The 115,343-nt window shown below is 43.8% G+C and carries 100 protein-coding genes and 1 pseudogene (2 of these 101 cut by a window edge); 65 read left to right on the top strand and 36 right to left on the bottom strand.

Going from position 1 to position 115,343, the window contains the following annotated elements; translation table 11 throughout:
* On the bottom strand, positions 1 to 1,281 hold the 5' portion of the coding sequence (gene miaB, locus AXE82_RS03995; RefSeq protein ID WP_062331733.1) for a tRNA (N6-isopentenyl adenosine(37)-C2)-methylthiotransferase MiaB. It extends 186 nt beyond the left edge of the window; the window shows 1,281 of its 1,467 coding nt (coding positions 1-1,281); the start codon lies at positions 1,279 to 1,281; the stop codon falls past the left edge of the window.
* A 73-nt stretch (positions 1,282 to 1,354) separates the two neighbouring features.
* Positions 1,355 to 2,116 carry a class I SAM-dependent methyltransferase gene (locus tag AXE82_RS03990; protein ID WP_062331730.1) on the bottom strand — a complete coding sequence of 254 codons (762 nt, stop codon included), beginning with the start codon at positions 2,114 to 2,116 and terminating at the stop codon, positions 1,355 to 1,357.
* Positions 2,117 to 2,388: 272 nt separating this feature from the next.
* Between AXE82_RS03990 and AXE82_RS03985 the strand changes: the two genes are divergently transcribed.
* The 4 genes from AXE82_RS03985 (at position 2,389) to AXE82_RS03970 (ending at position 7,183) form a co-directional block, all read left to right on the top strand.
* Complete coding sequence (locus tag AXE82_RS03985) at positions 2,389 to 4,374, top strand: lytic transglycosylase domain-containing protein (RefSeq protein WP_062331727.1); 1,986 nt, start codon at positions 2,389 to 2,391, stop codon at positions 4,372 to 4,374.
* A 305-nt stretch (positions 4,375 to 4,679) separates the two neighbouring features.
* The gene (locus tag AXE82_RS03980) at positions 4,680 to 5,471 is read left to right on the top strand and encodes a T2 family ribonuclease (protein WP_062331724.1); all 792 of its coding nucleotides are present in this window, start codon (positions 4,680 to 4,682) and stop codon (positions 5,469 to 5,471) included.
* A 227-nt stretch (positions 5,472 to 5,698) separates the two neighbouring features.
* Complete coding sequence (locus tag AXE82_RS03975) at positions 5,699 to 6,685, top strand: malate dehydrogenase (RefSeq protein WP_062331721.1); 987 nt, start codon at positions 5,699 to 5,701, stop codon at positions 6,683 to 6,685.
* A 234-nt stretch (positions 6,686 to 6,919) separates the two neighbouring features.
* Complete coding sequence (locus AXE82_RS03970; RefSeq protein WP_062331718.1) at positions 6,920 to 7,183, top strand: DUF2789 family protein; 264 nt, start codon at positions 6,920 to 6,922, stop codon at positions 7,181 to 7,183.
* Positions 7,184 to 7,274: 91 nt separating this feature from the next.
* On the opposite strand, the gene htpX is transcribed toward AXE82_RS03970, so the two are convergent.
* The 3 genes from htpX to hflX all read right to left on the bottom strand — a co-directional run bounded on the left by htpX (position 7,275) and on the right by hflX (position 11,270).
* Positions 7,275 to 8,165 (bottom strand): protease HtpX, encoded by an 891-nt coding sequence (gene htpX / locus AXE82_RS03965; RefSeq protein WP_062331707.1) that lies wholly within the window; start codon positions 8,163 to 8,165, stop codon positions 7,275 to 7,277.
* Positions 8,166 to 8,363: 198 nt separating this feature from the next.
* Positions 8,364 to 9,128 (bottom strand): lytic transglycosylase domain-containing protein, encoded by a 765-nt coding sequence (locus AXE82_RS03960; RefSeq protein ID WP_062331703.1) that lies wholly within the window; start codon positions 9,126 to 9,128, stop codon positions 8,364 to 8,366.
* A 771-nt stretch (positions 9,129 to 9,899) separates the two neighbouring features.
* Positions 9,900 to 11,270, bottom strand: a complete 1,371-nt coding sequence (hflX, locus tag AXE82_RS03955; RefSeq protein ID WP_062331700.1) for a ribosome rescue GTPase HflX — start codon at positions 11,268 to 11,270, stop codon at positions 9,900 to 9,902.
* Positions 11,271 to 11,685: 415 nt separating this feature from the next.
* Here hflX and AXE82_RS03950 point away from each other — a divergent pair, with 415 nt between their 5' ends.
* From AXE82_RS03950 to AXE82_RS03930, 5 genes are all read left to right on the top strand, one after another.
* Positions 11,686 to 12,684 (top strand): GNAT family N-acetyltransferase, encoded by a 999-nt coding sequence (locus tag AXE82_RS03950; RefSeq protein ID WP_062331696.1) that lies wholly within the window; start codon positions 11,686 to 11,688, stop codon positions 12,682 to 12,684.
* A 146-nt stretch (positions 12,685 to 12,830) separates the two neighbouring features.
* Positions 12,831 to 13,709: a lysophospholipid acyltransferase family protein gene (locus AXE82_RS03945; protein ID WP_062331693.1), complete on the top strand. Its 879-nt coding sequence runs from the start codon at positions 12,831 to 12,833 to the stop codon at positions 13,707 to 13,709.
* A 375-nt stretch (positions 13,710 to 14,084) separates the two neighbouring features.
* Complete coding sequence (locus AXE82_RS03940; RefSeq protein WP_228140542.1) at positions 14,085 to 14,315, top strand: roadblock/LC7 domain-containing protein; 231 nt, start codon at positions 14,085 to 14,087, stop codon at positions 14,313 to 14,315.
* 244 nt (positions 14,316 to 14,559) lie between these two features.
* Positions 14,560 to 15,192, top strand: a complete 633-nt coding sequence (locus AXE82_RS03935; RefSeq protein ID WP_062331690.1) for a hypothetical protein — start codon at positions 14,560 to 14,562, stop codon at positions 15,190 to 15,192.
* Between the two features lie 131 nt (positions 15,193 to 15,323).
* Entirely contained in the window at positions 15,324 to 16,001 is a 678-nt protein-coding gene (locus AXE82_RS03930) for a hypothetical protein (RefSeq protein WP_062331687.1), read from the top strand.
* A 118-nt stretch (positions 16,002 to 16,119) separates the two neighbouring features.
* Here the strand turns inward: AXE82_RS03930 and fkpB are convergent, their stop codons facing one another.
* The 4 genes from fkpB to ribF form a co-directional block, all read right to left on the bottom strand.
* Positions 16,120 to 16,614, bottom strand: a complete 495-nt coding sequence (gene fkpB, locus AXE82_RS03925) for an FKBP-type peptidyl-prolyl cis-trans isomerase (RefSeq protein WP_062331684.1) — start codon at positions 16,612 to 16,614, stop codon at positions 16,120 to 16,122.
* Between the two features lie 23 nt (positions 16,615 to 16,637).
* Positions 16,638 to 17,186, bottom strand: a complete 549-nt coding sequence (gene lspA / locus AXE82_RS03920) for a signal peptidase II (protein WP_062331681.1) — start codon at positions 17,184 to 17,186, stop codon at positions 16,638 to 16,640.
* On the bottom strand, positions 17,179 to 20,496 hold the full coding sequence (gene ileS, locus AXE82_RS03915; protein WP_335339367.1) for an isoleucine--tRNA ligase, N-acetyltransferase domain-containing: 3,318 nt from the start codon (positions 20,494 to 20,496) through the stop codon (positions 17,179 to 17,181). The genes lspA and ileS overlap by 8 nt, the downstream gene beginning before the upstream one ends.
* 292 nt (positions 20,497 to 20,788) lie before the next feature.
* A complete protein-coding gene (gene ribF, locus AXE82_RS03910; RefSeq protein ID WP_062331675.1) occupies positions 20,789 to 21,814 on the bottom strand; it encodes a riboflavin biosynthesis protein RibF in 1,026 nt (341 codons plus the stop codon).
* Between the two features lie 125 nt (positions 21,815 to 21,939).
* On the opposite strand from ribF, the gene AXE82_RS03905 reads away from it, so the two are divergent.
* A complete protein-coding gene (locus AXE82_RS03905; protein ID WP_062331672.1) occupies positions 21,940 to 22,476 on the top strand; it encodes a GNAT family N-acetyltransferase in 537 nt (178 codons plus the stop codon).
* A 71-nt stretch (positions 22,477 to 22,547) separates the two neighbouring features.
* Here AXE82_RS03905 and AXE82_RS03900 read toward each other — a convergent pair whose 3' ends face one another.
* Together AXE82_RS03900 and AXE82_RS03895 are read right to left on the bottom strand one after the other, a co-directional pair.
* Positions 22,548 to 23,699, bottom strand: coding sequence for a PilT/PilU family type 4a pilus ATPase (locus AXE82_RS03900; protein ID WP_062331669.1), 1,152 nt, complete (start codon positions 23,697 to 23,699; stop codon positions 22,548 to 22,550).
* 89 nt (positions 23,700 to 23,788) lie between these two features.
* Positions 23,789 to 24,838 carry a type IV pilus twitching motility protein PilT gene (locus tag AXE82_RS03895; RefSeq protein WP_062331666.1) on the bottom strand — a complete coding sequence of 350 codons (1,050 nt, stop codon included), beginning with the start codon at positions 24,836 to 24,838 and terminating at the stop codon, positions 23,789 to 23,791.
* 272 nt (positions 24,839 to 25,110) lie between these two features.
* Here AXE82_RS03895 and AXE82_RS03890 point away from each other — a divergent pair, with 272 nt between their 5' ends.
* From AXE82_RS03890 to AXE82_RS03880, 3 genes are all read left to right on the top strand, one after another.
* Positions 25,111 to 25,836 carry a YggS family pyridoxal phosphate-dependent enzyme gene (locus AXE82_RS03890; RefSeq protein ID WP_062331663.1) on the top strand — a complete coding sequence of 242 codons (726 nt, stop codon included), beginning with the start codon at positions 25,111 to 25,113 and terminating at the stop codon, positions 25,834 to 25,836.
* Between the two features lie 425 nt (positions 25,837 to 26,261).
* A complete protein-coding gene (locus AXE82_RS03885) occupies positions 26,262 to 26,786 on the top strand; it encodes a C40 family peptidase (RefSeq protein ID WP_062331660.1) in 525 nt (174 codons plus the stop codon).
* 337 nt (positions 26,787 to 27,123) lie between these two features.
* A complete protein-coding gene (locus AXE82_RS03880) occupies positions 27,124 to 28,473 on the top strand; it encodes a GGDEF domain-containing protein (protein WP_062331657.1) in 1,350 nt (449 codons plus the stop codon).
* Here the strand turns inward: AXE82_RS03880 and truD are convergent.
* A complete protein-coding gene (gene truD / locus AXE82_RS03875) occupies positions 28,468 to 29,571 on the bottom strand; it encodes a tRNA pseudouridine(13) synthase TruD (protein ID WP_062331655.1) in 1,104 nt (367 codons plus the stop codon). The two genes, AXE82_RS03880 and truD, sit on opposite strands and share 6 nt — an antisense overlap.
* A 315-nt stretch (positions 29,572 to 29,886) precedes the next feature.
* On the opposite strand from truD, the gene AXE82_RS03870 reads away from it, so the two are divergent.
* Positions 29,887 to 30,486, top strand: coding sequence for a GNAT family N-acetyltransferase (locus AXE82_RS03870; RefSeq protein WP_062331651.1), 600 nt, complete (start codon positions 29,887 to 29,889; stop codon positions 30,484 to 30,486).
* A gap of 205 nt (positions 30,487 to 30,691) precedes the next feature.
* Here the strand turns inward: AXE82_RS03870 and AXE82_RS03865 are convergent, their stop codons facing one another.
* A complete protein-coding gene (locus tag AXE82_RS03865; protein WP_227713383.1) occupies positions 30,692 to 31,987 on the bottom strand; it encodes a glutamate-5-semialdehyde dehydrogenase in 1,296 nt (431 codons plus the stop codon).
* Between the two features lie 246 nt (positions 31,988 to 32,233).
* Here AXE82_RS03865 and AXE82_RS03860 point away from each other — a divergent pair, with 246 nt between their 5' ends.
* The 16 genes from AXE82_RS03860 to AXE82_RS03790 all read left to right on the top strand — a co-directional run bounded on the left by AXE82_RS03860 (position 32,234) and on the right by AXE82_RS03790 (position 47,805).
* Positions 32,234 to 33,028: an ABC transporter ATP-binding protein gene (locus tag AXE82_RS03860; protein WP_172460487.1), complete on the top strand. Its 795-nt coding sequence runs from the start codon at positions 32,234 to 32,236 to the stop codon at positions 33,026 to 33,028.
* Between the two features lie 255 nt (positions 33,029 to 33,283).
* On the top strand, positions 33,284 to 34,090 hold the full coding sequence (locus tag AXE82_RS03855; RefSeq protein WP_062331648.1) for a transporter substrate-binding domain-containing protein: 807 nt from the start codon (positions 33,284 to 33,286) through the stop codon (positions 34,088 to 34,090).
* Positions 34,091 to 34,167: 77 nt separating this feature from the next.
* Positions 34,168 to 34,974 (top strand): ABC transporter substrate-binding protein, encoded by an 807-nt coding sequence (locus AXE82_RS03850; RefSeq protein WP_062331645.1) that lies wholly within the window; start codon positions 34,168 to 34,170, stop codon positions 34,972 to 34,974.
* 90 nt (positions 34,975 to 35,064) lie between these two features.
* The gene (locus AXE82_RS12060; RefSeq protein WP_174901002.1) at positions 35,065 to 35,235 is read left to right on the top strand and encodes a hypothetical protein; all 171 of its coding nucleotides are present in this window, start codon (positions 35,065 to 35,067) and stop codon (positions 35,233 to 35,235) included.
* A 229-nt stretch (positions 35,236 to 35,464) separates the two neighbouring features.
* The gene (locus AXE82_RS03845; RefSeq protein ID WP_062331643.1) at positions 35,465 to 36,184 is read left to right on the top strand and encodes an ABC transporter permease; all 720 of its coding nucleotides are present in this window, start codon (positions 35,465 to 35,467) and stop codon (positions 36,182 to 36,184) included.
* Positions 36,185 to 36,195: 11 nt separating this feature from the next.
* Positions 36,196 to 36,921, top strand: coding sequence for an ABC transporter permease (locus AXE82_RS03840; protein WP_062331639.1), 726 nt, complete (start codon positions 36,196 to 36,198; stop codon positions 36,919 to 36,921).
* An 80-nt stretch (positions 36,922 to 37,001) separates the two neighbouring features.
* The gene (locus AXE82_RS03835) at positions 37,002 to 37,574 is read left to right on the top strand and encodes a hypothetical protein (protein WP_062331637.1); all 573 of its coding nucleotides are present in this window, start codon (positions 37,002 to 37,004) and stop codon (positions 37,572 to 37,574) included.
* Positions 37,575 to 37,624: 50 nt separating this feature from the next.
* Positions 37,625 to 38,686 (top strand): tRNA (adenosine(37)-N6)-threonylcarbamoyltransferase complex transferase subunit TsaD, encoded by a 1,062-nt coding sequence (gene tsaD, locus AXE82_RS03830; protein WP_062331634.1) that lies wholly within the window; start codon positions 37,625 to 37,627, stop codon positions 38,684 to 38,686.
* A gap of 19 nt (positions 38,687 to 38,705) precedes the next feature.
* Positions 38,706 to 39,071 carry a fluoride efflux transporter CrcB gene (gene crcB / locus AXE82_RS03825; protein ID WP_062331631.1) on the top strand — a complete coding sequence of 122 codons (366 nt, stop codon included), beginning with the start codon at positions 38,706 to 38,708 and terminating at the stop codon, positions 39,069 to 39,071.
* Between the two features lie 380 nt (positions 39,072 to 39,451).
* Positions 39,452 to 40,612, top strand: a complete 1,161-nt coding sequence (gene pstS, locus AXE82_RS03820; RefSeq protein WP_062331628.1) for a phosphate ABC transporter substrate-binding protein PstS — start codon at positions 39,452 to 39,454, stop codon at positions 40,610 to 40,612.
* Between the two features lie 136 nt (positions 40,613 to 40,748).
* A complete protein-coding gene (pstC, locus tag AXE82_RS03815) occupies positions 40,749 to 41,699 on the top strand; it encodes a phosphate ABC transporter permease subunit PstC (RefSeq protein ID WP_062331627.1) in 951 nt (316 codons plus the stop codon).
* Positions 41,700 to 41,716: 17 nt separating this feature from the next.
* On the top strand, positions 41,717 to 42,586 hold the full coding sequence (gene pstA, locus AXE82_RS03810; RefSeq protein WP_007117173.1) for a phosphate ABC transporter permease PstA: 870 nt from the start codon (positions 41,717 to 41,719) through the stop codon (positions 42,584 to 42,586).
* 61 nt (positions 42,587 to 42,647) lie between these two features.
* Positions 42,648 to 43,403 carry a phosphate ABC transporter ATP-binding protein PstB gene (pstB, locus tag AXE82_RS03805; protein WP_062331624.1) on the top strand — a complete coding sequence of 252 codons (756 nt, stop codon included), beginning with the start codon at positions 42,648 to 42,650 and terminating at the stop codon, positions 43,401 to 43,403.
* Positions 43,404 to 43,605: 202 nt separating this feature from the next.
* The gene (gene efeO, locus AXE82_RS03800) at positions 43,606 to 44,508 is read left to right on the top strand and encodes an iron uptake system protein EfeO (RefSeq protein ID WP_062331621.1); all 903 of its coding nucleotides are present in this window, start codon (positions 43,606 to 43,608) and stop codon (positions 44,506 to 44,508) included.
* Between the two features lie 79 nt (positions 44,509 to 44,587).
* On the top strand, positions 44,588 to 45,928 hold the full coding sequence (gene efeB / locus AXE82_RS03795) for an iron uptake transporter deferrochelatase/peroxidase subunit (RefSeq protein ID WP_062331618.1): 1,341 nt from the start codon (positions 44,588 to 44,590) through the stop codon (positions 45,926 to 45,928).
* A gap of 80 nt (positions 45,929 to 46,008) precedes the next feature.
* Positions 46,009 to 47,805 (top strand): FTR1 family iron permease, encoded by a 1,797-nt coding sequence (locus AXE82_RS03790; RefSeq protein ID WP_062331615.1) that lies wholly within the window; start codon positions 46,009 to 46,011, stop codon positions 47,803 to 47,805.
* 144 nt (positions 47,806 to 47,949) lie between these two features.
* On the opposite strand, the gene rsfS is transcribed toward AXE82_RS03790, so the two are convergent.
* From rsfS to AXE82_RS03770, 4 genes are all read right to left on the bottom strand, one after another.
* On the bottom strand, positions 47,950 to 48,351 hold the full coding sequence (gene rsfS, locus AXE82_RS03785) for a ribosome silencing factor (protein ID WP_062331612.1): 402 nt from the start codon (positions 48,349 to 48,351) through the stop codon (positions 47,950 to 47,952).
* A gap of 139 nt (positions 48,352 to 48,490) precedes the next feature.
* Positions 48,491 to 49,300 carry a nicotinate-nicotinamide nucleotide adenylyltransferase gene (locus tag AXE82_RS03780; RefSeq protein ID WP_062331609.1) on the bottom strand — a complete coding sequence of 270 codons (810 nt, stop codon included), beginning with the start codon at positions 49,298 to 49,300 and terminating at the stop codon, positions 48,491 to 48,493.
* A 324-nt stretch (positions 49,301 to 49,624) separates the two neighbouring features.
* Positions 49,625 to 51,784 (bottom strand): phosphate acetyltransferase, encoded by a 2,160-nt coding sequence (gene pta, locus AXE82_RS03775; protein WP_062331606.1) that lies wholly within the window; start codon positions 51,782 to 51,784, stop codon positions 49,625 to 49,627.
* 64 nt (positions 51,785 to 51,848) lie between these two features.
* Positions 51,849 to 53,024 (bottom strand): acetate/propionate family kinase, encoded by a 1,176-nt coding sequence (locus tag AXE82_RS03770; protein ID WP_062331604.1) that lies wholly within the window; start codon positions 53,022 to 53,024, stop codon positions 51,849 to 51,851.
* 351 nt (positions 53,025 to 53,375) lie between these two features.
* On the opposite strand from AXE82_RS03770, the gene lptM reads away from it, so the two are divergent.
* From lptM to AXE82_RS03750, 4 genes are all read left to right on the top strand, one after another.
* Positions 53,376 to 53,705, top strand: a complete 330-nt coding sequence (gene lptM / locus AXE82_RS03765) for an LPS translocon maturation chaperone LptM (RefSeq protein ID WP_062331601.1) — start codon at positions 53,376 to 53,378, stop codon at positions 53,703 to 53,705.
* Positions 53,695 to 55,002 carry a diaminopimelate decarboxylase gene (lysA, locus tag AXE82_RS03760; RefSeq protein WP_197931448.1) on the top strand — a complete coding sequence of 436 codons (1,308 nt, stop codon included), beginning with the start codon at positions 53,695 to 53,697 and terminating at the stop codon, positions 55,000 to 55,002. The genes lptM and lysA overlap by 11 nt, the downstream gene beginning before the upstream one ends.
* A 205-nt stretch (positions 55,003 to 55,207) precedes the next feature.
* Positions 55,208 to 56,140: a diaminopimelate epimerase gene (dapF, locus tag AXE82_RS03755; protein ID WP_062331598.1), complete on the top strand. Its 933-nt coding sequence runs from the start codon at positions 55,208 to 55,210 to the stop codon at positions 56,138 to 56,140.
* Positions 56,141 to 56,164: 24 nt separating this feature from the next.
* The gene (locus AXE82_RS03750; protein WP_062331595.1) at positions 56,165 to 57,199 is read left to right on the top strand and encodes a tyrosine recombinase XerC; all 1,035 of its coding nucleotides are present in this window, start codon (positions 56,165 to 56,167) and stop codon (positions 57,197 to 57,199) included.
* A 118-nt stretch (positions 57,200 to 57,317) separates the two neighbouring features.
* Here the strand turns inward: AXE82_RS03750 and AXE82_RS03745 are convergent, their stop codons facing one another.
* Both AXE82_RS03745 and AXE82_RS03740 read right to left on the bottom strand, forming a co-directional pair.
* Complete coding sequence (locus tag AXE82_RS03745) at positions 57,318 to 57,776, bottom strand: cyclic nucleotide-binding domain-containing protein (RefSeq protein ID WP_036594464.1); 459 nt, start codon at positions 57,774 to 57,776, stop codon at positions 57,318 to 57,320.
* A gap of 17 nt (positions 57,777 to 57,793) precedes the next feature.
* On the bottom strand, positions 57,794 to 58,849 hold the full coding sequence (locus AXE82_RS03740; protein WP_062331592.1) for a nitrilase-related carbon-nitrogen hydrolase: 1,056 nt from the start codon (positions 58,847 to 58,849) through the stop codon (positions 57,794 to 57,796).
* Positions 58,850 to 59,087: 238 nt separating this feature from the next.
* Here AXE82_RS03740 and rpoN point away from each other — a divergent pair, with 238 nt between their 5' ends.
* Positions 59,088 to 60,866, top strand: coding sequence for an RNA polymerase factor sigma-54 (gene rpoN, locus AXE82_RS03735; RefSeq protein WP_062331589.1), 1,779 nt, complete (start codon positions 59,088 to 59,090; stop codon positions 60,864 to 60,866).
* Positions 60,867 to 61,219: 353 nt separating this feature from the next.
* Entirely contained in the window at positions 61,220 to 62,458 is a 1,239-nt protein-coding gene (locus tag AXE82_RS03730; RefSeq protein ID WP_062331586.1) for a cation:proton antiporter, read from the top strand.
* 56 nt (positions 62,459 to 62,514) lie between these two features.
* Here AXE82_RS03730 and thiS read toward each other — a convergent pair whose 3' ends face one another.
* The 4 genes from thiS to AXE82_RS11885 all read right to left on the bottom strand — a co-directional run bounded on the left by thiS (position 62,515) and on the right by AXE82_RS11885 (position 64,755).
* Complete coding sequence (gene thiS, locus AXE82_RS03725) at positions 62,515 to 62,715, bottom strand: sulfur carrier protein ThiS (protein WP_007115192.1); 201 nt, start codon at positions 62,713 to 62,715, stop codon at positions 62,515 to 62,517.
* 47 nt (positions 62,716 to 62,762) lie between these two features.
* Positions 62,763 to 63,131 carry a DUF423 domain-containing protein gene (locus AXE82_RS03720; RefSeq protein ID WP_062331583.1) on the bottom strand — a complete coding sequence of 123 codons (369 nt, stop codon included), beginning with the start codon at positions 63,129 to 63,131 and terminating at the stop codon, positions 62,763 to 62,765.
* A gap of 5 nt (positions 63,132 to 63,136) precedes the next feature.
* Positions 63,137 to 64,318, bottom strand: a complete 1,182-nt coding sequence (rpoH, locus tag AXE82_RS03715; RefSeq protein ID WP_115304580.1) for an RNA polymerase sigma factor RpoH — start codon at positions 64,316 to 64,318, stop codon at positions 63,137 to 63,139.
* Between the two features lie 74 nt (positions 64,319 to 64,392).
* Positions 64,393 to 64,755, bottom strand: coding sequence for a sulfurtransferase TusA family protein (locus AXE82_RS11885; protein WP_227713384.1), 363 nt, complete (start codon positions 64,753 to 64,755; stop codon positions 64,393 to 64,395).
* Between the two features lie 288 nt (positions 64,756 to 65,043).
* Here AXE82_RS11885 and AXE82_RS03705 point away from each other — a divergent pair, with 288 nt between their 5' ends.
* The gene (locus AXE82_RS03705; protein ID WP_062331580.1) at positions 65,044 to 66,648 is read left to right on the top strand and encodes a M48 family metalloprotease; all 1,605 of its coding nucleotides are present in this window, start codon (positions 65,044 to 65,046) and stop codon (positions 66,646 to 66,648) included.
* Positions 66,649 to 66,651: 3 nt separating this feature from the next.
* On the opposite strand, the gene yihA is transcribed toward AXE82_RS03705, so the two are convergent.
* Positions 66,652 to 67,353, bottom strand: a complete 702-nt coding sequence (yihA, locus tag AXE82_RS03700) for a ribosome biogenesis GTP-binding protein YihA/YsxC (protein ID WP_197931449.1) — start codon at positions 67,351 to 67,353, stop codon at positions 66,652 to 66,654.
* A 489-nt stretch (positions 67,354 to 67,842) separates the two neighbouring features.
* On the opposite strand from yihA, the gene AXE82_RS03695 reads away from it, so the two are divergent.
* Positions 67,843 to 68,511, top strand: a complete 669-nt coding sequence (locus tag AXE82_RS03695; RefSeq protein ID WP_062331577.1) for a c-type cytochrome — start codon at positions 67,843 to 67,845, stop codon at positions 68,509 to 68,511.
* Positions 68,512 to 68,683: 172 nt separating this feature from the next.
* On the opposite strand, the gene tuf is transcribed toward AXE82_RS03695, so the two are convergent.
* From tuf to AXE82_RS03670, 5 genes are all read right to left on the bottom strand, one after another.
* Positions 68,684 to 69,874 carry an elongation factor Tu gene (gene tuf, locus AXE82_RS03690; protein ID WP_062331575.1) on the bottom strand — a complete coding sequence of 397 codons (1,191 nt, stop codon included), beginning with the start codon at positions 69,872 to 69,874 and terminating at the stop codon, positions 68,684 to 68,686.
* A 187-nt stretch (positions 69,875 to 70,061) separates the two neighbouring features.
* On the bottom strand, positions 70,062 to 72,188 hold the full coding sequence (gene fusA, locus AXE82_RS03685; protein ID WP_062331568.1) for an elongation factor G: 2,127 nt from the start codon (positions 72,186 to 72,188) through the stop codon (positions 70,062 to 70,064).
* 294 nt (positions 72,189 to 72,482) lie between these two features.
* Complete coding sequence (gene rpsG / locus AXE82_RS03680) at positions 72,483 to 72,956, bottom strand: 30S ribosomal protein S7 (RefSeq protein ID WP_050325821.1); 474 nt, start codon at positions 72,954 to 72,956, stop codon at positions 72,483 to 72,485.
* Positions 72,957 to 73,089: 133 nt separating this feature from the next.
* A complete protein-coding gene (gene rpsL / locus AXE82_RS03675) occupies positions 73,090 to 73,464 on the bottom strand; it encodes a 30S ribosomal protein S12 (RefSeq protein WP_007116468.1) in 375 nt (124 codons plus the stop codon).
* A 333-nt stretch (positions 73,465 to 73,797) separates the two neighbouring features.
* Positions 73,798 to 74,715, bottom strand: coding sequence for an EcsC family protein (locus AXE82_RS03670; RefSeq protein ID WP_062331565.1), 918 nt, complete (start codon positions 74,713 to 74,715; stop codon positions 73,798 to 73,800).
* Between the two features lie 315 nt (positions 74,716 to 75,030).
* Between AXE82_RS03670 and AXE82_RS03665 the strand changes: the two genes are divergently transcribed.
* Both AXE82_RS03665 and AXE82_RS03660 read left to right on the top strand, forming a co-directional pair.
* A complete protein-coding gene (locus AXE82_RS03665) occupies positions 75,031 to 76,257 on the top strand; it encodes a beta-ketoacyl synthase N-terminal-like domain-containing protein (RefSeq protein WP_062331562.1) in 1,227 nt (408 codons plus the stop codon).
* Positions 76,258 to 76,362: 105 nt separating this feature from the next.
* Positions 76,363 to 77,856 carry an anthranilate synthase component I family protein gene (locus AXE82_RS03660; RefSeq protein WP_115304610.1) on the top strand — a complete coding sequence of 498 codons (1,494 nt, stop codon included), beginning with the start codon at positions 76,363 to 76,365 and terminating at the stop codon, positions 77,854 to 77,856.
* Here the strand turns inward: AXE82_RS03660 and AXE82_RS03655 are convergent.
* Together AXE82_RS03655 and hisC are read right to left on the bottom strand one after the other, a co-directional pair.
* A complete protein-coding gene (locus AXE82_RS03655) occupies positions 77,853 to 78,089 on the bottom strand; it encodes a hypothetical protein (protein WP_227713385.1) in 237 nt (78 codons plus the stop codon). The two genes, AXE82_RS03660 and AXE82_RS03655, sit on opposite strands and share 4 nt — an antisense overlap.
* Before the next feature lie 20 nt (positions 78,090 to 78,109).
* Positions 78,110 to 79,234, bottom strand: coding sequence for a histidinol-phosphate transaminase (gene hisC / locus AXE82_RS03650; RefSeq protein ID WP_062331556.1), 1,125 nt, complete (start codon positions 79,232 to 79,234; stop codon positions 78,110 to 78,112).
* A gap of 390 nt (positions 79,235 to 79,624) precedes the next feature.
* Between hisC and AXE82_RS03645 the strand changes: the two genes are divergently transcribed.
* Both AXE82_RS03645 and AXE82_RS03640 read left to right on the top strand, forming a co-directional pair.
* Positions 79,625 to 80,911, top strand: coding sequence for an MFS transporter (locus tag AXE82_RS03645; RefSeq protein ID WP_062331553.1), 1,287 nt, complete (start codon positions 79,625 to 79,627; stop codon positions 80,909 to 80,911).
* Between the two features lie 334 nt (positions 80,912 to 81,245).
* Positions 81,246 to 81,794 (top strand): ferritin, encoded by a 549-nt coding sequence (locus tag AXE82_RS03640; protein ID WP_007116475.1) that lies wholly within the window; start codon positions 81,246 to 81,248, stop codon positions 81,792 to 81,794.
* A gap of 139 nt (positions 81,795 to 81,933) precedes the next feature.
* Here AXE82_RS03640 and lon read toward each other — a convergent pair whose 3' ends face one another.
* From lon to AXE82_RS03625, 3 genes are all read right to left on the bottom strand, one after another.
* Positions 81,934 to 84,414, bottom strand: a complete 2,481-nt coding sequence (gene lon, locus AXE82_RS03635; RefSeq protein WP_172460488.1) for an endopeptidase La — start codon at positions 84,412 to 84,414, stop codon at positions 81,934 to 81,936.
* A gap of 691 nt (positions 84,415 to 85,105) precedes the next feature.
* Positions 85,106 to 85,306, bottom strand: coding sequence for a hypothetical protein (locus AXE82_RS03630; RefSeq protein WP_062331550.1), 201 nt, complete (start codon positions 85,304 to 85,306; stop codon positions 85,106 to 85,108).
* A 15-nt stretch (positions 85,307 to 85,321) separates the two neighbouring features.
* Positions 85,322 to 85,927, bottom strand: a complete 606-nt coding sequence (locus AXE82_RS03625) for a 5-formyltetrahydrofolate cyclo-ligase (protein WP_062331547.1) — start codon at positions 85,925 to 85,927, stop codon at positions 85,322 to 85,324.
* A 481-nt stretch (positions 85,928 to 86,408) separates the two neighbouring features.
* On the opposite strand from AXE82_RS03625, the gene AXE82_RS03620 reads away from it, so the two are divergent.
* From AXE82_RS03620 to AXE82_RS03545, 17 genes and pseudogenes are all read left to right on the top strand, one after another.
* Positions 86,409 to 87,392 (top strand): AraC family transcriptional regulator, encoded by a 984-nt coding sequence (locus AXE82_RS03620; protein ID WP_062331544.1) that lies wholly within the window; start codon positions 86,409 to 86,411, stop codon positions 87,390 to 87,392.
* 217 nt (positions 87,393 to 87,609) lie between these two features.
* On the top strand, positions 87,610 to 88,506 hold the full coding sequence (locus AXE82_RS03615; RefSeq protein ID WP_062331541.1) for a hypothetical protein: 897 nt from the start codon (positions 87,610 to 87,612) through the stop codon (positions 88,504 to 88,506).
* A 27-nt stretch (positions 88,507 to 88,533) separates the two neighbouring features.
* Positions 88,534 to 89,739, top strand: coding sequence for a type II secretion system inner membrane protein GspF (gene gspF / locus AXE82_RS03610; protein WP_062331539.1), 1,206 nt, complete (start codon positions 88,534 to 88,536; stop codon positions 89,737 to 89,739).
* Positions 89,740 to 89,865: 126 nt separating this feature from the next.
* On the top strand, positions 89,866 to 90,315 hold the full coding sequence (gspG, locus tag AXE82_RS03605) for a type II secretion system major pseudopilin GspG (RefSeq protein WP_062331536.1): 450 nt from the start codon (positions 89,866 to 89,868) through the stop codon (positions 90,313 to 90,315).
* Between the two features lie 214 nt (positions 90,316 to 90,529).
* A complete protein-coding gene (locus tag AXE82_RS03600) occupies positions 90,530 to 92,695 on the top strand; it encodes a cytochrome c biogenesis protein CcdA (protein ID WP_062331534.1) in 2,166 nt (721 codons plus the stop codon).
* 102 nt (positions 92,696 to 92,797) lie between these two features.
* Positions 92,798 to 93,295 (top strand): DUF3465 domain-containing protein, encoded by a 498-nt coding sequence (locus AXE82_RS12055; protein ID WP_227713387.1) that lies wholly within the window; start codon positions 92,798 to 92,800, stop codon positions 93,293 to 93,295.
* Between the two features lie 78 nt (positions 93,296 to 93,373).
* Complete coding sequence (locus AXE82_RS03590) at positions 93,374 to 94,480, top strand: RNA-guided endonuclease InsQ/TnpB family protein (RefSeq protein WP_062331526.1); 1,107 nt, start codon at positions 93,374 to 93,376, stop codon at positions 94,478 to 94,480.
* Positions 94,481 to 94,497: 17 nt separating this feature from the next.
* Positions 94,498 to 94,608: pseudogene (locus AXE82_RS11875) on the top strand (DUF3465 domain-containing protein); the annotation flags it as partial.
* Between the two features lie 155 nt (positions 94,609 to 94,763).
* Positions 94,764 to 96,065 carry a phospholipase A gene (locus AXE82_RS03585; RefSeq protein ID WP_062331522.1) on the top strand — a complete coding sequence of 434 codons (1,302 nt, stop codon included), beginning with the start codon at positions 94,764 to 94,766 and terminating at the stop codon, positions 96,063 to 96,065.
* A gap of 8 nt (positions 96,066 to 96,073) precedes the next feature.
* The gene (locus tag AXE82_RS03580; RefSeq protein ID WP_062331518.1) at positions 96,074 to 96,817 is read left to right on the top strand and encodes a ComF family protein; all 744 of its coding nucleotides are present in this window, start codon (positions 96,074 to 96,076) and stop codon (positions 96,815 to 96,817) included.
* 324 nt (positions 96,818 to 97,141) lie between these two features.
* Positions 97,142 to 97,684 (top strand): pilus assembly FimT family protein, encoded by a 543-nt coding sequence (locus tag AXE82_RS12390; RefSeq protein WP_167541435.1) that lies wholly within the window; start codon positions 97,142 to 97,144, stop codon positions 97,682 to 97,684.
* Positions 97,681 to 98,253, top strand: a complete 573-nt coding sequence (pilV, locus tag AXE82_RS03570; RefSeq protein WP_036589582.1) for a type IV pilus modification protein PilV — start codon at positions 97,681 to 97,683, stop codon at positions 98,251 to 98,253. Before AXE82_RS12390 ends, pilV begins: the two co-directional genes overlap by 4 nt.
* Complete coding sequence (locus AXE82_RS03565; protein WP_062331512.1) at positions 98,253 to 99,305, top strand: prepilin-type N-terminal cleavage/methylation domain-containing protein; 1,053 nt, start codon at positions 98,253 to 98,255, stop codon at positions 99,303 to 99,305. Before pilV ends, AXE82_RS03565 begins: the two co-directional genes overlap by 1 nt.
* A gap of 21 nt (positions 99,306 to 99,326) precedes the next feature.
* Complete coding sequence (locus AXE82_RS03560) at positions 99,327 to 100,265, top strand: hypothetical protein (RefSeq protein ID WP_062331509.1); 939 nt, start codon at positions 99,327 to 99,329, stop codon at positions 100,263 to 100,265.
* A 54-nt stretch (positions 100,266 to 100,319) separates the two neighbouring features.
* The gene (locus AXE82_RS03555) at positions 100,320 to 104,456 is read left to right on the top strand and encodes a pilus assembly protein (protein ID WP_082741404.1); all 4,137 of its coding nucleotides are present in this window, start codon (positions 100,320 to 100,322) and stop codon (positions 104,454 to 104,456) included.
* A 20-nt stretch (positions 104,457 to 104,476) separates the two neighbouring features.
* Positions 104,477 to 105,037: a type IV pilin protein gene (locus AXE82_RS12385; RefSeq protein WP_269465434.1), complete on the top strand. Its 561-nt coding sequence runs from the start codon at positions 104,477 to 104,479 to the stop codon at positions 105,035 to 105,037.
* The gene (locus AXE82_RS03545) at positions 105,037 to 105,453 is read left to right on the top strand and encodes a type IV pilin protein (protein ID WP_062331500.1); all 417 of its coding nucleotides are present in this window, start codon (positions 105,037 to 105,039) and stop codon (positions 105,451 to 105,453) included. The genes AXE82_RS12385 and AXE82_RS03545 overlap by 1 nt, the downstream gene beginning before the upstream one ends.
* A gap of 325 nt (positions 105,454 to 105,778) precedes the next feature.
* Here the strand turns inward: AXE82_RS03545 and AXE82_RS03540 are convergent, their stop codons facing one another.
* Together AXE82_RS03540 and AXE82_RS03535 are read right to left on the bottom strand one after the other, a co-directional pair.
* Positions 105,779 to 107,056: an O-antigen ligase family protein gene (locus AXE82_RS03540; RefSeq protein WP_062331497.1), complete on the bottom strand. Its 1,278-nt coding sequence runs from the start codon at positions 107,054 to 107,056 to the stop codon at positions 105,779 to 105,781.
* Positions 107,056 to 107,559, bottom strand: coding sequence for a pilin (locus AXE82_RS03535; protein WP_156627541.1), 504 nt, complete (start codon positions 107,557 to 107,559; stop codon positions 107,056 to 107,058). Before AXE82_RS03535 ends, AXE82_RS03540 begins: the two co-directional genes overlap by 1 nt.
* 469 nt (positions 107,560 to 108,028) lie before the next feature.
* Here AXE82_RS03535 and AXE82_RS03530 point away from each other — a divergent pair, with 469 nt between their 5' ends.
* From AXE82_RS03530 to pseG, 6 genes are all read left to right on the top strand, one after another.
* Complete coding sequence (locus AXE82_RS03530) at positions 108,029 to 109,828, top strand: PglL family O-oligosaccharyltransferase (protein ID WP_062331493.1); 1,800 nt, start codon at positions 108,029 to 108,031, stop codon at positions 109,826 to 109,828.
* Positions 109,828 to 111,093: an exopolysaccharide biosynthesis polyprenyl glycosylphosphotransferase gene (locus AXE82_RS03525; protein WP_062331490.1), complete on the top strand. Its 1,266-nt coding sequence runs from the start codon at positions 109,828 to 109,830 to the stop codon at positions 111,091 to 111,093. The genes AXE82_RS03530 and AXE82_RS03525 overlap by 1 nt, the downstream gene beginning before the upstream one ends.
* Before the next feature lie 39 nt (positions 111,094 to 111,132).
* Positions 111,133 to 112,131 carry a UDP-N-acetylglucosamine 4,6-dehydratase (inverting) gene (gene pseB, locus AXE82_RS03520; RefSeq protein ID WP_062331488.1) on the top strand — a complete coding sequence of 333 codons (999 nt, stop codon included), beginning with the start codon at positions 111,133 to 111,135 and terminating at the stop codon, positions 112,129 to 112,131.
* A gap of 68 nt (positions 112,132 to 112,199) precedes the next feature.
* Complete coding sequence (gene pseC, locus AXE82_RS03515; protein WP_062331485.1) at positions 112,200 to 113,393, top strand: UDP-4-amino-4,6-dideoxy-N-acetyl-beta-L-altrosamine transaminase; 1,194 nt, start codon at positions 112,200 to 112,202, stop codon at positions 113,391 to 113,393.
* The gene (pseF, locus tag AXE82_RS03510) at positions 113,393 to 114,067 is read left to right on the top strand and encodes a pseudaminic acid cytidylyltransferase (protein WP_062331482.1); all 675 of its coding nucleotides are present in this window, start codon (positions 113,393 to 113,395) and stop codon (positions 114,065 to 114,067) included. Before pseC ends, pseF begins: the two co-directional genes overlap by 1 nt.
* Positions 114,068 to 114,081: 14 nt before the next feature.
* On the top strand, positions 114,082 to 115,343 hold the 5' portion of the coding sequence (gene pseG, locus AXE82_RS03505) for a UDP-2,4-diacetamido-2,4,6-trideoxy-beta-L-altropyranose hydrolase (protein WP_062331479.1). 433 nt of this gene lie beyond the right edge of the window; only the first 1,262 of its 1,695 coding nucleotides appear in the window; it begins with the start codon at positions 114,082 to 114,084; its stop codon lies beyond the right edge, outside the window.

The following is a 115,343-nucleotide window of genomic DNA, read 5'->3' as shown; positions in this document are numbered from 1 at the left end:
GATTTGACCCACCATGCCTTGGGTTTTTGCCCAGGTTGAGTCAATAATCACTTGCTGAAACGCCGCCAAACGGGCTTTTTTGGTTGCTATATCGATATTGTCGGGCAAGTCTGACGCAGGCGTACCAGGGCGCTTGGAATAAATAAAGCTATATGAATGGTCAAAATCCAAATCTTTGGCAAGATTGAGTGTGTCTTGGAAATCTTGGTCAGTTTCATTGGGAAAACCGATAATAAAATCGCTTGATAAATACATATCAGGGCGCACCGCGCGCAGTTTGCGGATTTGCTCAACGTAGATATCAATGGTGTGGTTACGTTTCATGGCGGCTAGGATAGCATTGGAGCCACTTTGCACAGGTAGATGCAGGTGAGATACTAGTTTTGGTATTTTGGCATACGCTTCAATGATATCATCGCTAAATTCCAGTGGGTGGCTGGTGGTAAAGCGAATGCGCTCAATGCCGTCAACGTGTGCCACATAATGTAATAACTCACTAAAACGGCAAATCGTACCATCGTGTTTTTCGCCGCGGTAGCCATTGACGTTTTGCCCCAATAGCGTTACTTCACGTACCCCTTGGCTGGCAAGGCTGTCAATCTCGGCAAGTACGTCATCGAGTGGGCGCGAGATTTCTTCGCCGCGGGTGTAGGGCACCACGCAAAATGAGCAGTATTTTGAGCAGCCTTCCATGATAGACACAAACGCCTTAAACCCTTCTACTTTGGGCTCGGGTAAAAAGTCAAATTTTTCAATGCTTGGGAAAGACACATCGACGACGCCGATACGGTTTTTGGGTTTGACATCCAGCTGTTTGGTAGATTGGTCATACAGTTCTGGCAGGCGATGCAGGGTTTGCGGTCCAAACACCATATCGACATGCGGGGCACGGCTTTGGATTTTATCGCCTTCTTGTGACGCCACGCAGCCACCGACACCGATGACCAAATTCGGGTTTTTCTCTTTAAGTTTTTTCCAGCGTCCGAGTTCAGAAAATACTTTTTCTTGCGCTTTTTCACGAATCGAGCAGGTATTCATGAGCAGCACATCGGCTTCTTCAGGATTGTCCGTCAGTATCATCCCATGCGAATCGCCTAGCACATCTGCCATTTTTTCAGAGTCGTACACATTCATCTGACAGCCTTGGGTCTCGATAAACACGCGTTTGACACGAGCATCCGCTGGCGGCATGGTGGGTTCAACACTCGCCGCTAGCGTTGGCGTTACCAAATTTTGAGTTTTGGAAATCTGGGCTTTTGGGTCAAAAGTAGCAACTGTCATGACTACACCTAAATGTTTCGCCTAAAATAAACCCTCAATTATAACAGATTTTTTTGGCAAGATGCGGTAGTGATTATTTTGACAGCACTAAATAAATGACATCGGTGCTAAAATTGCCAGCCTCATCTATCTCAAAATATTGTCTAACAGACGCGGCACAATTTTTTTGTAAGGCGCGAATCACTTGTATGCTGGTATCAGGGGTATGCATACGGGCGACCCAACTGTCAAAATTTAACGCCAGTTTTTGCATCTCGACAGTCGCCACGCAAAAGCCGGTGATTTGTGCAAAATACAACCACTCGGCAAGACTATAATCTTTGACATGACTGGGATCGCGGATGGTTTCAATGGTCTGTAAAAAATTATTGAGCACGGGGTTGCTATTGCCCAACACATCGACAATCACCACTTTGCCATCGTCAGCTAGGGCGCGATGCATCTCAAACAGTGCTTGTGGTACATTTTGCCAATGGTGCGCAGAATAACGCGTGATAATGGCATCAAATTGGTGGTCGGCAAAGGGTAATTTTTCTGCCGTACCGATTTGCGTGGTAATATTGGTTAGGCCGCGTGCTTTGGCTTGGCTGGCGACAACTTCGGTCATCGTAGGGGTAATGTCATAAGCAATCACTGATGTGGCAACAGGCGCTACCTGATAACTGACGTGCCCACCGCCACAGCCCAAATCTAATATATGCGCAAGCTTGTGCGCCTCAATCAACTGCTTTATTTTGTCGAACTCAGCGCCTTGCGCATGGACAGCGCTATGGAGATAGTTGTGGGATTTGTCTTGGTACTGTTGAATATTTAGGGTGTGTTGGGTATGTGTCATGGCTTATCGCATTTATTGGTCGCTAATAATAGACTTATCATAAGCCAAATAATTGATAATTTATAGTTAATTAAATTTAGAAATAAAAAACTATTGGTTATATAAAACAAGCTGCAACATTTTTATACAATTAGTTGAGATTTGGGTAAATTCTTTTTAGTCGACAATCGTTATAATCGCTTCAGCAAGGTTAACCATTTTTACATTACTTTTGTCATTTTTTGCCTATTTATCCTATTTATTTATCTTAGTTAAAGGTCTTACCAATTATTATGAAAAATCTCAAGCTTTCGATGATTTCATGCGGTGTGATTGCTGTTTTTGCACAATCTGCTTGCGCAAGTAGCTATTCTGTAGGGACGCCTAGCACGGCGGATAGTTATTTTAACCAAGCCGAACGTGAAGCTAGCCGTGGCAACTTATCGCAAATGGGCAACTATCAGCAAATGATGGCGGGTGGTAGTCTAGCCATGTATCCAGAGTATTGGCAGCTTAATAAAGACTTAGACGCTCAGCCGGCATCAGCGATTGTGAGTTTTGCCAACCGTTATCCACAAACGGCGATGGCAGAAAAATTGGCGGCGGATTATGCAGAAACCAAAGCGCGGATGGGTGATTATGAGGCGGTTAGACAAGTGGCAAGCTATGTAACCAATCCTGATGCCAGTGAAGCTTGTGCCATTGCGTTGGGCTTCAATCACGGTGGCGATAGCATGCGCGCTTATACCGAAAAAGGTAATGTTTGGCTCAACACCGATAAAAAACTGCCGCAGCTTTGCCAACAGTTGGCGACAGCGCTCAATGGCAATCGCATGGTTAGCAATGATGACCGTGAGCAGCGACTGTATCGTATGCTACGCACGGGCAATAATGGCGACATCGTGCAGCTTGCCAGCCGATTGGGCGTGCAGATAAGCTACAATCAGCTCATGAGCATCAGTAGCAGTCCCAATGCGTTTTTCTCACAACTCGGTAGTATGCCAGCAACTGCCAGCAATCGGTATTTATATTTATATGCCTTAGGGCAACTTGCCAAAAAATCTGTCAGTGAAGCGGCGATGCAGCTTAACTATGATTTGGGACGAAACCCGCAGTTTTTTGATGCCAAAACCCGTCAATATGCCTACCGTACCTTGGGTGTGGCAAGGATGGGCGTCAATACCGATCAAGGGTTTAGTAGTGACGCGGTTGATTGGATGCAAAAAAGTCTGGGCGTACCATTTAATAATGAAGAAGCCGAAAACTATGCCCAAGCAGCGATACGCTATAGCCGATGGTCAGATTTGGCACAAGCCATTGGCGCAATGGACTATAAAAATCAGCAGCAACCGGTATGGCAATATTGGCTTGCTAAAGCCTACAAATTGGGCGGTACTAGCCAGCAGCGTGAGCAAGCCAATCAAATTTTTCGCCAACTGGCGCAAAACAATGACTATTATGGACTGCTTGCCAAAGACCAAATTGGACAGCGTTTTGACCGATTGCCGGCTACGCCACCGGTGAGCAATAGTGATTACTCACGCCTCGCAAACGATAGTTTCTTTAATCGCGCATTTATCCTCTATAAACTTGCCGCCAATCCTGCCTATACCAACCGTGAATGGAACTGGGCGGTAAAAAAAGCACGTGACCGTGGTGATGAGAGGATGATTCTGGCAGCCGCGCAAACCGCCTCGGACATGGGATGGTACGACCGTGCTATCTATGCGCTGGAGTCTACCAAAACGATTCCAAATTCGGCACCGGCATTCCCAATGCCCCATCAGTCTAGTGTCGTGCAATACAGCCGCCAAGCGGGAATCGATCCTGCATGGGCGTATGGCATCATGCGTCAAGAAAGCCGTTTTAATATCGGCGCGCGTTCGGGTGTCGGGGCAGGGGGGTTGATGCAAATCATGCCAGACACTGCGCGTTATATCGCACGTAAATTGGGCGAACCGTATGAGCCATCTCGCGTCGCAGGGGGCGATACCAATATTCGCTACGGTACGTATTATATGGGCGATATCTTAAATAAATTGGGGGGTCAGCCTGTACTAGCCACCGCGGGCTACAATGCAGGGCCAGGTAAGGCCAAAACTTGGCAACCTGAAAACGGTAGCCTAGCCGCCGATCAGTACGTTGAGACCATTCCTTATGCAGAAACGCGCAATTATGTCAAAGCCGTGATGGAAAATACCACCCATTATGATGTGCTCCTTGGCGGCAGCAACCAACCGATTACTCAGCGTATGGGTATTATTGCTGCTAAGTATTAATTCAATCTGTATTACATAAACCTGCTAAATCTTCGCAAAAATAACAGCTAATTAATTGATAATGGTCAATAAATTACTGTTGTTTTTTAGTATATACAGGGTTTACAAAATCTGACCTAGTTAGTATGATTTCAAAGAATTGGCATGACTCATAAACATTAGTTTCGTTTGGCAAAAAATTTAGTTATTTCAAGCAGAAAATTGATAAGTCAACCACCATTTTTATCACTTCTATTTTAAAAGCTCACTGTAAACGTTAAAGCAACCTGCTTGTTTTTAATCATCGACTATTTGGTTTAATTGCTATGCTGTCATCTTGTCTAAAAACATTGCTTCTAAAAACATTGCTCGATTTTACCAACTGGCACAAGGTCTCACACACCGCCACATTGGCGTCGTTAAAGTTTAGGGCAAAGATTCAAGATGATGAGGCAGCGGCAAATTTAGCCAGTTTAATTATCAACTCAAGTGATCAAAAAAGCGCAAAGTTTAGTGGCTATTTGTCAGTTGGCTGCTTGGCGGTGATGGGTGCTTTAGCAACCCCAGCTGCCCACGCCGACAGTGTTTTGGGAGTGGAATTATCCCCTGCTGTCTGCAAGCTTAACCCATACATGGGTAATCTTCGCCAATGTATCGAAGGCAACCCGATGACGGTGAATTTTTATCGGGTGGCGAACCAGTCTTGTAGTAATAGCCGCTACAGCATGTCGCCACTGCAAGAAAAGATCACCTCAAAAGTTATTCCAGATGGTAATATTCGCAAAAATATTTGGCAGCAGTATGGTCGCTGCAGTGGTCTAAGTACCCCTAATTATTTTCGCACCATTACCTCGCTTGCCAGTCAATTAAAACTTCCAAAAGAACTCAGTAGTGGTCGCAGTTATCGATTCACGTCCAGTGGCCTGAGCCGCCAATTATTATCTTTAAACCCTAGCATGAAGCCAAACTCGTTTAATTTTTTCTGTCAAAAAAATAGTGCAGGTCAATCTGTACTGACCTATATTAACGTGTGCTACGACAATAACGGACGTTTTGCCCAATGTGCCACACGCTCTTATGCCTGTCCCAGTCAGTTTTTGATTGATGGTAATTATTGAGGGATGGCGGTATCAATTTTTGCCTAGTTTTAAGCATTTTTTATTTTGTTCTTTGCCTTACTTCAACCCATAATTGTCAAGCTCACCCGACAATTGACCCCATAAATTTATGGTCTTTGGTGGTGGCAAGTGATAAACTAGGCAAGCTTTTTTAGACAACTTTTTCTGCTTTTTTCACTGCTTTGCATTTGCAAAGGATCTTGTACTTATCATAATAGGAGCTTTCAATGAAACAGCCTGTTCGTGTTGCGGTGACTGGTGCTGCTGGTCAAATCAGTTATTCATTATTATTTCGTATCGCATCGGGTGATATGTTGGGTAAAGACCAACCTGTCATTTTACAATTATTAGAAATCACGCCAGCTTTAGAAGCCTTAAAAGGTGTGGTAATGGAACTTGAAGATTGTGCATTCCCATTGCTAGCGGGCGTCGTACAAACTGACGACGCTAATGTTGCGTTCAAAGATGCGGACTATGCCCTACTGGTAGGTGCCCGTCCTCGTGGTCCTGGCATGGAGCGTAAAGATTTGCTCGAAGCCAACGCCGCCATCTTCTCTGCACAAGGTAAAGCGTTAAATGACAACGCTAGCCGTACTGTCAAGGTATTGGTTGTGGGTAACCCCGCCAACACCAACGCCTTAATCGCACAGCGCAATGCCCCAGACCTAGACCCACGTAACTTTACCGCGATGACGCGTCTTGACCACAACCGTGGTATAGCGCAATTGGCAGAAGAAACTGAAACTACCGTGAATGACATCAAAAAAATGATCATTTGGGGTAACCACTCTTCAACCCAGTACCCAGATTTGACCTTCACGACTGTAAAAGGTCAACCTGCCCTAGAGCAAGTACAACGTGACTGGTACGAAGGTACTTATATCCCTAACGTACAACAACGTGGTGCTGCCATCATTAAAGCACGTGGTGCCTCATCAGCGGCATCTGCGGCAAACGCTGCCATTGCGCACATTCGTTCATGGGCACTAGGCACTGACGAGAATGATTGGGTATCTATGGGTGTTTACTCAAATGGTGAGTACGGTATCCAAAAAGGTCTTATCTATTCATTCCCATGTACTTGCCAAAATGGCGATTGGAAAATTGTTGAAGGGCTAGATGTTTCATCGGCTTTCTCACAAGAAAAAATGAAAGCCACCGAAACTGAGCTCGCTGAAGAGCGTGATGCGGTAAGCCACTTATTACCTAACTAATTAGGTTAGAATGTTTTAACCAAAAAAACCAGCCTCATAAGGCTGGTCTTTTTACATGAAATAACCACACTATACAATCAAATCACATTTTTTTTACCCAATTTTGGCTACAATGGTCTAACGGTAACAATAACCCATGGCACTTTTTTGATTATTTTTAAATAAAAATAGTGCTAGAAAATAATGATATTACAATAACCGTTGATACTTTTAAAAAAAAATAGGAGAACCACAATGATGATAGATGGCGAAAGAAACATTAATATGTTGTTTGAGCAAATGGGCATGGACAGCGATGATGCATCAATCGAAGCTTTTATCCAGAATAACCAACTGCCACAGTCAGTAAAGCTTAGTGATGCAACCTTCTGGACTGATAACCAACGCAAATTTTTAAAAGAAGAATATCATGCAGATGCAGGTTGGATTGAGATTATCGATGAATTAAATACCCGCCTGCACAAAGATGCCATGGATGCGGCGAATCTAACCAAATGATTGGTTTGGTCAGTTAATTTTTTGATATAAGATCAGCACTAAAAAACTCAATCAAATGATTGGGTTTTTTAGTGCTTAAATACACAAATGTTTAGTTAGCCAATTTTTGTAAATGGGCAATACGGTCATCTAAGGAGGGGTGACTGGCAAATAACTGGGAGAAACTAAATCCCCCTTTTCCTTCATTAATGGCAAAGGCTTTCATGCCTTGTGGCATATAGTCAGGCTGCTGGCTGGCAGGTTTTAACGCTTCAAGCGCAGCAATCATGTTGTATTTACCCGCCAAACGCGCGCCTGCTTCATCCGCACGGTATTCACGATAACGAGAGAACCACATGACCACTGCTTGTGCGGCAATACCAAACACAATATCTAACACCATACTGGTAATATAATAGCCCATACCAGGTGAATTGCTGTCATTTTTAAATATCGCCTGATCTACAAACAAACCCACAATGCGCGCAAAGAACATCACAAAGCTGTTAACCACCCCTTGAATAAGCGCTAAGGTTACCATATCACCATTGGCAACGTGACCAATCTCATGCGCAAGTACCGCTTCGACTTCTTCTTTGTTCATCGATTGCAGTAGCCCAGTCGATACCGCAACCAAAGCTTTGTTTTTATTCCAACCTGTCGCAAAGGCATTGGGCGATGGATTCTCAAAGATACCCACTTCTGGCATATCAATATTGACGTTTTGCGCCAAACGGCGAACCGTTTCAACCAACCAAACCTCCAACTGGGTAGAAGGCTGTTCAATGACTTGCGTACCTGTGGAGCGTTTGGCGAGCCATTTTGACATCAACAGCGATACAAACGACCCTATCATGCCATAGATGAAACACATCACCAGCAGGCTAGTCGTGCCTGTGCCGCCCAAATTGAACCCTAGCATTGGCGCGATGACGTTCATTACGATACCAAACACCACCATCACCGCTAGGTTAGTTAAAAGAAATAAGCCAATTCGTAACATGACGGTTTCCTAAAGGCAATCAAACGATTAAATATACTTATCAACAATAAGTTGACTATGATATTTAGTATAATAGCGTTTAATGCAACAAATTAAAGGGAAAAGTAGCATAAATTTGTAACATAAAAAAAGCCAGTATTAAACTGGTTTTGGGCTTCTGGTTTTGGGCTTCTGGTTTTGGGCTTATAAACACGTTTGTTAGCGGACAATCCTATAAGTATTTGATGAATTATAGCTAACATTTTGAAAGCCATTGCTGCTAGTACTAGAGCGCAGATTGGGGTCATTGCGATATAAGTTGTTGTAGCGGCTTAACACCCGTTGTACGTAATCACGAGTTTCACGAAATGGGGGAATGCCGCCGTATTTACTGACGTTGCCTTCACCGGCATTGTAGCTTGCTATCACATGCTGGATATTACCAAAACGGCTTTGTAAAAATTTCAAATATTTTGCTGCGCCCTCGATGTTCTCGGCAGGGTTCCAAGCGTTATACACACCAAACCGCCTAGCTGTTGCAGGCATTAATTGCATTAACCCCTGTGCCCCAACAGGTGAGCGCGCATTGGGATTAAAACCTGATTCAGTATGCATCATGGCTTTCATCAATGCAGGGTCGACCCCATGACGCAGCGCAGAAGCCACAATCATGCTATCGTAGCTATTTTTGTTGCCACGCGCACTGGCAGGTACAGCAGCTTCATTGGCGCCCCAATTGCTATAACTATGCACATTGGTATCCGCGTAATAAGTCACTTTGACTTTTTTGGTAAAATTTTGGAAATTATTCCCCGCAGGGCGGTTGTTGCTGACTACATTGGTCAACAGCACCTGACCGTTGCTATCTTTAAACACATACATATTGCCAGCGTTCGCTGCATCCATACTTGCCAAACCACCCAATGACAGTAGCGAAGCCGATAGCAAATGGGGCAGGCGAGGTTTCTTTGCAAACAATACCATAAATATACCTATGTAAAATTTTTGACAATACGTCACGGTAAAGCACATGACTATAAAATTTGAAGTCAGCGTAAGGCTTTAAACCGACATAAAAAAACCGACATAAAAAGATAAAATTCGTTATGTTTCAATGATATTTAATAACAATATTATAAAAGAATTGGCATGAAATATACCATAAATCTGTCAACAACTGGTCAAAGTTTACAAAAAATCAGATAAGGCACAAAAAGAGGAAAAATGACCAAAAAACTTGTCAACCTGTTGGGTTTCATGCCATTGACTCGACAATATAGCGGTTAAAATTTTTAACCATCAAAACTATCAAATTTTCAACCCTTAAAACTTAAAAAAAAAGTAAAATTTTTTGCTTGCACTTTGCAAAAAACTATAACTATATGATTTATATAACTAAAATAATTGGTTAAAAAATAACCAATTTAGAGATAACCTATAGTGATATGCGGTTTATTGTTGTCAAGTCAGAAGTTATCCACATGGTTATCCACATAAATTGGGGAAAATAATCTAAATGATTGATATTGATAAAAAATAAAATGAAATAACCCCCAAAATAACTGAAAAAAATCTGATGGCGTAAGGGAGGACATGACAAAAAAATGACAAATTGACGAATATATTTTTAAGATTTTATTAACGCATAGCCCATCAGCTTATTTTATCGCGTGGGATGGTCATTTTTTTGGCCAAAAAAAACCTGCACCAACTTAAATTTTGATGCAGGTCTACTATTGTTAAATGGCAAACAAGTTATGTCTCGTCGGCGGTATCCAAGGGCTGCTGCTGTAGCAATTGTTCAAATGGCTCAAGCACCGGCGCAAGCAGTTTGGCTTGTGATTGTGATAACACTTCCTCAGCTGCGATACCAAACTCACCCAATAACTGCTTAAGTTTGTCCACCGACATCATGGCAATCAGTTTGGTTTGACCCGTTTCATCGTAGCTGAGGTCTTCAATCACTTGTAACTTATGCAGTTCGTGTTGCAATTGTCCAAAATTGGCGGGTAAGGTTAATTCAAACCGCTGTAATTGACCTACCAATAATTGCTGCACGGCAAGGGTAAGTTGCTCAATTCCTAATTGCTTATGGGCAGAGACATACACCCGATTGGGCTTGGCTTTATCACTATAACCGATATGCGGCGGTTCACCTGTGAGGTCAATTTTATTAAACACATTTAGCACAGGCACTTGATTATCAATGTCCGCTAACACAGATTGTACCGCGGCGATTTGCTCATGCATGTCTTCACGATGACTATCAATAACATGCAGTAACAAATCTGCCTCTAAGGTTTCTTCTAGCGTGGCATGGAAGGCTTCCACTAGCTCATGCGGCAAATGACGGACAAAACCGACCGTGTCGACAAGTACCACCTTACCCACGCCCGACCATGACACACTCCGTAGCGTCGGGTCAAGCGTCGCAAATAGCTGATTGGCGGCATAGATATTTTCATGGGTTAAGGTATTAAACAAAGTGGATTTACCCGCATTGGTATAACCGACCAGTGAAATTGTCGGTACCGAGGATTTTTGGCGTTTGGCACGACCTTGTGCGCGGGTTTGTTTGACCTTATCAAGCTTGGCTTTGAGTTGCCCGACACGCACCTGTAACAAGCGTCTATCGGTTTCAAGCTGGGTTTCGCCTGGACCGCGCAGACCAATACCGCCTTTTTGGCGTTCCAAGTGCGTCCAGCCGCGTACCAAGCGAGTCGCTAAGTGATTGAGCTGGGCAAGTTCAACTTGCAGTTTACCTTCATAGGTTCGCGCACGCTGGGCAAAAATATCCAAGATAAGCCCCGTTCTATCAAGCACACGGCACTGCACCAAGCGCTCAATATTACGTTCCTGCGATGGGGTCAAACTATGGTTAAAAATGACAATATCTGCCTCGTATTGCTTGACAAGTTCCCCGATTTCTTCAGCTTTGCCCGTACCCACAAAATATTTGGCGTCAGGCTTAGACCGCGTACCTGTGACCAAGGCTTGTTTTTGCGCCCCTGCTGAATCCACCAGTAATTCAAATTCTTCCAAATCGTCTGGGTCATTGAGATGGGTAATGTTTAAATGGACTAAGATGGCTTTTTCACCACCTTCATAACGCTCAAAATACTCCAATGATTTATCCTTTCTTTGTCTTTGTGAGTGTAAAAATGTGTCTATTTATAAGTGTACTATTACTATTTAAGTCTATTAAGTTAAACATTCGCTTAAATAGTCGATAGCCGCGTGAGAAAAAGCGCTAGACACGATAGTATGTCTATCAATATAAGGTTTTTTTTGCAGAACTTTTAGTCAAATTTACAATTAGTAACTTAAAACGGGGGTAAAGCCGCAGCTTTGGTCATGGTTTTGCCATGAAAACGTCATTGAAACGACACCGGTGTCACCCATACTGAATTCATCCAGACTAACCATCCAATTAGATGATGGTAGCTTTACTGCTTTGACAATGAGTCAATGACAAGCTAAGGCATTTTTCGCTCAGCAGCTGGCTAATGCTATAGCAAAAACCACCCTAGGTAACAGTAAGATGACTGATTTTGTAGAACAAACTAATGTTGTAGAGCAAAATAACCGCGCCAAATTATACGAAGATATCGCCACTTATCCTGTTGATAGTCTTTTTAATACCCAGTTGATAGCGCAGTTGCTGGCACATAATTTTGCTGATATGGCTGTGGTAGAGACACTAGCACCGCTGGTCAAGCCAACGCTTAGCCGCCCAAGTGTGCGTCATCGCCCGTTATTTAAGTCAGTGATTATTAACGTGAGTGAGGATAAGTTTTCGCTACAAACCGAGCAGCATGTACTCAATGCCCAGCGCCTACGTACTTTGACCTTTACCCAAGCATTTTCAGTAAGTTTCGCAGGATTTCACCCAAGCTCGGAGCAGCCGCTCGATCGGGATGATTTTGATAATTATTGCACCCATGTGGTGGTGTATGACGAAACCAAACAAGATAATTTTGGGCAGCCACTCGCGGTGGCAACCACCCGCTTACTCGATAAAAACGGCGCGATAAAAGCTGGGCAGTTTTATAGCGAGTATGAGTTTAGGCTGGGTCGCTTGCTCGATGATTACCCGTATAATGTGCTAGAAATCGGACGCACCTGTGTGCACCCAGATTACCGCGGTATCACCACGATTAATCATTTGTGGGAATCCATCGCGGCAGTCGCCAAAGCTTACAATGTCAATGCGTTTATGGGCTGTGCATCCGTTCCGATGGAAGAGGGCAACGTGCAAAGTTGGTTAGATCGTCAGCTTGATAGTACCAAGCTAGATGTCAAAGTGACCCGTAAATTGCCAGAAGACAAATTATCGCCTATCGATTTGGCGCAAGTGGCTGATGTGGACTTGGCGAATCCGCAAAATTTTGCCTTGCCGGCGCTGTTAAAAATGTACGTCAAAATGGGCTGTAGTCTGGGCGCAGCGGCTTGTTATGACCCTGAGTTTGATTGTGCCGATGTGTTTGTTTGGTTGCCGTTTGAACAGGTCAAACCGCGCTATCAGCACTATTTGCACTAACTTGTTTATTGATAAAGGCAAAAGTGCTAATCTTAAACAAGATAAACCCTATTTGCTGACCTTTAAAAATCAAACAGACCTAATAAGCCGTGTGCCCAATAATTTGCTATACTACCTCCACAATTTTTCACTCACATATTTACCTTATGCAAAAATCTAACCGTAAAACCGCGCCATCGGCGCTAACGATTACTAGCCTACTTAGCGAAACGGCAAAACAACTGCGACAACCTGCTACCTATAGTAAAAAGAATTTGGCGACCCAGTGGCAACGCATCAAGCGCGTTGTGAATTTAATGGCAGCGATTCAAACAGGGGTTGGCTATGCGTGGCAGATTAACCACACACCAAATCCCGATAATCAGCAAATCATCCAACTGATTCAAAAATTCTGTAAAAAATCGCTCAAAGCGTTAGGCATTGAGGTGATTGCACTTGAGCCAATACCGACGCATCACGCGCTATGGGCGAGCAACCATATCTCTTGGCTAGATATCCCTGTTTTGGGTAGTATTGTACCGACCTTCTTTTTGTCCAAAGCGGAAATCGCGAATTGGCCGGTGATTGGCTGGATGGCGACCACTGCCCACACTTTATTTATCCAGCGCGGTTCGGGCGATACCAGCAAAATCAGTGAGCAGATGCGTGAGTTTTTATCACAAGGCTCACCCGTGGTTTTCTTCCCAGAAGCGACCACCACAGACGGCACAGCGATTAAACGTATTTATGGCAATTTGTTGCAGTCTGCGATGGACAGCCAAGTGCTCATTCAACCGATTGTGATTTGCTATGTCAACCAAGATGGCGAACTTGACCAAAACATTCCCTATTATGGCGATATTGGCTTGATAGATAGCGTCAAACGTGTACTCGATAACCGCCCTGCCAAAGCCTATGTGTTGCCATTAGCAGCCATTGACCCTGTGGGTAAAACCCGAAACGAAATTACCGATATCTTGCAGCAGCGCATGGTGGATGGGCTGGCGCGTTTGCATGGGCAAGTGCTTCACGCTAAACAGCCTTAATCGTTACGGTTATTGTTAACTGTAAAAGCCAAGCTGCCAGCGCCTTGGCTTTTTTTATTATATGAATATCACAGACGCTCACTAAAATTTTTCAGTCAAATAGCATTGTAATAAAATGTAAAAATTTCATCAAATCTGTTATCATGTCCGTAACAAAACGTTATGTAACAATCACTTGTGATTAACTTGTGATTAAATAGTCGCTACAGCGGTTGAATCATTAACCTGCATCACTCACCCATGAGCGACGCTTTATCAAACCGTCACTGGGCAACGTTTGTCATCTATTTGTCCACGGTTATTTATATACCATTATTTTTGCCCCGTAAATTTTTCACTTATCCTCTAAATTTGTTTACTAAAAAGGTTCTTGATATGCGTACCGATATGTTCCAACAAATCTTAAATGACCTAAACAGCTCTTCAGCGGATGTAGAAGCCTCTGCGCTGATTTCAACCGATGGTTTGATGATTGCGTCAGCATTGCCAGCGGGCATTGATGAAGACCGTGTCGGGGCGATGTCAGCCGCGCTACTATCGCTCGGTGACCGTGCAGGTCGAGAACTAGCGCGCGGCAGTATCGAGCGCGTCATGGTGTATGATTGATTTAATGGATACCTTATTGGATTAATCAGTCAAGCTTGTCATCTTGCCCAACAGCGCAATTCATGTTTAGATGGAGTTGCGCTTTTTTTATGCTGAAGCGTTTTGATTGCCACCCAGTTTAATAGTATAGTAGCGGATAAATGCGGCAGTTTGTCACAGCGCTAGTCATTAATACCTCACCCTTGTCACATAACTTTTTATATAATTAGGTTATATAATTAGGCTAATTTTTTGAGGAATCAGCATGTATTCATTGTCGAATCGTAATCGTAGAAAATTTCAAAAACATTGGCTTAATTTTCGTCTCTATAGTCGACAAGTGATTGACCAACCGATGAATATGGATATCCATACCAGCCGCATCATGGCAGCGATGGAGCTTGATGAAAAAGAGCCGTTGCAAGGTGCGTTAGCCGATATGTTTTATGGTTGTTGGTTTGACGTGCCCTATTTTGGTGACCGTATGCTCAACCAAGTCAGAGAAAAACTAACACCAACGCTGCTACAAGGGTTTGACCAATGCGTCAATCATGGTGAGTATGTGTTTAAAGTCAGCAATCTTGCGACGCGCTGGAGCGTATTGGTATCGCCTTCAATAGTCACTTATCAACACCAAATGCGTGTGTCCACTGATGACTCAAAAGTAGTGGCACAAACGACGATTGCTGCGTTATTAGATACCATGGAAGAAGAAGAAGACCCTGAAGACCAAGCCGAACAAATTGCCAAAATCGAAGAAGAGTTCTTTAACCATTGTCTTGTTTGTCATGACCGCTTAGCATTTAGTATGGTTTGGTGGGAAATGTCAAAAAACAAATGGGATTTTAATGACAAATGGCTTGAGACCAAAGAATATTTTGCCAAGCAAGCTGCTTAACCTTAACCGACTCGATAATTTAGCAGCCCAACCGATAAATTAGTAACCCAATTGATGAATGAGCTTTTGCATTCACCAACGCTATCATACAACATTACCTTTGCCGTCTATCAAAATTTAAGGAAAATACCATGCCAGAACAAAACGACACCTATGTGATTTTAACGCCTGCCGGGGTACTGCATGGTTTTTCAAGCGCCAATCCTTCAGAGCAGCAACTAGCCTTACAAGCAGTGCTCGCCCCTGAAGAAAGTATGACGGCGCGGGAATGGGGTGAGCGTTATAGTGACACTTGGCTGGATATGTTTATCGAAGAAGGGTGGATTGAGACCATTGAAAAGCGGGTGGTCGCTCCGCACGTGCAGCTGGATAATTTCTTAAAATATGTAGCAGCGAGTCTATCGGGTAGTCGCCGTGTCGTAATTGCATCAGATGAAGGCTTTTGTCTAGCAAAAATGGGCTTTAGCCAGCAAGAAGCAGATACGCTATCGGTAGCGGCTGCCGATTTTTATGGCTTTTTAGAGCGCCAACAGCAGCGCGGTTGGGCGGTACATGGGTATGGGGTGTCATTTTTTACCAGTATTGATATGTTGATGCCCAATATCAGTATGGTGTTTTTATGGATCAACAAAACGGGCTATTTCTTGATTATCGAAGATGAGCCGCTCATCAATAACCGCGCTTTTGTGGAATTGGTATGGGGTATTAAAGCGACGGGCGAACGGTTTGAGCAGCGTGCAACACTGGCACAACAATCAGATGCTAAAGAAGATGCTGCGGCAGACGATGACACCCAAACGGTTAATTGATAGACTGTAAAAAAACCGCTGAGAGTTAATCAGCGGTTTTTTATTGTCAGGGGTTTTTTATTAAAAGCTTTCATTTGGCTTAAGGTCAGTTTAATGCCAGCTGAATGCCAGTTGAATATCAGCTTAGCGTGATACCTTTACTGTCTTTTGGTGTCACCCTAAAAATCTGCACTTTAAACAGGATATTTTGACCTGCCAATGGATGGTTAAAATCCACTTTGATGGCGTCTTCAGTGACGTCACTGACCACACCCACGAGCGTGGTTTTGCCTTTGTCTTCAAATTCCATCATGGTACCGACTTCAGGTAGATTGCCCGTCACGGCAAACTGCGCATGACTAAAAGTCTGTACGTTGTCAGGGTTCCATTGACCAAACGCTTCGTCAGGCGACAGCGATGCGGTGCGCGTGTCACCGGCTGTCAAGTTGATAAGTACCTTCTCAAACCCTTCAAGCAGACTACCATCACCCACCACCAAGCGAACAGGTTCGCCACGCTCAAAAGTTGAGTCGATGACGGTGCCATTTTCTAAGCTGACCTCAAAATGCAAATCAACGGTTGAGTCTTGAGTGATGCGGGTTTGTTCGTTTGGCGTAATAATGACATGATTCATGCGGTTGTTCATCCATCTAGAAATTAAAGGGTTTTACGTTTGGATTCTAATAAAAACGCATCGATTAAAATCAACGCAACGCCAATATTAATCGCCACATCAGCCATATTAAAAATCGGGAAATGCCACGCATCGCCATAGTGCACATGCAAGAAGTCAATTACATAGCCCAAACGTACCCGATCAATCAAATTGCCCACCGCGCCCGCCAGCACCAATGACAAACCCAAAGCCAATAATTTGGCTTGTTGGGGTATTTTGCGTAGATACGCCATGATACCAAGGGAAACAGCCAGTGCCAGTCCGCTAAACAGCCATTTTTGCCAGCCGCCTTTATCTGCCAAAAAACTAAACGCCGCGCCATAGTTGTGACCAAGGGTAAAGTTAAAAATCGGCTCAATAATCGCCGTGGTTTGATACAGCTGGTAGTTGTGCTCAAAGTACAACTTGGTAAGTTGGTCGATAATCATTACCAAAACCGCAATACCATACCACATCATGGCTTTGTTGCCGTTGATGGGTGGGGTAGTGGATGAATGAGTGGTAGCAGTCGTTACCTGTGTATTAGGCATAATGACGTACCTCGCCTTGACCTTCGACATTCTCGGCGCAGCGGCCACAGATTTCTGGATGGGCAGGATTGATGCCGATATCTTCGCGAATGTGCCAACAGCGGATACATTTTTCACCTGTGGCAGGCTTGACCACCACCGCAACTTGGCTGTCTTCATCGCTATAGGTCACATCGCTTGGTTTTTCGGCGAATGGTTTTACGCTTGCTTGACTTGAGATAAACACAAATTTAAGTTCATCGCCTAATCGATTGAGTGAAGCCATGATAGTATCTGGTGCATACACGGTGACATTAGCCGATAAATTGGCGTTAATCACTTTATCAGTGCGCGCAATTTCATAGGCTTTGTTGACAGTTTCTTTGACATTCAAAATCGCTTGCCAATCCGATTCGCTCACGTCATCCAATACCACTGGCGGAAATTCATACCATTCTTCGGTAAAGATGTAGCCATTGCCATTGCTTGTATGCGGACCTTTTAAGATTTCCCAGGCTTCTTGTGCGGTAAATGACAAAATCGGTGCAATCCAGCGCAGTAACGCATGGGCAATATGATAAATCGCGGTTTGTGCTGAGCGGCGCGCTTCACCATTGGCTTTGGTGGTGTATTGACGGTCTTTGATGATGTCTAAATAAAAACCGCCCAAATCTTGTGAACAAAAACCCACCACCGCTTGACACACTTGGTGAAAATCCATGTTGGTATAAGATTGGCGAATGTCAGCTTGTACCGCCTCAGCGCGTTTTAAAATGTACTTGTCAAGGCTGACCAACTTGCTAGCATCCACCATGTCGGTGGCTGGGTCAAAGTCGTCTGTGTTCGCCAGTAAAAAGCGAATGGTGTTACGAATACGGCGATACATATCCGTGGTACGCGCAAAGCCTTCAGTCGATACCGCCATCTCGTAACGGTAGTCACTTGAGCCGACCCATAGGCGCACGATATCAATGCCATATTTATTGGCAAGTTCTTGCGGCTCAAAGCCTTTGGTATTGCCTTTGGATTTTGATAATTTATAGCCTTTGGCATCTACGGTAAACCCGTGCGTCAACACTTGCTTGTAGGGTGGACGACCATAAATCGCTTCACTCACCAAAAGCGACGACTGAAACCAACCCCGATGTTGGTCAGAGCCTTCAAGGTATAAATCCGCAGGATTGGCTAAGTCAGGGCGATTGGCAAGCACGGTAAAATTGGTTGACCCTGAGTCAAACCAAACGTCTAGCGTATCGGTCGATTTTTGATATTCTTTAGCATCATCCCCAATAAAGTCTTCAGCCGCGGCATCAAACCACGCTTCCACACCACCTTGCTCAATCACTTGCGCGACTTTTTCCATCAGCTCAGCGGTATTTGGGTGCAAATTGCCCGTGTCTTTATGGATAAAAAAGGCGATCGGCACGCCCCAAGTACGTTGGCGGCTGATACACCAATCTGGGCGACCATGCATCATCGATTCGATGCGATTTTGTCCCCAACTTGGCGTCCATACCACCTTTGGAATATCGGTCAACGCCTGTTCACGCAGACCTTGGCTTTGCATGTTGATAAACCATTGTGGCGTTGAACGGAAAATAATCGGCGTTTTGTGTCGCCAGCAATGCGGATAGCTGTGAGTAATCACGTCATGCTTGAGCAAATGCCCACTGGCTTTGAGCGTTTCGATAATTTTTGGTTGCGCTTTATAAATATGCTCGCCGACAAAGACTTTGGCTTCAGGCAAATACACGCCGTTACCTGCGACTGGGTTTTCGGTGGGCAAGTGAAATTTTTGACCGACCATATAGTCATCGACACCGTGTGCGGGCGCAGTATGTACCAAACCCGTACCGCTATCCGCCGTCACGTGGTCGCCTGTGATAATCGGCACTTGGCGCTCGGCAATCAGGGGATGCTGGGCTTTAAGTACGGTTAACGCATCGCCTTTCACGGTGGCAACAACGCTGTATTCTTTGGCGTTAAACACACTCATTAAATGCGCAACTAAATTGTAAGCGACAATTAAATGGCTGATTTTCGCCTGTGGTTTTTCGCCTGCCATTTGATAAAACAAGCGCTCGCCCAAACCGTTGTCAGCGGTTTTTTGATAAGTTGCGCCAATTTTTTCTAACGCTTTGGCAGAACGCTGATTATCGGGGGCAACATGAAACCAAATCGTTTCTCGCTGCGGTTGGGCGTGACTTAGCATCGCCGATTTAATTTCAGCATTTGCCCCTGATCCCCAATACTCACGGGTCAAAAAGGTGTAGCCAATCGCAATCGAATTTTCTTCAACATCATCATCATAAAAACGGGTCGTGCCGATAATGTTATTGGTTTTTTTATCGACAATCGCAAAGGCTTTTTGCTCAAGGGCTTTTTTGAAATACGGCTCAAATACGGCAGGTTCGTGGCGTTTTTCCGGTAACGATTCCCAAATCAAAGGGTCAGATGCACTTGCCTGTAAAGCGGTTTTATCGTCTTTGGTTAAACGGCGAAGTAAATAATTAGGCGTGTCTAGGGTGGTAGGAATAGCAAACGCTTGTTTGTTAAACGTGACTTTTACCACGGAGTACTCTAGCTCAGAGCTTGCGGTAATCGCCTGATTGGCAGGCAACGTCCAAGGCGTGGTGGTCCAAATCACCGCCTGCAAAGCGCCTTCAATCGCTTTAGTCGCCGCTAATGCTTCACGGTTGACGATATCAAAACCGACATAAATCGCATCGGATTTTTTATCTTCATATTCCACTTCCGCTTCTGCGAGCGCCGAACCACAATCCAAACACCAATTCACCGGCTTCATACCACGAGTGATATGCCCGTTTTTGTAGATTTCTGCCAATGCACGGACGGTATCAGCTTCTTGCTTAAAGTTCATGGTCAGATAAGGATTTTCCCAGTCACCCAGTACGCCCAAGCGTTTAAAGTCGACCATTTGCAGGTCAATTTGGCTTTTGGCATAGTCACGGCAAGCGCCGCGAAACTCGGTTGACGTCACGATGGCACCGTTTTTGCTTTTGTCTTTATGGGGTTGACCCACTTTACCGACAATGCCTTCTACCTTTTGCTCAATCGGCAATCCATGACAATCCCAACCCGGTACATACGGCGCGTCATAACCGTCAAGCGTCTTGTATTTGACAATCATGTCTTTAAGCACTTTATTTACCACGTGACCCAAGTGAATCTGACCATTGGCATAGGGTGGGCCATCATGCAATACATACTTTTCACGACCTTGACGAGCGCGACGAATTTGGGCATACACATCGTCGGCAAACCATTGTTGTAGCCATTTAGGTTCGCGTTTGGCAAGGTCGCCACGCATGGGAAATACGGTATCGGCAAGGTTTAGGGTATCTTTATAGTCGATTGACTGATTGTCAGTGTTGTCGGTCATGTAACTCTCGGTATTCTATAAAAAGTGCAAAAGGTAAAAAATTGATAACAGGGTATTATATGTTAAAATTGGCAGATTGACAAAGCGTGGTTTGGCTTATCTCATGCTTGATTTTGGTAAGTTTGTCATAAAAAAATCTCACTTACCAAAATAGCTATCAACGCTAAAAATAGTTAAAAAAGCTAAAGATGGTTGCTGAAGGATAGCAATGCCCATCAGCCTAAGGGACTGATTTTGCAAAGGCTTGCTGCTCACGCCAGTCAAGTAAATCCACCACGTCTTGGGCAATGCCTTGTTTTAACGCGTCAAGGCTTGGATAATTAATTTCCCCATGTAAAAAATGCAAAAACGTCACCGTCAGCTCTTTGCCGTACAAATCCCCATCAAACTTCGGAAAATTGACTTCCAGTCGCCATTCCACCCCATATTTATTTTTTAGCGCAGGGCGAGTACCCACATTGCAAGCGCCAAACAAACTACCTTTGGTGAGTCCTTGCACGCCCTGCTTTTTATAACAGCTAGTATTTTTCCCCAGTGTTGATAAATCTGTGCCATCGGTAGCGGTCACCGATACCGCAAAAATCCCATGCAGGGCAGGCTTGATGCGATTTAGCGCAATATTGGCGGTGGGAAAATCAAGTGTGCGACCGATTTTATCGCCATGTTCCACCATGCCAGTAATCGCATAATCTCGCCCTAGCAGATGCTTTGCCGTCGCCAAATCCCCTTGTTGCAAACAGTCTCGAATGCGGGTTGAGCTGACGCGCTCATCTTGATGCGCATGGTCGGTCACGGTATGCAAAATTTGTACAGGCAAGCCAAACGCACGCAAAAACTCACTATCGCCAGTGCGGTCATGCCCAAAACGAAAATCATCACCCAATACCAAACGCTTTACGTTTAATTTGACCAACATTTTGGCAAAATCGTGTGCCGATAAATTGCGAAAGTCATTATCAAAATTTGCCACAATCAAGCTATCGATACTGTGCTGAGCAATCAATTGGGTTTTTTCTGCCAAATTGGTGAGCCTTGCAGGGGCGGTTTGCGGGCTAAAAAACTCACGCGGCTGTGGTTCAAATATCATCACCATACTGGCAAGTTGCTGAGATTTTGCCAAAGATTTGGCTTTATCCAGCATCGCTTGGTGACCCAAATGCACCCCATCAAAATTACCAATCGTCAGTACCGAATCAGGTAATAGGGTTGGACTTTTTAGCCAGTCAGATAAGTCAATCACGTTCATGAGCATCGCAAACTATTAATTTTATGAAATCGCTTATTATAAAGTAAAAATGTTGTTAACATACGCGCTAATAAGATTTTTCGGCAAATTTTAGCCGCATTTTTTGGTTTAATTTTGGAGTCGCTATGTCTGCAGCGCATCACAATCTTAGTATTCGTCTAGCTGCGATTGATGATTTACCGCGCATCGTTGAAATTTATAACCAAAGTATCGCAGGTAAGCAAGCCACGGCAGATTTACAGCCTGTGAGCGTGGCAGATAGGCAAGCGTGGTTTGACGCCCATACGGGCAATCGTCCGTTGGTGGTTGCCCAAACTCGCTCCGAAACTCGCTCCGAAACTAGCTTGGGTGAAATCATCGGTTGGGGTAGTTTGTCTGATTTATACGCGCGCCCTGCCTATCATATCAGTACTGAAATCAGTATCTATGTGGCAGAGGAAGCCAAAGGGCAAGGCGTGGGCAAGGCGTTGGTCAATTATCTAATCAAAGTCGCGCCAAGTTGTGGGGTGCAGCAAGTTGTTGCGCTGATTTTTGCCCACAACACACCGAGCCTTGCGATGTTTGGTAAGCTAGGATTTGAGCCATGGGGCAAGTTTAAGCAAGTTTGTGATATGAAAGGCTTTATAGCGGATGTGGTGATTTTGGGAAAAAGTGTAGGCTAGATAAAAAAAGGCTCATATTGAGCCTTTTTTGTGTTACGCAGGTACTGTGATTATAATACAATAGCCTGTTGTTAGAACATTGTGTTCTCATTTGCGGCGCTATTATCATCAGATTGCAGGGAGAAATTTAGTTCATTTTCATCAATTTTATTGGCTGATTTACTCTCAAGCTTAATAAGTAGGCGTAAATCGTTGGGTGAGTCAGCGTGTTTGATGGCATCGCGGTAGGTGATTTCGCCGTTTTCATACAAATCAAACAACGCTTGGTCAAAGGTTTGCATGCCAAGTTCACGAGAGCGTTTCATCACGGGCTTAATTTCGTGGATTTCCCCTTTACGGATGTAATCGCCAATCAGTTGCGAATTGAGCAAGATTTCAATCGCAGCGCGGCGGCCTTTGCCATCAGGGGTGGCAATCAATTGCTGCGCTACAATGGCGCGAAGGTTTAATGACAAATCCATCAAAATCTGCTCATGATGTTCTGCGTCAAAAAAGTGAATGATACGGTCAATCGCTTGGTTGGCGTTGTTAGCGTGGAGGGTGGCAAACACCAAGTGTCCTGTTTCGGCATATTGAATGGCATAATCCATGGTCTCGCGGGTACGAATCTCGCCAATCAAAATCACATCAGGTGCTTGACGCAGGGTGTTTTTTAATCCTGCTTCAAATGATTTGGTGTCAATGCCAACTTCGCGTTGGGTGATGATACAGCCTTTATGCTCATGGACGTATTCAATCGGGTCTTCGATGGTGATGATATGACCGCGCGAATTCTCGTTGCGATAACCCATCATAGCTGCCAGCGTGGTAGATTTACCTGTACCCGTCGCACCGACCACTAGCACGATACCGCGTTTTTTCATAGCAATTTCATTCAAAATCGGCGGTAGATTGAGTTGCTCTACCGTCGGAATTTTGGTTTCAATTTTACGTAGCACCATGCCCGCACAATCTTTTTGGACAAAGGCAGAGACACGAAAGCGGGCGTTTTGGTGTTTGTCACTAATGGCAAACTGGCATTCGAGGGTTTCGTCAAATTCTTTGATTTGACTAGGCGTCATCACGCTTTTGACCAGCGTCATCGATTGCTCTGGGGTCAGCGCTGACTTGGTGACTGGCATGATAGTACCATTGACTTTCATTGATGGTGGCGCATCGGCGGTGATAAAAAGGTCAGAGCCGTTTTTTTGTACCATTAGCTGCAGTAATTTATCAAAATCCATAACAGATATCTCGCATTGTTCGTATAAATTTTTAGAAACCGTGTTTTGATAAACATTGTTTCTATAAGATAGTTTCTATAAAACAGTGATTACATAAAGCTTTCCGGTTGTTTGGCATATTGGCGCGCCGATTCTTTGCTAATCACGCCTTTATTGACCAGCTCGCGAAGGCTTTGATCAAGTGTGGTCATACCATCGCCCGCACTGGTTTGGATGGCAGAGTACATCTGGGCGACTTTGTTTTCACGAATCAAGTTACGAATGGCAGGGGTGCCAATCATGATTTCATGCGCGGCGACACGGCCACCCGTTTGGCGTTTGAGTAGCGATTGCGAGATAACCGCTTGCAGTGACTCAGATAACATCGCACGAATCATGTCTTTTTCAGCCGCGGGGAACACGTCGACCACACGGTCAATGGTCTTGGCAGCAGATGAGGTATGCAATGTGCCAAATACCAAGTGCCCTGTTTCAGCAGCCGTCAATGCCAAGCGGATGGTCTCAAGGTCACGCATCTCACCGACAAGAATAACGTCAGGGTCTTCACGTAGGGCAGAGCGCAGCGCGGCGTCAAAGCTTAAGGTATCACGGTGGACTTCCCGTTGGTTGATGAGGGATTTTTTTGATTGATGCACAAATTCAATCGGGTCTTCGATGGTTAAAATATGTTCTTTACGGCTTTCATTGATATAGTTAATCATCGCCGCAAGGGTAGTTGACTTGCCCGAACCCGTTGGGCCGGTGACCAGTACCACGCCGCGTTTGTAATTAGAGATTTTCTCAAAAATCGGTCCCATCCCAAGCTGCTCCATCGTCAAGACCTCAGACGGAATGGTACGAAATACCGCACCTGCGCCACGGTTTTGGTTAAAGGCATTGACACGAAAGCGCGCCACATTGGGAATTTCAAACGAAAAGTCGGTTTCAAAAAACTCTTCATAATCGGCACGTTGTTTGTCGTTCATGATGTCATAAATCAAACTATGCACTTTTTGATGCTCAAGCGGCGGCATGTTGATTTTGGTGATTTCACCATCTACCCGAATCATCGGCGGTAAGCCTGCTGAAATGTGCAAGTCAGAGGCTTTATTTTTGAATGCAAAACGCAACAAATCGCCAATCGATAATTCCTTTGCCATGATAACGAATCCTACAGGTGGGTCAAGAAAATACAAAAGCAGCAATAGAAAAAAGCCGCGGGAAAAAAAGATAGCTATACTATAATCATCCCACCACAAAAAAAACAGAAAAAACTGACTAGGGGTGATAGTTTTTTGTTGATTTTAGCTTATGTTAAACGCAATTGGAAAATTGGGCACACAAGTGCAAAAAAAACCAAAAACCTCACCTTAACTGGTTAGCCATCAAGCCAGTACACTATCAACAGGAAAAGCAACAGGAAAAGTTAACCATGCAAACATTTGACGCACAACAGCCATTGGCGACAATCGCAACAGACGCTGAAAACCAAGCCCTGATAGCGCGTTGGCAACAGGTGAAAACTGACGTTGCTAGGCTCAATCCAACTGTCAAACTGCTTGCCGTATCCAAAACCAAACCCAACTGGATGATTCGCACCTTAGCGCAGCAAGGTCAGCAGGATTTTGGTGAAAACTATGTGCAAGAAGCGGTGGCAAAAATCGCAGCGCTCAAAGACGTTACTGCCAACGAGCAGCCATTGGTGTGGCACTATATCGGTCATATCCAGCGTAACAAGACCAAAGAGTTGGCAGCGCATTTTGATTGGGTGCATGGGGTCGATCGCTTAATTATTGCCCAGCGTCTCAATGAGCAAAGGGGTGAGCACCTTTTGCCACTCAATATCTGTATCGAAGTCAATATTGATGATGAAGCCAGTAAATCAGGGTGCCAGCCAAACCAGCTACCCGAATTGGTGACACAGATTAGCCAATTACCCAATTTGCAATTACGTGGACTGATGATTATCCCTGCCAAAAATTCTGCGTCTGCCTTTGTCAAAACCCAACAGCTTTTTGAGCAAAACAAGCGGTATCATGCGCACCCTGAGCAGTGGGATACTTTGTCAATGGGCATGAGCGGCGATATTAAGCAAGCCATTACCGCGGGTGCCACCATCGTTCGTATTGGCACGGCCATTTTTGGGGCGAGAGATTAGCGCGAATGACGGGGTAGAAAGACGGTAATTTAACAATTTTTAGCGGTTTTCACTCAACTATTAGGCAGGGTCAGTTACTTATTGACCCTGCTTTTTTTACATTTCACCAAAATAAATACAGGGTAATAGACGGTTATTTAACCCAATGTTGGGTTAAATCAATGATTTTATTACGCAATTATTGCTGTATGCTTTCTATAAGATTTCTGTAAGCAAATTAGCTTACATTGTAATATTTTTTAACATTTTATGGAAAAAAGATATCCACATCCAAAAAACTTTATTGGTATGATGGCGTTGTTTTACAGAATGTAACCAATACAATAGTTATGTAATTTTTATCCGTATATCAACTTTTTAGCTTCTAGCAATCAATTTTGATATAGCCCATATACGGATAAAAGTTCTGAACGGATTAAAGCCCTATGAACTTTCTTCAAAAAACTTTATTAACCGCTCTACCTTGTGTCTTGTTCAGCCTAGCCCCAACCGCTGCCAATGCCAACAATGGTATCACAGAATATTTTGGTAGCTTTAACTCAACTGTTTCTCAAAATCCAGAGGGTGGCTCAAGAGCAGATAGCCTCATTGCAAAAGCCAAAAACTTTATCGGCTTACCATATCGTTTTGGCGGTACTAGCCCAACGAGTGGTTTTGACTGTAGCGGCTTTATGCAATATGTTTATAAACAAACCGCCAACATCAATCTGCCACGCACCTCAGGCAGCATGGCGCAAGTGGGTGAACGTATTAACCGTAGTGAGTTAAAACCAGGCGATATGGTGTTTTTCTCTCACGGTGGTGGTCGTATCTCTCATGTGGGCATGTATATCGGTGAAGGTCGTTTTATTCATTCACCATCAACAGGCAAAAGTATTTCTATTACAAATTTAGATTCTGGCTATTGGGCAAATAAATTCGTGACAGCGCGCCGTGTATTGGACGCTTGAGTGTAATCGAGAACGTTACTATTAAAGAATATTGTTGAAAAAACCAATCAAGTTAAAATGCTGTAAAATGCTCATCAAGGTAAGCCAATGCTTACCTTTTTTATTTTGTCGATAACATTATTATAAAAATAAACAAATGAAGACTAATTTAAAAAAATTAAACATTTACGTAGTATTTATTAATAAAGTATTAGAATGAAGCAACAATACCTTATATAATCTTTAGGGTGAGTTAAATGCAAACCACTAAAACTAATCAATGACTGACATAACCGTCTTGATTTGTTTAATGTGTGACGCCCTTTTTTAATAGATTTATTGATTTTGCAATAATCCTATGACCCAAACAGCCTTGCCAAGCTTTAAAGAACAATTGCAACAAACGCTAAAATTTTTTAGCTTTAAACCTTCGCTATATATCAATTCGCCAAGAGTCAACGATACCAATAAATTCATGCTGTTTATTATATTGGCGTTGGTTGAGACATTTTTTCATTTAATTTGGTATGCGACAGTTCTTGTCATCACATCGCCCCTAGATATCTTTCCTTTTGCGCACAAGTTCAACCAAATCTTTAATCGCAGCTTGATGATAAATATCACCTATTTGGGACTTGCGATGGTGTTGTTTTGCGGGTATTCACTATGGGTCATCACCCGCATTCCTGAACAGTCAAGACTTTGGCGAGAGTACCAAATCTTTTTTGTAATCATCTATTTGATTTATGAAAATCTTTTTATCGTCTGGATTGGCAACAACAGTGCGCTTGAAGGCGTCATGCTGATTAGTACCACAGGTCTTGGCATGGTGCTATTAAGATGGCGATTGGTGTGGGTGTCGTTTGTCAGTTGTATTGTTGCATTATTTATTTTTAATATAAGTAATAGCATGAATTGGTGGCAATTGCTGCCTAGGTTGTATCCAAGTTTAGCAGCGCGTAGTCATTGGCTTTGGGGATTGTCTTTTAGTTTTTTGGTAACCGCTAAGGCAACGGTCACGCTGTATTGTATTTTGCAGGGCATGAAAGTCATGAGTTTTCAGCGCCGCAAAATTTATGATTTGCTAGAAGCCGATGCGCTCACCAATATTGCCAATCGGCGTACCATTTATAGTTTTTTGAGTTATTTATGGGAACGTAAAAACGATTGGAACACGCTTAGTGTGATTTATATTGATTTGGATAAATTTAAACATATCAATGACGAATACGGCCATGACGCCGGTGATGCGACATTGATTTGTACCGCAAATACCTTAAAAAACTTCTTACCTACAGGGACGATGTTTGGACGTATGGGTGGGGAAGAGTTTTGCATCATCTTGCCAAATACCGGGATTGAGCAAGCTGCCGATATGGCAGAGCAGCTGCGCCAAGCGTTTGAAAAGCAAGTGGTGAGATATGGGATTTTTGATACAGAAATTCAATTTACCGCAAGCTTAGGTATTGCCAGCGTTTATCAAAATCATGGGCAAGATAGCGAGCGTGCGATTGATAATCGCGGTTTTATCGAATATATGCGCAAGTATATGCATAGTTTACCGACCATGCCTGCACTGCCGCCTGCCCTTGAGCAAATTATCAAATTCTCCGATTTGGCAATGCAGCAAGCCAAAGCCAAGGGTCGCAACTGTGTGGTCAAAGGTCAATGTTATTTATTGATGACGCAAAGCAATCAGCCTTCATAACTCAGCCTTTATAAAATCAGTGTTAAGTACCGAGCTTGTAACAAGCGTATCAATCATCGTCGTCGCAAAACTGCCTGCTGGCAATTCAAAATCTAACACCAATGTCTCACCGTCTTGCCAAACCCATTGCAAGTTACTGGGCAGCATACGCAGGGGGCGGCGCTGCTGCTTTAAACCAAACGCAATCAAGCCTTGACTTAGCTGCTGATAAATGGGATTGTCAGTGATGACTGAGAGTTCTAATGCGTTAACCTTACCACTGCTTTTTAGCTCACCTGCGCCCCACAGCGGTGCAGTCAAATGGATATCGCCACTTTGTAGTCTTGATATCATGGTCTCATCTATATGCTGTGCCACAAAGATACTGTTTGAACCCGCCAAATTCATCACATCGCCATCAAGCGGTTGGTTCCAGATGTCCAATGCGATACGTTTTGCCAAGATGGCATTGAATAATTCACTACGCGCTGCCGACAGATACAGACTGATTTTATCTTGGTCAACTTTGCGATGAATTTTTTTGCCCCTAATTGTATGATGGGTAAATAGTTCAATAGCGGCATCGATATTATTGGCATCTTGCCCAAAGCGCTGCTCGCCAAAATAATTGGGAACGCCTTGGGTTTTGATGGTCGCAAGTTGTTGCTCGATGGCGGCTTTCTCACCCACCACGTCGCGTAGGGTGATGATAAACTGATTGGCCTGATGAGTACCGCGACCCAGTTTTTTATGATGCCAATGCTGCGCCAGTATTTCTAGCGTTTCATCGCTAGCTAATTTGGTCTGGACAAATTGCTCAAAGTTTTGTTCAGGGGCAATTTTTTTTGGCAAACGAAGACTAAACCATTGCGTCGTCAGCGCATGGCGATCTTTGAGCCCCGAGTATCCTACATCCTTGAGTGGGATGCCTGCCCATTGTGACAGCAACTTTGCCACAAAATTGGTATTCATACGGGTCTTTTGAATATGAAGCCAAAGATGTTCGCCAGCGTGATTGAAATCAATACTGAGTTTTTCATGGACAATAAAATCAGTGGGTTGTTGTTTATACATCGCGGACTCAATCGCAGGGGTATAGGGTGAAGGCAGTTTTGGCATGCTAGGGTTACTTGCAAAAGGTTTATTTTAACAAATGAATGATTGATAAACCATCTCGATTACAGCAGCGCTTTATTATAACCCTGCTTTGTTGTCTGTTAATAGAACGTTAAAAATATGACCGCAACGAAAATGACGTCAAATACGGCTTGAATGGCAAAGTAATAGACAATAAAGTAGTGCTTGCTAAAATTTAGCTATGTTGGCTAACTTAAGTGAATTGGGTGCATGGGGTGGCAAAATCGGTTAGCTGGCTTGGCAAAATGTTTAACGCATCCTATGTTTAGCGACTGTGAGCATAAAAAGAGAAAAAACATGAAAAACCCTGATAGCGATATCGATAAAAACGCTGTGCAATTACGCGTTGCCAGGCAACAAGACGTCGAAAATTTGGTAACTTTGCTCAATCGCTGTTACCGCTCAGATGAAGGCTGGACCAATGAAGCGGCTTTGATTGGCGGGATTCGTACCACGCCTAAGGAAATGACAGCTATGATAGATAACCCCAACGTTTATCTGTTCGTGTTTGAAAATCCGCACGATAGCGATGATTTGCTCGGGTGTATTTCTGTGGATTTCTCACCCATTAACCATCAGCCAGCGGCGTATATTGGCACTTTTGCGGTTCATCCTGCTGTGCAAGGTAAGGGCATTGGCGATACCATGTTGTCTGCGGTAGAAACGTTTGCTATCAGACACGCCCACGCCAAAAACTTAACCCATTTACCTTTAACCTATTTACCTTTAACCCATCTATCTATGTCGATTTTAAGTCATCGACCAGAGCTGTTAAGTTATTATCAGCGCCGCGGTTATTCACTGACAGGGGAGAGGATGGCATTTCCAAGAGACGGCAACAATGGCGACCCCAAACGCGATGAGGTATTTTTAGAGTTTTTGCAAAAACCCATTTAAGCAAATAAAGCGTCCGTCAACACTCAATGGACAATTTAAACTGACCCAAGATAGCAAAGGCGAGCCGATGCTGACGGTTACCAGTGTAAATCAAATCAGTATCTTTAAAACTAGTATCTTTAAACCTGTAGCTAAGTAATTTGCCAGTTTAATAATTAAAAAAAAGCCCACATCAATCAGTGGGCTTTGTGGTGGTAACTAACTATTATTTTCTCACTTCCCCATGCCCAAACACAATCCATTTCTGCGATGTTAAACCTTCAAGACCCACAGGACCGCGCGCATGGATTTTATCGGTAGAGATACCAATCTCTGCACCCAAACCATATTCAAAACCATCGGCAAAACGGGTTGATGCATTGACCATCACGCTACTAGAGTCAACTTCACGCATGAATGTTAACGATTTTGAGTAGTTTTCGGTGATAATCGCATCGGTATGGTGTGAGCCATGTTTATTGATATGGGCAATGGCTTCATCGATATCGGCGACTACTTTAATCGCCAAAATTGGCGCCAAATATTCGGTATCCCAATCTGCCTCACTCGCCGCTGACAGATGAGCGGTTAATTCAGCGGTATCGCTCAAGATGGCTAAGGTTTTTGGGCAGCCGCGTAATTGCATGGCACTGTCTGCCGCCACAATGGCGCTGGCGATTGGCGGCAGCGCTTGCGCAGCGATTTGGCTATCAATCAGCAGTGTTTCCATGGTATTACAAGTGCCGTAGCGGTGAGTTTTGGCATTGACGCAAATATCAGTTGCCATAGTCAGGTTTGCATCGCGATCGACAAAGGTATGACAGTTACCATCTAGGTGCTTGATGACAGGGACGCGCGCTTCATTGCTGATACGCTCAATCAGGCTTTTACCACCCCGCGGCACAATCACATCGACATAGCGATTCATGGTGATAAGTTCCCCCACTGCCGCGCGGTCAGTGGTTTCGACCACTTGCACGGCGGCCTCTGGCAAACCAACTGCTTGCAGGCCTTGCTTGACACACGCAGCCAATGCTTGGTTGGAATAAAACGCTTCTGACCCGCCTCGTAGGATAATCGCATTGCCAGATTTCAATGCCAAAGACGCAGCTTCAATCGTCACATTGGGGCGAGATTCATAAATCATCCCGACCACACCCAGTGGCACGCGCATTTTACCTAGCTGAATACCCGATGGACGAAAGGTCATATCGGTGACCTCGCCAATCGGGTCAGGTAACATGGCGACATCTTTAAGCCCTTGTAACATGCCTTCAAAACGCGCATCGGTGAGCGCTAATCGGTCAAGTAGTGCGTCATCGAGTCCTTTTTGTTGACCGTTTTGCATATCGGTGGCATTGGCAGCCAACACGTGTGATTTGGCTTGTTGCAGGGCGTCATAGATAGCGAGTAGGGCGCTATTTTTGAGCGCGGTGTCTGCTTTTGCCAAAATTGCTGAAGCAGCGCGCGCTTGCCGTCCCACGGTTTGCATATAATGTTTGGTATCAGTCATGGTTTGCATAGTCAGTCCCTAATATAATCATCGCTTCATCATAACAACTTCAATCCAAAAATGGAATTTAGAAAGTTTTGACAGACAAAAATTAATGGTTATGACTCAATCTAAAAACCAGTGCTAAAGACCAGTGCCCTAAAATCGAACGCCATAAAATAAAGTTAAATGAGAGAAAAAGTTGCGTTTTAGTAGCGTTTTAAGCGAAAATAGACAGTTTTTTTTCACCTATCGTCAAATTTTGGATTGAATATCATGTCAGATGCTATGCCAAACTTACAGCGTCCTGTAGCCTTGCAACTTAACAATATCCACAAGAACTTTGGATCGCTTGAGGTACTAAAAGGTATATCGTTGACCGCTTATGATGGCGATGTCATCTCAATTTTGGGCTCGAGCGGTTCGGGTAAATCCACCTTGCTACGCTGTATAAATTTGCTTGAAAACCCCTCGCAAGGGGAGGTTTTCCTGGGCAGTGAAGCATTGGTACTAAAACCGAATAAATCCGGGGATTTGGTTGCCGCCAATCAGCGTCAGCTTGAGCAGTTTCGCTCAAAAATGGGTTTTGTGTTCCAAAACTTTAACCTATGGCCACACCGGACTATTTTGCAAAACATCATTGAGGGGCCGACCCAAGTCCTAAAAATCGCCAAAGACCAAGCCATCAGTGAAGCTGAAGTGCTACTAAAACGCGTAGGACTACTGGATAAAAAAGATGCTTACCCAGAAAACTTATCGGGTGGGCAACGCCAGCGTATCGCCATCGCTCGTGCGCTAGCGATGAAGCCCCAAGTATTGCTATTTGATGAGCCAACCTCTGCCCTCGACCCAGAATTGGTCAATGAAGTATTAGCGGTGATGAAATCGCTTGCTGAAGAAGGTCGCACCATGCTGATTGTGACCCATGAAATGCGTTTTGCGCGCGATGTATCAAGCCAAGTGGTGTTCTTGCATGAGGGACGTATCGAAGAAATAGGCACACCAGAGCAAGTATTTGACAATCCGCAATCAGCGCGGGTGAAAGACTTTATGGCAAGCCATCAAAAATAATCCAATCAGCCTATCAGCCGTCAATCGCCATGCGATTGGCGGTTTTGTAGTTTTAGGCATCAGAAAAAATTTATTTGATTTAATTGTTGCTGAATACGTTTTTCACTTGCAAAAATGTTAATTTATGTTAATTTTAACTAAATTGTAAACTCGCATTTATTTTAGTCGCATTGATTTTAAATATTGAAATCGCTGAAAGCGAAACCTGATATTAAATCGCTTTTTACTCAAAAATTTCATTTGTAAGGAACATCCATGCAATCAACCTTGAATTCAACCTACTCAAAACTCGCCTTGGCAACGGTATGCGCAGTTAGCATGGGATTAACTGCCTGTCAAAAACCTGCTGAAAAAACAGAAGGTGCAGCCGCCAGCCAACCCGCTGCCAGTGCCAGCACAGGCAAAAAAATTCGTATTGCCACTGAAGGCGCCTACAAACCATTTAACTATACCAATGCCGATGGCACGTTAGGTGGTTATGACGTGGATGTTGCCAAAGCCTTGTGTGCCCAAGCGAAACTCGACTGCGAAATCGTAGCGCAAGATTGGGACGGTATTTTGCCAGGCTTGATGGCGAGAAAATACGACGCGGTTGCCGCGGGTATGTCAATTACCCCAGAGCGTTCAGCGCAAGTGGATTTCACCACGCCTTATTTTAAAAACACCATGGTTTGGGTCGCTGCCAAAGGTGGCAAATTCAACCCACAAGCGATTTCAGGGCTAAAAATTGGCGGTCAACGCTCAACCACCATGGCGCAGTACCTTCAAGATAAACTGAGCAAAACCAACGAAATCAAATTGTATGACAACTATGACAACGCCTATATTGACCTAAAATCAGGTCGTATCGATTCAGTGCTGTCTGAAAAAGTAACCGCAAGCGAATGGCTCAAACAAAACCCCAACTACCAAATCGTCGGCAGTGAGATGGATAATGGTGACAACATCGCAATGGCTATTCGTAAAGGCGATCCACTAAAAGCAGAATTTGACAAAGCCTTAGGTGCACTACAAAGCAATGGCGAGTTGGCAAAATTACAAAAGCAACATTTTGGTAATTAATTGACGTTGTATTGAGCGATTTAAGATTTACACAATAGATGTGGGTGACCCTCAAATTTTGACAAAAAGGTGTTGTTATGAAACAGTTATCGGTTTTGGGTGTATCGTCGTTGGCCATTTTGATGGGGGTAACCGCCTGTCAAAAACCTGCCCAAAAATCAGCAGACACGGCAGCAGCAAGTAACGCTACCACGGCAGCAAACGCAGATATGCCACAGATTCGTATCGCTACCGAATCAAGCTTTGTCCCCTTTAGTTATAAAGATGCCAATGGCAAATTAATCGGCTTTGAGATTGATTTGGCAGATGCGCTATGTGCTGAAGCCAAGCTAAAATGTGAAGTGATTTCCCAAGATTGGGATGGTCTGATTCCAGGGCTACAAGCACAAAAATACCATGCCATCATGGCGGGGATGTCAGACACCGCAGAGCGTCGCAAAGTGGTGGCATTTAGCGACCCATACTTTACCAATAACCTCGTTATCATTGGCAAAAAAGGGGTAGACAAAGGCGCTGATGACCTAGCGGGCAAATCCGTGGGTGCGCAGCGTTCAACGACTGCCGCTGAATACTTGGCCAAAAACTTCCCAAAAGCCACCCCAAAACTGTATGATACCCAAGATAATGCCTATCTTGACCTAGAATCGGGTCGTATAGATTTGATGATTTCTGACAGCGCCCCAGCCTTATACTGGTTAAAAACTGCCAAAGGTCAAGGCTTTGAAGTCAAAGGTCAACCGATCAATATTGATGACAAAATTGCCATTGCCTTTCGTCAAAATGATCCATTGATTGGCAAATTCAACACCGCACTAGCGGCGCTAAAAGCCAATGGTACTTACGATAAAATCAGCCAAAAATATTTTGCAGATTTGCCGAAATAAGCCGTTAAATAACTTATTTGCCTGTTAGTGTAGTTAAAGCTTACAAGCAAAAATTGTCATGTGTTAGACGTTAAAAATTAGGAATACAAGGTGAAAGCAAATATTTCATTATTGGGTAGCTTGGCATTGGCAGGTCTAGCGCTGGTGGGTTGTCAAAAACCTGCAGAAAAAACAGCAGCAACGACGGCGGCAAGCAGCGTGGCAGTTACCGTCTCTAGTACCACAACGACCACGACGACTGTGGCAAGTACCAGCAAATAACTTAACCAAACGCTTAGGTTCAGTCAAAAACTGGGTGAAAAGTCACTCAGTTTTTTGTTTTTTTGATGGTTTTTGATAGGGCAATCACGTAAAATTGCACCCTGCAAAAAACAAAGCAAAAGGTCATATCCGTTATCACCTTTTGTCTATGCGACGGTAAAACTGGGTTTTAAGCATTTTTTGGGTAATAGGTCAACAAACAGAGTTAAAAAGACAGGGTATCGATATTGTGTTAGATCTACAAGGTTTTGGGCAGCTATTATTAAGTGGCACTTGGGTCACCATCAAACTGGCACTGACTAGTTTGGTCATTGGGCTGATTTTGGGATTATTGGGCGCGACCGCTAAGATGTCACGGTTTAAAGTGCTCAATGCCATCGCCACCGCTTACACCACGATTATCCGTGGTATTCCAGAACTGTTGTTAGTCATGTTTATTTACTTTGGCGGCTCGATGTTGATGGGATTTATTCTATCGCAATTTGGCAATACCGGATATGTGGATGTCAGTCCGTTCTGGGCGGGGGTTACAGCGCTGTCTGTGGCATTTGGTGCGTATGCGACCGAAATTTTTCGTATGGCATTTCAAGAGATTCCAAAAGGTCAAGTCGAAGCGGCGCAAGCGATTGGCATGAAAAAATTTCAAATACTCTGGCGAGTGACGTTGCCACAAGTGTGGCGTATTGCACTGCCAGGACTGGGTAATTTGTTTTTGGTACTGCTCAAAGATACCGCGTTGGTTTCTGTGGTCGGGCTTGAAGATATCATGCGCCACGCCAAAACGGCAGCGACTTCCACGCAAAGCCCGTTTACTTTCTATATGGCAGCAGCATTGTTGTATTTGAGTCTGACCGTCATCATCACGGGTGTGATTATGTGGCTAGAATGGGTCAATAACCCAGCAGAGCGTTATGCAAAACGCCTGCAAAAAATCGGCATGGCAAAATAGGGGATTCATCAATGAACTGGAATTGGCAAATTATTATTGATAGTATCCCAAAACTGCTGCAAGGTAGTATTATCACCATTGAGCTTGTGGTGTTGTCGGGCTTATTGGGGTTTATGTTGGCAGTGCCGCTAGCCTTGGCTAGGCTGTCGAAAAAACCTTGGGTACAGGCATTGGCGTTTGCGTATATTTTCTTTTTTCGGGGTACGCCGCTACTGGTGCAAATCTTTTTGATTTATTATGGCTTGTCACAGTTTAAATGGGTGACCGAGTCCGTGCTGTGGAAATCGGGTGTGTTAGCTAGCCCATTTTGGTGCGCTATCATCGCTTTTACCCTCAATACCGCAGCTTATACCGCAGAAATCATCCGCGGTGCTATCAAGTCAATACCCAAAGGCGAGAATGAAGCTGCCGACGCCATTGGCATGTCGTATAGCCAAAAATTGCGCCGAATTATTTTTCCTCGCGCCTTTGGTATCATGCTACCGGCGTATGGCAATGAAGTGATTTTTATGCTTAAAGGCAGTGCGCTGGCATCGACCATCACTTTGATGGATATCACCGGTGTGGCAATGACGATTATGTCAAAAACTTATACCGTTTTTGAGTTGTTCTTTGCCGCAGGTATCATTTATTTGTTATTGTCTTGGCTATTGATTGGGATGTTTCGATTGGCAGAAAAACGCATCAATCGTCATCTTTCTTATCAGCCCGTCAGTAATGGGGGCGTCACTGCCTAAGCTACTGAGCTAAAATAAGTTAAGCTAAGATAATTTAAGCTAAGCTAGACAAAGAGTTTGGATGTATTGGAGGCGTGCCAATGAAACAAGCAGTTATAGTATCAAGTTTGCTGATGGGTGAGGCGATACTCTCGGCTTGTCAACCTGCCAGTGATAACAAGCCAGCGCAAAACAGCACAGCAAGTGTCACAGTAAGCGCCACAGTGTCTAGCGTTCAAAGTCCGCATCACGTTGAAAGTGTAGCTGTCGCCAGTACCGTATCTCCCCAAGCCGCCCAAAACGGTGCGCCCAAACAAATCAACTGGGCATTGGTGGATTCGGGCGTTAAGCCAGTCGATAAAGCTAGCTTTAAATACCCGTTTGCGATCGATAGCGAGCCTGTCAAAGCGTATGCCGAGATGTATCATGTGAATAATGAAACATCTCGCTACAACTTAACGGTGGGTATGGCAGTCAATGAAGTCTTATCCAAAGTGCTTGACCAGCTGGGTACTGCCTATGTGTCACATGAACTCACAGCCGGTAAAAACAGCGCGTTTGTCATCCATACCACCCAGCAAATTGCTCCGAGTCAATACACTTATGTCTTTGCCGAGCCCTTTGCCAAAGGGTTAACCATTCCTGTCAAAATTGTCAATGATGGCAAAAAATAACTAACTTGCCATCGGTATGTTGACGTTTATTTATTGTTTAAGGAAATACCATGCGTGTGCTAGGACTGGAAACATCCTGCGATGAAACGGGATTAGCCATTTTTGATAGTGACCAACGTCACCAACCCAATCAAGGTTTGGTCGGGCAAGTGCTGTATAGTCAAATCGCGCTACATGCGACATATGGTGGGGTAGTCCCTGAACTTGCAAGCCGCGATCATATCCGTAAATTAGTGCCCTTGTTGCAGCAACTGCTGGATGACTGCCAACTCAACAAAACCGATATCGATGCAATTGCCTTTACCAAAGGTCCTGGACTGGTGGGCGCGTTGATGACTGGGGCATTGTTTGGGCGCAGTTTGGCGATGGCACTTAATATTCCTGCGATTGGCGTACATCACATGGAAGGACACTTACTCGCGCCGCTATTAGGCGCCAATCCGCCCGATTTTCCGTTTGTCGCGTTGCTGGTGTCGGGTGGACATACCATGTTGGTGGCGGTCAAAGGCATCGGGCAATATGAAATATTGGGTGAGTCGATAGACGATGCTGCAGGCGAGTGCTTTGATAAAGCCGCTAAAATGCTAGAGTTGCCTTATCCTGGTGGGCCTAATATTGCCCGCTTGGCGCAAACAGGCAATCCGTTAGCTTATGAATTACCGCGCCCGATGCTCGGCAAAGGATTGGATTTTTCTTTCAGTGGTATGAAAACCGCCGTGCATAATTTGATTAAAGACCATCCAACCGATAGCCATAATCCTGAGCATGCCCAGACGCGCGCCGATATTGCAGCAAGTTTTCAATATGCGATGGTCGATACGTTGGTGAAAAAATGCGTCAAAGCCTTGCAGCAAACGGGTATGAGACGGCTGGTGATCGCAGGCGGGGTGAGTGCCAATCAACAACTACGAGAATCGTTAGCCGAGGCATTAGCCAAAATCAATGCCACTGTGCATTATGCACCGCCTGCCTTGTGTACCGACAATGGCGCCATGATTGCCTTCGCCGGGTGGCAGCGCTTGAATGCCGGTCAACACGATGAGCTAGCGGTTAGCTGCTTGCCGCGTTGGGATATGACATCGCTGCCTGCTGTCAACCTAGCTAAACCATAACCACCACAAGGACTTAAATATGCCATGGCTGTGGATAGGACTGGGGGCGGCATTTGGGGCAATGCTGCGCTGGTGGTTAGCCAGACTCAACAGCCTACACCCTTGGTTGCCGTATGGCACACTATTTGCCAATGTACTAGGCGGGCTGTTGATGGGATTTGCCCTGGTACTCACCCAAAAGATGCACCCAAACTTACGACTGTTTATCACCACCGGGTTTTTGGGGGGACTGACAACCTTTAGTACGTTTAGTGCCGAAGTGTTTACTTTTTTGAATACCGGCAAGGTATGGCAAGGTGTCGCCTTGATTGGCGTCCATGTGCTTTTAACCTTGGTTGCGACTGCCATGGGTTTTTATAGTCTTAAATTGTTAAATTATGGATAACTTTTCAACTGCTTAACTTTTTTACTTCTCATTCACCGCTAAAGCTTTTCAAGGCTTTGGCAATCGATAAGCAAGTTTAATGTTAAATGTACTTATCTAGACTACTTATAACGTGCGCAATCGGTCAGTCATCAAATTGTCATGATACTGTCACATTTCTTTGTAATCATATACACAATTTTTATACAAACCGAATGATGGTTATTGTCATGACAGTTAAATCGGTCAGCATTGAGCTATATCAGCTTTGAGCTATCCTAGGGCGTGTCCCTAATTTGAATAAGTAGTGAAAATAACCAAAAAGTTAAATCGTACCGTTGGTGACATTTTTTCATTCAGGCAGTTTCATTATAAATTCAAAACGTTTTTAGGAGCTATCCATGCGTTATTCATTATTAAGTGTTATCGTAGCATCGACCTTAGCATTAACCGCTTGTGGTAACAAACAAGCAGACAATCAAGCAGCGGGTGCCTCAGCAACGTCAAGCACTTCTACTACAGGCGCTACAGGTAGCGACAAAAACGCCGTATTTACCATCACAGGTGCAGGCGCCTCTTTCCCACAACCTATCTATGCTAAATGGGCAGCTGAGTTCAAGAACGCCACTGGCGGTCAAGTAAACTACCAATCAATCGGTTCATCAGGTGGTATCAAACAAATCCAAGCCAATACCGTTGACTTTGGTGCGTCGGATGCGCCTTTAAGCAAAGAAGAGTTGGATAAAAGCGGTTTAATCCAGTTCCCAACCGTTATCGGGGGTGTTGTACCGGTTGTTAACATCGAGGGTGTTGCACCCGGTCAATTAAAACTAGACGGTACCACCCTTGCCAATATCTACTTGGGTAAAATCACTAAATGGAATGACCCAGCGATTACCGCATTAAATCCAGGTGTGACACTACCCGATGCGCCAATCACGACGATTTTCCGTTCTGACGGTTCAGGTACAACCTTTAACTTTGCAAACTACTTAGCTGCTGTATCACCAGAATGGAAAGCAGGTCCAGGTGTAGATAAATCCATTAAATGGCCAACCGCTGCCACAGGTGCAGGTGGTAAAGGTAATGAAGGCGTGGCAAGTAACGTCGCTCGTGCCAAAAACTCAATCGGTTATGTTGAGTACGCTTACGCAAAACAAAACAAAATGTCGCATACTCAGCTAAAAAATGCGGCGGGCAACTTTGTACAACCGTCGGCTGAAAGCTTTGCCGCTGCGGGTAATGCAGATTGGAAAGGTACACCAGGCTTTAACATCGTATTGACTAACCAAGCAGACCCAAATGCCTGGCCAATCTCTGCAGCAACATTCATCTTAGTCCATACTAAACCAACCAGACCAGAAAACGTCAAAAATACCCTTAAATTCTTTGACTGGGCGTATTCAAACGGTGATGAATCAGCAAAATCATTGGACTTTGTACCATTCTCAGCAGAAAGCAAAGCTATCTTCCGCGAAGAGTGGAAAAAAGTTGTAGGGGCTGATGGTAAGCCACTATTTAGCTCAGATGCTGCCACGGCAACTGCGTCAGCGGCAAAATAATCTCATGATGATTAACAGTTAACAGGGTTAGGCATGTCAGACGATACGTAGAGCAATAAACAAGTTAGTGCTCTACGTTTTTTTTCAAATTTCTAGAATTAGTAAACTAAAACTATTTTTTGATGGCTGGGTTCTTATGTCGGATTTACACGCAAAACTCGCAAAGCAAAAACAATTAGACTGGTTGTTTGTCAACGCGACCCGTCTTTTTGCGTTTATCGTGCTGTTGTTGTTAGGTGGTATCTTAATTTCACTATTGCTTGGCGCATTGCCAAGTATGAAGGCGTTTGGCATTAACTTTTATACCAGTAAAGACTGGGATACAGGGATGGATGTATACGGCGCACTGGCACCAATCTACGGGACACTTGTGACTTCGATTATTGCTATTTTAGTCGCTGTGCCAGTAAGTTTTGGTATTGCCATGTTTTTGACAGAGCTTTGCCCCAATTTTTTAAAACGTCCTTTGGGTATTGCTATTGAGTTGTTAGCGGGTATCCCTTCAATTATCTATGGTATGTGGGGATTTTTCGTATTTGCGCCTTGGTTTTCAGAGCATATCCAGCCTTGGCTGATTGACCATTTGGGTGATGTGCCTTTTGTGGGTCGTTTATTCCAAGGTGCGCCGATGGGTATTGGTCTATTCACCGCAAGTTTGATTTTGGCCGTCATGATTATCCCGTTTATTGCATCGGTCATGCGTGACGTTTTCTCCATTACGCCAAAGATGCTTAAAGAATCTGCCTATGGTTTGGGTTCAACCACTTGGGAAGTGATGCGATACGTGGTGTTGCCTTATACCAAAGCCGGTGTGGTGGGCGGTATCATTTTGGGATTGGGTCGCGCATTGGGTGAAACCATGGCAGTCACCTTTGTTATTGGTAACGCTTATAATGTCAGTCCAAGTTTGTTCCAGTCAGGGGTGTCAATCACCTCGGCATTGGCAAATGAATTTGCAGAGTCTGAAGGCTTGCACCAATCATCGCTACTACATTTAGGTTTCTTACTATTTATCATTACCTTTATTGTACTGGTGATTTCAAAATTGATGCTGAGTCGTATGGATAAAAATGCGGGTACAAAATAAGGACGCTGGGGAATACTATGACTACTACCAATATGAATCGTAACAACGCCATCTACAAACGCCGCCGTCTAAGTAATGCTTTAGGACTGGTATTTGCCGGTTTGTCCATTGTATTTGGCTTGACCTTTTTAGGCTTAATTTTATTCAAATTGTTTTTATCAGGCTCGCATGCGTTATTGACCATGCCCATTTTTACTCAAGACACGCCATCGCCAAACGAAATCGGCGGTCTTCGCAATGCGATTATCGGCTCAATCATGGTGACAGGATTAGGGCTTGTAGTCGGTACGCCGATTGGTATCATGGCAGGTATTTATCTGGCTGAATTTGCTGAAAACAGCTGGCTTGGTAAAGTCACCCGTTTTATGAACGACATTTTGCTATCCGCACCCTCGATTGTGATTGGTCTATTTATTTTTGCGCTCATGGTACAAGGTCGTAACTTCTCAGGTTGGGCAGGTGCAATGGCTTTAGCGCTATTGGTTATTCCTGTGGTGGTACGTACCACCGAAAATATGCTGCGTCTAATTCCCAATACATTGCGCGAAGCGGCTTATGCGTTAGGGACGCCAAAATGGAAACTGGTAACATCCGTTACTCTGCGTGCTGCCAAAACTGGGGTATTAACAGGTATCTTACTGGCATTTGCACGTATCTCGGGTGAGACCGCGCCGTTATTATTTACCGCGCTTAATAACCAATTCTTTAGTACTGATATGGGTCAGCCCATTGCCAACTTACCAAACGTGATTTATCAATACGCCAGCCAACCATACCCTATTTCAAACCAATTGGCTTGGGCAGGTGCGTTACTCATCACCTTGGCAGTATTAACATTGAATATTTTGGCACGTGCCTTAAGTGGTAAAGAGCAATCATCACATTGATGATCAATAGAAGATTAAAGCTATTTGCTAGTATCAAACAAATTTTACTAAGGTATTCATCATGACCGCAAAAATGCAAATTCGTAATCTAGACTTTTATTACGGTAAATTTTTAGCCCTTAAAAATATCAACATCGATATCGCTGACAAAAAAGTTACTGCGTTTATCGGACCCTCAGGCTGTGGTAAATCAACTCTGCTACGTACCTTTAACCGTATGTATGACCTATATCCCGGCATGCGTGCCACGGGCGAAATCAACCTAGATGGACAAAACATCTTGGATAAATCGGTGGACGTCAACTTGCTGCGCGCTCGCGTGGGTATGGTATTTCAAAAACCAACGCCATTTCCGATGTCAATCTATGACAACGTGGCATTCGGTGTACGCCTTTATGAGAGCCTAAGCCGCGCTGAGCTAGACGAGCGCGTTGAATGGGCGCTCAAAAAATCGGCACTGTGGAATGAAGTTAAAGATAAACTTAAAGCATCGGGTCTGTCATTGTCGGGTGGTCAGCAGCAGCGTCTGTGTATCGCCCGCGGTGTGGCAACCCGTCCTGAAGTATTGCTACTAGACGAACCCACCTCAGCACTTGACCCCATCTCAACAGGCTCAATTGAAGATTTGATTTCAGACTTAAAAAATGATTACACCATCGCCATCGTCACCCACAACATGCAGCAAGCGGCACGGGTATCTGACTATACCGCGTTTATGTACTTGGGCGAAATGATGGAAATGGGGGATACTGATAAAATTTTCACCAACCCAGACCGTAAAGAAACTGAAGAATACATTACCGGTAAATTCGGCTAGGCTGTTTGGTTATTAAGCTATCTGCGCGTCATAGCCAATCACAATACCTCGCTACCTCGCTGCTGCGGGGTATTTTTTTGCCTAAACTGCTAAGCACAATCAACGTAAAATAAATATTTATAACGATTCTCATTTACACTATAATTCGCAAATTGTCATTATTTTTTTATTATTTATTCGTGTTTACTTTTAAGGATGTTTTATGTTGAGCCGTACTTTTACTTTATCAATATTACCCCTGACGATATCTGCATTACTGTTGACGGCTTGCCAAAAAACCGAGCAAAAAACCGACGTAGCACCTGCTGCAAGTAGTGCCGTAACAGCGCCTGCAACGAGCAATGCTTCTGCAGTCACAGCGTCAGCGCAGAGCTCAGTGGATATGAGTAAAGAAACGGCGGAATACAAAGCTTGGGTACAAACCCAAATTGATAGCTTGCTCACCGATACCCAAAAATTTGTCGCACTGCTCGAAGCGGGTAAATTAGAAGAGGCGAAGGCGTTATATCCAAAAGCGCGTATGTATTTTGAGCGCTCAGAGCCGATTGCTGAAAGTTTTGGCGACCTTGACCCGCGTATCGATAACCGTGAAGCCGACCTTGAGCCCAATGAAGTATGGACAGGCTTCCATGCGATTGAAAAAATCTTGTGGACACAAAACACCACCAAAGGCACCGAGCAACTGGGCAAGCAACTGATTGCAGATGTCAAAGAATTGCACGCCAAAATTCCAACGGCAGAGGTCACAGGCGATTTGATGGTGCAAGGTTCTGTAGATTTGCTCAATGAAGTATCAACGAGCAAAATCACCGGCGAAGAAGAAATTTTTTCGCATACAGACTTGTATGATTTTAAAGCCAATATTGAAGGTGCCGAGAAAATATTTGCCATTTTAAAACCAAAAATCCAAGCCAAAAACCCAGCGTTAGTCACCGAGCTTGAGCAAAAATTTGCTGCAGTCCACCAACTACTTGCCAAGCACCAAGTCGGGCAACAAGACTATAAATCCTACAAAGATTTAACCCCTGCAGATACCAAAGCGCTAGCCGAAGCGGTGAATAAACTCGGCGAACCCTTAGCGCAGATGGGCATTGTATTGCAATAAGTCAAAGGTGAAGCAAAAAATTGCTTCACTTTACGGTTCTAGGGTGGCATAAAAAGGTAAGTATCAAGTTAGGGGCAGTATGAAACATAGTAAATTAGATAAGCAAGCGCAAGAAACAGGGATGGGATTAAAAACCTCAAATCGTCGCAGTTTTTTACGCCAATTTGGTGCGCTCAGTGTCGCAGGCGCAGGTTTAGCCGTGTCAGCCTGCCAGCAAAAACCAAGCGAAAACTTACCTAACTTGCAAGCTTTGGATGGTAATCAGTCCAAAGACAGCGATAAAAACGAAAATCCCAAACACGCCGGTAGTGATGCCAATACCACCAAAAATAGTTTTGCGGATGTCAAATATGATTTTTATGGCGAACACCAAGCAGGCATTACCACGCCGTCACAGCGTAATATTTATTTTTTGGTGATGGATTTGCATACCGATAAGCTCGACGATGTCAAACAGATGTTCAAAGACTGGACAACCTATGCAGTCAATTTGACGCAAGGTAAAAACATTAAAGCGTATGAAAAAAACCCATTTGTGCCCCCGACCGACACAGGCGAAGCAGACAACATGGGCGCATATGGGTTGACGTTGACCTTTGGTATTAGCCCAAGTTTTCTCAAAAAAATGGGACTTACCCATAAGCAGCCCAAAGAATTCCAAGATTTACCAAAATTCCCGCGCGATCAATTACGAGAAAATTTGACCGGCGGTGATATCTGTATTCAAGCCTGCGCCGAAGATGCGCAAGTGGCGTTCCATGCGGTACGGCAACTGGTTCGCCAAGCGCGTTCTAATATTACCATGCGTTGGAGTCAGTCAGGTTTTGTTGGGTTTGATACCGGCAATCAAACGCCGCGTAATTTATTCGGTTTTAAAGACGGCACTGCCAACCAAAGCACCATCAAGGCTGCGGACAAAAACTTATGGGCGGATGCGCCTGATTGGATGAAAGGCGGCACTTATTTGGTCACCCGTGTCATCCAAATGCATCTTGAAACTTGGGATCGCACCTCACTTAAGGGTCAAGAAGAGACCTTTGGTCGACATCGTGATAGCGGTGCGGCGATTGGACAAAAAGGCGAATTTGACACCTTTGATGTGAATGCCAAAGACGCGCAGGGTAAAGCAGTGATACCTGAAAATTCCCACGTGGGACTGGCAAAACGCACAGGCGTGGAAATGCTACGCCGTTCGTATTCTTACAGTAGCGGCATTAACCCAGCCACTGGGCAGTTTGATTCAGGACTGCTGTTTATTTCATTTCAAAAATCGCCCGAGCAATTTATCATCATCCAAAATGCGCTAGGTCGTCTTGATAAATTGAATGAATACATCACCCACATTGGCAGTGGGCTATTTGCTTGCTTTGGTGGTATTCCGCAAGGTGGCTATATTGGACAAGCATTATTTGAAGCTTAAGGTTAATATGAGTTAAAAATAGATGGTTCAACACACACGCTTAAAAGTAGACGGTTAAATAGACGGTTAAAAAGTTACTCATGAAAAACATCACCCAAAAAACCTTGCTAAGTTTTGGTCTAGCAAGTTCGCTGCTCATCACCAGCCAAGGCTTACAAGCGCAGCAACCAACGCCTGCAAGTGCGCAGATAGCGACGCAAGCCAGTCAATCAGCCAGCAAAAAGCTGAATTTAAGCCCTATTTTTATCAAGCTATCAGACGCGATGGCGGCAATTAAAGCCAATGATATCCCAAAAGCCAAGGACACCCTTCTACAAATTCAAACAGCCTTTGATGCCATAGATGCAACGGCAAAAAATTCCACACTTGGGCAACAGACAAGCCAAGCGATTGGGCAAGCCATCAGCAACCCCACAGAAGCCAATTTATCAGCCGTGTCAAATGCGTTATATGCCTTTGAAAAAGAGCAAAACCCGGTAGATTACAGCGCGAAGCGAAAAGAGTTTGCCAAAAAAATGGTACCGGCGTATGACAACCTTAATCAAGTCATACAACGTGCAGCAGCGACAGATGTCGAAGCGTTACGGGCGGCTTACAACCAGTTTAATGCAGTTTGGCTAGGGAATGAGCGGGTCGTACGCAATACCAGTATGGGGCATTACGGCAAAATCGAAACATCCATGGCGCTGATGCGAGTGGCGATTGAAACCCAACCCATCAACATGGCGCAAATCAAAACCCAATCTGCCGCCCTAAAAGACGCCATCGACAGTTATAACAAGGGTGACGTAGCCGCTGTACAAACCACACAAACCGTCACCTTGGCAGATAGTATCCAGTTACTGCGCGATGGTTTACAAGCGTTTAAAACAAACGATGCAGCGACGGGTCAAGCCAAGTTAGGCGAGTTTATTAGTATATGGCCAACGGTCGAAGGCGATGTCAGCACCCGTAACCCCAGTCTATATAATCGGGTGGAAAGTCAAATTCCATTAGTCATGGCGAAGGGACAAGACCCTAAACAGCAGCAAACACTGCAATCGATTATTAATGAATTGGCAGCAATTAATCCAACAGCGCAATATACCGCGGTTGACTCGATGCTGATTTTGCTTCGAGAAGGGTTGGAAGCCTTATTGATTGTCATCTCGCTATTATCGGCTTTAACCGCTGCCAAACAAGTCAAAGCCAAAAAATGGGTGTATGCTGGTGTCGCTTTTGGCTTACTTGCCAGTATCGCAGGCGCGATGGCATTACAGCTATTATTCCCTGCGGTGACTTCTGCCGCCAATCGTGAGATGTTTGAAGGGGTCATTGGCATCGTTGCGGTCATTATGATGATTGGCATTGGGGCATGGCTGCATAGCAAATCATCCGTGCAATCATGGAACGCTTATATCAAGCGTCATATGGGGCAAGCCATGACGGCAGGCAGCTTTGTGTCGTTATTTGGATTGAGCTTTTTATCCGTGTTTCGAGAAGGCGCAGAGACCATATTGTTTTATGTCGGTATATTACCCAATATCAGCATGAGTAATTTTTTAACCGGGATTGGTTTGGCGCTTGTAGCACTGGCAGCAGTGGCTTGGGTGATGCTAAAAACCTCGGTCAAATTACCGATTCCACAGTTGTTTAAACTGTTAACTTGGGTAATTTACCTACTGGGCTTTAAGATTTTAGGTGTCAGTCTGCACGCGCTGCAATTGACGGGATATCTACCGATGACTGCCATGAGCGGCTTGCCAGCGATTGAATGGCTAGGATTTTACCCGACACTACAGACATTTTTGGCACAAATTGGCTATATTGTTATCCTTATCGGTATCAATCTTTGGATGAAAAACCATCAACGTCAGCAAACGGCTGCATTGGCATAACTTTTCACCAAAGAAAATTAACGTCATAAAAAAATGGGTAAAACTGGTTTACCCATTTGGTTGTAGCGCTTAGTTGATAACGCATAGTTTGTATAGCCATAGCTTGTATAGCATAGTATAGACTAAACTAAGCTATAGACTACACTATGACGTTTTCTCGATACGCTCGCGCTGCGATTCACCTTGCCATAAGCCTTCTAGGTCATAAAATGTGCGGGCTTGTGGCATCATCACATGCACCACCACAGCGCCCAAATCAATCAAGGTCCAATCACTGGTGCCTTGACCTTCCACACCAATCGGATTAAACCCTGCTTGCTTCGCTTTCATCGCGACATGGTCGGCAACCGCTTTAAGGTGGCGGGTCGATGTCCCTTCGGCAATCACGATACGCTCCATGACTTCAGTCATATCAGCAACATCGAGTACGGTAATGTTTTTGGCTTTTAAATCATCCAAGGCATCTTGAACGATGTCAAGGCAAGTGGTTAACTGTTGGTGGGCAGGGTGTTGATTGACTAAACTAGCAAATTGGGTATCGGTCATAAATGCGTGGATTCCATGGATTGGGTCATAATGATTGGGTTATAAGGGTAGCTTAAAATAGGATCATGACAATCCTAAAAAAAGTACCCTATTTTAACAAAAATCTAACGAACAAGTTACCAAAAAATGTAAATCAACGTCAGGCTACATGTGGGGCATATAACTGATGCTCAACAATATACTGATAAACTTGACTCGGTAAACTTAGCCGCGCTTGCTGTCGTTGCCGCGCTTCTGCGCTGTATAGCCAAGCTCTGATATCACGACTGGCGATATCAGGCACGACAAACTTATCAATATAAATATGGTTAGTAGTTTGATTTATCAAGTCTTTTGGCGAATGAATGATAAAAGGCACTAACCGATTATCAATATTGATACTAGAATTGATACTAGGGGTTTTATCTGTATTGGCGAAAGCATTTTGGTTCAAATTTTTGTCTAAAGCGTGGTTTAAATTGTGGTTTAAAGTGGGGCTTAAATTGTGGCTTAAATTGGGGCTAAGGCTGCGGCTGCCCAAGGCAGGACGGGGTAGCACCCATAGATTGGTCAACGAAAGTAGCTCAAAGCCGCGATACCACCTATCAAGTTGTTCAACACTGTCTTGTCCGAGGACAAAAATCAGTAGGTCATTGGGGTAACGCTGTTTAAACTCATTCAAGGTATGAAAGCTATACACAGGTGGCTGACACTGCAGCTCAGTCTCATCAATCGACAAAAAAGGCACATCGTCAATCGCAAGCGCAAGCATTTGAAGGCGCTGCTGGTTGGAAGTTGGCTGGGTTTTTAAGGGCGAACCTGCCGTGGGCAGTAATTTGGCGATGATATCAACATTGGGGAAGGCACACATGAGCTCATGGTACACATGCGTAATCATCTGTAAATGCGCCAAATGTACCGGATCAAATGAGCCGCCCAACCAGACACGAATACAGCGAGGCATTGTCATAATCACACGCCTAATTCAAAGTTGGGGCAAAGAAAACTAAAATCCTTCATCATCATTGACGCATCTTACGGTTGGTTTGGTGGTTCATCGGTCGGCACATTGCGCACAAAAATCACTTCGTGCGACATTTTACCATAAAGCAATTTTTGGGCATAACAGATTGTGGCGCACTAACTTAGTGGTGGGAAAATAGCCTATTCAGCGAAAAATAGGCGAGTGTTGGAACAGTAGCCTTGCATTTAAGCTGATATCCTGTGTGACAGGCAATGGCGATAGACAACAAAAAGGTGAGTTTGACACTCACCTTTTTTTAAACATAAAAGCTTAAAACTCACTGCTAGCGGCTTGAACGGCTGTGACCGCAATGGTATAGACAATATCTTCAACCAAGGCGCCACGCGACAAGTCATTCACAGGCTTATTTAAGCCTTGTAGGATAGGACCGATGCTCACCACGTTAGCAGAGCGCTGCACCGCTTTATAAGTGGTATTGCCTGTGTTCAAATCTGGGAAGATAAACACATTGGCTTGACCTGCCACTGGAGAATTTGGCGCTTTGGACTTTGCCACGCTTGCGACACTGGCAGCGTCATATTGTAACGGACCATCAATGAGCAAACCAGCCATGCCCATCTCAGCCGCTTTGGCTTTGGCGATTTCGGTGGCTTGACGCACTTTATCCACGTCCGCACCTTCACCTGATGTCCCTGTCGAGTAACTAATCATGGCAACTTTGGGTTCGATACCAAACGCTTTGGCAGATTGGGCGGATTGTAGGGCGATTTCAGCCAGCTGTTCTGCGGTAGGGTCTGGGTTGATGGCACAGTCACCATACACCACCACTTGCTCAGGCAGGAGCATAAAGAAAATCGACGATACCAGCGAGTACTGAGGTGCTGTTTTAATTAACTGAAACGCCGGGCGCACAGTATTGGCGGTGGTATGTACAGCGCCAGATACCAGACCATCGACTTCACCCAAGTACAGCATCATCGTACCCAGCACGACGGTGTCTTTGAGCTGTTCATGGGCTTGCAGCTCATCGAGTTTGCCTTTACGGCGCTCAACCATAGGTTTGACGTACTTGTCAATCAAATTCTCTGGGTCAAGAATCTGCAGGCCTTCAGGTAGGGTGAGCCCCAAGTTCTTGGCAACCTCTTCGACCTCACTGCGTTTGGCAAGTAAGATACAATGGGCAATACCACGAGTCTGACAGATGACCGCCGCTTCAACGGTACGGGGCTCAGTGCCTTCAGGCAGTACGATGGTTTTTTTGGCAGCTTGGGCTTTTTTGACCAAGGTATAGCGAAAAGCCGCAGGGGAGAGTTTGCGGTTGTTGTTACCTTGACTAAAAGTGGCTTTGATCCAGTCCAAATCCAAATGCGCGGCGACAAAATCGGCGACTTCACTGGCGCGAGTGGTATCATCTGCGGGGATTTCATGGCTGATGTGGTTAAGTTTGATGACAGTATCAAAGCTGTCAGTGTCAACCAGCATCACAGGAATCCCCGTTTTTAGCGCGGGGCGACACAGATTGATAATTTTTTGGTTTGGCATGATGCCGCCTGTCAGAATAAGACCTGCTAGCGGCACACCATTCATGGTGCTAAGCGCAGTCGCCAAAATCAAATCATCACGGTCGCCTGCGGTCACCAGTAAGTTGCCACGGGTAAAAGAATCTCCAATATTGGCAACGGTACGCGCAACCAGTAAAGTCTTGAGCACACGGCGGTTTTTGGCGTCACCTTCATTGAGCCATTTGGCGTCAAGCTCACGAGCCACGTCCCAGGTACGGGGGACACTTAAGGCATTGCTAAAAGGCACCACGCCAATCAAGCGAAATTTATCGGAGTCAAAATAAGGGGAGTGGGATTTAATCGCCTGTAACTGCTCAGCTGCCAAATCAACTTTGGCTTTACCCGGGGCGACGGGTGCTTCATCATAGTGGTTGTCCACGTTTTTGACGCGCATCAAAATCGTGCCTAACGTGCGCTCGCTTGCCATGCCGCCAAAATCACGGGCAAAAATATCTAGCTTATCTGCCAAACTATCAGGACTTGCAATATCGCCACTACTGACCAAGATGACTTTGGCATCTAGCGCGTTGACGATGGCTAAATTCACCAATTCTGCATAACTTGAATCATTGTCAGCAGCCAGACCTTCACAGACGATAACGTCATATTGGTCAGCCAATGTTTGGTGCATGGCAACCACTTCTTCCATCAAGTCATCTAACTGACCATCCCCAATCATGCGCTCTAAGCGGCTACGGCCAATGGAGGGTGGCGGGTTTAAGTTAAAGGCATGTTTTGCAAGCACATTTGAGCTGTCATCACTCTCATGATTGGCAGTGATATTTTGGCTAAAAGGTTTTAAAAATCCTGCTTTTAGCCCGATATAATCGAGCGCACGGATAAAACCCAAACAAGCTGAGGTCAAGCCAATGCCGCTACTGGTAGGCACAAATAAAATCGTTTGCATGATAGTTCCTATTTGTTGTTTTATTCAAACTAAAAACCCTGATGAGGCGTCAGGGTGAGAGGGTCTATAAACCCAAGACTTCTTTGGTTTCTTTGGCGATTTGGTATTCTTCATCGGTCGGAATCACCCACAATTGCAGTAGGCTATCGGCTTGGTGGAAGCTACCTTCGGCACCGCGAGAGAGCTCGGCATTCTTGTCAAGGTTCGCTTTGATGCCAAAATGCGGCAAGTTTTGTAAGATTTTTTGGCGAATTGAGGCGCTGTTTTCACCGATACCCCCGGTAAATACCAAGCCAGTAAAGGTCGGTAACGCACAGCTGAGAGAGGCGATATAACGAGCGGCTTTATAACAGAAAATTTCGATGGCAAGTTTGGCATCTTCGTTGCCTTCGTTGGCGGCTTGCTCCACCGTGCGCATGTCACTTGAGATACCTGAAATGCCCAACAACCCGCTTTGTTTATTTAAAATTGTATCAATTTGGTCAAGGCTATAGCCCAAAATACGGTGTAAGTGAATATGCAAACTTGGGTCAACATCACCACTGCGCGTACCCATGACCACGCCTTCCAGCGGGGTCAGACCCATGCTGGTGTCCAAGCTTTTGCCATCATATACGGCGGTTAACGAGCAACCATTGCCCAAATGCACTGTAATCCAACCATTGGCTTGGTTGTGAGGGGTTAGGCTATCAGCGCGGTGGCTGACATAGGCGTGCGAGCTACCATGAAAGCCATAGCGACGGATATAATGCTCATTGTATAAATCTTTTGGAATGGCGTAGCGGTAGGCTTTGGCGGGCATGGTTTGGTGAAAGGCAGTATCAAACACGACCACTTGCGGTAAATCTGGGTAGATTTTTTCCACCGCTTCAATACCTAAGGCATGGGCGGGGTTATGCAGGGGCGCCAATACTTTTAGCCGTTTGACTTCCGCCAAGACATGGTCATTGACTTTTTCAGCATGTGAAAACTCACGTCCCCCATGCACCACACGGTGACCCACGGCAACGGGTTTGTAAGCTGCTAATAAACCTAATATTTTTTGCAGCGCCCATTGGTGATTGGCGCCTGCCAAAGAGATTTCGACTTTTTCCCCATTGAGGTCGGTGTGTTTGATACGTGCCGTATCTAAGCCCAAGTTTTCCGCAAGACCGGCAACGCGCTCGCTGCTGTCATTGCTTAATAACGCGTATTTGATTGATGAAGACCCACAATTAAGTACTAAGATCGGATTTTGCATGGCTGTTCCTTTAGACAAGATCTTGTGCATTCCTTGCATCAAGCGCCTTCCTAACTGGATTAAATTTTAAGCTATCCTTGTCTTAAGTAATTTATTGTAGATTAAAAAAATTGTATTGTGGTAATTTTTTGCCAAATTTTTGTTGTCATCACGATAGCAAAAAAGCATACCACAATAGTGATAGCGTTAACAAAAACGAAAAATTAACAAAAATCATCGATTTAACGCTCATCTTTAATAAGGTGAGAAATAAGGTGAGATAATTGCTTATAAAACGCAAAAACAGCTACAATAACCCCATCGCAAATTTTATTTTTATACTTACTTTTATTCTTAAAATTAAGGGCATTCATGCAAATTTCAAAACTATCCCCAACAATCGCCGTGCTGATGGTGATGTTGGCAACCCATGTGCTGACAGGATGTGGGCAAAAAGGGGCATTGTACCTACCGAGCAGCCATAGCCAACAAGTAGTTGATGCGACCGCCAAACCGACCAGCACCACTGCCAATGCCTCTGATACCAAAGTTGATGTCAACACCCAAGATCCCAACGTCATGATCGACAATAACGCAACCCAAGCGCCGCAATCAGCGCCTCACTCAGCGACCACGCCATCTGTGCCATCTGTGCCATCGGTGCCAACTGTGCCATCGGTTGGAGGTAAAAATGATTACTAATGATGCAGCCGCAAGTTTAGCAATCAACCCGACCGAACACGTCAAATCAATCAATGCTCTGAGTTATGATGGCAATGCCTTGATGATGGATGGCGTCAGTCTTGCAGATATCGCAAAGACCTTCGGCACACCGACCTATGTGTATAGTCAGCAGGCGATTTTGGCAGCCTATCAAGCTTATGATGATAGTTTTGCTGAGATTGACCATCAGATTTGCTATGCGGTAAAAGCCAATAGTAACCTTGCTGTATTAAACGAACTTGCCAAAGCAGGGTCAGGGTTTGATATCGTCACAGGGGGCGAGCTTGCGCGGGTTTTGGCGGCAGGTGGTGACCCCAAAAAAATCGTATTTTCAGGACTTGGCAAAACCGCCGAAGATATCCGCACTGCCCTTGAAGTAGGGATTGCTTGCTTTAATGTCGAATCAGAAGCTGAGCTGTACCGTATCAATGCCGTGGCAGGCAAATTACAAAAACAAGCGCCTATTTCGCTACGCGTCAATCCCAATGTCGACGCGCAAACCCATCCGTATATCTCCACAGGGCTCAAAGAAAATAAATTCGGCATTACCCATGAAGATGCGCCCCGTATCTACCAAATTGCCCATGACTTACCGCACCTAAAAATCGTTGGGATTGATTGCCATATTGGCTCGCAGTTGACCCAAGTTCAGCCTTTTATGGATGCATTGGATAAAGTCATTGAGATGATTCACGCACTTGCCAAGCAAGGTATTGCGCTTGAGCATATTGATTTGGGGGGTGGCTTGGGTGTGCAGTATATCGACGAAGACGTTGCAAGTATTGAAGAATTTGCGCAGTTACTGTTACCAAAACTGAAAACTCTAGGCTTAACCCTGTACCTAGAGCCAGGTCGTAGCATCGTTGCCAATGCAGGCGTATTGTTGACTCGCGTGGATATTTTAAAACCTACCGAACACAAAAATTTTGCCATTGTCGATGCGGCGATGAATGATTTGATTCGTCCAGCACTTTATCACTCAGAGATGGCGGTCATCCCCACACAGTTGAATTCACCGGTTGAACCCAAAGTTTGGGATATGGTCGGGGCGATTTGTGAGACGGGCGATTTTTTGGCAAAAAACCGTGTGTTAGCGTTGGCTGACAATGATATCCTAGCCATCACAGGCGCAGGGGCGTATGGGTTTGTGATGTCGAGCAATTACAATAGCCGCCCCCGTGCTTGTGAAATTTTAGTCAAAGAGGGTCACGCCCATGTCATTCGCGAGCGTGAAACGGTTGAGAGCCTTTGGCAAAACGAAAAATTGGTAGATTAAATCTATTCTGTAAGGTTTGCTGGCAACGCTAAGCCTTATTGATTCCTCTGAGCCCAAAACCTTAGCAACTGAAACCAAAACCTTAGTAACCGAGCCCAAATTTGCTTGACTTGCTAAGGTTTTTTTGTTCCCCAATTACCTTATAAAAAATCAGCTATCATGATAAGATAGCATGCATAAATCAAAATAATTTTAAGGAATAACAATGTTAATTGAATTTACCAAAATGCATGGACTGGGGAATGACTTTATGGTCATTGACCTGGTCACACAGCGGCTTCACTTGACCAAAGAGTTGGTAGCGTTGTTAGGGGATAGGCACTTAGGCATTGGCTTTGACCAGTTGCTGATTGTTGAGCCGCCAAGCCGCCCTGATGTCGATTTTCGCTATCGTATTTTTAACAAAGATGGCAGCGAAGTGCAGCAATGCGGCAATGGCGCTAGATGTTTTGCCCGCTTTGTACAAGCGCGTAAGTTGTCATTTAAACAGCGTATTCGGGTAGAAACCGCCAGCGGCATTATCACCCTTAGCACCGATGATTATGGCTGGGTAAAAGTGGATATGGGCAAACCAAAATTCGAGCCCGATGAGATTCCTTTTACCCCCAAAACCATTACTAAAGTTCAAAACTCATATCGGCTCAATGTGGATGGTACGCCTGTGACACTCTATGTGGCAAATATGGGCAATCCCCATGCCATCATCAAAGTGGATGATGTGTTGACCGCCGAGGTGGAAAAACTCGGTAAAGCGATTGAGAGCCACCCTGCATTTCCTGAGCGCGTCAATGTCGGGTTTATGCAGGTGATGAATAATCGCCATATTAGGCTACGTGTCTATGAGCGCGGCGTCGGCGAAACGCAAGCTTGTGGTACGGGCGCGTGTGCTGCCGTTGCCACAGGGGTGCGTGAAGGCTGGCTAGATGAAGGCGTGGATATTCGAGCGCAGTTGTATGGCGGCAGTTTGGTGATTCGTTGGCAAGAAGGCTATCCTGTGTATATGACCGGTCCTGCGACCTTTGTGTATGAAGGGGTATTTAGTCCTGAGGGTTTGATGGCAGGTGCGGGGCTGAAATTTGCGCCGGCACAACCAAGTGAGGAACATCGCTCAGACGAGGGGCATCATTACCATGAATAGCCCCCAACCTCGCTAACTGACACTATGCCAACTAGCCGTAGCCTAAGTCAAGGGAAAAATAGTCAAGGGAAAAAGGGCAACCGTGTAGGCAAATCAGCAAACGATGATTTGCCCACGCACTTAACGCCGCATGCGGCAGAAACTGTGCTCAATATCGATGACCAAGCTTTGGTAGATCGCTGGCTTGCTGAGCTAAGCAGTAAGCGTTATAGCGCGGCGACTATTAAAAGTTACCGCCAAGCGCTACAGCCTTTTTTGGCATATTGCTATGAGCAACATACCGCGCTTTGTCACATCACCCGTCAGCAGTTGTCAGATTTCCTAATTCAACGATTGGATGTCGATAAAATATCCAAATCCAGTAGTCAATATGAACTGACCGTGTTGCGTCAACTTTATAAATGGTTGATTGCTCAGCAGCTGATGACACTAAATCCCACCATAACCATACGTCTTAAACGCGCCCCGAGACCCTTGCCCACGCTACTCGATATCGATGTATTATCCCAGTTATTAGACCAAGCTGCGCCAAAAGATAGCCATGAAGCACGGTTATGGATTCGCGATAAAGCCATGCTAGAATTACTGTATGGCAGTGGTTTGCGGGTCGGTGAGCTAGTGGGACTTAATATGTCTGACATCGACAAATCACAGCGGCTGTTACGCGTACTTGGTAAAGGCGGAAAAACGCGCATCGTACCGATTGGCGAAAAAGCCTGGCAGGCACTCATCAACTATTTGCCGCATCGCTCGCTATGGGTGGAAGAGCAAGACCCTGCGGTATTCGTCAGTGAACGTTATGGGACGCGTATCTCAACGCGCACCGTGCAGCTGCGTATCAAGCTACAGGCCAAACGTGCCGGTATCGCGCAAGACTTATACCCGCATTTGCTGAGACACTGTTTTGCCTCACATATTTTAAGTGATAGTGGTGATTTGCGCGGCGTTCAAGAATTGCTAGGACACAGTGATATCAGTACCACACAGATTTATACCCATTTGGATTTTGGGCATTTATCGCAAGTGTATGACAAAGCGCATCCCCGCTCACGGCGATAGCTCACAATAGTAGGCAGGTTAAGCAGTAATATTAGGCATGGAAAAAATATTAAGCCTAGCTTCCTTAAGCTTAGCAAGCTTAGCGACCTTAACCTTAACCACATCAGCCTTAACCATATTAAGCATTTACCGCGCGGGTCAAATGTTCAGAAGTACGGCGAAGATTAAGGCTCAAGATAATCGCTAAGCCACGCAGCATCTCAACACCGATACGAGGATAATCTGATAACAGTCGCTCAAAATCAGCGCGGGACAAGGTGACAAGCGCACACAGGCTGGCGGCTTTAATGGTGGCGGATCGAGTTAGTAAATCTAACAGTGCCATTTCACCGGTACTTTCGCCCGCCCGAATCTCCCCGACTTTAATTTCTGCCCCTGAAGGGCTGTATTTAATAACTGATAACTCCCCAATCAGCAAAAACGCCATAAAGTCGCCATGCTCGCCTTCCGTAAATAACACTTCTTGCGGACTCAACTGTTTAAAATGCAATGAGTTCTCGACCACTTGAAACATATAAGGGTCAAGACGGCTAAAGATTGGACTATTCTTTAAATATTCAAAAAGTGGATTATCCATTTTTCGCTTCAGGGTCGTTAGATATTATTTGCCATGATAGACAATTTTTGACATTCGAGCAACGCAATATTCTGCCGAGTTATTTGCTGCGCATCCGCATCAAAGTCAGCAAAAATCACGCTCGGCGCTTGTTGGTAAAAGGTTGTCTTATCAGCAATTTGGTCAAGCTGTTGGCGATTATCTGACTTAGGCAGCCAGCTTGCTGCTTTGGCAGATATAGGTAGATCATCTAAATTGTTAGTGATATCAAAATCAAAATCTCGGGTTACTCCATCGTTTGCTGCATCATTTGCTGCATCGGTTACCGCGTAGCTTGCTGCATTGATTTTTTGTGTCAAAACACTCTCACCATCACTACTGATAAATTCGCTATGCCCCCAAGTGCTGCGTACTTTGCTAGGCTCTGAGGGATTGACGACATGGTCACCTGTTTGACCTGCGCCAATGACCATGCACTGACTATCGAGTGCCCTTGCGGTAAGTAGCGCATGCCAATGTGCTTTCCCTGTTTGGTAAGTAAACGCCGAAGGCGCGGTCAATATATCTGCGCCTAGTTCGCGCAGCTTGACCGCAAGGGTGGGGAAACGAATATCAAAACATACCATCATGCCGACTTTGCCAAACTCGGTATCCGCCACAATGAGCGCATTACCGGCTTCGAAGGTTCTACCTTCATCGTAGTTGCCTGTGCTATCATTGACGGTGGCTTTGAACAAATGAATTTTGTCATAGCGCGCTAAGCAGTCGCCTGCCGGGTCAAATAATAGTGAGCTTTGCCGAAGTTTGCCGTCAGCCACAGGCGTGCCATCAGGTCGATACGGGCAGGGCAAGGTACCTGCCAGCAGATACACACCATAGTGGCGGGCAGCCTGTGCCGACCAAGCTTTCAAGGCGTCAAAATATTGACTGGCAAAACCCTGTTTGCCAAAACAAAAAGCGTTTTCTGGCAAAATCACCATGCACGTGCCGCGTTCACTGGCAATTTTAATACCTAATTCAATAGATTGAAGATTTGCTAAGATATCGGTCTGGCTATTGAGTTCAACAATCGCAAATTTTGTCAGTTTTGTCATGGTGTGATTTCGTAAGCAAAAAATTTAGTGAAATTTGGGGTTGCTGCAGCTAAGTAAAGCTAAGCACAGTTAAGTAAAGCGAAGCTAAGTGCAGATAATTAATATACGGCTGAATGTCAAAAAATACTAGCATATCTTGTTGAAACAATACTAAACTAGCAACCTAGCAGAGCATGAACACACCATAGACACACCATCTAAACTAACCTCACTAGAATAAGGCTTGAAAAAACGCGTTATGAAAATTGGTATTGGGGCAAAGCTAACGACGGGGATGACACTCACCCCACAAATGCAGCAGGCAATTCGCTTGCTGCAATTATCGAGTCTTGAACTTGAACAAGAAGTGCAGCTTAAACTCGATAGCAACCCCCTGCTTGAGCGTGAAGAAGAGTGGGAGACATCTTATGAAGACGACGATAACCTACCCGATGGCGAAAACTATCCAGAACAAGACCTAGATAACGATTACGATGATGACTATCAAGTAGAAGGTGTTGAGTTGTCTGAAGCTGATTTGGATGACTATACCCATCATGAAACTGAGGTGTTGGAAGATTATCTAGCGTCGGATGATTTTTATCCCGCTTCTGCTAGCCAAGATTATCCCCCGAACAGTGCACCCGCGGCAGTGCATGAGTATGCAAGTCATAGCCCAAGTGATAGTTACAGTTATGATGACAATAATAGGGACAGTTATGCAGACAGCGATTATCGCTATGATGAGGAATTTGGCTTAGACGGGATAGATAGTAGCGAGCATCTTAGCAGCCAGCAAATCGATATGCCTGTGGATGCGCAGTGGGATGATATTTATAGCTATGAATCTTCGGCAGCCACTGGCATTGATAGCGAAGACAGTCAGGATGATTATAAGCTTGCCACGCAAGGAAACATTCAAGATTATGTCCGTTGGCAGCTGAATTTAAGACGCCTCTCCACCATTGATATGCTGATGGCGGAGTATCTGATTGATAGCATGGACGAGCGCGGTTTTATCACATTATCAAATGATGAGCTATTTCAAAGTTTTGATACCATGTTGTCATTTTATCAAATTGAAAACGTGGACTTGGCGCTAGAAGACATTGAGCTTGTGGTTAAGCAAATACAAAACTGCGAGCCACTGGGCGTTGGCGCGCGAAATTTGGCAGAATGCTTGCTGATTCAGCTCAATAAATTGCCGAGTGATACCCCCTGTTGGCAAGCAGCCAAGCAAATCTTGATGCATTCAGAATTTTTTGCCAACAATAACATCAATGCCCTGCTTAAATCATCCAATCTTGACGTCTCTGAGATTCAGCCTGCGCTTGCCTTATTGCGCACATTAAACCCCAATCCTGCACTGTCTTATGAAAAATCACAACGCCAGCTAGATAAAGGCATTGAAAGCTACGACATTCCTGATGTCATTGTGGTGCAGCGAGGGCAGCATTGGGAAGTCAGCCTAAACCCAGAAACCTTGCCAAAACTGCGCATTAACCAAGTGTATGCCAAACTTGTCAATCGCAATGACAACAGCGAGCAAGGCGTTTATCTAAAAGAGCAGTTGTATGATGCGCGGCTGTTTATTCGTAGCATCGAAGAGCGTAATCAAAATCTACTAAAAGTTGCAACCTGTATCGTCAAGCGTCAGCAGGCTTTTTTTGAGCAAGGCGTCATGGCAATGCAGCCGATGGTACTTAAAGATGTGGCAGATGAAGTGGGCTTGCATGAGTCAACCGTTTCTCGTATCACTACTAGCAAAACCATTCTTACCCCCAAAGGGCTATTTAGCCTAAAATATTTCTTTTCAAGTCAAGTCAGTAGTGATGAGGGGGAAGGCGTATCTTCAACCGCTATCAGCGCGATGATCAAGCAAATGATTGAGGCAGAAGACCCTAAAAAACCGCTATCTGATAGTAGTATTATGAAGCACCTGCAAGATAAAGGCATTGATATTGCCCGTCGTACCGTGACCAAATACCGAGAAGGTATGAACATCGGTTCTTCCACGCAGCGTAAAGTGCGGTTTTGATAGCAATGTTGGGCTTAGATAGTCAGTCAAAATCTTTTCTAGCTGAACTTTTAAATATAAGTAAATTTTCAAATATAACTAAATTTGTAAATTTAACTAAACTTGTAAATTTAACTCAACGCTCGAACTGTTAACAAATCTCTTGGTATTTTGCTAAACAGCAATGGTTGATGGCATGCCCACCTTTTTGCATAATGGATTCATAGGGGATAAACCTTTTACGCAGTAACGTGGCTTAGCAATAATTGCTCAATAGCAACTATTTTTACTACCAGTTATTTGAAGTGATATAAACCAAAATGATATAAACCAAGTTGCAAGGCTCTTTTAGCAACTTATCTTGGTACACAGGTATGCTTGAAAACTATAATTTGATTTTACTTTTTTTGGGGTTGGCGTTTTTAATCGGGGCATTCTTTCCTGTGCTACCGCGCAAGCTTTCGATATCCCTGCCTATGATACAAATTACCTTTGGCGCACTGCTAGGGTATTTTTTTATGGGGCTGCCTAGAATTAATCCGCTTAATTATGGCGTTCCTATCGAGAAAGTTACGGAAGTGGTGGTGCTGATTTCGTTGGTCGGTTGTGGTATCAAACTCGATAGTCCGCTCAATTGGAAAACGTGGCAACCGACCTTAAGGCTGTTGGTGATTGTGATGCCAGTAGGTATCGCCGCGATGGCATTGATGGGACATTACATTTTTGGACTCAGTATGGCGGCGGCTATTTTGCTCGGTGCTGTGCTAGCACCAACCGACCCTGTGCTAGCGGCTAGCATTCAAGTCGGTCCACCCAACTCCGAACGACAGGAAGATGTGACCCGATTTACCCTCACCTCAGAGGCGGGTCTCAATGATGGCTTGGCATTTCCATTCGTGTATTTAGCGATAGCGATTGCTACCGCTGCGTCTCTCAATCAGGGCTTTGGTGCAGAAGATTGGCTGCATTGGTTGGGCTATGATGTGTTATGGCGAATCATCGCAGGGGTGGCGGCGGGTTACTGTGTCGGTAAGTTTTTGGCAAATTGGCTATTTACCAAGGCATATCCCGATAAAGTCGAGCAAAGTTATATGGTAGTAGCCTTGATGTTACTGGCCTATAGCATCACAGAGTTTGTGCATGGTTATGGTTTTATTGCGGTATTTGTGGCGGCCTTAACTTTTCGGCGTTCAGAATGTGAACATGAATATCATCAAGGCTTGCATGATTTTGCTGAACAAATTGAAGGTTTGCTGATGTCGCTTGTGATGGTATTCTTGGGACTGCTAGTGGGTCAAGCGTTAGCGAGTGATGTCACCCTTAGCTGGCAAGTGTATGTGGTATGTTTGGCGTTTATATTTTTGATACGTCCCATCGTGGGTTATTTTAGCCTAGGTAAACTGGGAATGAGTCGCAATGAACGCTGGGTGACAGCAGCACTGGGTATCCGCGGAATTGGTACCTTGTATTATATCGCCTATGCGATGAATAAAGGCGTATTTACCAGTGATGAAGCGCTAAAAATTTGGGTGATTTGTGTGGTAATGATTGCGATGTCGGTGTTTTTACACGGGCTAACCGCCAATCGTTTATTAGCCATGACTAAAAATTAATCCAACGCAAAAACAAAAAAGCGGGTAACTTACCCGCTTTTCTTACGCGGATATGATTAGCCACCACCCACCGCTTGCACCACTTCAATGTTCATACCATCTTGCAAGGTGACATTTGCCAATTGGCTTTTTGGAATCAATTCACCATTGATTTCAACGGCAAAACGACCTTGGGTTTGCCCCATTTCATTCAAGAATTGTAAGAGATTTTGATGTAACGTTTGTTTGACGTCACCATTTAAAGTCACTTGTGGCATTATTTCGCTTCCTGTTTTGTTACGCTTTCTGTTATGGTTAAATGGGGTTAAACTGATGAAGTATGCTTAGCAACACTGATAGCAAGCCAAGTCCATGCAATAATAAACAGCGTGCCGCCAATCGGGGTAATTGCCCCAAGCCAACGTGGCATACCCAAAGCCATCAAGTACAGGGAACCTGTAAAAAGCACAATACCCAATTGCATCACCCACGCGATAGTAGGCGAGGTGAGGTTTATACGCAATAACATACCAACAATCAACAACCCAAGCGCGTGATAAAAAAAGTACTGCGTACCCGTCTGCCACCAAGCCATTTGCTCGGCTGACAAACGCGGTTTAAGCCCATGTGCGGCAAACGCCCCACAGGCGACCGCCACTGCCATATTTATCGCGCCAATACTTATCCAGTTCATGATAGTTAATCCAACTGCAAATGGGTATTGGCTAACATGGCTTCTTTGATTTTATCCATGGCATTTTTTTCAATTTGGCGAACCCGTTCCGCTGATATATTGTACTCTGCCGCCAACTCGTGCAAGGTCGCTTTTTGCTCATTGAGCCAGCGCTGCTGTACGATATCCCGCGAACGATCGTCTAAGTCTTCCATCGCCTCCATCAAGGCTGAATTGTTATTTTCTTCCCAATCAGCATCTTCTACCATATCAGCTGGGTCAGCCGCATCTTCTAAAAAATACTGCGGTGCATAGCGGCCTTCGTCTTCATCATCACTTTGTGCTTCAAACGATGCATCATACGAAGTCAGACGGCTTTCCATCTCTAGCACTTGTTTGACGGTAACATTTAAGTCTTTGGCAATCGCTTCGGCTTCTTCGAGCGTTAACTGGTTGTTGGTTTTTTTCAGTGAGCGCAAGTTAAAAAACAGCTTGCGGTGCGCTTTGGTGGTCGCGACTTTGACAATACGCCAGTTGCGAATCACAAACTCATGGATTTCAGCTTTGATCCAATGCACGGCAAAAGACACTAAACGCACGCCTTTGTTTGGGTCAAAACGTTTCACCGCTTTCATCAAGCCGACATTGCCTTCTTGAATCAAATCACCTTGTGGCAAGCCATAGCCAGAGTAACTGCGCGCAATGTGAATCACAAATCGCAGATGCGACATAACCAGTAGCCGAGCTGCTTCTACATCCCCTTCGTCGGCATAGCGATGTGCTAGCTCCTCTTCTTGCTCTGCTGTCAAAATAGGAATTTGATGAACCGCGTTGATATACGCGCCTAGATTTACCCCAGGGGCAGATAACGCAGTGGGCATGGTAGGCACAAGGGCATTGGTCATGGTTCTCTTTTGACGGGTTCGCGACGCAGTTTTTCGTGGTTTTTTAGCAAACTCATCGTCATAGTCGTCATCAGCCTCGTCCAACAACTCCTCATAGTCATCATAACTATCAGGGAGCTGTGCAAGATCAATATCGTCGTCACCTAAGCTATCAAAGTCTGGCTCGTCAAATTCATCGAGTTCGTCATCGTCGATGTCATCAAAGGCAGCGTGTGGGTCGTCACCCAGCTTAGCGTCAAGCTTGGTCGATTTTTTTGCGTTGGCAGTCTTTTTTATTGTCGTTGTTTTGGTCTTTGTAGCCATGAAATAGCCTGTCAATTGTCTTTTAGTTTCTGTTATTTAGTATGCCTTAAAGCCAGCTTTTTTGTAAGAGGCGTTTAGCAATTTTTGGTTATGATCGAGTGAAAGATTGTGTCTGTTGTATTTTCAGACGGCGTGATTGATGTGTGCTGTACCAGTGTATATCCGGCATGCTGACAAAAAGCTGCGATGTCACGCTTGCTGTTAGGGTCGGTTGCAGTCACATACACTGCATGACCCAACGCAGTCTTTTTTAGTGCCATTTTAAGTTTAAGCAGCGGCATCGGGCAGGCGAGTCCTTTGCCATCCACATAGTGCTCAATTTGAGCATTGATGTTGAGATTGTTATGTTCGCCTGAGCGAAACAATCCCCAATCTTGGCAAAAGGCGTCATCTGAGAGTAAGGCAGGATTTAGCATAATCTGAGAAGAATCCGTCATGGTAATAAAATCGCTACTGGAAAATTTAAAGTGTGTTAGGTGGTTATTATAGGCTAAATTACAAGTGTAGACGATTGAGATAAATCAAAGTTAGCATTATATTTTTGAAAATCTAACCTTTATCCTGTACTTAGTGGTCGGTAGATTGTAGCAAGATATCATTACAAAATTTGGCTTTTTAAAGCTGCTGAAATTTGTATATTGAGCAGTATTATGTAGCATTTACCTTTTTTTAAACACCATTTTTTTAAACATCATTCTAAGCTAATTCGCTGTCAAAGGTCGCGCATGCCCATCAATCCATTTGCTGGTTATTTATTTAGAAAAATGCCCGTAGTGGCTGTATTAAGTACCCTATCAACGGGCGTGCTTGCTGTCGATAACTTCTCTTATCAAAGTGCGCCTGCTTTTAATCCAGTCATGATTACAAGTGCTGAGCCTACCAAGGTCAATAGCCAATTAGCCTCTATGGACAATGGGCAAGCGCTCATCGATACCGAGCAAAATCGCCAAGTCGGTGAGTGGGCACTTCGACAAATCAACGGCAATGCAGCGCTGATAAAAGACCCTTGGTTGCAGCAATCGCTTGAACAAATTGTGTGGCAAATCAATGCGGTGGCAGGTCTCAACGCGCCCATGGGGCTGGTGATTATCAATGACAAGCAAATCAATGCTTTTGCAGTACCGTCTGGGCTTATCGGCATCAATGTCGGTTTGTTGGATAAAGCCAAAAGTCTAGATGAAATAGTGAGTGTCGTTGCGCATGAGATTGCTCATGTCAGCCAGCGCCATTATCAACATCGCAATGATGAAAAAACCAAACAGCTACTGATGCAGGCAGGCGGTCTTTTGGCGGGCGTGGCAGCATCTAAAGTCGGAGATGGTGATGCCGCTGCCGCTGTCATGCTAGGCTCTCAGGCGATGTCGGCCAACGCTGCTGCTTCCTATAGCCGTGGTCAAGAGCGAGAAGCTGACCGTATTGGCATGCAAATCATGAACCAAGCGGGCTATGATGTCAATGCCATGCCCAGCTTCTTTGCCACCCTAGACCAACAAAACCCTGTCAAAAGTAACACCTTGATTCCCAGTTTTATTTTAAGCCATCCGCTCACCGCAGATAGAATCAGTGAAGCAAGGGCGCGAGTCGCAACTTACAAGCGTGATAGTCAGGCTAATATGGCATCAAACCGTTATCAATCTATTCAACAGCAGCGTGCGCAGCTATTTGAACAAATCCAGTGGCGTGCTCGCTACTATGGCTATCTAGTCAACAAAGCCGATTTGGAACAAGGGGCAAAAACCAATAAAGGTGCCAAGCTTGCGCTGATTAATTATTATCTCGATAATGCACAACCCAAAGCGGCGCAAAGCTTACTGCAGGATTTTGACAAGGACATCAACACGCTCGCCAATCCGCTGGCAGTCGTGACATTTAGTCAGTTAGCGGCGCAGCAAGGCAATGTCGATGTGGCAATCGCTAAATTGCAGCAACTCGCCTCTGTGTATCCTGAGCGCACAGATGTGCCACGCTATCTAAGTGACATTTATTTAAAATATCGACCTACCGCAGAAAGTGGTCAAAAAGTATTAGCGCTGCTTCAACCCTTATCCAAGCAAAATCCCCGTGATGTCATGCTGTGGGATCGATTGCAACAAGCCAGTCAACTACTTGCAAAACATCGTAGCGGCAATGAGCAACTGATTCATCGCATCAATACGTTACGCTATCGCGCGTATGGCGAGTTATGGCGCAATGAGCTAAAAGACGCGGTGACATCACTGACCCAAGCCAAATCGTTAGCAAAGCAGCTACCTAGTAACCAATCTTTGCTGGCACTGCTGAACCAGCAAATCAACCAAGTACAAGACGCCAATCAGTTTAAACCCTCTTAACGATTAGATGGTTAATGTAGGTTCATTATCTGTTGGCTCATCCTGCTCGGGTAGCGCCAACCAGTTGCCAAGTTTCAGTGACAGTTCGTCGAGCCCAATCCTATCTTGGGCGGAAAATAATTGAATACTAAACGGCAATTTTAATTTATTAAGCTGATTGCGGGTTTGCTGTAGCGTGTTTTTGGCAGCACCATATTTGAGCTTATCGGCTTTGGTTAATAGCACATGAACCTCAAGCTCACCATCTTTTGCCCAGTGTAGCATTTGCTCATCAAAGAATTTTAATGGATGGCGAATGTCTGTGAGCAGCACTAAACCGGCGAGACTTTTACGCGAAATGAGGTATTTTTCAAGCTCTGACTGCCATTCTTTTTTCATCGCCTCGGGCACGGCGGCATAGCCATACCCTGGCAAATCCACCAACCGCTGATCCAAATTGCCCATATTAAAAAAGTTAATCATTTGGGTGCGACCTGGGGTTTTGGAGGAACGGGCTAACTGGCGCTGCTGGGTCAATGCATTAATGCAAGAGGACTTACCAGCATTTGAGCGGCCAGCAAAGGCCACTTCGCGACCCGTATCGGCAGGACACAGTTTAAAGGTAGGGGCAGAGAGCATAAATTGGGTTTGATGCAACCAGCGTTTTGCCGCATCACTATCGTCAGTAATCGCAGTTGGCGCAAGGGTGTTAGTAGAATCCATCATCGGCACATAATCTTAATGTTAAAGCGCTATTGTATCAGCAAATACCCATAACCCAAAATTTTGCGCACTTGCTAGTGCTGATTTGTGAGATATTTTTTGTAGTGAAACCCGCTTGCCAACTTGCAAATGGCTTTTACATGATTATTAAGTTATGGCATAATAATCAGCCATATCAATTATTCGATTATGGTTTTAATCAAGACTGTCACTGTAATAGACAAAACCCTCGGTGTTTTAAAATCATTTAGCTAACTTAAATGTCGTATTAGCCATATGATTACTGTTCATTAGTAGGGTAGCCTACAAATTTTGCAGACAAGCGCATGGTTGTCTTGCTATAATATTGTAACTTAGTAGATACATTCACCCGTGTTAAAGCAATAAATATGTATGATGATAACTGGGTGTTGCTTTGATATTGTAAGTAATGCCTTTGTCGCTAGCTCATTGTGAGTCATAACCAACACGCTTTAGTAGGAATTGTTACCGATGAAAAAAATACTCACTGCCGCAAGCCTTTTAATTGCCAGCGTAAGCGGTTCTGCAGCTGTTACCGTACCAAAATATGACATTGCCAAAGGTAAGGTTATTGCTGAATCAGTTTGTGGTGCTTGTCATGGCGTCAATGGCGTTAGTACTGTTCCTGCACAGCCTAACCTTGGCGGACAAAACGTCAAGTATCTCTATAAACAGCTAACCGAATTCAAATCAGGCGCGCGTGTCAACCCTATCATGTCGGCGCAAGTGGCAAAATTAAATGACCAAGACATGGCGAATGTGGCAGGTTATTATGCAAGCCAACCACGTTGGGGGGTAGGTTATGCCAATCCTGCTTACGCAGCAACAGCGCAAAAATTGTATTATGGTGGTAATAGCAAACGCGGTGTGATTCCTTGTGCAGGCTGTCACGGTGGTAAAGCCAATGGCAACGATTTAGCCGCTTTCCCACGTATTGGGGGTCAACATTCAGCTTATATCGCAACCCAATTAAAACTATTTCGTGCGGCAGGTCGTGAAGACGATGTGACCGACCCATCACAAACGCGTATGAATGATGCGTCTAAAAAAGGCGATAAAGGCATGATGCAAATCGTGGCATCGAGATTATCAGATAATGACATTAAAGTATTGTCTGACTATATCAGCGCTCTACACTAGTATTTAGCGGTATATTATTTAGCCAAGCATAACGCTTGGCTTTTTTATTGTCTAAAACCACTTAAACCAATATTAACCAAAAGTAAATTTTAGTGGCAAAGTAACCGGTTAATAAAAGCGTAGGCATAAAAAAAGAGCCACCGAAGTGACTCTTTTGTATGCTTATTAACGATTAGTCGTTAACTTTAGCAACAACACCCGCACCTACAGTACGGCCACCTTCGCGGATTGCAAAGCGTAAACCTTGGTCCATTGCGATTGGGTGGATTAGCTCTACGTTCATTTCAACGTTATCGCCAGGCATTACCATCTCTGTACCTTCTGGTAATTGGATTGCGCCAGTTACGTCAGTAGTACGGAAGTAGAATTGTGGACGGTAACCATTTAAGAATGGGGTGTGACGACCACCTTCTTCTTTTGATAGTACGTATACTTCTGCGTCAAATTTGGTGTGTGGTTTGATTGAACCTGGTTTAGCCAATACTTGACCACGTTGTACGTCTTCACGTTTGGTACCACGTAGTAGTATACCACAGTTCTCGCCTGCACGACCTTCGTCTAGCAGTTTACGGAACATTTCAACGCCAGTACAGGTGGTTTTGGTGGTTGGTTTGATACCAACGATTTCAATTTCTTCACCAACTTTGATGATGCCTGATTCTATACGGCCGGTTACGACTGTACCACGTCCAGAGATTGAGAATACGTCTTCGATTGGCATCAAGAATGGTTTGTCAATCGCACGTTCTGGTTCTGGGATGTAGCTGTCTAGGGTGTCAAGTAGTTCTAGCACCGCTGGTTCACCGTATTTGCCTTCGCCGCCGTTTAGGGCTTCTAGGGCAGAACCTTTGATGATTGGGGTGTCATCGCCAGGGAAGTCGTAGCTTGATAGTAGTTCACGTACTTCCATTTCGACGAGCTCTAGTAGTTCTTCGTCATCAACCATGTCACATTTGTTCATGAATACGATGATGTATGGTACACCTACTTGGCGTGATAGTAGGATGTGTTCACGGGTTTGTGGCATTGGACCGTCAGTGGCTGATACGACTAGGATAGCGCCGTCCATCTGTGCGGCACCGGTGATCATGTTTTTAACATAGTCAGCATGGCCAGGACAGTCTACGTGTGCGTAGTGACGTGCTTGGGTGTCATATTCAATGTGTGAGGTGTTGATGGTGATACCACGGGCTTTTTCTTCAGGGGCTGAGTCAATTGACGCGTAGTCTTTGGCTTCACCACCGTTGTGTTTTGCCGCTACGGTCGCAATCGCAGCTGTTAGGGTTGTTTTACCATGGTCAACGTGTCCAATGGTGCCTACGTTAACGTGTGGTTTAGTACGTTCAAACTTGGCCTTTGCCATAATTTAATCCTCTTTTGTTAATATTAACCCAATGTCTTAGGTCATTTACTTTATTATCAACGCTTATAGGTCATGAAAATTTGACCCATTAAATTTAACAGGTCAAATTAGCTAACTTATAATTTTAACAGTGTCGAATAGGATAGAAGCATTTGAGTGGGTTTAACCATCAAATTGCCCATCAAACTTATTCTTCATCACCTTTATGAGTGAATTTTTTGATGATTTCATCAGCAACGTTACGTGGTGTCTCAGCGTATTTTGCAAACTCCATTGAGTAGGTTGCACGACCTTGAGACATTGAACGTAATTGGGTTGCATAACCAAACATCTCGGCTAGTGGTACTTCAGCACGGATTTGTTTAACGCCGCCAAACATATCATCCATACCTTGAACCATACCACGGCGACGGTTTAAGTCACCCATGATATCACCCATGTAGTCTTCCGGTGTTTCAACTTCTACTTTCATGACTGGCTCAAGTAGCACAGGGTTTGCATTCATAAAGCCTTTACGAAATGCCATAGAACCTGCCATTTTGAACGACAATTCGTCAGAGTCAACGTCATGGTATGAACCATCGTATAGGGTCGCTTTAACGCCAACAACTGGGTAACCTGCAAGAACACCATTTTTCATGCGCTCTTGGATACCTTTGTCAACCGCACCAAAGAATTCTTTTGGTACCACACCACCAACAACTTCTTCAGCAAATTCGTAGTCTTTGCCGTCAGCCGTATCAAGTGGCTCAAGACGTAACCAAACGTGACCGAATTTACCACGACCACCTGTTTGACGTACGAATTTACCTTCTTGTTCAACGGTAGTACGAATCGTTTCACGGTAAGCAACCTGTGGTGCACCCACGTTTGCTTCAACGCTAAACTCACGCTTCATACGGTCAACCAAGATTTCTAAGTGAAGCTCACCCATACCGCTGATGATTGTCTGACCTGATTCTTCGTCAGTGTGTACGCGGAATGATGGGTCTTCTTTAGCCAAGCGGTTCAATGCGATAGACATTTTTTCTTGGTCAGCTTTGGTTTTTGGTTCAACGGCCAATGAAATAACAGGATCTGGGAATTCCATGCGCTCAAGCGTAATGATATTGTTTTCGTCACATAGGGTATCACCCGTTGTTACATCTTTTAGACCCACAAATGCAACGATGTCACCTGCGCGAACTTCATCCACTTCTTTTTGTGAGTTAGCGTGCATCTCAACGATACGACCAATACGCTCACGTTTCATTTTCACTGGGTTATAAACAGAGTCACCTTGTTTAGCAACACCTGAATACACACGTACGAAAGTTAAGTTACCCACGTATTTGTCATTCATGATTTTGAACGCAAGAGCCGCAAATGGTGCATCATCCGATGATTCACGCGTCGCTTCAGTTTCAGCTTTGTCATCTAACACACCTTTGATCGCATCAACGTCATTTGGTGCTGGTAAGAATTCGATAACCGCGTCAAGCATACGTTGTACGCCTTTGTTTTTAAACGCCGTACCGCAAAGCATCGGTTGAATTTCGCCCGCTAAGGTACGTGCACGTAAACCTGCTACGATATCTTCACGTGATAAATCACCTTCTTCTAGGTATTTATCCATCAGCTCTTCTGAAGATTCAGCGGCTGCTTCAACCATGTTGCTACGCCATTCTTCAACAGTGTCAGCTAGGTCAGCAGGGATTTCAGCATAGTCAAATTTCATACCTTGAGAAGCAACATCCCAAATAATGGCTTTCATCTCTAAAAGGTCAACCACCCCTTCAAAAGTATCTTCCGCACCGATTGGCACAACCACAGGGACTGGGTTACCGCCAAGACGTTGTTTTACCTGTTCAACAACGCGAAAGAAGTTTGCCCCTGTGCGGTCCATTTTATTGACGAACGCAAGACGCGGTACTTTGTATTTGTTCGCTTGACGCCATACGGTTTCTGACTGAGGCTGTACACCACCAACCGCACAATAAACCATACATGCACCATCAAGTACACGCATTGAACGTTCTACTTCAATGGTGAAGTCAACGTGACCGGGGGTGTCAATGATGTTAATGCGATGCTCTGGGAATTGATGACTCATACCAGACCAGAAACAAGTCGTTGCCGCTGAGGTAATAGTAATACCACGCTCTTGCTCTTGTTCCATCCAGTCCATGGTTGCAGCACCTTCATGCACTTCACCTAGCTTATGGTTTTTACCTGTATAAAACAAAATACGTTCAGTTGTTGTCGTTTTACCCGCATCAATATGTGCAGAGATACCGATATTACGATAGCGATTCAAGGGTGTTGTACGTGCCATAGTTAATTCCTAAGGACTAAAGATTAAAATTATTCCATTATCAATAAACAGTTATGTCTTAAAATGAATAATAATTAGTTTTAACGTTTGATTGAAAGATCGACAACCAACTAGATAAAAGAAAGCCTTACTCTTGACATAAGTGCTGTATGATAAGAGCTTGCCATGACAAACGCATGACAAGCTTCTTTTTCAATATGCAATATTGGGCTGAATTTGCAAACTTCAAGTCACCCAATATTATCTATTTTATTATAAGCTAATTGCTACCTAGGTGATAGCAATCAGTATCAATTAGAAACGATAGTGTGAGAACGCTTTGTTTGCGTCAGCCATACGGTGAACTTCGTCACGTTTTTTCAGTGCATTACCTTTGCCATCAGCTGCGTCTAGCAATTCACCTGCTAAACGTAAAGCCATAGATTTTTCAGAACGTTTTGCAGCCGCATCAACCAACCAACGCATTGCTAATGCAGTACGACGGGAGGGACGTACTTCCATAGGAACTTGGTAGGTAGCACCACCCACACGGCGAGCTTTCACTTCCACCATTGGGCGAACTCTTTCTAACGTATCTTCAAAAAACTGTACAGGGTCAATGCCCGAATTTTTTTCTAAAACACGGTCTAATGCACCGTATACGATTGATTCTGCAACTGACTTTTTACCATCAACCATTACATGGTTGATGAATTTAGCAAGTGTTTTGCTACCAAATTTAGGATCTGGTAGGATTTCACGGGCAGCGATGACGCGACGTCTAGGCATGATAATTTCCTTGTGTATTCAGGGTAGTCTGGTAGCTAAGCGGTTGCTTTTCACCAGCCTTACTGCATAGTATGGTAAAACTATAATCAACTATGCAAACAATGTTAAAAAATGGGGTAAAAAACGGCTAAAATTATGCTTTAGGACGTTTTGCGCCGTATTTTGAACGGCCTTGTTTACGATCTTTTACGCCGGCACAGTCAAGTGCGCCACGAACTGTATGGTAACGAACACCTGGTAAGTCTTTTACACGACCACCACGGATAAGTACAACACTATGCTCTTGTAGGTTGTGACCTTCACCACCGATGTAGCTTGACACTTCAAAACCTGACGTCAAACGTACACGACATACTTTACGCATCGCTGAGTTTGGTTTTTTTGGTGTGGTAGTGTATACACGGGTACACACGCCACGGCGTTGTGGGCAAGCTTTTAATGCTGGCACTTTTGATTTTTCAGTAATGGTATTGCGACCTTTACGAATTAATTGATTTGTAGTTGCCATAAGGCACTCTCTCCCGTTTGTTGTCAAAAAATCTCTAAAAACTGCTAATAAGCTATTTTTAGGACAGCGTATTATAGAGATTTTTGTTGGCTTTATCAACTAAAAAATTACCCAAATAAGGCAAATGGATGATGCAGATGCTGATTGTTAGAAAAATTTGAAAAAAGTGGGGGAAGGGAAGTTATCAAACATCGTGCTTATCAAGCCTACTGTGAATCACATCACAACAGATTAAAATAAAAAAGACTAAAACTAAAAAAACCATGCGCTAACTTTAAAAACCTTATCGGTTAAAAATCAACGCATTGGTTCTAGCGCAGTTATTATTTATGGTTATTGTTCAGTCATATGCGTCAACTTTGGCGCGGGGGCAAATACCGACATCGCAATTTCAATCACTTCATTGATAATTATATTGTTATAAGCCGTACCCAAGCCAACTGCAGTCAGTGGAATGACTTTATGTAAAAAACCGAAATTAAACTGCTCAATGTTAATGTTAAACTGCGTCGATAGTTCTTCTAGTTTGGTTAATATCCCCATCGCTGATTGGCTGTCTTCTTCGGCAAGTACTGCCGCTCTATATTCTTCAATCGACTGGTCGGTCATCGCTTCAAATATACCCAAGCCTGCGAGTAAAGTTTGCTTTTCTTGCAATTTATTGAGATCCACTTTAGCTAAAATTTCATAAGCGATGGCGATACCTTGTTGTCCCGTCAACGGACGGTCATAAATTGCACTGATTTGGAAAATCGTCCGTAAACACACAGCCAATAACCACATTGTATCTACCAAAATACCTGGTAAACCTGCCAAGTTACTAAGTCCACCTAGGGTAGCTAAAGCACGGTTTTGATCGCCAATACTGCGGGCTAGGGCTTGTCGTTCACTAGCAACCAAAGTGTCTTTAAAACGCGCATCACGCGCCAAATCAAAATTCGCCCAATTTTGCGACAGTTTACCGACTTGGGAAAAAACCGCATCCGTTGCTTTATCAAAACTTGCCTTGGGGATTAGTGAGGTCGCCATTTTGGTATAGCTGCCAAATGGGGTTTTACCAAGTAGTTTTTTTGATAGTTTGGGAATATGCTCATGAAACGCGTTTTTATCGTTTGATAAGGCTTGTTGAAGGCTGTCAAAATCAATATCAGCTAATGGTTTGGTTTGTATCGTATCTTTTGCGCTCAGTTGTGCTAATTTGTGACCCAACGCTTCAAAGACACGGCGGCTAATAGAAGTAGAGGCTGACATGAGAGTTATCCTTAATATTATGCTTTTTTATTGGAAAATAATGTTGTAGTAAAATAGCGTAAAGAAAGTGACCGCACTTTTCAACTTTAATGCGTAAAGAGACGTTACACAATGATATCTTTTATCGATTTGTTTGAGTGTTTCGCATATATCGAATTTTGGTAAAGACAAGATAATTAACTATAAACGTGATGAATAGCTGTGGCGTAAGAAATATTTTGTAACATTTTTGGGGAAAAACTAGGCAGGTGAAATCCAGAGGGGTACAATAGCGTGATATTTATCATCAATTGATTAAACCAAAAGGAATGGTATATGCAGCGCGTTGTAATCACAGGGGCAGGACTTATCTCGTGTATTGGTAATGACTTAGCCACAGTCAGCGAGTCGCTACAGCAAGGCAAATCAGGCTTGGTATTTAATCCCATTTATCAAGAAAAAGGCTTTAAAGCTTGTGTCTCAGGTAGTATTGATGACGATAACCTAGATACCTCGCATATCGATCGCAAACTTAAACGGTTCTTGTCAAAAGCCAGTTTATACGCCTATCTAAGTGCGCTACAAGCAATCGAGCAAGCAGGATTGTCATTAGCAGATATTGCTCATAACACTAATATCGGCGTAGTAGCAGGTTCGGGTGGGACATCGAGTGCCGATGTGGCGGCAGCGGTCGATGCAATGCGCGAAAAAGGCTTGCGCGGTGTCGGCGCCATGGCAGTGCCAAAAACCATGGCAAGTACGGTATCAGCCAGTGTCGCAACGGGGTTAAAGATTGGCGGGGTTAGCTACTCTATTGCCTCAGCTTGTGCGACCTCAACGCATTGTGTGGGTCATGCCATGGAGCTGATTCAATTGGGTAAGCAAGACCTTGTGATTGCAGGCGGCGGCGAGCAAGAAGACTGGACACAATCTTGTATGTTTGATGGCATGGGTGCGATGAGCACACAGTACAATGACAAGCCGCAACTCGCCAGTCGCCCTTACGATGCAGATCGAGACGGTTTTGTGATTGCAGGCGGTGGCGGCATGGTGGTGGTTGAGAGCCTAGACTCTGCGAAACAACGCGGCGCGACTATTTTGGCAGAGATTGTTGGCTATGGCGCAAGCTCGGATGGGGCGGATATGGTGGCACCCAGTGGGGTAGGTGCGGTCAACTGTATGAAACAAGCCCTTAAACAAGCAGGCTTAAACTCCGTTGACTATATCAACACCCATGGTACCAGTACGCCGATTGGGGATATTACTGAGCTTGAAGCGATTCGCCAAGTGTTTGGAAGTGAGTTGCCACCGATTAGCTCGACCAAATCAATGACAGGTCATAGCTTGGGTGCGGTAGGGGTGCAAGAATTGATTTATTGTTTATTGATGCTCAATCAAGGCTTTATTGCGCCCAATATCAATATTGAAACCTTGGATGAGAAAGCCAAAGATTTTGATATTGTGCGTGAGAAACGGGATGCAAATCTTAATACGATTATGACTAATAGCTTTGGCTTTGGTGGTACCAATGCAAGTTTGATTATCAAAAAGTTTGTTGAATAAATACTGATGGACCGTCATAATTGATAAAAATAGGCGATGACAGTTACCCGATTGTCATCGCTTTTTTGACGCTAAATATAATCATAAAGGTAAAGCATGTACCCAATGCCAAGTTTACAACATCTTGCGCCTTCTCAACTCATCACCCTGTTAGAGCAGTTTAATACGGCAAATAATCATGCAATCTATCCGATCTGGCTCAATAACGAAGGTCAAAATGTTATCGGTTTATTGCCCAAAACAATTTTTGAAATACATCCTCAAAATCAGCTTACCCAAAAGCAACGGCAAAATTGCTCATTCGATGATTTAGGGTACTGTGATACCGTGATTAATACTGGGGCTGATACTGCGACTAATACTGCCACAAATAAGGCAACTAAGGCTGTTGAGATTGGCGAACTAACGGCTGTGCTTGAGGCTTATCAACAGCTATCACTTAAACAGTCTGTTATCCAACATACGGCTAATATAGGCTACCAAGATGGCTTGATGGGGTTTATTAGCTACGATTTATCAGCCCATCATTTAGCAAATGCAAACCACGTGCAAGCAAGTGCACATCAGGTGGAATCTAGTTACTTAACGCCCCATCAGCCGCAGCTATTTTTGGGACATTATGATATTTATTTGACCTATCAACACCAGAAGTGGCATTTACATACCACCACTGAGGAAGCCATGGCGCAAGCCGTCAACATCGAAAACTGGCTGAATGATTTAGTCAGTCACGCCAAGCTTCCTACACCAAAGCCGCTTAGCTTGTTACCTTTATGGCAAAAATCTGCGTACCACCAAGCTTTTAACAAAGTCCAAGACTACCTAATAGCAGGCGACTGCTACCAAATTAATCTTACTCAGTGCTGGCAAGGTGAGTTGTTCAATCAACAGTTGGTGGATTATCTGCCAAGCTTACATCAATCGACTAACGCCCCGTTTGCAGGCTATCTTGGGTTAAACAATTTTGAACTACTAAGCTGCTCACCTGAGCTATTTTTTACGTTTGACAGAAATGGGCAAGGCGAACACACCATTATCACCAAACCCATCAAAGGCACGCGCCCACGCGGACAAAACCTAGCCGCTGACCAAGCCAATAAAAATGAACTTGCCAGCAGCGAAAAAGACATCGCCGAAAATGTCATGATTGTCGATTTGCTGCGCAATGATTTGGGAAAATATGCCAAGACTGGAACGGTAAAAGTTCCAAAACTGTTTGATATCGAAAGTTTTAGCAATGTGCACCATATGGTGAGCACTATCACCGCCACCCTCAAAGATAACATCAGCCCTTGGACGGTATTGCTTGAAAGTCTGCCCGCGGGCTCAATCACGGGTACCCCCAAAAAGCGCGCGGTAGAAATCATCAATGAATTGGAAGCCAAACCGCGCGGGGCTTACTGTGGTACCATGGGGTATCTCAATTTTGATGGCACAGGGCAATGGAATGTGCTGATTCGTACGCTACAAGCTTCAGATAATAATGTCAGTCTGTGGGCAGGCGGCGGCATCACGATTGCGTCAGACTGTGATGCAGAATACCAAGAATGTTTTGATAAAGTAGGAAATTTACTAAAAATTTTGCAAAATGACGGTTAACAAAATTTGCCATCAAGTGCGGTATTGAGTTCAGCTGCACTGATGGGCACGCTTTCGTCCTCAAATGGATTAAACACTAGCTCAATATCATAAAAGGCGATATGGGTATCCACAATCGCCAATTTTTTGCGACCCAATTGCAGGCTAAATGCCAATAAATCCGCTTGATGAGCGAAGCGATAAGTCACCACCTCGCCTGTTTCGATATTTTGGCATTTGATAAAAAACTGCATGCTAGGGTCACTCACAGCGGTCAAAACAAATTTGTTAAGGTATCTAGTAAGCGTTGGTTTTGTTCTGCTGTACCGATGGTGATACGCAAATAACTGCTAATTTTTGGCTTGTTAAAATGACGAACAATCACCCCTTGCTCCCGCAGTTTCTCAAATACCTGTATGGTTTCCCCCATCGAAGCAGGTGGTTTGGCAAACACAAAGTTGGCTTGTGAAGGCAAGACAGTAAAGCCTAATTGGGTCAAAGCTTGAGTGACATCATGGCGTAGTGCAATGACTTTTTGGTTGCAGGCAACAAAATAATCGTTATCTTGCAAGCTGGCAACTGCGCCTGCTTGGGCAAGGCGATCTAGGGGATAGCTGTTAAAACTATTTTTATACCGATTTAACGCTTCAATCAGTGAGTGATTGGCAAACGCCATGCCGACACGTAGCCCTGCTAATGAGCGAGACTTTGAAAAGGTTTGGGTTACCACTAAGTTATCATATTTATCAATCAAACTGACCGCCGAGGCATTGGGGGTGTCTGCAAAATCAATATACGCTTCATCAATCACAATCACCGCATTGCGATGTTCTTGTAGAAGTTTTTCAATATCCGCCAGCGGCAAAAGCACCCCAGTTGGCGCATTGGGATTGGCAATAATAATGCCACTACAAGGACGACGATAGTCATCGACATCAATGCTAAAATCGGCTTTGAGCGCAATGGTCACCAAATTCACGTGGAAAGTATCGGCATATACAGGATAAAAACTGTAACCAATATCAGGGGTTAATACCGAACGGTCTTTGACAAAAAAACAAGCAAAAATATGCGCCAAAACTTCATCAGAGCCATTACCGACAAAAATTTGATTGGGGGCTACCTGATAAACTTGTGCCATCACCGCACGCAGCTCATCCGATTCTGGGGCGGGGTAGCGTTTTAAATGATCGGCTTGATTGAGCAAAACTTGTGCGATGGCTTCAGCGACTTTGGGGGAGGGTGGAAAAGGGTTTTCATTGGTATTAAGCTTACACAGATTGTCATGCTTGGGCTGTTCACCCGGTGTGTAGGGCGTTAGGTTGCGAATCAAGGTGCTCCACAGTCGAGTGTTAATTTCGGGCGTTGCATCTGCGTTTGAAGTAAGCGTATCCACCATGACAAATCCTTACAAGATAATCAATGTGTTAAATCAATGTGGCTAGTCAATTTGCTAAGTCAATTTACCAAATTAAGTTACCAAATCAAATTACCAAGTCAATGCGCCAAAGACTGGCACAAAAAATACATAGTAGCATAAATTGGTTAAAAATTTATCCATCGTAGCCCACTGATATCATAAAATTTGGGCTAACGGTTGAGCAAAACGGATAGACAGTGAATTTTTAGCCGTTATGTGAATAAACCGTGCGCTGGCTTGGCGAATGTGTTAAAAGATAACCTTTTAACTCAAGCCCGTTAAACCAAGCCTGTTAACTCAAGCTCGTTAAAATAAGCTTATTAAATCACCCTTGCTAATAGATTACCTAGTTAAAACTTTGGAAGATGTATGAAATTCTCAGCGTCGCAATCGAGCCAGTCGAATATTCACCCTGCTGCTAACACGTCTCAGATTTCGGTAGCGACTGCCCCGAGCAAGGCATTAATTGTCACGGTAGTCCTTGCCATTTTACTACTGGCTATCAATATGCGCGCGCCCATTATTGGGTTTGGTGCGGTGGCAAAACTGGTTCAGCAGGATTTGGGGTTAACGACCAAAACCATTGGTTTGATTGGTACGATTCCTGTCATGGCATTTGCATCGAGTTCGTTTGTTGCGCCTATGCTGTCACGGCGTATTGGGTTGGAAAACACCATGATTTTGGCAACCAGTTTGCTTGCCATCGGTATTTTTGTGCGGGTGGCGCATCCGCAATTAGGGTTTTTGCTAGCGGGCACGGTGCTGCTATCGTTGGCGATTTCACTCGGCAATGTATTAATCCCTGCCGTCATCAAAAAATACACCCCCAATCACATTGGGCTTATGATGGGAAGCTACTCGATGTTTTTGTCGGTGTTTGCTGGCTTTGCGTCAGGCATTGCGATGTGGCTTGTCAGCTTGTCCAACTGGCAGTTTGCATTGGGGGTATGGGGCTGGGTCTCCGTGGCAGCGGTAGCAGCTTGGCTAATAGTCGCCCATTTGCGGTTACGGCAAAAAATTAGCACCCATGATGCTCAAGTCATCAACCAAGCGGTTGCCCAAGCAGAACAACCAAGCCGAAAATCAGTCTGGAAAATCCCGATGGCGTGGTGGATTAGTGCGTTTATGGGTTTGCAATCACTACTTTATTATACGCTCGCCAGTTTTTTACCGTCGTTACTCATTGATAAAGGGCTGAGCAAAGCGCAAGCAGGCAACGTGGGCATGGTGTTTCAATTGGTCGCTTTTCCTTCGATTTTACTGTTGACCAAATGGGTATCAAGCAACTGGAATTTACGCACGTTAGCGTTGCTTGCCGCAGTGGGAAACTTGGTGGGCGTGTTTGGTTTTGGGTTTTTGCCCCTGCAAGGTTGGGTATGGGTTTGGAGTATTGCATCGGGCTTTGGATGTGGGGTGATTTTTACCTTATGTATGATGATTTTTACCTTAAAATCAAAGGATAGTCAACAAGCCGCTGAACTGTCGGGGATGGCACAAACCGTGGGTTATAGCATCGCCATAACCGGCCCTATTGTGACAGGGTGGCTTAAAGACTTGAGTCATACTTGGACGCTATCGATGGGATTTTTAACGATTTTAATGGCGCTTAATTGTGTGTTTAGTTGGTTGGCAACGCAAAACAAAGCGATTGAATAGCGAGGAAAAATTTGGGGTAACCTTGCGCGTTTTAACCGGCATTTTTATGTTAAAGGCTTGTGTATCTTTCAGCTAAATTGAGTAAAAAACTCTGTTTGTTGCCAGCTTTTTATCTATACTGTGAGCGTCATTACCAATGTAACTTGTAATACATGACAATTTAATTCATGGCAACGAGAGGCAATAGTTTTGGTAATGCTCTATTTTTATCCTTAACAACTATATAGCCAATCTTGGTAGCCAGCCATGATAGCCAATCAGGCGATAACGTTTTCTAGTCAAGATTAGCCATCTTATAAAATGAGCCACAAAAAAATCATCAGAGGAAAATAACATGTCAAACGATAAACGTATTTCAGACGCAATGGAACAAGCGTTAAACAAGCAAATGATGGAAGAAGCCACGCAAGCGCAGGCGTATATCGCGCTCGGTAGCTGGGCGGAAGTGAACAATTACCCAGGTATTGCAGATTTTTTCTACAAGCATTCGGCTGAAGAACGTAACCATATGTTCAAATTTTTAGCCTATATCAATGAGCGTGGTGGCGAAGCTAAAATTGAAGCGATTCCTGCACCGCGTGATAACCCTGTCAGTCTCGAAACCTGTATCGAAGACGTCTGGCAACATGAGTTAGAAAATTCAAAAAAAATCTATGCACTTGTGGACCAAGCCATGGCAGAGCGCGATTGGGCAACGTTCAATTTCTTACAATGGTTTGTCAAAGAACAAATCGAAGAAGAGGCGTTAATCAATAACCTACGTGATAAATTTGCCTTGGCATCAAAAGATAAGGCGGATAACCAAAACTTCTATGAGTTAGATAAAGACATGGCATCAGCCTCCCAAGAAGGTGATTTGCCGCGCGAAAAATCGGTTGAATAATTTTTGCCTGCATAAAAAAAGCTGAGAATCAATCTCAGCTTTTTTTTACTTCTTTACTTTTTATTTCAGTTTTTATTTCAGCTTTTACTTCAGTGTCAGCTTAGCTTTTTAAGCTAGCTCTTTAAAATAGCTTTTTAAACTAGCTTTTTAAACTAATGTCACTGGCATCGACTGGCAATTGATTGGGTTTTAACGCCACTGGCTGTGATACCAACGCCGCTTTAAATACTTCATCAATCGTTTCTACTGGCTGGATGCTTAAGCCTTGTTTGACATTGTCAGGAATATCAACCAAGTCACGTTCATTGGATTTTGGAATCAACACGTGTTTGATACCGCCACGATGCGCTGCAAGCAGTTTTTCTTTCAAGCCACCGATACGCAGCACTTTGCCACGCAAAGTAACTTCGCCTGTCATGGCAATATCGGGGCGGATGGCAATACCTGTCATCGCAGAGGCTAACGCAAGCGTTAACGCAATACCAGCGGATGGACCGTCTTTGGGGGTCGCACCTTCTGGCATATGCACGTGGATATCTGTGCCTTTGAGCTTATCATAGCTGACGCCTAAGCTATCAGCACGGGCACGAACCACCGTCATCGCCGCACGAATTGACTCTTTCATCACATCGCCTAGTGAACCCGTAAAACTTAGTTCACCTTTACCTTGCACTGCAACCGCTTCAATGGTCAACAGCTCACCACCGACTTGTGTCCAAGCCAAACCTGTGACGCGACCGACTTCAGGTTCTTGCTCCGCCAAGCCATAATCGAATTGGTATACACCCAAGTAATCAGCGACATTTGAACTATCGACCGTTAATTTGTGTGCCGCGGTTTTATCTTCCGCTTTGTCTTTGCCCGATGATTCAACGTTTTGTTTCACCACTTTGCGGGCGATTTTGTTGATTTCACGTTCAAGGTTACGCACACCTGCTTCACGGGTATAACGTTGTACAATCGCTTTGAGTGCCTCATCGGTAATATCAATCTCAGTATCACTTAAGCCATTTTGCTTGATGGCTTTTGGTACTAAGTATTTATCCGCGATGCTGATTTTTTCATCTTCGGTATAACCTGGCAGACGAATCACTTCCATACGGTCAAGCAGCGCAGGCGGAATATCCATACTATTGGCAGTACAGATAAACATCACTTGGGATAAATCTAAATCCATATCAAGGTAATGATCGTTAAAGCTATGATTTTGCGATGGGTCTAACACTTCAAGCAGCGCTGAAGCAGGGTCACCACGAAAGTCTTGCGCCATTTTATCGATTTCATCGAGTAAGAATAGCGGATTTTTCACCCCCACTTTTGACAGTGATTGTACGATTTTACCTGGCATAGCACCGATGTAGGTACGTCGGTGTCCACGGATTTCGGCTTCATCTCGCACGCCGCCCAATGCCATACGGATAAACTCACGACCTGTCGCACGGGCAATGGATTCACCCAAGGAAGTTTTACCCACGCCAGGCGGTCCTACCAAGCAGAGAATCGGACCTTTTAAGGTATCCACGCGAGATTGCACTGCCAAGAACTCCAAGATGCGGTCTTTTACATCTTGTAAACCATAATGGTCAGTGTCAAGCACGTCATGGGCTTTGTTAAGGTCGATTGAGACATCACTGGTTTTGTTCCAAGGGGTATCTAAAATCCACTCGACATAGTTGCGCACGACCGATGATTCAGAAGAGGCGGCAGGCATGGTTTTGAGTTTACGAAACTCATTTTCTGCTTTTTTACGCACCGCTTCTGGCAAATCGGCTTCCGCTAAACGTTTTTCTAGCTCAGCAATGTCGTCATCGTCATAATTTTCACCGCGTTCTTCATGAAGGTCAGAAAGCTCAGATTTTATCGCTTTCATTTTTTCATTTAAGAAATACTCGCGCTGGTTGTTTTCCATCTGGCGACGTACCGCTTCTTGTAATTCTTGCTCGATATTGTGCTCAGCACTTTGCTGAATCAAATAGTCTGACAACGCTTTGATATGCGCAGTCAAATCATCGACTTCCAAGAAGTTTTGTTTAATCGATAAATTGAGTGAGACACGCGTCGCAATGAAATATACCAACTCTTCAAGTTGGGTGATACGCTCAGCCACCCGAATCAACTCGCGTGAGTTACGTAGGCGATTTTCGGCATATTTGCTAAACAAAGCAACTAACGCTTCTTTGTGCGATTTTTGCGTTTTAGCGGTCATGTTCACGGTGATAGGCGCTTTTTCAAAATCGGCAAGTAATACCGCTTCTTCCTCATCGGTGTCTTGGATATCCACTAATTTTGCACGGTACAGACCTTCAATCAGCACTTTGATGCAATTTTCGTCATTTTCATGTGGCATGGTATTGACGACACGGCACACCGTACCATATTCAAATAGATTACTGGCATCAATGTCTTCAGATAGTGAGTCTTTTTGTGCCACCACCAATACTCTATTGTCAAATTCATTTTGCGCAAGCTCGACTGCTTTGACTGAAGGCGTACGACCCACAAATAAAGCAATTTGCATTTGTGGATACACCACAACGTCACGTAAAGCTAACAATGGTAGCGTCGTGAATTCTTGCGATTCAGATGATTCTGGATTTGTCATTAAAACATCATCTTGCATATACTATGTCCCCTTAAATAACACAGCAAGCAACTGACCATTTGTGAGCAAATGATGGCTTGCTGATAGACTTAAAAATATAAATGGCGTCAATGCAAAAAATTGCAAGGCTAGCGATTCAAAGGGAAAAAAAGAATATATGAAGGGATTTAAAAGGCTAAAAGTTGTGGTGGCTAAGGCAATTTTCTAGCTCGGCATAGCAAAAAGACATTTAAAATAAGCGTCAAGATAATTAAAAAAAGCCCAAATTTGACGCTTGAAGGAAAAATATCTAGCATGGCGCCATAATCTTCAATTATTAAACGCTCGTATTGGGCTTGACTTCCTCCCCTCTCTAAAGCAAGGGGATTCCTTCTGCAAGACGGTGAAGCCCCACCGCAAACCTTAAATAGTGGCAACCGCCCGTACGACACACCGTACATTTAAGGTTTTTATTTTAAACTAATCCTACCGTTAGGATTGTCAATAGACACGGATTAGCTTAAGTGTGTGTTTGGAATGTCTTACCAGTTAAGTTACTGCGTACTCGCAATTTAGTCTTAACTTAACTGTTGAGTGCAAGACATTAAATATAGTGATATGAGTATAGCAAATCTTATAGAGTTAAGCAATTGCCTTATATCCACCGCCTAAAGGCGGTGGTTTTACGGCAACGGCTGATAAAGTCACTCTAATATTGATTCATTACTGCCTAAAAATCGTCCAAGTCTTCAGAATTCACTCGGGTAAAGGCATCCGCTTGGGTTAAAAGTTGCGTTAATCTGTCGGGATTCATCACGCTGGCAATTTCTGCATCGCTTAACTCATTAAGATTTTCAGTTAATTTGGCATTATTAGTGGGTGAATCTGAAGCGGTAGTTGGAATGTTGTCATTGTTTTTTTTATCGTTCATCTAATGATTATCCATTTATTGTTTAGACACCAAATAGCGTCTAAATATCCATAGTTTACTCGGCGTGATAAGGGCATCAAGCTTGATATCCCAAGGATTGCTGTCAAGTTTGTCAACCAATTGAAAATCATAAGCCCAGCCAATTTTAAGTGGTTTGTTTTTAGCCTTGGCTAAGGTGCGGTCATAGTAACCGCCGCCCATGCCCATACGATTGCCAATTTTATCCGCTGCCACTAGCGGCATAAATACTACATCAAGCGCCGCCACTTTAACCATTTTTCCTTGCTCAGGTTGGCGCATGCCCAGTGGGTGACGAGGCAGGCGAGATTGTCGCCAAGTTTTTTGGCTAAACTCGATAAATACAAGCGGCTGATGTTTGCCAGTGACGACAGGTAAATAAATACCATAGCCGCGCTGTCTTGCCCAATCCATCAGCGGCTGGGTAGGCATTTCCCCAAAGGCATCTGCAAAAATCCCGATTTTGACATTTTTGCCAGTTAAAGCAGGATGCTGTAGCCGGTTTAAACCTCGTCGTGCTTGATAAGCCGCACGATTACGGTGGCGCTTGGATAAGCGTAGACGTTGTTGACGTAACTGTTTACGCAAGTGATGAGTATTCATAGATTCATAGTGATGATGGATTGGTTATAGACTATAGTTAAGCCTTCAGTTAAGCCATTGATAATAAATCAAAATCAAAAAAAAGCCAAATGGCTGATTTGGCTGATTAGGTTTAGTTGCTTAGCTATTTATTCACTTATTTATTTGTTTAGACACCCAAATATCATATCGCTAGTGTATAACCCATAACAAGTGTTCACTACCTGTTATTATATGTTAAGCCATTGCCTTTGAAATATTTGAAAAATAAAGCATTTTTATGACTGGTAATACTGGATTTTAATAGCCCTACAAACTCAAACTTAACCAGCAGCGCCTGTAAAAGATGATATGATTGCTGACAATGAGAATGACGGTTTATGTATACGTCTTTAAATTTTTATCTCAAGTCCAATTACCAAAGTTTGACTTGTAAGTTAGCTAGTTTGTAGTTTATGTTGCATTTTTTTAAATTGCTGTGCCAATAACTTAGGAAAAATTCATGGATGCACTCAGTATGTTGCTTGAAGATATACATTTGTATCAAACTCAGTATCACTATATACACGCCACTGGGGAGTGGTCGTTTGAGTTAGATAAAAAAGATTGTATCGTGTTTTATTTGATTACCACAGGTGGGATTAGTATTAAGGTCGATGATGTGTATCGCAACGCACACGCGCGCGATGTGGTCATGGTGCCCGGCGGCAAAAAACACCTTATTTGTGGTGTGGGGCAATCTGATATCCCATCAATTGACATTGCCCCGTTATTAACTAGCCAGACTGTTGAAACTATCAACTTGGGTAAACCCGCTATTCATAGCCAAGGTGATGAGCCAGCGCAAACAACTGAAATGGTCGCGATTGTATGCCATTACGATCGAGAGATCACGCGCCCGTTACTCAGCGCTTTACCAAAAATTTTGCCAGAAAGCGAATCAAACGATGAGCAAAAAATGATTATGCTTGATTTGGGTGTCAAATTTTTGGCATTAGAGTCTGAGCAGAACCGACTTGGCAAAATGACCATTATCAATCGTATCGCCAGTATTTTGATGATTGAGTGTGTACGCAGCTATATTGAAGACTTGCCCGAAGCGACAGATAATTGGCTAAAAGCTGTGAAAGACCCTTATCTTGCCAAGGCGTTGGCGGTCATGCATGATCGACCCGAGACCAATTGGACCATTCATAAGTTAGCCGAGGTCGCCGGGATGTCACGCAGTAGTTTTGCCGAGCATTTTCGGGAGGTGGTGGGGGTGCCGCCGTTAACTTATTTAACCGACTATCGACTTCGTCTTGCCGCGCGGTATTTACGGCTACAAGAAAATAGCATCAGCCGTATCAGTGAGTTAGTGGGTTATGCCTCCGATAGTACCTTTAGCCAAGCATTCAAACGCGTCTATAAAGTGTCACCACGAAAATATCGCCAGTCGTTTCGAACCGATAGTGTGCATTTTGCTGACAGCTTGAGCGAGCAATAAGTCGGTAGTTGAGAACCCTGAGTAACCACAAAAAAGCAGGTTTGCTGCGGTTTTGTGGTTATCGCCTCTTTTATAGCAAGCTGTATGTCTTATAGCCAGTTTATGGCAACTAAGAATGACCAGTCTATTTTCATAGCAATATCTGTTAGGTTATGTCGACAGGGGTATGATATAGTGACAAGCACTGTCCCATATTTTATCAGCTGCGATTGCCAACATGGAAACTTCAACTACCAAAGGTCAACCTGTCGAAGCACATGGCTTGCACATCAAGCCCAATCCAGAACACCCTGCGATGGACCATCGTGGTGTTAACCCAATGGATGTTACCAGCCACTACACCGCCGTGTTTCATGCACAAGAAAACGCGGTGACCCAGTATTTTGAGCACTCCCAACCCCACCAACTGTTATTTTATATCTCCAGTAAAAAATCCCAGTTTATTGAAACTAAAAAACTGCAAGTCGCCAAATATTTAAACATGCGCGATAATGTTGGGCTGATGCAACTGCAGCATTTGTTCAATAATTTACATATCGTCGATGATTTGGTGATGTCCATTAGCCATCATTTACCGCCGCAGCGACCGATTGGTTGGCAGATTGTCAGCCAAAACAAAAATTTAATGAACCTGCCAACCGTAGGCTTGCTGCCATCATCCGCTGATTTCCGTGGTCTTGAGCATAGTTTGGCGGCAACCGTGATTGAGTTTTTAGGGGTGGCATGCTATCACAATGACCGGGGTTATTTTGTCGGGCATATTTTAGGTTATCTATTTAGTTGTTATTATTTTGCCCATCTCGGTGTCAACTATTCAGTCACCCCGTTAAAAGAGGCAGCGATTCCCAATTACCCTTACCAAGTCATCAATGTGGCAGAATTGGTGAGACTATTGCAATCACTCGATGAGTCGCTCAAAGCGCAAGTTTATCAATTAGCCATCTATTGTGCGCAAATCAGTGAATACGCGGTTGATAAACGAATCGAGAAAATGCTGATTACCGAGGTCAATAGCTTTAACAAACAAGACTTGCGCGATGAGCTATCGGTATTGGTACAATATGATTGCAATGAAAACGAGTCTTTATTTCAGCCTATTAAGCCTTTAAAATAACGCTAATCTTACCCGTTGGGAACTCACATGCCCGCATTTCAGTATAAAGCCATGGATACCCAAGGCAAGTCACACCAAGGTATTCTTGAAGCCGATTCTGCTAGGCTAATCCGCCAACAACTGCGTGATAAAAATTTACTGCCTGTCGAAGTCTCACCTGTACAAAAAACCGATGTCAGTCGCAACCGATTGTGGCAAAAAGGGGTAGGTGCGTATGATTTGGCATTAATCACCCGCCAATTGTCGGTGTTGTTGGCAGCGTCGATACCGATAGAACAAGCGTTGCAAGCGATTGCCAAACAAAGCGAAAAGCCGCATGTCAAAGCGTTGATGCATGGCGTACGCGGCAAAGTATTGGAAGGCTATAGCCTAGCGAGCGCGCTACAAGACTCCGGTAATTTTCCAGCAATTTATATCGCCACCATTGCCGCAGGTGAGCGCTCAGGGCATTTGGATTTGATTTTAAACCAGTTAGCTGATTACACCGAAAATCGCTTTGCCATGCAAAAAAAGGTACAAGGCGCGATGGTGTATCCGATAATCTTACTGATGATGGCGGTGGCAGTGGTGGTGGGCTTGATGAGCTTTGTCGTGCCAAAAATAGTCAAAGTGTTTGAACAATCCGAGCAAGCGCTGCCGTGGATTACCCAAGTGGTGTTGGCACTGTCTAATCTCTTAACCCAATGGTGGTGGCTGATATTAGGGGGGCTAATCGGTGCGGTGTTTTTATTTGTGAAGTTTATTAAAACAGCGGCAGGCAAAGCCGCTTTTGACCAAGTTGTCTTGCGCTTGCCGGTGTTTGGTAAATTATCGCGAAATCTTAACGCATCACGTTTTGCCAGTACGTTAGCGATTTTGGTACGCTCAGGGGTGCCGTTGGTGGAAGCACTAGCCATCGGCGCGGCAGTCACCACCAATACCCATATCAAACATACCATCGCGAGCGCAACAGAAAAAGTCACCGAAGGCGCAAGCCTATCAAGCCAGCTTGAGCGCAGTAATTATTTTCCGCCGATGATGGTACAGATGATTAAAAGCGGCGAGAACTCAGGCGAGCTTGATGACATGCTGACGCGTGCAGCAGCGATGCAGCAAAATGAAGCCACCAATATGATTAGCACGCTATTGTCACTACTTGAGCCGCTGATGTTGGTACTGATGGGGGTGATAGTCATGACCATTGTAATGGCAGTGATGCTACCGATTATCAATATGAATGATTTGGCAGGCTAAAACCTAAAACCGCCAAATAATTAATGGCTAAATAATCCGACAAAATTAACCAAATCGGTATGCAAATTGTCAAAAAAGCCGTGTAAAATCCTAACACCTTATCAAAAAGCGCTAAAAATCTAAAAAATGGAAATTCGTATGTGTTGTGCTCATGTATCAAAAAATCGTCAAGCGGGTTTTACCTTAATTGAAGTCATGGTAGTGATTGTCATTTTGGCAATTTTGGCAGGTCTAGTGGTGCCCAAAGTGGTGGGTCAAAGTGACAAAGCCCGCATCAAAACCACCGAAACGGCTTTATCCACCACCTCAAATGCCATTGATATGTTTAAAGTGGACAATGGTCGCTATCCCACCACCCAAGAAGGCTTAGAAGCCTTAAATAAGCCACCACAAGGTGCCAAAAACTGGCCAGAGGGCGGGTATATTAAAGGCGGTTTCCCGAAAGATGGCTGGGATAATGAGCTACAATACGTTATCCCAGGTACCGAAGGCAGAACCTATGATTTATTCTCATTGGGCGCTGATGGCAAAGAAGGCGGCGAAGGTCAAGACGCAGACATTTTTGCTAAATTATAAGTTTGGTGCTGTTACTGGGTTAACAAAATCAGAGTCACGCACTCTGATTTTTTTTGCTAGGTTTTTGGGCGGGGATTGGCTAAAATTAGCCGTCATAATATAATTACGTGGCTTAAAACGTATAAAGTCTGAAACGTATAAATCTGAAACGTATAAATTTAAAACCTGTGAATTTAAAACATATGAGAAGTTGCCTTTGAAAAATATATCCCTTATGCCTACGCCATTGTGTTGTTTTCGAACCTTGAGTCGTCATGTCTGTTTGCTTGGTACGCTACTGGCTGTCACTAGCCTCACTATGCCAAGCGCGCAAGCGATTAGTTTAAGCGAGGTTTTTGGCGGCAGTGACAATCCCAGCTTGAGCGCCAAAGACAAGCCGCTACCGGTGCATGAGGCTTTTAAAGTCTACACTGAGCAAAAAGGGCAAGTAGTGACCATTCATGTGGATGTCAAAGCAGGCTATTATGCGTATCGGGATAAATTAACCTTACAATTACCTGACGGGGTAACAGCGACACCACTACAATTTAGTGCAGCACCGACTTATGTGGATGACCCGGATTTTGGTCGGGTGCCTGTGTTTGAACACCCCTTTACTGCCACAACCACGTTGAGCGCGGATAAGGCAATCACCTCACAACCTGCTACGGTCAAATGGCAGGGCTGTGCCAAAGTAGGGCTTTGCTATCCCCCTGAAAAGACCAAATTTGTCATCACCCAATTGGCCGCTTCCACCAAAAATGGCGCAAAAAAATCAGACGCAATGTCGTCAAAAACCGCCCAAGCCAAAGTCACCAATACTGTGGCGACGACCAATGATGCCGCCCCGACAACGACTCAGCAATCTGCTAGCTTGACCCCTGCTAAAACCGTCGATGAGGCAACTAGCCCACCGTCTGCCAAACCAGCGATTTCCGGTGGCAGTACAGCCGCAGCGGGGCAGCAAGTCGCATTGACCCCAGTGACCGATGCTTCAGCCACCGATGTCTTAACCACAGCGCAGTTAACCGCATCCGCCCCTGTCGTATCTATGGCATCGTCTCAACCTGCCCAAACAACTGTCATGACTAAACCCGCGGCTGCATCGGCGGCGGCAACGAGTTTGACAGCTAGCGCTAGCAATCAAGATATTTTTGGATTGACCAAGCATAGCGGTGTTGCGTTATTGCTGTTGTTTTTAGCGGGATTAGGGTTGGCTTTTACCCCTTGTGTGCTACCCATGCTGCCGATTGTAGCCAATATCGTTGCCCGTCAACATCGTCCATCTGCCAAAAAAGGGTTATTACTCACGGGCAGTTATGGTTTGGGTGTTGCCACCAGTTATGGCATTTTGGGCGCAGTGATTGCGTTATTTGGGCAATCTTTGGGGATACTAAACTGGCTACAAAACCCTGTTATTTTGCTAATTTTTGCAGGGCTATTTATCCTGCTTGGACTGTACATGTTGGATGTCATTCGCTGGCAACTGCCGCATGCGCTTCGTGTTAAGTTCCAAAAAATCAGCCAAATTGGGGCAAATCGACTCGGTAGCTTAAGTGGTAGTTATTTGACGGGCTTGTTCTCTGCGCTGGTTGTCTCGCCTTGTGTGACGGCACCCCTTGCAGGTGCGTTGGCAGGTGTGGCAGCGCTGGGTGATCCTGTGATGGGGTTTGCCGCATTGTTTTTATTGGGGCTTGGGCTATCCACACCGCTCATTTTACTGGGCGCCACCCAAGGTAATTTTATGCCAAAAGCAGGCGAGTGGATGAACTGGGTCAAAACCAGCTTTGGTTTGCTGTTATTTGGCGTCGCTTTATTGATGATAGAGCGTATATGGCTATCAAGCGGGATGCTGATGCTATGGGCGCTGTGGTTTGCTGTGATTGGCTTATGGCTGTGGCGCTGGCAGGGCAAAAAAGGTCAATTACTCACTCAAGCACTAGCATTGCTAGCATGGATTTGGTCAGCGTGTCTGGTGATAGGCGCTGCCTCAGGTAGTCAAGATAGTTGGCAGCCGCTTAACAAGCTTGTGAATACTTCAGGGCAATCGGCATTCACGGCAACAAAGACCACCCAAACGATTACAATCACTAAACTGTCAGAGCTTGAACCCTTGCTTACGCAATATCCAAAGCTAGTCGTCGATGTCACCGCAGAGTGGTGCATTGAATGTCGTATCATGGATAAAATTTTTGCCAACCCGCCGCAAAGTTTAGCCAGCTGGCAAGTTGTCAAACTCGATGTGACTGACAATACGGCGGATAGCCAAGCAATCTATAAAAAACTAGCCGTGTTCGGTCCGCCTGTATTGTTGTTTTACCAAAACGGTCAACTGGTAGCAAGACAAAACGGTGCAGTCAAACGCTCTGATTTTGAGCAACTTTTGTCCCAATTAAATTAACTCTAAACTCAGTTAAAGAAAATTCAGTTCAAGAAAACTCAGTTCAAGAAAACTCAGTCAAATGATTCATTGACCCATTCAACCATAAAGGTTAAATAAAAATTGAACTATCACTTAGCAAAGTCTATAGCCATCCCGTTAACTTTCGGGGTGCTAATTTTTGTCACTGGGTGTTCCCATGAAGGCAATGCCGACCAACAGCCAAGGCAAAATAAAAGCCAAAACCAAAGCGGAAATAGCCAGTTAGCAAGCCCAAATTCACCGTTAGTGGACTCAAAGTCCAATCAACAGACGGCTAAAAATTCAGCAAGTTATACTGACAAAAAACGTCAGGCAACAAATATTCAATGCAACAACGCCGTCATTAATCAAGCTTATCAAGCCAAAAATCCCAGCGTTAAACGACAGGTATTAGGGTGTGGTACGGTGATTAAAGTGCTAAAAGACGATAATGAGGGTAGCCGCCATCAAAAATTTTTGGTCAAAATTGATAACTACCCAAACATCACGGTGTTAATTGCCCATAATATTGATTTGGCACCGCGCATCGAGGGTATTCAAGCCAACAATCCCATTCGTTTTTATCCTCCGTTGCCGTAAAACCACCGACTTTAGGCGGTGGATATAAGGCAACTCATACACTATAACGCTTGCATAAATTTTGCTAAAATAATTTGCATGAAAACACTCAAGCTACGCATACGAGATAAACACACAGCAAAGCTTAACCGCCTAAGCGGTTCGGTCAATTTCGTATGGAACTACGTCAATGACTTGAGTTACAAGCACCTACAAAAAACTGGTAAATTCTTTTCAGCTTATGATTTGAACGAATACACCAAAGGTAGCGGTGAATTACTGGGGTTACACTCGCAAACCATTCAAGCCATCAATGAAACCCACGCCAAAGCTAGAAAACAATTCAAAAAAGCTAAACTATCATGGCGAACCAACAACCCAAATTCAAAACGTAAATCATTAGGTTGGCTACCATTTAAACAATCTGCCATTAAGCATATTGCCACGCACCAAACAGGCAAAAAGGGCTTAAAATCCACCTTGCAACTAAGCCTAGCCAAAGGACAAAAACTAGTCATTGACCTATGGGACAGCTACAACCTTAGCCTATACCAAATCAACACATGCGAATTGGTACAAGACAGCCGTAACCGTTGGTATGCCTGTATCACCGTCAAAGACTACCCCAAGACACAATGCGGTACAGGCAGTGTAGGCATTGACTTAGGACTTAAAGACAGTGCCACCGCCTCAAATGGCAATAAATTACAAATCAAACAAACGCTCAAATATGCTAAAGCGTTAGCCATTGCTCAAAGAGCTAAAAACAAACAACGTATCAAGGCTATCCATGCCAAAATCAAAAATACACGCCAAGACCTCATCCATAAATTCACCACCCAATTAGTCAAGGACAATGCCCTAATCGTGGTCGGTGATGTGAAAACCACCCAATTTAACAGTAAAAAAAGCAAACTCGCCAAATCGGTTTACGATGCAGGTTGGTTTGAACTCAAAAGGCAACTGACCTACAAATGCGAGAACGCAGGTTGCCGTTTTGAAATCGTGAATGAGAGATACACGACCCAGCGATGTTCGTGTTGCGGGGAAATCACCGCCAATAGTCCGAAAGGTAGAAAATCGCTTGGAATAAGAGAATGGATATGTGCTTCGTGTGGCACATGGCATGATAGAGATATCAATGCCAGTAAGAACATTCTTGCGGTCGGGCTTGACCGTCTTGTAGAAGGAATCCCCTTGCTTTAGCAAGGGGAGGAAGTCAAGGTGAATATATTTATAACAATAAAGGTGGCGTTGTACATTGGACACACCGTGACCCCGCTAGCCGTCATCAAGACGGTTGGCTTGAGTATCAAGGTCAGCAGTATCATTAGAATTACCCATACAAGCACCCATAGAAATACCAATAATTGACGAGCCAATAGTTGATTAAAACTTTACTTTACTGTTAAAAATTATTATGCATTTGTTAACTATTTTTCATCAATTTTTGCTATCATGAACGATATTTTTGTAAGAAGGTCAACCTATGTTACAACTTACGCTTTACCGCACTGCTTTATCGCTTGCTATACTAGCCACACTAACAGTTACAGCAACTACGCAGGCAAAAACTTCAACAAAAGCTTCAACAAAAGCTTCAACAAAAGCTTCAACAAAACCCTCAACACAAGATTCAACAAAAACTTTAATAACAACAACCGTTATTCCTGTCGACGAGCAAACGCTGCTAACCTGTTCAAAAATCACTGACAATGTCGCGCGTCTAGCTTGTTTTGACAAGATAAGCGTTGGTAAAATCGAACCCGAAGCCAAGGCGCCCCTTGATATTGCCAAAACCTTGAAAGTGAGTATCAAAGAAGGTAAAGCAGTGCCCGTGTTAGCCGTGGATCAAACGGCAACCGTCTTGACTCCCACTAAAAACGAGCAAAAAAAACTGGATCATTTAGTGCCCAACAAGCAAGACAAAACAATCTTAAAACAAGTGGGGGTGACTGCAACGGATGTGGAAAAATATACGCCACTGAGTGTGTTATATGACTTGGATAAAAATGATCCCAAAGGGATACTGACGATACGTCCACATTTGCCCATGTATGTCATGCCGCTTTGGTACAACGCGACGCCAAACTATGATATTCATTCACCCACCCAAGATCATGTTCGCGCATCGAAAGATTCTTTGCAGCACTTAGATAGCAAGCTGCAAATTTCAATGAAAACCAAGCTTGCCCAAGATGTGTTCGATACCAATGCCGATGTTTGGCTTGGCTATACCCAGCAGTCTTATTGGCAAGTGTACAATGGTAAGTATTCAAGACCTTTTCGCAGCTCAGATTATCAGCCAGAGATATTTTTGACACAGCCTATCAAGGGTAATCTGCCTGGAAATGGGTCATTAAGAATGTTAGGCGCGGGGCTCGTGCATGAATCAAATGGACAATCAGACCCGTTATCCCGTTCTTGGAATCGTATCTATGCGATGGCAGGGACGGAGTGGGGCAAACTCACCGTGATTCCAAGACTGTGGCTCATCGCATATGAAAACAGTAAAGACTCGGATAACCCAGATATCGGGGACTACATGGGCTATGGCGATGTGCGTTGGTTGTATCCGCTTAATGACCAAAGCACAGTGGGTGGTGTGATGCGTTATAATCCAAGTACCAATAAAGGCGCTATACAGGTAGACTACGCCTATCCATTGAAAGGCGGTATGAAAGCGATTTTACAAGTATTCCATGGCTATGGTGAAAATATCCAAGACTATAATCATAAGAGCACCAATATCGGTCTTGGTATCATGTTCAATGATTTTAAAGGGCTTTAACTGCGTTTATGGCAATCATAGCCCCCTTGCCTTGGTGGCGATTGCCCTTTGCCATGGCGCTAGTGTATCAAGCGAAAGTTCATCACCGTTGCCAACTATGTGGCATCAATGATTGCGCTGCAGCAGGCTTTGATAACTTAGCACCGCGTCATCATGACCATTGGTTCAATCGACAGCAATTTCTTTGTCAGCCATGCCATAGCCAGTTTGCATGGTCCACGTCATTTTTTACTTTGCAACTAAAGCAAACGTCACTGCGTGGCGTAGCTAGCGGCTACTATCAATATCCCCTCAATAAAATCATGCTTGGGTACAAAAATGGGCAGCAATTACATCATCTGCCCGTTTTGGTTCAGGCTATCAGACAACTGCATATTCCCAAAGGTTGTCATTCAAAAAACTCTTTAATCGTTAAAGTGCCAACAAGTCTACAGCGCATTAGGCAACGCGGCTTCGATCCGCTTGCCATTTTAACCGCTTATCTAAGCTTTCACTGGCAAATCCCTGTTTTTACGGGTGTGCAGCGAATGGACCGACCTCACCAGCAGGGTCTAAGCCGAGAGGAGCGTTTAGATAATATCAAAGATGCGTTTTCTCTGACAGATATGCCCCCTAGCAAAAATTTGATTTTGTTTGATGATGTGGTCACCACAGGTGCCACCCTGTCTGAATTGGCTAATCTACTCACAAATTATTACCCATCTGCCCATATTCATGCGTATTCAGTCTTGCATGGTAAGGTTTTGCATTAGGTCCTGCTTGTGTGTTTGGCGACCAAACTTGCACCGCCATATTGTTAAAGCTTGCAGATAAAGGCGGGCTACCAATGGGTTGTTGGAAGGATGCTTTAAAAGACTAAGCTAAAAATGATTTGATAATACGTGAGTGACCTTTTGTCCTAATTCACTTAGCAACGATAAGTGGCTTAGGTAAATTACCGTTAGTAAACTTTAGGTATGACAATTAACAAAAATACCGCGATAATAGGTATATTTTTTGCTTTAATGTTAGAATTATTTGTGCTAGCAAACATGGTATGATAGGTCGTTTATTGAGGGATGTGGATGGGTATCGTGATGAAAGTTTTGAACAGACAGTATCATCGTAACCAAGGTCGTGACCAAGGTTTTACGCTGATTGAGCTTGTCATCACCATTGCGATTATAGCTATCATTGCCGCGATGGCAGCGCCCAGTATGCAAAAACAGATACAACAAGCGAGAATCAAAGATGGGGCAAACATCATTGAAGCTGCGCTAAAAGATGCTAGAACCCAAGCAATGATTGCTCAGCGATCTACTAGGGTAGTGCTAACCAACAGCGCATCAAGCAAAAAAATTACCGTATTGTATGTAAAAAGGTCGTCAACGGATGCCGATGAAATGCTATCTGATTATAGGCTAGACAAAAATTTGACGATTACCACTAGCCCGACTGCCTTAACTGCAGTTAGTTTTACCCCTTACAAAAAAGCTTACCAAGGGGACACGGGAACAGGGACTCTTACAGATAGTTCGACCAGTTTTTCAGTGTGTTATGGCGCTGGGTCTGATAAATATACCATTACGGTCGATGCAAGCAGTAATATTGTCACTCGCAAAAATGGGACGTGTTCATGAACTCACAAAAAGGTATTGGATTGGTTGAAGTTTTGGTAGCTTTACTTTTACTTGCGATTGCTGTTTTGGGATTTTCGGCAATGCAGATGACCGCTATTAAAGCGACCAGTGAAAGCATGATGCGTAACCGTGCAATGGATGTCATAAAAACATTATCAGAGAGTATGCGCAGTATGCCAAACTCCAATACTGTCTTTAAGACAACTTTGAATAATAAATTCACAGCTGTGACAATTGCAGACACAGATAACCCAACAAATAAATTTTGTGAAAGTGTGGTACAGGATGAAAATCTACAAGAGTGCTTAAACGCGTCGACGAGCAAAAAATGTACGCAAGATCAGACGGTTGCTTTTACTGTGAATAATATGGTTAAAGCATCTTGTGCAAAAGATATTTCATTGAATATGATCACCTGTCCAAATACAACTGGCGTTAATGAACGTCAATGTATCATTGCAGCATGGGGTGATACGAAAGCTCAGATAGGCTCAAATATTAGGGATTGTGCAGATGACTCGGGTATTTACAAATCTGGTGCAAGTTGCCTTATTATGGAGACTTATTGATGGTTAAAGTAAATACTAACTTCGATAAGAATGATAAAAAATTTTTTTTATCTTCTAATAGTGGTTTTACGCTAATTGAATTAATGATATCTCTAGTATTAGGTTTAATTATTTCAGCTGCCGTAATGCAGATTTATCTCATAAATGCAAAAACAAGTGCTACGCAAAAAGCTAATTCCGATATCATTGATGCTAGCGTTTTTGGAATACCCTTGCTAGAAAATCATTTAAGATTGGCAAATCTAGGTACTGCCGATAAAGTTACCAGTGATGAATATGGTGCGGGCATTATTATGGCTAGTAAAAATATCGAAAACGTTAAAATTATCAAAGGCACTTTAAATACTGATATATCAGACAAACTATTTACCAAGTCAGGGGATATTACTGATAAAGGTACAGATAATGAATGGACAGGTGTTAGCAATGTTGATAAGGCAAGCGGTCAACTTACTATTCAGTTTCGAGCACCCCAAAAAATGTATGATTGTGAAGGAAATGTCGCACTGGGACCTAGACAAGTTACCATCAATGGCGTCAAAAAAACCATTGATGGGCAAATAGTTGTGGAGCGGTATTATCTCAGAGCGTCTGACAATACAAAGCCTACCGAGTTGTCACTTTATTGCGACGCTGGAAAATATATTACTGAAACGATTGATGACTATACTGAACAAGGGGAATCGAAAATCGCTTCAACCATCCTTACTGATAAAAATATTTTAAAAGATTTTGGAGATGCTGGAGGCATAATAGTCCCCAACATCGACTATTTTGATATTTTACTAAAAACAAAATTGTCTGATACAGAATACAGTTATTATACGGTCAAAGAGTATTTGGCTTTAAAAGCCGCTTTGCCACCTATTGTAGGGATTAAAATTGCTGGAATTACTCGATCTTCAAAAGGCAGTGTTGGAGATATTAGTAATCAAGTAGATTTTTATAATGTATTAGGTCAAAAAGTTAGTTTAAAAGATTCATCTAATTCAAATAAATCCTTTAGCCGTGCTGTATTTGAACATGAAATAGCTTTACGTAATGCTCGTTAAAAAGCTACAGAGGAAGGAAACATGAGTACACGCACTAATTTTAAGTTGCACTCCCAATCTGGAGCAGCCCTAATCGTAGTATTGTTATTTTTAGTACTAATAGCTTTGGCAGGTGCGATAGCAATTCGACAAAGTAATACTGATTTAAAATTGGCAACCGCAGATCAAATTGATACCTTGTTACTTAATACATCTGATAATACCCATAAAACGATGGAAAATATTATAAATGCAAGTCCAACAGATGCAAAGGCTATAACTCAAAAGAATATTATGTTAGGTCCTTTTGGAAGTTTTGGCTATTTTATGGGTATTGGTAATAATAATCGTGGCGATCAAGTCGTATTTTGTTATCGTCCAAACAATAACTATTTCTTTAGAATGAGTGAAGCAACTATCGTTACCCCTAATGGTGGCAGTAAATTAGTATCTGGTTCTGGTACAGCAGGGTTTTGTAATCCAGGTAAGTCAAGCGATTATACCAACGCTCGCAAGAATGTCATGACCCAAGTAGCGGTAACCATGCCAAGTGATAGCACAGCGTTGTTAGGAGAAGCATTTGAGCATGTACCATTGGGTAAAAGTGTATCGACTTCTGATGTTCTAAGTTCATCTTATAAATTCAGAATTTTTAGTACGTCGTTATTGCCTAGTTTAGCACAGTCGTCTACATCAGATGCTGATATTAATAATTGTCTCAAAAAACCCAATGAAAACCCGAGTGATTATGGGTTTACAGAAAAAAATGATCAAGGTGTAGATGAGGCTAAATCTTATGATGAAACTGTATCAGCTTGTCTAGCTAAAAAAGGCATTCCTGCAAAAACCGTTGTCGAAGAGGCAACGCTGGAAAACAGACAGACGCCGACTACTTGTAATGACTATGGCAAAGGGAATGGTAAGTTAAGTGTTGGCTGCCAAAATCTGCTAAATGCCAACGAAGATGGCACGCCAAAGTAAGTTTATGGATTAATGATATCAAAGTTTTTTACAAATTTAGGCTGATAGAGGTGGATGATGAAAAACAAGGCGAGTTTAATTAACGCGACACCTGACCAATTTACGTTTAAGCTCTCTACTTTAGTGGCTGCTTTAGTCGCTGTAAGTGTGCCTGTGGCGACTGGTGAAGCGGCTGTCAGCTATGATGCTGCTGGTACTGCTACATACTCTAAGACGGGGGATTTGTCTATTTATCAGCCGCCTGTAGGTGATGTGAAACCAACGATTATGTTGATGCTGGATAAATCAGGGAGTATGGATGGTAGTTATAGTTTTCTACAAGATTTGCCTACCGCCAATATAACTCGCTGGAGAGTGAGAAAATGTACCGCTTACTTTTTTGGAATCTGTATATCTCCTGTAGATGAATATTACGACCAAAAGAATCAAATTACTAATACAAAAGATTATCGAGATGCGACTGAAGTTACTGACAAATCTATCGCAAACTTTAAAGGAGCAAATGGTCAGAGTTGTGTTTTTGGCCAACAAAGTGATGATTTTGCAAGGCTATATAACCCACTTGAAGAAACAGTCAAGATTTCTGATATTGATGGAGAAGCGATTTCACCAAGCATTGATATCAAGTTAACCTACTGTAATGACACAAGCACAAATCCGCAAACAAAAGTCTATGACCGCATCTCTAATTTAAAGTTAGCCTTGATAGATGTTCTTCAAAATGAAAGTTTAACCAACAAAGTACAAATAGGGGTAGGCTCATTTGGTTATCCAAATAGTAATGCTCAATATGGACTAATTAATAAGCCTGCCAAGGTGTTGGATACAGCTCAAAAAAAGGATATTTATACCTTTATAAGTGGACTTTCCGCAAGTGGAGGTACACCAACGGCAAGAGCGTTTAATGAAGCAGGAGCCTATTTACTAGGTAAAAATACAAATAGTGGAGGTAATTCTTATAGTGGTTTTAAAAACACTTCAGACAGTACCATTGTGGATGGAACAAATTATAGAAAACCCAATTCATCACAATGTGCGGGTAATGGCGTTTATCTGTTGACAGATGGTACACCAAACACTGCTACGACAAATGATACACCAGCAAATTATTACACACAAAGAATGATGCAAGATGTAATGGGTTCATCATATAGTTGTACTGGAATGATGAGCAATACTGGTACAGATTTTGGTGATGACTCTGGATGGAGTTGTATCGGCGATTATGCAAAAGCTTTGAATAATAAGGGTATTAAAACAGCGATGGTTGGATTTGGTGCTACTTTTAGTGGTGTAGATAAACCAGCCAATTATACTGTCAATCCTTTGACTTTATCAGATGGAACAATCTACCAAAAAAAATATTATGATTGCAGTAAATTAAGTGCAGAACCTGATGCAAAAAACTCATGCAATGTCGGCATGGAATCAGAAGACCCCAAAACGGGCTTTACAGGTTATAGTAATGTTGGTGGCTACGGTCAAGGGGGATTCTATTATGCCAAAAACTCACAAGACATCGTCGGCAGTATCCTAGCCTTTATATCAAAACTCGACAATTCAATACCTAGTATTCCGTCCGGTACGATTACTATCCCGCAAGACCCACTTAACCCAATCAATCTACAGCCTTACGCTTATTTGCCGATGATTGAGCCAAAAGTAAACAGCGGATTGACTATTTGGCCAGGCAACCTAAAAAAATATGAAGTGAATCAAGGCACCTTGTATGGCAAAACAAACCCTGCCGATACCACAGCGTCTTCAAGATTGTACATTCAGCCCAAAGATGCCAATGGTAATGTGATTGCAGGTTCTTTCCCTACCAATCTCAACCCTTCTACCCTTGATTTATGGAGTACAATCCAAGCGACAGAACTGGATAAAGATGGTAACACTATTAATGTCAATGACAGAGTAACATCAGGTGGCTTCTACGCCAGACTGATTTCGCCTGTCGCGTCGTCAAAACCCGCAGACAATAGCACAAGAAATGTCTATATAGAAAATGGTACAGGTTTGCTAAAAGTCGGTGTGTCTTCTGGAGAGCTGGTTGGATTTGACAAAATAAGCCAAACAGACTATGCGCAGACGCTGACAGATTCTTCTGGCACTACTTTTAATGACAAAGCTGTCAAAACCAAAATTTATCTGCTCAACTTTTTGGGCTATGACATAACCAAGACTGATGATGAGATCAAAGCAATAGCTAATGCTACGAATGTTGAAGCTGAGTTAAAAAAACTCATCACCACCCCGAGTGGCAATATCAGAGTACTCGGAGGTATCGTACACTCGCAACCAACGCTCGTCACTTATAGTGGTAAAATCAATGCCCCAAACAAACCCGACCCAGAAGATCCCACAAAAATTGCTGCAGACGCAGGTCAGGTATCGACAAAAGATACAGACCGAGATGACTACTTAGTATTTGGCTCGATGGATGGTGCGTTGCATCTTGCCAAATCTGCTACAGGCGAAGAGGGTGTTGCGATTATTCCTAAGATTATCCTAAAAAATCAGCTGGCTGCACTAAAAAAAGACAGCAAAGAAGGCACCGATGTCCCTAAATTTGGTGTAGATGCCCCTTGGTCAACCAAAGCAAATTACAAATATACGTTTAATAAAGATGGTAGCGGTACTGTCTCAGCCTCAGATGTCCAGATATTTGGCGGATTAGGTAGAGGCGGTATGGGATTTTACGGATATGATGTCAGTACAGTTGGTACCCCAACTCAAAAATTTGCTATCACAAATACTACGACAGGTTTTGAACGTATGGGACACATCTTTTCCAAACCAGTCGTGGGTAAAATACAAGTGGGTAGTACCAAGTCAGATATCAAAGACGTGTTAATCTTTGGCGGTGGTTATGATCTTTGTTATGAAGACCCGACCTTTAAGCTCAATGCCACTGGTAACAAGTTCGCGGAATGCGATTTAAAAACATCAGCACAAGGCAATGCTGTCTATATTGTAGATGCGTCAAATGGTAGTTTGATTGCCTCATTTTCTAGCAGCACTGCAGCAGGCAAAAATGTCAACGTTGCAAAGATGACGCATAGTGTAGTCAGTGAAATCACCACCCTAGACCGAGATAATGATGGTTTGATCGATCATTTATATTTTGGTGATTTGGGCGGTCAAATATTTCGCATAGATTTGCAAAATGGTAAAGCATTGAATACGACCCCTGCTATTAATACCTTAGTACGCCGAGTCACGCGTGTGCTCAATACCCAAGACTTTAAGGCAGATGGTAGTAACAAACTAATTGATAAAGGATTGCAGTATCGTTTTTATAATAAGCCATCGGTGAGTTTTTATAAGCCATCAGGCTACACAGTGAGAATGGCAGTAGTCAATATTGCTTCAGGTGATAGAAGTAATCCATTGTCACGAGACCGTGACATAAATACTGCCGATAGAGTGTTTGGTATATTTGACCGCGATATCGCACGTCAAGACTTATATGGTGATGATAAAAAGATAACTGATCCACTGAAAACTTCTGAACTGACCATGGATAACTTAGCTACCCTGCCTTTTGATAATTTAACAAGTACATCAGGTACAAAATTAACTAAAGCTGATGCTATTAGTGCTATGAAGGCAGGTACGTATCAAGGCTGGAACTATCCGTTGACCTACTTTGATGGCTATGGCAATGTCAAATATGTCAAAAGTGTGGGCGATGGTTTGTCGATTGGTAATATTTACTATATGACAGCCTATAGCCCAGAAATGGCTTATGACACTAATGTCAGCAGTTGCTCTGCTCAAGTCATTGGTGGCTCTGAGCGACAGATGTATTGTTTACCCTGGGGAGTTTGTGAACAAAAAGCGGGTACAACTGCTGATAATTCTACAAATGGTATGGGCGGCTACATTAGAGCAGGTAAAGGTATCCAAGAGCTTACGTTAGGGGCATATAGTAAAGAAAAAACAAATATACAAATGTTGATAGGTAATCAAACGCTGAAAGAAATAATTGATAAATCCAATCGATCAGACTTTGGACAGCGAAGTAAAACTACCTTGACAGGTGATGTCGTGCCAATCAAACAAGGGGTAAATACCACCGGATCGGATTTAAAAGGCGAGCTTGGCATGGGTAGTGGTACGCCGGACGTGATAGGCATTGATTTTGGTTTAGTACCAAAACGTTGGTATCAAAAGCAAACAAATTAAAAGTCATTGGGAGTCCTTGCGTGGAACGGATAGTGAATAGCAGGCATCACGGTTTTACTTTGATTGAGATAATGGTGACAGTAGCTATGATTGCTATTTTAGCGTCAATTGCTATTCCTAGTTACCGTCATTATATAGTGCGTAATGCAGAGTATGAAGCCCAATCTCAAATGAAGCAATTGGAGATTGAGCTTAGTCGCTGGCTTAGCAAAAATTTAACTTATAAAAACTTCCAGCCCATGAAGAGTGTCACATCAGGCGGTGCGGTTAATTATGGATATGATGGTACGGACAATAATTTTCTCTATAGTCCAAAAAATAGCGATCAAAACACCTATCGCTATCAGATATTTATCGTCGATGGCTCAAGTAATAAAAGCCTTGTCGCTATTGATGAAGAGGGTAAAGTAAATAGTGTGACAGGACGCAGTTGGAAAATGTTTGCCATTCCGAATAGCAGTTTGGGCACAGCTCATAAGTTAATGTTGAGTAGTAGTGGCGTCCAATGTAAAACTAAAAATAGTGACACTAGCGTTACCATCGCATCAACCAACTGTGGTACTTATTCGGAGACTTGGTAATGAAAAATCGATATCGCCAACAAGGCTTTACCCTAATCGAGCTGATGATAGTGGTGGCTATCATCGGTATATTGGCGGCGATTGCGTATCCAAGCTATCAACGCTACGTGATCAAGACCAAACGCACTGATATGATGGCAGAAATGCAAAATATCGCCTCACAGATTGAATCACGTAAACTGGCACAAGGCAGTTACACGAACGCAGGCACGGGATTAGATGGGAGCTTCCCTAGAAGTGGTACAGCATTATATACCATCACCCTAGCACCCACCCCCCTCACTAACCGTTGGACAATTACAGCGACACCTATTAGTTCATCGCAGATGGCAACTGATGGTACGCTCACGCTAAACGCGCAAGGAGTCAAGTGCCGAAATACCTCATGTGGTATGGGTCAAGAATGGAATAACTAGCTTGTCAAGCTAGACATTGAACAATTTTTGGCAGTATGGACAATATTTAGGTTCGGTGGTATAAAATACTGACCAAGGCGGTGAGAAGTGATTATGAGCAGCTGAAACAAGATTATAAGAAATTGCTGGAAAATTTTGAGTTAAGGCAAAGCACTCGGACTATTTGATTGATATAGCCACTCAGTTTATGAACTTAGTGGCTTTCTAATAAATGGCGTTAAAAAATATGCCGTTAAAATTATTGCCACGGTCTGAGATCTACTACTTTGATGATGCTTGCAGATTCTTTGTTGACTAAAACCACCATATCGACAATATTGATATTTTAGAATAATTGATAACCATACTCCCAAAATCGGGGGGGTGTTGATGGTAAACTTTCAGATAAAGCAGATGTATAAAAAAACAAATAAATAAAAGCCAGAGCAATTGAAATATAGGCTATATACCCAAAAACTTGGGAAACTGTTGAGGCTTCATATGTTGATGGATGAAAAGAAGCCGCATGTTGAAATTCAGGATTTTTAAGTAAAAAGACGAATAACCATAAAAGTGCAACTTGTGTAACAGGATAAATATGTATACCTGAAAAAGATAAGTCGATACTTACTGCTATAAAAGCTGAAATTACAAAATAATTTTCCTTAAGATTCCATTTTATTCTTTTTAAAATATTCCAAATGACCAAAATAAGAAAACCAAATCCTATTAAGCCTGTTTCTGTTAAAACTTGAATAAATAAATTGTGTGGATGTGCTGAAATCACACCTGAATACTGATCTAATTGATAAAACCCGCATCCAAAGATTGGATTTTGTGACCAGCATTGAAAAGCACTTACCCAAAGCTCATAGCGTCCACTCGTTGATTCTCTAACAATTGAACCTACAATAGAAGCAGAATGACTTGAAAAAAATAAAATAGAAAAATATGCAAGCCATGTAGCAACATAAGTGAATAATAATTTAAATCGCGCCGCATGGTTAAAAATACATACGCATGCAATAAAAACACTATACGCTAAAGTTGCTGAACGACCACCATCTAAAAGAATAGATAAAAATGCCAAAAACAAAAAAATTAAATAGATATTTTTAAATTTTTCTTGTTTTAAATAAAACCAAACTGCAAAAATAGATAGCACTAAAAAATAGCTATTATAGACTCGAATATTCCATGGCATAGGATACCAATTTGGATAAACGCCACTTAGGATAAACTCTGTAATAGCAATAGGTAGCATCAAAAAAATAGAAAAACTTAACCAGATTAAAAGTTTGGATAAAAACTCATTGTAATTTAAATTAAAAAAAGCCTTATAGAGTAAATAAAACAAAATAAGTTCATAAAAAATATAAGAATAATTTGACCAAAATAAAAAACCTAACAAGGTAAAAATAAGAAAACAAAATTCATATTTAGAAAAGTAGTTCTTTTTATGAATTAAACCATAAAGCCCTAAACCAATTAACAGAAAAACTTCTAAAACCCTTAATTCGTTATAAAAATTAAAACTATATATAGAAAAACCCACAATAAACAACAAAAAATAAAGAGCTACGAATAGCTCTTTATTTTTAAAATGTTTAATTAAATTAAACATTAGGTCCCACGGCAGTTTGCAGGTAAAAATTTTGCAGCAACTGTTGTACCAGTTCCACCACACCGCCAATTTACTTGAGAACCCGCACTTGCTGCAGCACTTAAATTTAATGCTGTAGTACCATCTGCACCAACTGGCGTAAGTGTTAAGTTATTTGAACCAGTAGGAACAACCGCTGGCTTATATACAATTGTAATTACACCAGCCGCATCACTTGTGATAGAAGCAACATTTTTATTACCCGCTAAAGCTGTCGCATCCATTGGAGATGCTCCTATTGATGCACATGTAGTTGCATCAGTACATGCCATGCTAGAAGGCCCTTTACTTTGGAAACTTTCAGCAATAGCCGTTTTTAAACCATTTGATAAAGTCAAGCCTTCAGAAATCTTAGCTCGAATTGTATAATCCTGATAAGCAGGAATCGCAATCGCAGCCAAAATACCGATAATAGCGACAACGATCATTAATTCGATAAGGGTAAAACCTTTTTGAGCGTTCATAAACATTCTCCACAAATGTTATTAATTTAATTATAAGCTTTGTAAGCTATTTTATACTTAGCACTAAACGTGCCAACCTTTATTATAGACAATTTACACAGAAAAACAGCAACTTGTGCATAAAAAAATTCAGATTATAAATTCATCTCCCTATTTTTATTAAAAACTGACAATTATTGTCAGGTTGGATGCTATTCTTTGGACAAATATTGTCATGGGGTGATTTGCATCACGTATTGTTTGTTTCTGTTTGGGTATAGTGATAGCGTAAATTTTTACTTTTAAAAGCTTACCAAACAGATAGGGTAGTTCTATTAGCTATAAAAAATCAAAAAATTCTTAAAGTCGTTGACAGGCGTCCTTGGTAGTATCAAGATATAAATTTCATTGCTGAATCGAATACTTATTTTATAAAAAATGCTAAACTACCCCGTTTAGCATTTTTGCGTTTAACCTATACGAAAATCCTATGCTGTCATCTACGCCACCCCAAACCCTCAATCAAGATACTCGACTGTTTACCTTATTCATGGGGTTAGCCATTTTGACCTATCTCATGCCTTGGCATTCGCCACTGGGTCGAGATTTTGTGGTCAACGCCACCGCATTTGGGTTTGTGAGTTTGGCAGTCGCGGCCTTTTTTTGGCAAAATCCCATTACAAAGGTGAGCAAATCTGTGCTCACTTGGTTGCTGCTAGCAATACTGATTGTATGTCAGCCATTATTCAATCATATCGCTTACCCTGATGCCTTAATCTTTCCGGTGATAAGCTTGGTGGTGGTTGCCTTGACTGCGTTGATAGGCAGCCAGATTGACAATAAAGCGAATTTATTAAACCGCCTGTTTATTGCGGTATATCTCATGGCAATCATCACTTTTATGATTCAAATGATGCAAACCCAAGGCTATCAGATTGATTATAAAGGCTGGGTGATAGCCCGTGGTAACGCCAATGGCGGGCGCTATGATGGCAACTTTGGACAAGCCAATCACGCAGGCTATGCGTTTGTGTTGGCGCTGTGTGGGGTGATTTATCAACTGCAGCAGTCGTTTCAAGAAAAGTTGAATGCGCCGCAGTGGCTGATTGGTCGATACCGACAATATGCGCGGTTTGGCTTGATGGTATTGTTTGTGATATTTACCATCGGGCTTGCCTTGACACAAAGTCGGGCGGGTCTGGTGATGATGTTGGCGGTGATTCCCATTTTCTTTTTGACCCAGCCAATAGCGTGGAAAAGCAAACTATCGGCTAGCGTTTTTGGTCTTATTGTATTTGTGCTGTATTATATGGGCGCAAGCTGGCTTAGCAATTATAGTAGCGCCAATCAGCTTGGGGCAGTGAGCCGTATGGCGGGCGGGCAGGGGAACCGCGCGGCGATGAGCGAACGCGCCATGATGATATTTCATGACCATGTGCTCACCGGGGTCGGCTGGAACAACTACATGGGCGCAAGCGTTGATTATGCCCAATATTTTAAATGGCCAGAGATTGCCGACCATTCCCACAATTTTGCCACCATGATTTTGGCGGAGCTAGGGGTGTTAGGCGCACTGTGCTTTGTGCCGATTGTTTGGGTGCTAGTGCGGGCGATTCATCTGCGCCATAGCAGCGAAAGCGCCATTGCCCTGGCGTTTGTCATCGCAAGTATCTTGTATGCCAGTGTAGAATACCCGTTATGGTATTTTCGTTATCTCGCGGTGTTTGCCTTGTTTTTGGCGTTGATTGATCAGCGCAACTGGCAACTTGTGTGGCAACCCAAACTCACAAAAGCCATGTCGGTGGTCATGATTGGTTTGGCGATGCTATCAGGCTACTATATTTGGCAATATTTTCAGCTCAATTATTTGGATTATAATCGCTTTATCAAGCATACCAATCATCTAAATCAAGACAAAGCAATTGACTACCAAAATGACGTGTTTGGCTTTAGCGCGTATCATGACCGTATCCTTGCCATGCAAGTGCCGATTAATCGCAATCAGGCAAGCGTCAAAGAAGCCATCTTTGAAGAGGTGCTAAATACCGATTCTTCCCAGTATAATATATTGGCTTATGCACAGTTCTTAGCCTATAAAGGTGACCAGCAAGCGGCATTAACACATATCAAAGCGGCTTGTGTCATGGTAAAAAATTTGTCCGATTGTGATAATGTCGCGACCGATTTGGGCAACCTTGCCAAACAAGATCCTGCGACATTTGCAGCTTTATACCGTGAGTTTAGACAATGGCGTGACGCCAACCCTGAAAAAACAGGACTTAAACCATAATGCAGCGGGTAATTTTCTTGTTATGGCAAAATCTTGTATTCCGCCTCATCGTGGGCTGGTTGGTTGTGGTGGTGTTGCCCGCCTTGCTGATGTGGCGAATGCGCTTTTTGCAGGGGCGCTGGCTACTGACTGAATTTAACAGTATGGTGTTAGCCACGTTGGGTGTCTTGCTAGTTACCCTTGGTCTGCGCAAACTCACCCAGTTTCCAGGTCAACGCTCCATCGGTTTTGTGTTGCCAACTTTATTGTTGGTGATGATGCTGTTAGGCATGGTGATTATCGTTTTTCGGTTGCCGTATTCGCTGTATTATTTTGGCTTATCGGGCGTTATCGGGGCAGTGTTTTTCTTTTTATCGTTTTTGCTGGAGCAAAAAGCGCACCAACCTTATATGGCTTATATTCCACTGGGACATTGTCAAAACTTTGAAGCGATTTTTCAAATCCATTGGCTGCGTCTTGAAAAACCGCATTTGGATGCCATACAATCCAAAAAAGTGCAAGCGATAGTAGCAGACCTGTCATCGCCTGCACTCGATGAAGACTGGCAGCGATTTTTAACCGAGCAAACGTTACAGGGCAGACCGGTGTATAATAACCGCCAAGTGTATGAGTCTTTGACGGGTCGTCTGCCGATTCATCATTTGTATGAAAACGAGTTGGGGTCGCTGTTGCCATCGCAAACCTATTTATGGTTTAAACAACTGATTGATATTATAGCGATTTTATTGGTGGCACCGTTCGTATTGCTGATTGCGGTGATAACTGTCATTGCGATACGCTTGGAGAGTCCGGGCAAGGCGATATTTGTCCAAGAGCGGGTCGGGCAAGGCGGCAAGTTATTTAAAATCTATAAATTTCGCAGTATGCGCTTTGACTCAGAAAAAAACGGGGCAAAACTGGCGCAACAAAATGACCCTCGCGTGACTAAAGTCGGTAAGTTTATTCGTAAAACCCGTATCGATGAACTGCCGCAATTTTTAAATGTGCTCAAAGGCGATATGAGCCTGATTGGACCGAGACCCGAACAGCTAAGTTTTGTTAAAACCTTTGAAAAAACCATCCCTTTTTATAATTATCGACATATCGTCAAACCCGGTATTTCTGGATGGGCGCAGGTCACACAAGGCTATGCTAGTGATACCGATGAGACAGCGCTTAAGGTACAGTACGATTTTTATTATATTAAACATATTTCTTTTGCATTAGATATCTTGATTGTGCTCAAAACCATTCAAACCATGCTGACAGGTTTTGGGGCTAGATAAACTGCGATAAATAACTTTAGCCATAATAGGTAGCGCACTATGTTAACCAATTCAACCATTCTAGTGACAGGCGGGACAGGCTCATTTGGGCATACCTTTGTGCCGATGACACTTGAAAAATACAACCCTAAAAAACTGATTATCCTGTCGCGTGATGAGATGAAACAGTGGGAAATGGCAAAACTGTACCAAGGCGACCCGCGTGTACGGTTTTTTATCGGTGATGTGCGCGATAAAGACCGTCTATATCGAGCGCTTGATGGGGTGGATTATGTGGTGCATGCGGCAGCAACCAAAATCGTACCCACCGCCGAATATAATCCATTTGAATGTGTCAAAACCAATATCAACGGGGCAATGAATTTAATTGATGCCTGTATTGATAAAGGGGTGAAAAAAGTCGTTGCCTTATCGACTGACAAAGCGTCTAGTCCAGTGAATCTGTATGGCGCGACCAAATTGGCATCGGACAAACTGTTTGTCGCAGGCAACGCCTATTCAGGGGAGCATGGCACACGCTTTTCGGTGGTACGTTATGGCAATGTCATGGGGAGTCGTGGCTCGGTGATTCCGTATTTTCTATCAATTAAAGACAGTGGCATACTGACCATCACAGACCCGCGTATGACCCGTTTTATGATTTCGCTTGAACAAGGTGTGGAGCTGGTTTGGCATGCGTTTGAAGACATGGTGGGCGGCGAAATTTATGTCAAAAAAATTCCTTCTATGACCATGCCAGATGTGGCAACTGCCGTTTCTGCCACTGCCGAGCAAAAAATCATTGGTATTCGTCCTGGCGAGAAATTGCATGAGCAAATGATTAGTGCTGAAGATTCTTTTCATACCTACGAATATCCCGAGCATTTTAAAATCTTGCCCGCGATTAATGGCTGGGATGAAACGCCTGAGCGTATCAAAGATGGTGTTAAAGTGCCAGAAGGCTTCGTGTACGCCAGTGATAATAACAGTGAGTGGATGACGACTGAGCAACTCCAAGAATGGATTGAAACCAACAAAGCAAAAATTGGTAAAATTTAATCGCTAACCCTTGATAACAAACCCACTCAATAACCAACCCCCCTTGGGCAAATATTATGGCAAATATTATGTCAAATCAATTTATCCCTTATGGTCGTCAGCATATCACCCAAACTGATATTGATTCCGTGGTCGCTGTGCTACAGTCTGATTTTCTGACCCAAGGTAGTCAAGTACCGGCATTTGAAGAACGCGTCGCTACCTATACGGGGGCAAAGTTTGGCGTGGCGGTGAATAGTGCGACGTCAGCACTACATATTGCTTGTTTGGCATTGGGGCTTGGTCAAGGTGAAAAGGGTAAAGATGACTGGCTGTGGACGACACCGATTACCTTTACCGCATCCGCCAACTGTGGATTGTACTGTGGTGCTAACATTGATTTTGTGGATATTGATCCGCTAACACTCAATATGTCTATCACCGCCTTGGAAGAAAAGTTACAGCTTGCCGATGCTGAAAACCGCTTGCCAAAAATAGTTATTCCCGTGCATTTCACCGGTGAACCCTGTGATATGGCGGCTATTCATGCGCTATCACAGCAATATGGCTTTAAGGTTATTGAGGACGCCTCGCATGCCATTGGTGGCAAATATCACAATCAACCAATCGGCAATTGTGAGTTTAGCGACATTACCGTGTTTAGCTTTCACCCTGTCAAAATCATTACCACCGCAGAAGGCGGACTGGCAACAACGAATGACCCGGCATTGGCGGAAAAAATGCAGTTACTGCGTAGTCATGGTATCACTCGTGATGCCAATCTAATGACCGATGAGCCTGACGGTGGTTGGTATTATCAGCAAATTGATTTGGGCTTTAACTATCGCATGACCGAATTGCAAGGGGCATTGGGGGTGAGTCAAATGAACTATTTGGATGACTTTGTCACTCGCCGTCATCAGCTTGGCAAGCGTTATGATGAGTTATTAACAGATTTGCCGATTATGTTGCCTTATCGCAATCCTGCTAATTATTCAGGGTTTCATTTATATCCCATTCAACTAACAGCAGACAGTGGCAAAACGCGTAAGCAAGTGTTTGACAGTTTGCGGGCGCAACATATCGGGGTGAATGTGCATTATATCCCAGTGCATACCCAGCCGTATTATGCCAAGTTGGGCTTTAAACAAGGCGATTTTCCCCATGCCGAGCGCTACTATGCCCAAGCGATTAGTTTGCCATTGTATTATGACTTAAGCGAAGCCTCGCAAACGCAAGTGGTCGATGCCTTAAAGATAGCGTTGGCTCAGGCATTCGCATAATGAAGGTCTGTATCATCCCTGCGCGTGGCGGTAGTAAACGCATTCCGCGCAAAAACATCAAAGATTTTTGTGGCAAACCCATGCTGGCTCGTGCCATTGAAACGGCAAAAAACAGCCAACTGTTTGAGCAGATTATCGTGTCAACCGATGATAGCGCTATTGCCGATATTGCTCAACATCATGGTGCCACTGTCATCCAAAGACCTGCCGAGCTTGCTGATGATTACGCCACTACCGCTGCGGTGATTCGCCATACGCTGCAGCACGTGCCAGAAGCTCGCCATATCTGCTGTTTATACCCCTGTACGCCGTTATTAAAACCGCAGTATTTAACCGACAGTTTTGAGCGTTGGCAGTCATCCAACAATTTGTATTGTTTTCCGGTTTTAGAATTTGAATCCAATGTGTTACGCTCACTTAAGTTAAGCGATACCGGTGAAGTGTCGAGCATGTTTAGCCAACATGAGCTCACCCGAACCCAAGATTTGCCGCAGGCGTATTTTGACGCAGGTCAGTTTTATTGGGGCAGTCGTGAAGCATGGCTCAGCGAGGATAAAATCCATAATCATGCCCTAGGCTATGTGTTGCCAAAATACAGCGTTGTTGATATTGATGATGAAAATGATTGGCGATTTGCTGAGCGCCTCTACCAAGCGCAATTGGCGCTAGCATGAAGATAGGCGCTAACATGAAAATCGTGGTCCGAGCAGACGCAAGTTTAACGATGGGTAGCGGTCATATCATGCGTTGCCTCACGCTCGCTGACCGGTTAAAACAGCAAGGGCATGACATCACGTTTATTTGTCGGGAGCATGACGGACATTTGGCGGATTTGATTGGGCAAAAAGGTTTTGCTGTGCAGCTGTTAGCCAAAAGTGACACTGCAGATTTTATCAAACAGCATGCCCATAGCGAGTGGCTCGGCGCCAGTGAAAGCGATGATTTTGCCCAGTGTCAACCCATGTTGCAAGCATTAAAGCCAGATTGGCTGATTATCGACCATTATGCGATTGGCAAAAACTGGGAGCAGCAAGCCAAACGACTGTTGCCAAACCTTAAAATTTTAGCCATTGACGATTTAGCCGACCGCGCACACGACTGTGAGATTTTGCTTGACCAAAATTTTGGGCGAAAAAACGAAGATTATCAATCGCTTGTGCCAAATCATTGCCAGTGCTTACTAGGCACGCGTTATACACTATTACGGGATGAGTTTGCCAACTGGCGAACGATGAGCCTAAATAGACGTAAAAGCGTACAGCCGCCCAACAATATATTGGTCAATCTTGGCGGTGTCGATAATGATAATATCACACTCAAGATTTTGCAAAGTCTCAATACCTTTATCCACCAGTCTACGCAATCATTTAACGTGACTGTCGTCATGGGCAAAACCGCACCGCATATCGAAAGTGTACAAAGGTTTGCCAAGCGCGCAAGTTTTGCGTGTGCGGTACTTGTCAATGTGACTAATATGGCGCAATTGATGGCAAATGCTGACCTTGCGATTGGGGCTGCAGGCAGCACCACCTGGGAGCGCTGTTGCTTGGGCTTGCCGATGGTGCTGATCGTGCTTGCCGATAACCAGCAGGTGATTGCCAAAGCGTTGGCAGATAAAAACCTGGTCAAAGTGGTGACTGACAGGGCGACATTGGATGAGCAACTGCCCCGCTTGTTGAGCGAACTGGCCGACAATTATAAAAAATTCAGCCGGCAATCTGCCAAGTTGGTCGATGGGCAAGGGGCAAAACGGGTTGCGCACTGGATTGAATTTGCGCAAAAATTTCAACATTGTCAAGTGCGACAAGCGACCCAAGCCGATAGCCAGATGATTTGGCAATGGCGTAATCACATCGACGTACGCCGGTGGATGTTTGGGCAAGATGAAATTGCCCTCGCTGACCATGAAAAGTGGTATGGCAAACAGCTTGACCATGCCAATGTGCATTT

The organism is Moraxella osloensis (assembly GCF_001553955.1).
In the GTDB taxonomy this organism is placed as follows: Bacteria; Pseudomonadota; Gammaproteobacteria; order Pseudomonadales; family Moraxellaceae; genus Faucicola; species Faucicola osloensis.
This window is presented reverse-complemented; position numbering and strand designations above follow the sequence as displayed.

Coding starts and splice junctions, on each gene's coding strand:
- rpoH (WP_115304580.1), bottom strand. CDS start 64,318: ATGGCTACAAAGACCAAAACAACGACAATAAAAAAGACTGCCAACGCA.
- AXE82_RS03870 (WP_062331651.1), top strand. CDS start 29,887: ATGAAAAACCCTGATAGCGATATCGATAAAAACGCTGTGCAATTACGC.
- pstS (WP_062331628.1), top strand. CDS start 39,452: ATGCGTTATTCATTATTAAGTGTTATCGTAGCATCGACCTTAGCATTA.
- AXE82_RS03895 (WP_062331666.1), bottom strand. CDS start 24,838: ATGGCAAAGGAATTATCGATTGGCGATTTGTTGCGTTTTGCATTCAAA.
- AXE82_RS11885 (WP_227713384.1), bottom strand. CDS start 64,755: ATGACGGATTCTTCTCAGATTATGCTAAATCCTGCCTTACTCTCAGAT.
- AXE82_RS03565 (WP_062331512.1), top strand. CDS start 98,253: ATGGTTAAAGTAAATACTAACTTCGATAAGAATGATAAAAAATTTTTT.
- fkpB (WP_062331684.1), bottom strand. CDS start 16,614: ATGAATCATGTCATTATTACGCCAAACGAACAAACCCGCATCACTCAA.
- AXE82_RS03960 (WP_062331703.1), bottom strand. CDS start 9,128: ATGGTATTGTTTGCAAAGAAACCTCGCCTGCCCCATTTGCTATCGGCT.
- AXE82_RS03935 (WP_062331690.1), top strand. CDS start 14,560: ATGTATTCATTGTCGAATCGTAATCGTAGAAAATTTCAAAAACATTGG.
- AXE82_RS03970 (WP_062331718.1), top strand. CDS start 6,920: ATGATGATAGATGGCGAAAGAAACATTAATATGTTGTTTGAGCAAATG.
- truD (WP_062331655.1), bottom strand. CDS start 29,571: ATGCCAAAACTGCCTTCACCCTATACCCCTGCGATTGAGTCCGCGATG.
- AXE82_RS03855 (WP_062331648.1), top strand. CDS start 33,284: ATGCAATCAACCTTGAATTCAACCTACTCAAAACTCGCCTTGGCAACG.
- AXE82_RS03630 (WP_062331550.1), bottom strand. CDS start 85,306: ATGAACGATAAAAAAAACAATGACAACATTCCAACTACCGCTTCAGAT.
- fusA (WP_062331568.1), bottom strand. CDS start 72,188: ATGGCACGTACAACACCCTTGAATCGCTATCGTAATATCGGTATCTCT.
- AXE82_RS03545 (WP_062331500.1), top strand. CDS start 105,037: ATGAAAAATCGATATCGCCAACAAGGCTTTACCCTAATCGAGCTGATG.
- AXE82_RS03885 (WP_062331660.1), top strand. CDS start 26,262: ATGAACTTTCTTCAAAAAACTTTATTAACCGCTCTACCTTGTGTCTTG.
- AXE82_RS03840 (WP_062331639.1), top strand. CDS start 36,196: ATGAACTGGAATTGGCAAATTATTATTGATAGTATCCCAAAACTGCTG.
- AXE82_RS03740 (WP_062331592.1), bottom strand. CDS start 58,849: ATGACAAAACTGACAAAATTTGCGATTGTTGAACTCAATAGCCAGACC.
- AXE82_RS03625 (WP_062331547.1), bottom strand. CDS start 85,927: ATGAATACTCATCACTTGCGTAAACAGTTACGTCAACAACGTCTACGC.
- AXE82_RS03980 (WP_062331724.1), top strand. CDS start 4,680: ATGCTGTCATCTTGTCTAAAAACATTGCTTCTAAAAACATTGCTCGAT.
- htpX (WP_062331707.1), bottom strand. CDS start 8,165: ATGTTACGAATTGGCTTATTTCTTTTAACTAACCTAGCGGTGATGGTG.
- AXE82_RS03720 (WP_062331583.1), bottom strand. CDS start 63,131: ATGAACTGGATAAGTATTGGCGCGATAAATATGGCAGTGGCGGTCGCC.
- AXE82_RS03865 (WP_227713383.1), bottom strand. CDS start 31,987: ATGCAAACCATGACTGATACCAAACATTATATGCAAACCGTGGGACGG.
- AXE82_RS03600 (WP_062331534.1), top strand. CDS start 90,530: ATGCCTACGCCATTGTGTTGTTTTCGAACCTTGAGTCGTCATGTCTGT.
- AXE82_RS03985 (WP_062331727.1), top strand. CDS start 2,389: ATGAAAAATCTCAAGCTTTCGATGATTTCATGCGGTGTGATTGCTGTT.
- lysA (WP_197931448.1), top strand. CDS start 53,695: ATGATTACTAATGATGCAGCCGCAAGTTTAGCAATCAACCCGACCGAA.
- AXE82_RS03585 (WP_062331522.1), top strand. CDS start 94,764: ATGTTACAACTTACGCTTTACCGCACTGCTTTATCGCTTGCTATACTA.
- lon (WP_172460488.1), bottom strand. CDS start 84,414: ATGCAAGATGATGTTTTAATGACAAATCCAGAATCATCTGAATCGCAA.
- pseB (WP_062331488.1), top strand. CDS start 111,133: ATGTTAACCAATTCAACCATTCTAGTGACAGGCGGGACAGGCTCATTT.
- AXE82_RS03665 (WP_062331562.1), top strand. CDS start 75,031: ATGCAGCGCGTTGTAATCACAGGGGCAGGACTTATCTCGTGTATTGGT.
- AXE82_RS03555 (WP_082741404.1), top strand. CDS start 100,320: ATGATGAAAAACAAGGCGAGTTTAATTAACGCGACACCTGACCAATTT.
- tuf (WP_062331575.1), bottom strand. CDS start 69,874: ATGGCAAAGGCCAAGTTTGAACGTACTAAACCACACGTTAACGTAGGC.
- AXE82_RS03590 (WP_062331526.1), top strand. CDS start 93,374: ATGAAAACACTCAAGCTACGCATACGAGATAAACACACAGCAAAGCTT.
- AXE82_RS03655 (WP_227713385.1), bottom strand. CDS start 78,089: ATGCAGTTTTTTATCAAATGCCAAAATATCGAAACAGGCGAGGTGGTG.
- AXE82_RS03900 (WP_062331669.1), bottom strand. CDS start 23,699: ATGGATTTTGATAAATTACTGCAGCTAATGGTACAAAAAAACGGCTCT.
- AXE82_RS03745 (WP_036594464.1), bottom strand. CDS start 57,776: ATGGATAATCCACTTTTTGAATATTTAAAGAATAGTCCAATCTTTAGC.
- AXE82_RS03750 (WP_062331595.1), top strand. CDS start 56,165: ATGCCAACTAGCCGTAGCCTAAGTCAAGGGAAAAATAGTCAAGGGAAA.
- AXE82_RS12390 (WP_167541435.1), top strand. CDS start 97,142: ATGAAAGTTTTGAACAGACAGTATCATCGTAACCAAGGTCGTGACCAA.
- AXE82_RS03660 (WP_115304610.1), top strand. CDS start 76,363: ATGCCAAGTTTACAACATCTTGCGCCTTCTCAACTCATCACCCTGTTA.
- AXE82_RS03890 (WP_062331663.1), top strand. CDS start 25,111: ATGCAAACATTTGACGCACAACAGCCATTGGCGACAATCGCAACAGAC.
- rpsG (WP_050325821.1), bottom strand. CDS start 72,956: ATGCCTAGACGTCGCGTCATCGCTGCCCGTGAAATCCTACCAGATCCT.
- pstC (WP_062331627.1), top strand. CDS start 40,749: ATGTCGGATTTACACGCAAAACTCGCAAAGCAAAAACAATTAGACTGG.
- AXE82_RS03780 (WP_062331609.1), bottom strand. CDS start 49,300: ATGACAATGCCTCGCTGTATTCGTGTCTGGTTGGGCGGCTCATTTGAT.
- rpsL (WP_007116468.1), bottom strand. CDS start 73,464: ATGGCAACTACAAATCAATTAATTCGTAAAGGTCGCAATACCATTACT.
- efeB (WP_062331618.1), top strand. CDS start 44,588: ATGAAACATAGTAAATTAGATAAGCAAGCGCAAGAAACAGGGATGGGA.
- AXE82_RS03615 (WP_062331541.1), top strand. CDS start 87,610: ATGGAAACTTCAACTACCAAAGGTCAACCTGTCGAAGCACATGGCTTG.
- AXE82_RS03620 (WP_062331544.1), top strand. CDS start 86,409: ATGGATGCACTCAGTATGTTGCTTGAAGATATACATTTGTATCAAACT.
- AXE82_RS03945 (WP_062331693.1), top strand. CDS start 12,831: ATGCAAAAATCTAACCGTAAAACCGCGCCATCGGCGCTAACGATTACT.
- pstB (WP_062331624.1), top strand. CDS start 42,648: ATGACCGCAAAAATGCAAATTCGTAATCTAGACTTTTATTACGGTAAA.
- AXE82_RS03930 (WP_062331687.1), top strand. CDS start 15,324: ATGCCAGAACAAAACGACACCTATGTGATTTTAACGCCTGCCGGGGTA.
- lptM (WP_062331601.1), top strand. CDS start 53,376: ATGCAAATTTCAAAACTATCCCCAACAATCGCCGTGCTGATGGTGATG.
- AXE82_RS03770 (WP_062331604.1), bottom strand. CDS start 53,024: ATGCAAAATCCGATCTTAGTACTTAATTGTGGGTCTTCATCAATCAAA.
- AXE82_RS03905 (WP_062331672.1), top strand. CDS start 21,940: ATGTCTGCAGCGCATCACAATCTTAGTATTCGTCTAGCTGCGATTGAT.
- ileS (WP_335339367.1), bottom strand. CDS start 20,496: ATGCGTGGCGACCTTGCCAAACGCGAACCTAAATGGCTACAACAATGG.
- AXE82_RS03975 (WP_062331721.1), top strand. CDS start 5,699: ATGAAACAGCCTGTTCGTGTTGCGGTGACTGGTGCTGCTGGTCAAATC.
- gspF (WP_062331539.1), top strand. CDS start 88,534: ATGCCCGCATTTCAGTATAAAGCCATGGATACCCAAGGCAAGTCACAC.
- AXE82_RS03580 (WP_062331518.1), top strand. CDS start 96,074: ATGGCAATCATAGCCCCCTTGCCTTGGTGGCGATTGCCCTTTGCCATG.
- pta (WP_062331606.1), bottom strand. CDS start 51,784: ATGCAAACGATTTTATTTGTGCCTACCAGTAGCGGCATTGGCTTGACC.
- AXE82_RS03835 (WP_062331637.1), top strand. CDS start 37,002: ATGAAACAAGCAGTTATAGTATCAAGTTTGCTGATGGGTGAGGCGATA.
- AXE82_RS03940 (WP_228140542.1), top strand. CDS start 14,085: ATGCGTACCGATATGTTCCAACAAATCTTAAATGACCTAAACAGCTCT.
- rpoN (WP_062331589.1), top strand. CDS start 59,088: ATGAAAATTGGTATTGGGGCAAAGCTAACGACGGGGATGACACTCACC.
- AXE82_RS03695 (WP_062331577.1), top strand. CDS start 67,843: ATGAAAAAAATACTCACTGCCGCAAGCCTTTTAATTGCCAGCGTAAGC.
- AXE82_RS03860 (WP_172460487.1), top strand. CDS start 32,234: ATGTCAGATGCTATGCCAAACTTACAGCGTCCTGTAGCCTTGCAACTT.
- pseF (WP_062331482.1), top strand. CDS start 113,393: ATGAAGGTCTGTATCATCCCTGCGCGTGGCGGTAGTAAACGCATTCCG.
- AXE82_RS03560 (WP_062331509.1), top strand. CDS start 99,327: ATGAGTACACGCACTAATTTTAAGTTGCACTCCCAATCTGGAGCAGCC.
- gspG (WP_062331536.1), top strand. CDS start 89,866: ATGGAAATTCGTATGTGTTGTGCTCATGTATCAAAAAATCGTCAAGCG.
- dapF (WP_062331598.1), top strand. CDS start 55,208: ATGTTAATTGAATTTACCAAAATGCATGGACTGGGGAATGACTTTATG.
- AXE82_RS03790 (WP_062331615.1), top strand. CDS start 46,009: ATGAAAAACATCACCCAAAAAACCTTGCTAAGTTTTGGTCTAGCAAGT.
- rsfS (WP_062331612.1), bottom strand. CDS start 48,351: ATGACCGATACCCAATTTGCTAGTTTAGTCAATCAACACCCTGCCCAC.
- pstA (WP_007117173.1), top strand. CDS start 41,717: ATGACTACTACCAATATGAATCGTAACAACGCCATCTACAAACGCCGC.
- AXE82_RS03540 (WP_062331497.1), bottom strand. CDS start 107,056: ATGTTTAATTTAATTAAACATTTTAAAAATAAAGAGCTATTCGTAGCT.
- AXE82_RS03850 (WP_062331645.1), top strand. CDS start 34,168: ATGAAACAGTTATCGGTTTTGGGTGTATCGTCGTTGGCCATTTTGATG.
- AXE82_RS03990 (WP_062331730.1), bottom strand. CDS start 2,116: ATGACACATACCCAACACACCCTAAATATTCAACAGTACCAAGACAAA.
- pseC (WP_062331485.1), top strand. CDS start 112,200: ATGTCAAATCAATTTATCCCTTATGGTCGTCAGCATATCACCCAAACT.
- lspA (WP_062331681.1), bottom strand. CDS start 17,186: ATGCCTAATACACAGGTAACGACTGCTACCACTCATTCATCCACTACC.
- AXE82_RS03705 (WP_062331580.1), top strand. CDS start 65,044: ATGCCCATCAATCCATTTGCTGGTTATTTATTTAGAAAAATGCCCGTA.
- AXE82_RS03530 (WP_062331493.1), top strand. CDS start 108,029: ATGCTGTCATCTACGCCACCCCAAACCCTCAATCAAGATACTCGACTG.
- AXE82_RS03880 (WP_062331657.1), top strand. CDS start 27,124: ATGACCCAAACAGCCTTGCCAAGCTTTAAAGAACAATTGCAACAAACG.
- AXE82_RS03670 (WP_062331565.1), bottom strand. CDS start 74,715: ATGTCAGCCTCTACTTCTATTAGCCGCCGTGTCTTTGAAGCGTTGGGT.
- ribF (WP_062331675.1), bottom strand. CDS start 21,814: ATGAACGTGATTGACTTATCTGACTGGCTAAAAAGTCCAACCCTATTA.
- AXE82_RS03525 (WP_062331490.1), top strand. CDS start 109,828: ATGCAGCGGGTAATTTTCTTGTTATGGCAAAATCTTGTATTCCGCCTC.
- thiS (WP_007115192.1), bottom strand. CDS start 62,715: ATGCCACAAGTGACTTTAAATGGTGACGTCAAACAAACGTTACATCAA.
- AXE82_RS03950 (WP_062331696.1), top strand. CDS start 11,686: ATGACTGATTTTGTAGAACAAACTAATGTTGTAGAGCAAAATAACCGC.
- efeO (WP_062331621.1), top strand. CDS start 43,606: ATGTTGAGCCGTACTTTTACTTTATCAATATTACCCCTGACGATATCT.
- pilV (WP_036589582.1), top strand. CDS start 97,681: ATGAACTCACAAAAAGGTATTGGATTGGTTGAAGTTTTGGTAGCTTTA.
- AXE82_RS03730 (WP_062331586.1), top strand. CDS start 61,220: ATGCTTGAAAACTATAATTTGATTTTACTTTTTTTGGGGTTGGCGTTT.
- AXE82_RS03645 (WP_062331553.1), top strand. CDS start 79,625: ATGAAATTCTCAGCGTCGCAATCGAGCCAGTCGAATATTCACCCTGCT.
- crcB (WP_062331631.1), top strand. CDS start 38,706: ATGCCATGGCTGTGGATAGGACTGGGGGCGGCATTTGGGGCAATGCTG.
- AXE82_RS03535 (WP_156627541.1), bottom strand. CDS start 107,559: ATGAACGCTCAAAAAGGTTTTACCCTTATCGAATTAATGATCGTTGTC.
- AXE82_RS03640 (WP_007116475.1), top strand. CDS start 81,246: ATGTCAAACGATAAACGTATTTCAGACGCAATGGAACAAGCGTTAAAC.
- hisC (WP_062331556.1), bottom strand. CDS start 79,234: ATGGTGGATACGCTTACTTCAAACGCAGATGCAACGCCCGAAATTAAC.
- yihA (WP_197931449.1), bottom strand. CDS start 67,353: ATGATGGATTCTACTAACACCCTTGCGCCAACTGCGATTACTGACGAT.
- tsaD (WP_062331634.1), top strand. CDS start 37,625: ATGCGTGTGCTAGGACTGGAAACATCCTGCGATGAAACGGGATTAGCC.